The 111,020-nt window shown below is 74.3% G+C and carries 105 protein-coding genes and 2 pseudogenes (2 of these 107 running past the window's edge); 52 read left to right on the top strand and 55 right to left on the bottom strand.

What is annotated here, in order from left to right; translation table 11 throughout:
- Positions 1-142 carry the beginning of an FAD-binding and (Fe-S)-binding domain-containing protein gene (locus tag ACZ4WZ_RS02220; protein WP_467884110.1) on the bottom strand. The gene continues 2,795 nt to the left of window position 1, outside the view, so only the first 142 of its 2,937 coding nucleotides appear in the window; its start codon is at positions 140-142; its stop codon lies beyond the left edge, outside the window.
- 52 nt (positions 143-194) lie between these two features.
- Entirely contained in the window at positions 195-665 is a 471-nt protein-coding gene (locus ACZ4WZ_RS02215) for a MarR family winged helix-turn-helix transcriptional regulator (RefSeq protein ID WP_467884109.1), read from the bottom strand.
- 85 nt (positions 666-750) lie between these two features.
- Between ACZ4WZ_RS02215 and ACZ4WZ_RS02210 the strand changes: the two genes are divergently transcribed.
- Positions 751-2,664 carry an ABC transporter ATP-binding protein gene (locus ACZ4WZ_RS02210; RefSeq protein ID WP_467884107.1) on the top strand — a complete coding sequence of 638 codons (1,914 nt, stop codon included), beginning with the start codon at positions 751-753 and terminating at the stop codon, positions 2,662-2,664.
- Between the two features lie 62 nt (positions 2,665-2,726).
- The gene (mltG, locus tag ACZ4WZ_RS02205) at positions 2,727-3,650 is read left to right on the top strand and encodes an endolytic transglycosylase MltG (protein WP_467884105.1); all 924 of its coding nucleotides are present in this window, start codon (positions 2,727-2,729) and stop codon (positions 3,648-3,650) included.
- A gap of 87 nt (positions 3,651-3,737) precedes the next feature.
- Here the strand turns inward: mltG and ACZ4WZ_RS02200 are convergent.
- Both ACZ4WZ_RS02200 and ACZ4WZ_RS02195 read right to left on the bottom strand, forming a co-directional pair.
- Positions 3,738-4,807: pseudogene (locus tag ACZ4WZ_RS02200) on the bottom strand (FAD-dependent oxidoreductase).
- A gap of 76 nt (positions 4,808-4,883) precedes the next feature.
- Positions 4,884-5,759, bottom strand: coding sequence for an MmyB family transcriptional regulator (locus tag ACZ4WZ_RS02195; protein ID WP_467884103.1), 876 nt, complete (start codon positions 5,757-5,759; stop codon positions 4,884-4,886).
- Between the two features lie 101 nt (positions 5,760-5,860).
- Between ACZ4WZ_RS02195 and ACZ4WZ_RS02190 the strand changes: the two genes are divergently transcribed.
- Complete coding sequence (locus ACZ4WZ_RS02190; RefSeq protein WP_467884101.1) at positions 5,861-7,336, top strand: MFS transporter; 1,476 nt, start codon at positions 5,861-5,863, stop codon at positions 7,334-7,336.
- A gap of 54 nt (positions 7,337-7,390) precedes the next feature.
- On the opposite strand, the gene ACZ4WZ_RS02185 is transcribed toward ACZ4WZ_RS02190, so the two are convergent.
- On the bottom strand, positions 7,391-8,077 hold the full coding sequence (locus tag ACZ4WZ_RS02185) for an HAD family hydrolase (RefSeq protein ID WP_467884100.1): 687 nt from the start codon (positions 8,075-8,077) through the stop codon (positions 7,391-7,393).
- A 46-nt stretch (positions 8,078-8,123) separates the two neighbouring features.
- Entirely contained in the window at positions 8,124-8,603 is a 480-nt protein-coding gene (locus tag ACZ4WZ_RS02180; RefSeq protein ID WP_467884099.1) for an Lrp/AsnC family transcriptional regulator, read from the bottom strand.
- A gap of 210 nt (positions 8,604-8,813) precedes the next feature.
- Here ACZ4WZ_RS02180 and ACZ4WZ_RS02175 point away from each other — a divergent pair, with 210 nt between their 5' ends.
- Both ACZ4WZ_RS02175 and ACZ4WZ_RS02170 read left to right on the top strand, forming a co-directional pair.
- A complete protein-coding gene (locus ACZ4WZ_RS02175) occupies positions 8,814-10,211 on the top strand; it encodes a cryptochrome/photolyase family protein (RefSeq protein WP_467884097.1) in 1,398 nt (465 codons plus the stop codon).
- Positions 10,212-10,215: 4 nt separating this feature from the next.
- On the top strand, positions 10,216-11,202 hold the full coding sequence (locus tag ACZ4WZ_RS02170; RefSeq protein ID WP_467884095.1) for a MerR family transcriptional regulator: 987 nt from the start codon (positions 10,216-10,218) through the stop codon (positions 11,200-11,202).
- On the opposite strand, the gene ACZ4WZ_RS02165 is transcribed toward ACZ4WZ_RS02170, so the two are convergent.
- Positions 11,126-11,710, bottom strand: a complete 585-nt coding sequence (locus ACZ4WZ_RS02165) for an RNA polymerase sigma factor (RefSeq protein ID WP_467884093.1) — start codon at positions 11,708-11,710, stop codon at positions 11,126-11,128. The two genes, ACZ4WZ_RS02170 and ACZ4WZ_RS02165, sit on opposite strands and share 77 nt — an antisense overlap.
- A 164-nt stretch (positions 11,711-11,874) precedes the next feature.
- On the opposite strand from ACZ4WZ_RS02165, the gene ACZ4WZ_RS02160 reads away from it, so the two are divergent.
- The gene (locus tag ACZ4WZ_RS02160; protein ID WP_467884091.1) at positions 11,875-12,468 is read left to right on the top strand and encodes a histidine phosphatase family protein; all 594 of its coding nucleotides are present in this window, start codon (positions 11,875-11,877) and stop codon (positions 12,466-12,468) included.
- Positions 12,469-12,492: 24 nt separating this feature from the next.
- Here ACZ4WZ_RS02160 and pdxR read toward each other — a convergent pair whose 3' ends face one another.
- The gene (gene pdxR / locus ACZ4WZ_RS02155; RefSeq protein ID WP_467884089.1) at positions 12,493-13,956 is read right to left on the bottom strand and encodes a MocR-like pyridoxine biosynthesis transcription factor PdxR; all 1,464 of its coding nucleotides are present in this window, start codon (positions 13,954-13,956) and stop codon (positions 12,493-12,495) included.
- A 46-nt stretch (positions 13,957-14,002) separates the two neighbouring features.
- Between pdxR and ACZ4WZ_RS02150 the strand changes: the two genes are divergently transcribed.
- The 7 genes from ACZ4WZ_RS02150 (at position 14,003) to ACZ4WZ_RS02120 (ending at position 21,785) form a co-directional block, all read left to right on the top strand.
- Positions 14,003-14,455 carry a carboxymuconolactone decarboxylase family protein gene (locus tag ACZ4WZ_RS02150; RefSeq protein ID WP_467884088.1) on the top strand — a complete coding sequence of 151 codons (453 nt, stop codon included), beginning with the start codon at positions 14,003-14,005 and terminating at the stop codon, positions 14,453-14,455.
- A gap of 55 nt (positions 14,456-14,510) precedes the next feature.
- Positions 14,511-16,028: an APC family permease gene (locus tag ACZ4WZ_RS02145; RefSeq protein WP_467884086.1), complete on the top strand. Its 1,518-nt coding sequence runs from the start codon at positions 14,511-14,513 to the stop codon at positions 16,026-16,028.
- Positions 16,029-16,037: 9 nt separating this feature from the next.
- On the top strand, positions 16,038-16,463 hold the full coding sequence (locus ACZ4WZ_RS02140) for a universal stress protein (RefSeq protein WP_467884084.1): 426 nt from the start codon (positions 16,038-16,040) through the stop codon (positions 16,461-16,463).
- 629 nt (positions 16,464-17,092) lie between these two features.
- On the top strand, positions 17,093-18,598 hold the full coding sequence (locus ACZ4WZ_RS02135; protein WP_467884082.1) for an FUSC family protein: 1,506 nt from the start codon (positions 17,093-17,095) through the stop codon (positions 18,596-18,598).
- 71 nt (positions 18,599-18,669) lie between these two features.
- Positions 18,670-19,260, top strand: a complete 591-nt coding sequence (locus ACZ4WZ_RS02130) for a GNAT family N-acetyltransferase (RefSeq protein WP_467884080.1) — start codon at positions 18,670-18,672, stop codon at positions 19,258-19,260.
- A 222-nt stretch (positions 19,261-19,482) separates the two neighbouring features.
- Entirely contained in the window at positions 19,483-20,622 is a 1,140-nt protein-coding gene (locus ACZ4WZ_RS02125; protein WP_467884079.1) for a nitric oxide synthase oxygenase, read from the top strand.
- 134 nt (positions 20,623-20,756) lie between these two features.
- Entirely contained in the window at positions 20,757-21,785 is a 1,029-nt protein-coding gene (locus tag ACZ4WZ_RS02120) for a lactonase family protein (RefSeq protein WP_467884216.1), read from the top strand.
- A 96-nt stretch (positions 21,786-21,881) separates the two neighbouring features.
- Here the strand turns inward: ACZ4WZ_RS02120 and ACZ4WZ_RS02115 are convergent, their stop codons facing one another.
- From ACZ4WZ_RS02115 to ACZ4WZ_RS02105, 3 genes are all read right to left on the bottom strand, one after another.
- A complete protein-coding gene (locus ACZ4WZ_RS02115) occupies positions 21,882-22,802 on the bottom strand; it encodes a sirohydrochlorin chelatase (protein WP_467884077.1) in 921 nt (306 codons plus the stop codon).
- Between the two features lie 111 nt (positions 22,803-22,913).
- Positions 22,914-23,600, bottom strand: coding sequence for a uracil-DNA glycosylase (locus tag ACZ4WZ_RS02110; protein WP_388936855.1), 687 nt, complete (start codon positions 23,598-23,600; stop codon positions 22,914-22,916).
- A gap of 42 nt (positions 23,601-23,642) precedes the next feature.
- A complete protein-coding gene (locus ACZ4WZ_RS02105) occupies positions 23,643-24,731 on the bottom strand; it encodes a WD40/YVTN/BNR-like repeat-containing protein (protein ID WP_467884074.1) in 1,089 nt (362 codons plus the stop codon).
- 218 nt (positions 24,732-24,949) lie between these two features.
- On the opposite strand from ACZ4WZ_RS02105, the gene ACZ4WZ_RS02100 reads away from it, so the two are divergent.
- Positions 24,950-26,050 (top strand): NADH:flavin oxidoreductase/NADH oxidase, encoded by a 1,101-nt coding sequence (locus ACZ4WZ_RS02100; protein ID WP_467884073.1) that lies wholly within the window; start codon positions 24,950-24,952, stop codon positions 26,048-26,050.
- A gap of 115 nt (positions 26,051-26,165) precedes the next feature.
- Positions 26,166-26,519: an ArsR/SmtB family transcription factor gene (locus ACZ4WZ_RS02095; RefSeq protein WP_467884071.1), complete on the top strand. Its 354-nt coding sequence runs from the start codon at positions 26,166-26,168 to the stop codon at positions 26,517-26,519.
- A gap of 65 nt (positions 26,520-26,584) precedes the next feature.
- Here the strand turns inward: ACZ4WZ_RS02095 and ACZ4WZ_RS02090 are convergent, their stop codons facing one another.
- Together ACZ4WZ_RS02090 and ACZ4WZ_RS02085 are read right to left on the bottom strand one after the other, a co-directional pair.
- On the bottom strand, positions 26,585-27,943 hold the full coding sequence (locus ACZ4WZ_RS02090; protein WP_467884069.1) for an FAD-dependent oxidoreductase: 1,359 nt from the start codon (positions 27,941-27,943) through the stop codon (positions 26,585-26,587).
- A gap of 53 nt (positions 27,944-27,996) precedes the next feature.
- Entirely contained in the window at positions 27,997-28,653 is a 657-nt protein-coding gene (locus ACZ4WZ_RS02085) for a DUF305 domain-containing protein (RefSeq protein WP_467884068.1), read from the bottom strand.
- 76 nt (positions 28,654-28,729) lie between these two features.
- Between ACZ4WZ_RS02085 and ACZ4WZ_RS02080 the strand changes: the two genes are divergently transcribed.
- The gene (locus ACZ4WZ_RS02080; protein ID WP_467884067.1) at positions 28,730-30,214 is read left to right on the top strand and encodes an LVIVD repeat-containing protein; all 1,485 of its coding nucleotides are present in this window, start codon (positions 28,730-28,732) and stop codon (positions 30,212-30,214) included.
- A 12-nt stretch (positions 30,215-30,226) separates the two neighbouring features.
- Here the strand turns inward: ACZ4WZ_RS02080 and ACZ4WZ_RS02075 are convergent, their stop codons facing one another.
- The 4 genes from ACZ4WZ_RS02075 to ACZ4WZ_RS02060 all read right to left on the bottom strand — a co-directional run bounded on the left by ACZ4WZ_RS02075 (position 30,227) and on the right by ACZ4WZ_RS02060 (position 33,180).
- Complete coding sequence (locus tag ACZ4WZ_RS02075; RefSeq protein ID WP_467884066.1) at positions 30,227-30,850, bottom strand: TetR/AcrR family transcriptional regulator; 624 nt, start codon at positions 30,848-30,850, stop codon at positions 30,227-30,229.
- 37 nt (positions 30,851-30,887) lie between these two features.
- Positions 30,888-31,553, bottom strand: a complete 666-nt coding sequence (locus ACZ4WZ_RS02070) for a phosphatase PAP2 family protein (protein WP_467884065.1) — start codon at positions 31,551-31,553, stop codon at positions 30,888-30,890.
- Between the two features lie 32 nt (positions 31,554-31,585).
- Positions 31,586-32,524, bottom strand: a complete 939-nt coding sequence (locus tag ACZ4WZ_RS02065; protein ID WP_467884064.1) for a M56 family metallopeptidase — start codon at positions 32,522-32,524, stop codon at positions 31,586-31,588.
- Between the two features lie 98 nt (positions 32,525-32,622).
- The gene (locus tag ACZ4WZ_RS02060; RefSeq protein ID WP_467884063.1) at positions 32,623-33,180 is read right to left on the bottom strand and encodes a DUF5134 domain-containing protein; all 558 of its coding nucleotides are present in this window, start codon (positions 33,178-33,180) and stop codon (positions 32,623-32,625) included.
- A gap of 130 nt (positions 33,181-33,310) precedes the next feature.
- On the opposite strand from ACZ4WZ_RS02060, the gene ACZ4WZ_RS02055 reads away from it, so the two are divergent.
- The gene (locus tag ACZ4WZ_RS02055) at positions 33,311-33,850 is read left to right on the top strand and encodes a GNAT family N-acetyltransferase (protein ID WP_467884062.1); all 540 of its coding nucleotides are present in this window, start codon (positions 33,311-33,313) and stop codon (positions 33,848-33,850) included.
- A gap of 25 nt (positions 33,851-33,875) precedes the next feature.
- Here the strand turns inward: ACZ4WZ_RS02055 and ACZ4WZ_RS02050 are convergent, their stop codons facing one another.
- A complete protein-coding gene (locus tag ACZ4WZ_RS02050; RefSeq protein WP_467884060.1) occupies positions 33,876-34,568 on the bottom strand; it encodes a glycerophosphodiester phosphodiesterase in 693 nt (230 codons plus the stop codon).
- A gap of 190 nt (positions 34,569-34,758) precedes the next feature.
- Positions 34,759-35,430: a helix-turn-helix transcriptional regulator gene (locus ACZ4WZ_RS02045; protein ID WP_467884059.1), complete on the bottom strand. Its 672-nt coding sequence runs from the start codon at positions 35,428-35,430 to the stop codon at positions 34,759-34,761.
- A gap of 49 nt (positions 35,431-35,479) precedes the next feature.
- Between ACZ4WZ_RS02045 and ACZ4WZ_RS02040 the strand changes: the two genes are divergently transcribed.
- The 5 genes from ACZ4WZ_RS02040 to ACZ4WZ_RS02020 all read left to right on the top strand — a co-directional run bounded on the left by ACZ4WZ_RS02040 (position 35,480) and on the right by ACZ4WZ_RS02020 (position 40,886).
- Positions 35,480-36,619: an LLM class flavin-dependent oxidoreductase gene (locus ACZ4WZ_RS02040; RefSeq protein WP_467884057.1), complete on the top strand. Its 1,140-nt coding sequence runs from the start codon at positions 35,480-35,482 to the stop codon at positions 36,617-36,619.
- A gap of 320 nt (positions 36,620-36,939) precedes the next feature.
- Positions 36,940-38,346 (top strand): DUF6421 family protein, encoded by a 1,407-nt coding sequence (locus ACZ4WZ_RS02035; protein WP_467884056.1) that lies wholly within the window; start codon positions 36,940-36,942, stop codon positions 38,344-38,346.
- The gene (locus tag ACZ4WZ_RS02030) at positions 38,343-39,122 is read left to right on the top strand and encodes an SDR family NAD(P)-dependent oxidoreductase (protein ID WP_467884054.1); all 780 of its coding nucleotides are present in this window, start codon (positions 38,343-38,345) and stop codon (positions 39,120-39,122) included. Before ACZ4WZ_RS02035 ends, ACZ4WZ_RS02030 begins: the two co-directional genes overlap by 4 nt.
- Positions 39,119-40,180 (top strand): threonine aldolase family protein, encoded by a 1,062-nt coding sequence (locus ACZ4WZ_RS02025; protein WP_467884053.1) that lies wholly within the window; start codon positions 39,119-39,121, stop codon positions 40,178-40,180. The genes ACZ4WZ_RS02030 and ACZ4WZ_RS02025 overlap by 4 nt, the downstream gene beginning before the upstream one ends.
- A gap of 106 nt (positions 40,181-40,286) precedes the next feature.
- Positions 40,287-40,886, top strand: coding sequence for a transglutaminase domain-containing protein (locus ACZ4WZ_RS02020; protein ID WP_467884052.1), 600 nt, complete (start codon positions 40,287-40,289; stop codon positions 40,884-40,886).
- Here ACZ4WZ_RS02020 and ACZ4WZ_RS02015 read toward each other — a convergent pair.
- Together ACZ4WZ_RS02015 and ACZ4WZ_RS02010 are read right to left on the bottom strand one after the other, a co-directional pair.
- Positions 40,822-42,060, bottom strand: a complete 1,239-nt coding sequence (locus ACZ4WZ_RS02015) for an MFS transporter (RefSeq protein WP_467884050.1) — start codon at positions 42,058-42,060, stop codon at positions 40,822-40,824. The two genes, ACZ4WZ_RS02020 and ACZ4WZ_RS02015, sit on opposite strands and share 65 nt — an antisense overlap.
- Positions 42,061-42,159: 99 nt before the next feature.
- Complete coding sequence (locus ACZ4WZ_RS02010) at positions 42,160-42,888, bottom strand: lysophospholipid acyltransferase family protein (protein WP_467884049.1); 729 nt, start codon at positions 42,886-42,888, stop codon at positions 42,160-42,162.
- A 223-nt stretch (positions 42,889-43,111) separates the two neighbouring features.
- Between ACZ4WZ_RS02010 and ACZ4WZ_RS02005 the strand changes: the two genes are divergently transcribed.
- The 5 genes from ACZ4WZ_RS02005 (at position 43,112) to ACZ4WZ_RS01985 (ending at position 47,767) form a co-directional block, all read left to right on the top strand.
- Positions 43,112-43,453, top strand: coding sequence for a thioredoxin family protein (locus ACZ4WZ_RS02005; protein ID WP_467884047.1), 342 nt, complete (start codon positions 43,112-43,114; stop codon positions 43,451-43,453).
- Between the two features lie 255 nt (positions 43,454-43,708).
- Positions 43,709-44,275, top strand: coding sequence for a flavin reductase family protein (locus tag ACZ4WZ_RS02000; RefSeq protein ID WP_467884045.1), 567 nt, complete (start codon positions 43,709-43,711; stop codon positions 44,273-44,275).
- Between the two features lie 202 nt (positions 44,276-44,477).
- Positions 44,478-45,263 (top strand): electron transfer flavoprotein subunit beta/FixA family protein, encoded by a 786-nt coding sequence (locus ACZ4WZ_RS01995; RefSeq protein WP_467884043.1) that lies wholly within the window; start codon positions 44,478-44,480, stop codon positions 45,261-45,263.
- 60 nt (positions 45,264-45,323) lie between these two features.
- Entirely contained in the window at positions 45,324-46,286 is a 963-nt protein-coding gene (locus ACZ4WZ_RS01990) for an electron transfer flavoprotein subunit alpha/FixB family protein (RefSeq protein ID WP_467884041.1), read from the top strand.
- Between the two features lie 182 nt (positions 46,287-46,468).
- The gene (locus ACZ4WZ_RS01985) at positions 46,469-47,767 is read left to right on the top strand and encodes a DUF6986 family protein (RefSeq protein ID WP_467884039.1); all 1,299 of its coding nucleotides are present in this window, start codon (positions 46,469-46,471) and stop codon (positions 47,765-47,767) included.
- Between the two features lie 26 nt (positions 47,768-47,793).
- On the opposite strand, the gene ACZ4WZ_RS01980 is transcribed toward ACZ4WZ_RS01985, so the two are convergent.
- The gene (locus ACZ4WZ_RS01980) at positions 47,794-49,890 is read right to left on the bottom strand and encodes a WD40 repeat domain-containing protein (protein ID WP_467884038.1); all 2,097 of its coding nucleotides are present in this window, start codon (positions 49,888-49,890) and stop codon (positions 47,794-47,796) included.
- Between the two features lie 298 nt (positions 49,891-50,188).
- Between ACZ4WZ_RS01980 and ACZ4WZ_RS01975 the strand changes: the two genes are divergently transcribed.
- Positions 50,189-50,383: a hypothetical protein gene (locus ACZ4WZ_RS01975; protein WP_467884036.1), complete on the top strand. Its 195-nt coding sequence runs from the start codon at positions 50,189-50,191 to the stop codon at positions 50,381-50,383.
- Here ACZ4WZ_RS01975 and ACZ4WZ_RS01970 read toward each other — a convergent pair.
- Positions 50,373-51,362: a LacI family DNA-binding transcriptional regulator gene (locus tag ACZ4WZ_RS01970; protein WP_467884215.1), complete on the bottom strand. Its 990-nt coding sequence runs from the start codon at positions 51,360-51,362 to the stop codon at positions 50,373-50,375. The two genes, ACZ4WZ_RS01975 and ACZ4WZ_RS01970, sit on opposite strands and share 11 nt — an antisense overlap.
- A gap of 221 nt (positions 51,363-51,583) precedes the next feature.
- On the opposite strand from ACZ4WZ_RS01970, the gene ACZ4WZ_RS01965 reads away from it, so the two are divergent.
- A complete protein-coding gene (locus ACZ4WZ_RS01965; RefSeq protein WP_467884034.1) occupies positions 51,584-52,621 on the top strand; it encodes an NUDIX hydrolase in 1,038 nt (345 codons plus the stop codon).
- A gap of 51 nt (positions 52,622-52,672) precedes the next feature.
- Here the strand turns inward: ACZ4WZ_RS01965 and ACZ4WZ_RS01960 are convergent, their stop codons facing one another.
- Entirely contained in the window at positions 52,673-53,368 is a 696-nt protein-coding gene (locus tag ACZ4WZ_RS01960) for an MBL fold metallo-hydrolase (protein WP_467884032.1), read from the bottom strand.
- A 110-nt stretch (positions 53,369-53,478) separates the two neighbouring features.
- Positions 53,479-54,843, bottom strand: a complete 1,365-nt coding sequence (locus ACZ4WZ_RS01955; protein WP_467884031.1) for a M20/M25/M40 family metallo-hydrolase — start codon at positions 54,841-54,843, stop codon at positions 53,479-53,481.
- Between the two features lie 296 nt (positions 54,844-55,139).
- On the opposite strand from ACZ4WZ_RS01955, the gene ACZ4WZ_RS01950 reads away from it, so the two are divergent.
- Positions 55,140-56,330 (top strand): geranylgeranyl reductase family protein, encoded by a 1,191-nt coding sequence (locus ACZ4WZ_RS01950; protein ID WP_467884213.1) that lies wholly within the window; start codon positions 55,140-55,142, stop codon positions 56,328-56,330.
- A gap of 174 nt (positions 56,331-56,504) precedes the next feature.
- Here the strand turns inward: ACZ4WZ_RS01950 and ACZ4WZ_RS01945 are convergent, their stop codons facing one another.
- A complete protein-coding gene (locus tag ACZ4WZ_RS01945) occupies positions 56,505-56,963 on the bottom strand; it encodes a nitroreductase family deazaflavin-dependent oxidoreductase (protein WP_467884029.1) in 459 nt (152 codons plus the stop codon).
- A 149-nt stretch (positions 56,964-57,112) separates the two neighbouring features.
- Here ACZ4WZ_RS01945 and ACZ4WZ_RS01940 point away from each other — a divergent pair, with 149 nt between their 5' ends.
- Positions 57,113-57,811 carry a TetR/AcrR family transcriptional regulator gene (locus ACZ4WZ_RS01940; protein ID WP_467884027.1) on the top strand — a complete coding sequence of 233 codons (699 nt, stop codon included), beginning with the start codon at positions 57,113-57,115 and terminating at the stop codon, positions 57,809-57,811.
- A 123-nt stretch (positions 57,812-57,934) separates the two neighbouring features.
- A complete protein-coding gene (locus ACZ4WZ_RS01935; protein ID WP_467884025.1) occupies positions 57,935-58,891 on the top strand; it encodes a spherulation-specific family 4 protein in 957 nt (318 codons plus the stop codon).
- A gap of 103 nt (positions 58,892-58,994) precedes the next feature.
- Here ACZ4WZ_RS01935 and ACZ4WZ_RS01930 read toward each other — a convergent pair whose 3' ends face one another.
- Positions 58,995-59,342: a CU044_2847 family protein gene (locus tag ACZ4WZ_RS01930; RefSeq protein ID WP_467884023.1), complete on the bottom strand. Its 348-nt coding sequence runs from the start codon at positions 59,340-59,342 to the stop codon at positions 58,995-58,997.
- A gap of 481 nt (positions 59,343-59,823) precedes the next feature.
- Positions 59,824-60,324: a MarR family winged helix-turn-helix transcriptional regulator gene (locus tag ACZ4WZ_RS01925; protein WP_467884021.1), complete on the bottom strand. Its 501-nt coding sequence runs from the start codon at positions 60,322-60,324 to the stop codon at positions 59,824-59,826.
- A 377-nt stretch (positions 60,325-60,701) separates the two neighbouring features.
- On the opposite strand from ACZ4WZ_RS01925, the pseudogene ACZ4WZ_RS01920 reads away from it, so the two are divergent.
- A pseudogene (locus ACZ4WZ_RS01920) lies at positions 60,702-60,827 on the top strand (IS5/IS1182 family transposase); the annotation flags it as partial.
- Between the two features lie 46 nt (positions 60,828-60,873).
- On the opposite strand, the gene ACZ4WZ_RS01915 reads toward ACZ4WZ_RS01920, so the two are convergent.
- Positions 60,874-61,614: a class I SAM-dependent DNA methyltransferase gene (locus ACZ4WZ_RS01915; RefSeq protein WP_467884019.1), complete on the bottom strand. Its 741-nt coding sequence runs from the start codon at positions 61,612-61,614 to the stop codon at positions 60,874-60,876.
- 368 nt (positions 61,615-61,982) lie between these two features.
- On the opposite strand from ACZ4WZ_RS01915, the gene ACZ4WZ_RS01910 reads away from it, so the two are divergent.
- Positions 61,983-63,176: a serine/threonine-protein kinase gene (locus ACZ4WZ_RS01910; protein ID WP_467884017.1), complete on the top strand. Its 1,194-nt coding sequence runs from the start codon at positions 61,983-61,985 to the stop codon at positions 63,174-63,176.
- 32 nt (positions 63,177-63,208) lie between these two features.
- On the opposite strand, the gene ACZ4WZ_RS01905 is transcribed toward ACZ4WZ_RS01910, so the two are convergent.
- Together ACZ4WZ_RS01905 and ACZ4WZ_RS01900 are read right to left on the bottom strand one after the other, a co-directional pair.
- Positions 63,209-64,429 carry a GDSL-type esterase/lipase family protein gene (locus tag ACZ4WZ_RS01905; RefSeq protein ID WP_467884015.1) on the bottom strand — a complete coding sequence of 407 codons (1,221 nt, stop codon included), beginning with the start codon at positions 64,427-64,429 and terminating at the stop codon, positions 63,209-63,211.
- A gap of 194 nt (positions 64,430-64,623) precedes the next feature.
- Complete coding sequence (locus tag ACZ4WZ_RS01900) at positions 64,624-65,367, bottom strand: maleylpyruvate isomerase family mycothiol-dependent enzyme (protein ID WP_467884013.1); 744 nt, start codon at positions 65,365-65,367, stop codon at positions 64,624-64,626.
- A 36-nt stretch (positions 65,368-65,403) separates the two neighbouring features.
- Between ACZ4WZ_RS01900 and ACZ4WZ_RS01895 the strand changes: the two genes are divergently transcribed.
- Positions 65,404-66,060 (top strand): alpha-ketoglutarate-dependent dioxygenase AlkB family protein, encoded by a 657-nt coding sequence (locus ACZ4WZ_RS01895; protein ID WP_467884012.1) that lies wholly within the window; start codon positions 65,404-65,406, stop codon positions 66,058-66,060.
- Between the two features lie 41 nt (positions 66,061-66,101).
- A complete protein-coding gene (locus ACZ4WZ_RS01890) occupies positions 66,102-67,364 on the top strand; it encodes an ROK family protein (RefSeq protein ID WP_467884010.1) in 1,263 nt (420 codons plus the stop codon).
- A gap of 108 nt (positions 67,365-67,472) precedes the next feature.
- Here ACZ4WZ_RS01890 and ACZ4WZ_RS01885 read toward each other — a convergent pair whose 3' ends face one another.
- Positions 67,473-68,018 (bottom strand): ATP-binding protein, encoded by a 546-nt coding sequence (locus ACZ4WZ_RS01885; protein WP_467884008.1) that lies wholly within the window; start codon positions 68,016-68,018, stop codon positions 67,473-67,475.
- Positions 68,019-68,227: 209 nt separating this feature from the next.
- Between ACZ4WZ_RS01885 and ACZ4WZ_RS01880 the strand changes: the two genes are divergently transcribed.
- On the top strand, positions 68,228-69,391 hold the full coding sequence (locus tag ACZ4WZ_RS01880; RefSeq protein WP_467884006.1) for a PLP-dependent cysteine synthase family protein: 1,164 nt from the start codon (positions 68,228-68,230) through the stop codon (positions 69,389-69,391).
- A 16-nt stretch (positions 69,392-69,407) separates the two neighbouring features.
- On the opposite strand, the gene ACZ4WZ_RS01875 is transcribed toward ACZ4WZ_RS01880, so the two are convergent.
- From ACZ4WZ_RS01875 to ACZ4WZ_RS01850, 6 genes are all read right to left on the bottom strand, one after another.
- A complete protein-coding gene (locus tag ACZ4WZ_RS01875; RefSeq protein ID WP_467884004.1) occupies positions 69,408-69,908 on the bottom strand; it encodes an SRPBCC family protein in 501 nt (166 codons plus the stop codon).
- Between the two features lie 142 nt (positions 69,909-70,050).
- Positions 70,051-72,516: a right-handed parallel beta-helix repeat-containing protein gene (locus ACZ4WZ_RS01870; RefSeq protein ID WP_467884003.1), complete on the bottom strand. Its 2,466-nt coding sequence runs from the start codon at positions 72,514-72,516 to the stop codon at positions 70,051-70,053.
- Between the two features lie 190 nt (positions 72,517-72,706).
- Positions 72,707-73,306 (bottom strand): Rv1733c family protein, encoded by a 600-nt coding sequence (locus ACZ4WZ_RS01865; RefSeq protein ID WP_467884002.1) that lies wholly within the window; start codon positions 73,304-73,306, stop codon positions 72,707-72,709.
- Positions 73,307-73,482: 176 nt separating this feature from the next.
- On the bottom strand, positions 73,483-74,310 hold the full coding sequence (locus ACZ4WZ_RS01860; protein WP_467884000.1) for an MOSC domain-containing protein: 828 nt from the start codon (positions 74,308-74,310) through the stop codon (positions 73,483-73,485).
- Positions 74,311-74,415: 105 nt separating this feature from the next.
- The gene (locus ACZ4WZ_RS01855) at positions 74,416-74,973 is read right to left on the bottom strand and encodes a DUF6643 family protein (protein ID WP_467883999.1); all 558 of its coding nucleotides are present in this window, start codon (positions 74,971-74,973) and stop codon (positions 74,416-74,418) included.
- A gap of 264 nt (positions 74,974-75,237) precedes the next feature.
- Positions 75,238-76,419, bottom strand: a complete 1,182-nt coding sequence (locus ACZ4WZ_RS01850) for a glycosyltransferase (protein ID WP_467883998.1) — start codon at positions 76,417-76,419, stop codon at positions 75,238-75,240.
- Positions 76,420-76,968: 549 nt separating this feature from the next.
- Between ACZ4WZ_RS01850 and ACZ4WZ_RS01845 the strand changes: the two genes are divergently transcribed.
- Positions 76,969-77,763 carry a glutamate racemase gene (locus ACZ4WZ_RS01845; RefSeq protein WP_467883996.1) on the top strand — a complete coding sequence of 265 codons (795 nt, stop codon included), beginning with the start codon at positions 76,969-76,971 and terminating at the stop codon, positions 77,761-77,763.
- 25 nt (positions 77,764-77,788) lie between these two features.
- On the opposite strand, the gene ACZ4WZ_RS01840 is transcribed toward ACZ4WZ_RS01845, so the two are convergent.
- Positions 77,789-78,688, bottom strand: a complete 900-nt coding sequence (locus ACZ4WZ_RS01840) for an aldo/keto reductase (protein ID WP_467883994.1) — start codon at positions 78,686-78,688, stop codon at positions 77,789-77,791.
- 397 nt (positions 78,689-79,085) lie between these two features.
- Here ACZ4WZ_RS01840 and ACZ4WZ_RS01835 point away from each other — a divergent pair, with 397 nt between their 5' ends.
- Entirely contained in the window at positions 79,086-80,228 is a 1,143-nt protein-coding gene (locus ACZ4WZ_RS01835; RefSeq protein ID WP_467883993.1) for a hypothetical protein, read from the top strand.
- A 92-nt stretch (positions 80,229-80,320) separates the two neighbouring features.
- Here ACZ4WZ_RS01835 and ACZ4WZ_RS01830 read toward each other — a convergent pair whose 3' ends face one another.
- Together ACZ4WZ_RS01830 and ACZ4WZ_RS01825 are read right to left on the bottom strand one after the other, a co-directional pair.
- On the bottom strand, positions 80,321-81,265 hold the full coding sequence (locus tag ACZ4WZ_RS01830) for an ADP-ribosylglycohydrolase family protein (RefSeq protein ID WP_467883992.1): 945 nt from the start codon (positions 81,263-81,265) through the stop codon (positions 80,321-80,323).
- Positions 81,238-81,834: a TetR/AcrR family transcriptional regulator gene (locus ACZ4WZ_RS01825; RefSeq protein ID WP_467883990.1), complete on the bottom strand. Its 597-nt coding sequence runs from the start codon at positions 81,832-81,834 to the stop codon at positions 81,238-81,240. Before ACZ4WZ_RS01825 ends, ACZ4WZ_RS01830 begins: the two co-directional genes overlap by 28 nt.
- Positions 81,835-81,933: 99 nt before the next feature.
- On the opposite strand from ACZ4WZ_RS01825, the gene ACZ4WZ_RS01820 reads away from it, so the two are divergent.
- Positions 81,934-83,154, top strand: a complete 1,221-nt coding sequence (locus ACZ4WZ_RS01820) for an FAD-dependent oxidoreductase (RefSeq protein ID WP_467883989.1) — start codon at positions 81,934-81,936, stop codon at positions 83,152-83,154.
- Positions 83,155-83,269: 115 nt separating this feature from the next.
- On the opposite strand, the gene ACZ4WZ_RS01815 is transcribed toward ACZ4WZ_RS01820, so the two are convergent.
- On the bottom strand, positions 83,270-83,743 hold the full coding sequence (locus tag ACZ4WZ_RS01815) for a VOC family protein (RefSeq protein ID WP_467883987.1): 474 nt from the start codon (positions 83,741-83,743) through the stop codon (positions 83,270-83,272).
- Between the two features lie 101 nt (positions 83,744-83,844).
- Here ACZ4WZ_RS01815 and ACZ4WZ_RS01810 point away from each other — a divergent pair, with 101 nt between their 5' ends.
- The 4 genes from ACZ4WZ_RS01810 (at position 83,845) to ACZ4WZ_RS01795 (ending at position 86,871) form a co-directional block, all read left to right on the top strand.
- Positions 83,845-84,387, top strand: coding sequence for a hypothetical protein (locus tag ACZ4WZ_RS01810; RefSeq protein WP_467883986.1), 543 nt, complete (start codon positions 83,845-83,847; stop codon positions 84,385-84,387).
- A 93-nt stretch (positions 84,388-84,480) separates the two neighbouring features.
- On the top strand, positions 84,481-86,106 hold the full coding sequence (gene lnt, locus ACZ4WZ_RS01805) for an apolipoprotein N-acyltransferase (RefSeq protein WP_467883984.1): 1,626 nt from the start codon (positions 84,481-84,483) through the stop codon (positions 86,104-86,106).
- Between the two features lie 37 nt (positions 86,107-86,143).
- On the top strand, positions 86,144-86,650 hold the full coding sequence (locus ACZ4WZ_RS01800) for an NUDIX hydrolase (RefSeq protein ID WP_467883983.1): 507 nt from the start codon (positions 86,144-86,146) through the stop codon (positions 86,648-86,650).
- A gap of 65 nt (positions 86,651-86,715) precedes the next feature.
- Positions 86,716-86,871 (top strand): hypothetical protein, encoded by a 156-nt coding sequence (locus ACZ4WZ_RS01795; RefSeq protein ID WP_467883981.1) that lies wholly within the window; start codon positions 86,716-86,718, stop codon positions 86,869-86,871.
- A gap of 172 nt (positions 86,872-87,043) precedes the next feature.
- Here ACZ4WZ_RS01795 and ACZ4WZ_RS01790 read toward each other — a convergent pair whose 3' ends face one another.
- Complete coding sequence (locus ACZ4WZ_RS01790; RefSeq protein ID WP_467883979.1) at positions 87,044-87,397, bottom strand: hypothetical protein; 354 nt, start codon at positions 87,395-87,397, stop codon at positions 87,044-87,046.
- Positions 87,398-87,689: 292 nt separating this feature from the next.
- On the opposite strand from ACZ4WZ_RS01790, the gene ACZ4WZ_RS01785 reads away from it, so the two are divergent.
- Positions 87,690-88,979 carry an ATP-binding protein gene (locus ACZ4WZ_RS01785; RefSeq protein ID WP_467883977.1) on the top strand — a complete coding sequence of 430 codons (1,290 nt, stop codon included), beginning with the start codon at positions 87,690-87,692 and terminating at the stop codon, positions 88,977-88,979.
- 160 nt (positions 88,980-89,139) lie between these two features.
- Here the strand turns inward: ACZ4WZ_RS01785 and ACZ4WZ_RS01780 are convergent, their stop codons facing one another.
- The 5 genes from ACZ4WZ_RS01780 to ACZ4WZ_RS01760 form a co-directional block, all read right to left on the bottom strand.
- Positions 89,140-89,754 (bottom strand): hypothetical protein, encoded by a 615-nt coding sequence (locus tag ACZ4WZ_RS01780; protein ID WP_467883975.1) that lies wholly within the window; start codon positions 89,752-89,754, stop codon positions 89,140-89,142.
- The gene (locus ACZ4WZ_RS01775; RefSeq protein WP_467883973.1) at positions 89,751-91,373 is read right to left on the bottom strand and encodes a serine/threonine-protein kinase; all 1,623 of its coding nucleotides are present in this window, start codon (positions 91,371-91,373) and stop codon (positions 89,751-89,753) included. The genes ACZ4WZ_RS01780 and ACZ4WZ_RS01775 overlap by 4 nt, the downstream gene beginning before the upstream one ends.
- A gap of 146 nt (positions 91,374-91,519) precedes the next feature.
- Positions 91,520-92,776, bottom strand: a complete 1,257-nt coding sequence (locus ACZ4WZ_RS01770) for a Tm-1-like ATP-binding domain-containing protein (protein WP_467883971.1) — start codon at positions 92,774-92,776, stop codon at positions 91,520-91,522.
- 48 nt (positions 92,777-92,824) lie between these two features.
- The gene (locus ACZ4WZ_RS01765; RefSeq protein WP_467883970.1) at positions 92,825-93,319 is read right to left on the bottom strand and encodes an NUDIX hydrolase; all 495 of its coding nucleotides are present in this window, start codon (positions 93,317-93,319) and stop codon (positions 92,825-92,827) included.
- 70 nt (positions 93,320-93,389) lie between these two features.
- Complete coding sequence (locus ACZ4WZ_RS01760; RefSeq protein WP_467883968.1) at positions 93,390-94,433, bottom strand: cation diffusion facilitator family transporter; 1,044 nt, start codon at positions 94,431-94,433, stop codon at positions 93,390-93,392.
- Between the two features lie 160 nt (positions 94,434-94,593).
- On the opposite strand from ACZ4WZ_RS01760, the gene ACZ4WZ_RS01755 reads away from it, so the two are divergent.
- Genes ACZ4WZ_RS01755 through ACZ4WZ_RS01745 form a run of 3 tightly spaced genes read left to right on the top strand, consistent with a single transcriptional unit; the run spans position 94,594 to position 98,542 of the window.
- Positions 94,594-96,954, top strand: coding sequence for an FHA domain-containing protein (locus ACZ4WZ_RS01755; RefSeq protein ID WP_467883966.1), 2,361 nt, complete (start codon positions 94,594-94,596; stop codon positions 96,952-96,954).
- A gap of 8 nt (positions 96,955-96,962) precedes the next feature.
- On the top strand, positions 96,963-97,583 hold the full coding sequence (locus ACZ4WZ_RS01750; protein ID WP_467883965.1) for a hypothetical protein: 621 nt from the start codon (positions 96,963-96,965) through the stop codon (positions 97,581-97,583).
- Positions 97,583-98,542, top strand: coding sequence for a serine/threonine-protein kinase (locus tag ACZ4WZ_RS01745; protein WP_467883963.1), 960 nt, complete (start codon positions 97,583-97,585; stop codon positions 98,540-98,542). The genes ACZ4WZ_RS01750 and ACZ4WZ_RS01745 overlap by 1 nt, the downstream gene beginning before the upstream one ends.
- A gap of 32 nt (positions 98,543-98,574) precedes the next feature.
- Here ACZ4WZ_RS01745 and ACZ4WZ_RS01740 read toward each other — a convergent pair whose 3' ends face one another.
- Positions 98,575-99,837, bottom strand: coding sequence for a streptophobe family protein (locus tag ACZ4WZ_RS01740; RefSeq protein ID WP_467883962.1), 1,263 nt, complete (start codon positions 99,835-99,837; stop codon positions 98,575-98,577).
- Between the two features lie 379 nt (positions 99,838-100,216).
- On the opposite strand from ACZ4WZ_RS01740, the gene ACZ4WZ_RS01735 reads away from it, so the two are divergent.
- Positions 100,217-101,338 (top strand): DUF6777 domain-containing protein, encoded by a 1,122-nt coding sequence (locus ACZ4WZ_RS01735; RefSeq protein ID WP_467883960.1) that lies wholly within the window; start codon positions 100,217-100,219, stop codon positions 101,336-101,338.
- 119 nt (positions 101,339-101,457) lie between these two features.
- Positions 101,458-103,557 carry a SpoIIE family protein phosphatase gene (locus tag ACZ4WZ_RS01730; protein WP_467883959.1) on the top strand — a complete coding sequence of 700 codons (2,100 nt, stop codon included), beginning with the start codon at positions 101,458-101,460 and terminating at the stop codon, positions 103,555-103,557.
- 3 nt (positions 103,558-103,560) lie between these two features.
- Here ACZ4WZ_RS01730 and ACZ4WZ_RS01725 read toward each other — a convergent pair whose 3' ends face one another.
- The 3 genes from ACZ4WZ_RS01725 to modA all read right to left on the bottom strand — a co-directional run bounded on the left by ACZ4WZ_RS01725 (position 103,561) and on the right by modA (position 107,480).
- Complete coding sequence (locus tag ACZ4WZ_RS01725; RefSeq protein ID WP_467883957.1) at positions 103,561-104,427, bottom strand: DUF4328 domain-containing protein; 867 nt, start codon at positions 104,425-104,427, stop codon at positions 103,561-103,563.
- A 178-nt stretch (positions 104,428-104,605) separates the two neighbouring features.
- Positions 104,606-106,543 carry an ABC transporter permease gene (locus ACZ4WZ_RS01720; protein WP_467883956.1) on the bottom strand — a complete coding sequence of 646 codons (1,938 nt, stop codon included), beginning with the start codon at positions 106,541-106,543 and terminating at the stop codon, positions 104,606-104,608.
- A gap of 127 nt (positions 106,544-106,670) precedes the next feature.
- Positions 106,671-107,480: a molybdate ABC transporter substrate-binding protein gene (gene modA / locus ACZ4WZ_RS01715; protein ID WP_467883954.1), complete on the bottom strand. Its 810-nt coding sequence runs from the start codon at positions 107,478-107,480 to the stop codon at positions 106,671-106,673.
- A gap of 271 nt (positions 107,481-107,751) precedes the next feature.
- Here modA and ACZ4WZ_RS01710 point away from each other — a divergent pair, with 271 nt between their 5' ends.
- A complete protein-coding gene (locus ACZ4WZ_RS01710; RefSeq protein WP_388936637.1) occupies positions 107,752-108,162 on the top strand; it encodes an RNA-binding S4 domain-containing protein in 411 nt (136 codons plus the stop codon).
- Between the two features lie 213 nt (positions 108,163-108,375).
- Here the strand turns inward: ACZ4WZ_RS01710 and ACZ4WZ_RS01705 are convergent, their stop codons facing one another.
- From ACZ4WZ_RS01705 to dhaK, 3 genes are read right to left on the bottom strand one after another with little or no spacing between them, the layout of a single operon-like run.
- The gene (locus ACZ4WZ_RS01705; protein ID WP_467883953.1) at positions 108,376-108,783 is read right to left on the bottom strand and encodes a PTS-dependent dihydroxyacetone kinase phosphotransferase subunit DhaM; all 408 of its coding nucleotides are present in this window, start codon (positions 108,781-108,783) and stop codon (positions 108,376-108,378) included.
- A complete protein-coding gene (gene dhaL / locus ACZ4WZ_RS01700) occupies positions 108,780-109,388 on the bottom strand; it encodes a dihydroxyacetone kinase subunit DhaL (protein ID WP_467883951.1) in 609 nt (202 codons plus the stop codon). The genes ACZ4WZ_RS01705 and dhaL overlap by 4 nt, the downstream gene beginning before the upstream one ends.
- Positions 109,389-109,428: 40 nt before the next feature.
- A complete protein-coding gene (dhaK, locus tag ACZ4WZ_RS01695) occupies positions 109,429-110,430 on the bottom strand; it encodes a dihydroxyacetone kinase subunit DhaK (protein WP_467884211.1) in 1,002 nt (333 codons plus the stop codon).
- A 175-nt stretch (positions 110,431-110,605) separates the two neighbouring features.
- Between dhaK and ACZ4WZ_RS01690 the strand changes: the two genes are divergently transcribed.
- Positions 110,606-111,020, top strand: the 5' portion of a protein-coding gene (locus ACZ4WZ_RS01690; RefSeq protein ID WP_467883949.1) for a cupin domain-containing protein. The gene runs 17 nt beyond the window's last position; 415 of the gene's 432 nt are visible here — the first part of the coding sequence; it begins with the start codon at positions 110,606-110,608; its stop codon lies beyond the right edge, outside the window.

The following is a 111,020-nucleotide window of genomic DNA, read 5'->3' as shown; positions in this document are numbered from 1 at the left end:
TCTCGGCGCCGAGCAGCTCGATGAGCTCGTCGCGCAGGGCGGGCGGGGTCCCGCCGGCCAGCCGGTCGGGGACCCGGTCGGGGGCGGGGGCGTGCGGTCCGCGCGGGCGCAGGGCTCCCGGCTTCGGTTCGAGCAGCGGCATGAGCAGGCCCCTCGTGTGTCGCGGTCCGCGCGCCGGCGCCCGGCCGCCCGTCTCAGCAGCGGCGCTCCGCGGGAGCGTCCGCCAGTGCGTTCAGCAGACCGCCGAGCACCTCGCGCTGTTCGCCGGTCAATGGGGACAGGATCTCCTCTGCCGCGTCGGTCCGCGCGTTGCGCAGACGGCGCAGCGTGGCGCGGCCGGTTTCGGTGAGCTCGATCCGGATGACGCGCCGGTTGGCGGGGTCGGGCACGCGGCGTACGCAGTCGGCGGCCTCCAGCCCGTCCACGAGCGTGGTCACGGCCCGCGGAACGACTTCGAGGCGCGTCGCGAGATCGGCCATCCGGGGCGGCTGGTCCCCGCCGTAGTGCGAGACGAGGCGCAGCAGCCGGCCCTGGGCGGGGGTGATCCCGAGCGGCTCCATATGGCGCTTCTGGATGCGGTGGAGCCGGCGCGTCAGGCGCAGCAGCTGCTCGGCGAGGACGCCGTCGGTGGAATCGCGGGTGTCGCTCTCGGAACCGGTGCTCATACTGGGAACAGTATCAGGACCGGATTCATTGTGAGCATAGGTAACAATGAGCTATGCTCATTCGAGTCCCGTCATAAGGAGGCCCATGCGCCACGACGAACCGAAGTGGACACCATCGAACGAAGCCCTCGACCCGAGCCGCCCGGCCCCGGCGGACCGCCCCCGCGAGCTGCGCCGCATCCTCGGCCTGTTCCGCCCCTACCGGGGCCGGCTCGCCGTGGTCGGAGCGCTCGTCGGCGCGTCCTCGCTGGTCGGCGTGGCCTCCCCGTTCCTGCTCAAGGAGATCCTCGACGTCGCGATCCCCCAGGGCCGGACCGGCCTGCTCAGCCTGCTCGCGCTCGGGATGATCCTCACGGCGGTCGTGACCAGCGTCTTCGGTGTGCTCCAGACCCTGATCTCCACCACGGTCGGCCAGCGCGTCATGCACGACCTGCGCACCGCCGTCTACGCCCAGCTCCAGCGCATGCCGCTGGCCTTCTTCACCCGCACCCGCACCGGTGAGATGCAGTCCCGGATAGCCAACGACATCGGCGGCATGCAGGCCACCGTCACCTCGACCGCGACCTCGCTCGTGTCGAACCTGACCGCCGTGATCGCCTCCGTCGTCGCGATGCTCGCGCTCGACTGGCGGCTGACCGCGGTCTCCCTCCTGCTGCTGCCCGTCTTCGTGTGGATCAGCCGGCGGGTGGGCCGGGAGCGCAAGAGGATCACCACGCAGCGGCAGAAGCAGATGGCGGCCATGGCCGCGACCGTCACCGAGTCCCTGTCGGTCAGCGGCATCCTGCTCGGCCGCACCATGGGCCGCTCGCAGTCCCTCACCGCCGCCTTCGCCGAGGAGTCCGAGAAGCTCGTCGGCCTCGAGGTGCGCTCCAGCATGGCCGGGCGCTGGCGGATGTCCACCATCGGCATCGTCATGGCCGCCATGCCCGCGCTGATCTACTGGGCCGCGGGCATCGCCCTGCAGACCGGCGCTCCCTCGCTCTCCGTCGGTACCCTCGTCGCCTTCGTCACCCTCCAGCAGGGCCTGTTCCGGCCCGCCGTGAGCCTGCTGTCGACCGGGGTGCAGATCCAGACCTCGCTCGCCCTGTTCGCCCGGATCTTCGAGTACCTCGACCTGCCGGTCGACATCACCGAGCGGGCCCAGCCGGTACGCCTGGAGCGCGCGAGGGGCGAGGTCCGCCTGGAGGACGTGCACTTCGCCTACGAGCCCACGGCCGGCCCCACCCTCACCGGCATCGACATCACCGTCCCGGCCGGCGGCTCCCTCGCCGTGGTCGGACCCACCGGCTCCGGCAAGAGCACCCTCAGCTACCTGGTGCCCCGGCTCTACGACGTGACCGGCGGACGGGTCGCCCTCGACGGGGTGGACGTGCGCGACCTCGACTTCGACTCGCTGGCCCGGTCCATAGGCGTGGTCTCCCAGGAGACCTACCTCTTCCACGCCTCGGTGGCCGACAACCTCCGCTTCGCCAAGCCGGACGCCACCCGGGAGGAGATCGTCGAGGCGGCCCGCGCGGCACAGATCCACGACCACATCGAGTCCCTGCCCGACGGCTACGACACCCTCGTCGGCGAGCGCGGCTACCGCTTCTCCGGAGGCGAGAAGCAGCGGCTGGCCATCGCGCGCACGATCCTGCGGGACCCGCCGGTGCTCATCCTCGACGAGGCCACCAGTGCCCTCGACACCCGTACCGAGCACGCCGTGCAGCGGGCCATCGACAACCTCTCCAAGGGCCGTACCACCATCACCATCGCCCACCGCCTCTCCACCGTCCGCGACGCCGACCAGATCGTGGTCCTGGACGCCGGCCGGATAGCCGAGCGCGGGACGCACGAGGAACTGCTGGGAGCCGGAGGCCGCTACGCCGCACTGGTCCGCCGGGACCGGGACGCGGCCCAGGCGCCCGAGCGGGAGCGGGACGGCTCCGGCGCGGAGCCGGGCGGCTCCGGTGCAGGGCCGGCGGCGGGGGACCCCGTACCCGCTCCGGTGAACGTGTGATCGTAGTACCGGAGTGGGGTGTGGTGCCCGGAAGGTCGGGTTTCGGGGGTTAGCGTGCGCGCATGCCTGATGAGTACCGGCCGTACCAGCCGCCACCACGCCGCTCCCGGCTCACCCGGCGAGGCCGTGTGGTGCTCCTCCTCGGCGTGCTCCTCCTGATCGGTCTCGCCACCGTGGTGATCGAACCCCTGCTGCCCAGGGAGCAGGCGCCCGAGACGCCGCGCCGGCTGCTGATCCCCGAAGGCTGGCGGGCCGCACAGGTCTACGCCGCCGTCGACCGTGCGCTCGAACTCCCCGCGGGCACCACCAAGTCGGCCGTCGCCACGGCGGCTCTCGACCTGCCCGCGGAGGCGAAGGGCAACCCGGAGGGGTATCTCTTCCCGGCGACGTACCCGGTGACCTCCCGGTCCACCCCGGCCGCGCTGCTCGCCTTCATGGTGCGGACGGCCAACCAGAAGCTGGCCACCCAGGCCGTCGCGGACGGCGCCAAGGCGCACGGCATGACCCCCTACCAGACGGCCACCCTCGCCAGCGTCATCGAGGCGGAAGCCGACAACCCGGCCGACATGGGCAAGGTCTCACGGGTGGTCCACAACCGGCTGGCGAAGTCGATGCCGCTCCAGATGGACTCCACCATCAACTACGCCCTCAACCGCACCACCGTGGACACCACACTCGGCGACACCCGCATCGACCACCCCTTCAACACCTACGAACGCCAGGGCCTGCCCCCCACCCCCATTGACAGCCCCGGCCTGCGGGCCATGGCCGCCGCCGTCGCGCCGACGCCCGGGAACTGGCTGTTCTTCGTCACCGTCAAACCCGGGGACACCCGCTTCTCGGCGACATACGAGGAACACAAGAAGCACGTCGCCGAGTTCAACCGGCTGCGCGCCGCCGCCGGTCCGCCCGCCGGCGCGCCCTCCGCCGGCCCGTCCGCCCGCGCCCAGGCCGGACCCCCGGCGAAGGGCCCCGCCGCGCGATGAGCAGGGGCTCCCCGTCCTCCCCGCCGGACGGGCGAGCACGGCCGGCGGGCGGCCCCGCCCGCCCCCACCGCCCGGCACGGCCGGTGCTCAGGCCGGCACCGCCGGGCCCCGGGCCAGCAGGCGCCGGATCTCGCGGACGGCGGCGCCGCCCGCGCGGTTGGCCCCGACGGTCGAGGCCGACGGACCGTAGCCCACCAGGTGGACCCGCTCGTCGCGCACCGCCCTGGTCCCGTCGACCCGGATCCCGCCGCCCGGCTCCCGCAGCCGCAGCGGCGCCAGGTGGTCGACGGCGGCCCGGAAGCCGGTGGCCCACAGGATCACGTCGGCGTCCACGCTCCGCCCGTCCGCCCACGCGACCCCGGCCGGGGTGATCCGGTCGAAGACGGGCAGCCGCTCCAGCACCCCGGAGTCCAGCCCGGCCGTACGCCCTCGGTCAGCGCCAGCCCCGTCACGCTGACCACGCTCCGCGGGGGCAGCCCCCGCCGGACCCGCTCCTCCACCAGGGCCACCGCCGCCCGGCCCTCCGCCTCGCCGAATCCCCCCGCGCGGAACACGGGCGGCCGCCGGGTCACCCAGGTGGTTCCGGCCGCCACCTCGGAGATCTCCAGCAGGTGCTGCACCGCCGAGGTGCCGCCGCCCACCACGACCACCCGGGCCCCGGCGAACTCCCCGGGCCCGGGGTAGTTCGCGGTGTGCAGCTGGCGGCCCCGGAACAGTTCCTGGCCCGGGTAGCGCGGCCAGAACGGCCGGTCCCAGGTCCCGGTGGCGTTGACCAGCGCCCGCGCCGACCAGCTTCCGGACGCCGACTCGACGAGCAGGCGGCCGTCGGCGCCCGGACCGCCGTCGCGTACGGCGGTGACGTCCACGGGGCGGCGTACGCGCAGGCCGAAGCGCTCCTCGTAGGCCGCGAAGTACTCCCCGATCACCTCGGACGAGGGTCGCATCGGATCGGCGCCGGTCAGCTCCATGCCGGGCAGGGAGTGCATCCCGTGCACCTTGCCGTAGGTGAGCGAGGGCCAGCGGAACTGCCAGGCGCCGCCCGGGCGGGGCGAGTGGTCCAGCACCACGTGGCCGATTCCGGCCCGGGCCAGGTGGTAGGCGGTGGAGAGGCCCGCCTGTCCCGCCCCTACGACCACCACGTCCACGTCCACGTCCACGGCGGCCGGGTCCCTCAGCGATTCGTTCACGGTTCTACCAACTGGCGGGGGTCGCGGGATCTTCCCCGGCCGGGACTCACCCCAGCGCCGCCCGCGCCGGAGCCGCGGCGGGGGAGAGGCCGTGCAGGCGTTCGAGGCGCAGGCGGGTCTCCTCGTCCAGGGGGACGAAGGTCGTCAGCCGCGCGCCCGGCGCCGGGCCCAGCCACAGGCTGGTGTGCTCCAGGCGCAGCAGCCCCACATGGGCGTTGCGGATGTACTTGGTGTTGCCGCCCGCCCCCACCACCTCGTGCCGGGCCCAGATCTCCCGGAACTCCGGCGAAGCCGCCTCCAGCCGGGCCAGCAGCGTCTTCCAGCCGGGTTCCGCGAGGTGGCCCGCCATGGAGCCCCGGAACTTGGCCGCGAGCAGCCGGTTCACCCCCGGCACGTCCACGAGGGAGGCCCGCCAGTCCGCGTTGGTGAACGCCAGCCACACGCAGTTGCGGTCCTCGGGAGGCAGCGCGTCCAGATCGCACAGCAGCCGCCCGTACGTGCGGTTGTACGCGAGGATGTCGTACCGGCTGTTCTGCACGCACGCCGGGATGGGATCGAGCTGGTCGAGCATGGCCCGCAGCGCCGGGGTGACGCTCGGACAGCGGGTGTTCGGCGCCGGGTCGGTGCTGCCCGCCAGCGCGAACAGGTGGGCGCGCTCGCTGGAGTCCAGCAGCAGGGCCCGCGCCAGCGCGTCCAGCACCTGGGGGGACACCTGGATCTCGCGGGCCTGCTCCAGCCAGGTGTACCAGGTGACGCCGACGGCGGAGAGCTGTGCCACCTCCTCGCGGCGCAGTCCCGGGGTGCGCCTGCGGCGGCCGGGGACCAGCCCGACCTGCTCGGGGGTGATCCGCTCGCGGCGGCTGCGCAGGAAGTCGGCGAGCTCGCGACGGCGCAGGTCGCTCTCCGGGGCAACGGTGGTCATGGCACCAGGGTGCCGGACCGTCCATCCCGTTGCCAGGTACTCCTGGTACCAGGATAAGGAGACTCTGGTACCAGGCTGAAGGGCCGTGGATCGTCGGTGCCGTGAGCGAAACAACCCTACGCACGCCCCACCCCTCCCCGTCCGTCCCTGCGGCCCCGCCCGCCCCGGCCACCGCCGGGGCCGAGGCCGCGGAGCCCCCCGCCCTCACGCCGCTCGGGCTGTTCACCGTCCTGCTGGGCGCCGCCCTCCCCCTGATCGACTTCTTCATCGTCAACGTGGCGCTGCCCGCCATCGACACCGACCTGGCCGCCGGGCCGGCCATGCTGGAACTGGTCGTCGGCGGCTACGGGGTCGCCTACTCGGTGCTGCTCGTGCTGGGCGGCCGGATCGGTGACACGGTCGGCCGGCGCCGGCTCTTCGTCGTCGGGATGGCGGCCTTCGGGCTGACCTCCCTCGCCTGCGGTCTGGCGCCCACCGCCTGGACCCTGGTCGGTGCCCGGGTGGCCCAGGGCGCTGCGGCGGCGCTGATGCTGCCGCAGGTGCTCGCCACCATCCAGGCCACCACCCAGGGCCCGCGCCGGGCCCGTGCGATGAGCCTCTACGGGGCCACCGCCGGCCTCTCCATGGTCGCCGGGCAGATCCTCGGCGGGGTGCTCGTCGCGGCCGACGTGGCCGGGTCCGGCTGGCGCTCGGTGTTCCTCGTCAACGTGCCCGTGGTGGTGGCCGGGCTGGTGCTCGCCTTCCGGGCCGTACCGGAGACCCGCTCGGACCGTCCGGCGTCGGTGGACGTCCCCGGAACGCTGCTGCTCGGCCTCACCCTGGTGTCCCTTTTGCTGCCGCTGACGGAGGGCCGGGCGGCGGGCTGGCCGCTGTGGACCTGGGTGTCGCTGGCCGTGTCCCCCTTCGCGGCCCTGGCCTTCTACCTGACCGAACGCCGTGCCGACCGGCTCGGCCGCACCCCGCTGGTGCCGCCGAGCCTGCTGCGGCTGGTGTCACTGCGCCGCGGGCTGGTGATGCTGCTGCCGTTCTCGGTCGGCTTCAGCGGTTTCATGTTCGTGGTCGCCGTCGCACTCCAGCAGGGCCTGCGCATGGGCCCGGTGGCGGCGGGGCTCGCGCTGGTGCCGATGGCCCTGGCCTTCTTCGGCGCCTCCCTCGCCGGACCCCGGCTGATCGGCAGGTTCGGCAGCCGGGTCGTCACCGCCGGCGCGCTGATCCAGGCCCTCGGCATCGCCCTGGTGCTGGCCGCCGTCCGGTACGGCTGGCCGGACCTCGGTCTCGCCGGGCTGGCTCCGGGCGTCGCCGTCGCGGGCCTCGGGCAGGGCCTCCAGCTGCCGGTGCTGATACGGCTGATGCTCTCGGACATCCCGGCGGACCGGGCCGGAGTGGGCAGCGGGGTCGTGATCACCACGCAGCAGTCCTCGCTGGCCCTGGGCGTGGCGACCGTCGGCAGCCTCTTCCTCGCGCTGGCCGGCTCGCTGGGGATGCGGGACGCCCTCGCCGTGACCCTGCTGGTCCAGCTGGGCCTGATCGCCGTGACGGCGCTGCTCAGCCTGCGCCTGCCGAGGGTGATGCGCTGAAGGGGGCCCGGAGACCGGGGCCGCGAGCCCCGGCCCGCCGTTCCCCGGCCGGCGTCAGGCGGGGGCGGCGGTCCCGCGGGAGAACAGCCACTCCTCGGCGGTGTCGGCGCTGAACTCCCGCTGACCGCCCGCGAAGAGCAGACCCGCCGCGGCGAAGGCCGGATCGCCGGCGGTGTCCGCCACGTACGGGACCGCCACGCAGCCCATCCCCGCGGCCCGCGCGGCCAGTGCGCCCGGTGCCGCGTCCTCGACGACCACGCAGTCCGCGGGCCGGGCGCCGAGCCGGCGGGCCGCCTCCAGGAACACGTCGGGGGCGGGCTTGCCGCGCTCGACCTCCTCGGCGGAGACGGCCGTGGTCAGCAGCGCGGCCAGGCCGGTGCCCTCCAGGACGGCGTCGATCGCCTCCCGCGAGGAGCCGGAGGCCACCGCCATCGGTACGCCCCGCGCGTGCAGCCGCTCCACGAAGGCCCGCATCCGGGGGAAGGCCTCCGTGCGGGTGCGGGCCAGCTCCAGGTAGGCGGCGTTCTGCTCCGCCAGCAGCTGCTCGACCGGGGCCCGCAGGCCGTAACGGTCCTTGAGGAGCTCCAGCGTCTCCAGGGTGCCGATGCCGATGAAGCGCGCGTGCTGCTCCCAGGTGAAATCCGGTACGCCGTGGCGCTCCAGGACGCGGCGGCCCGACTCGTAGTAGTTCGGCTCGCTGTCCACGAGGGTGCCGTCGAGATCGAATATGACGGAGATCATCCGTTGTGCCCGTCCTGCCGCTCGCATGCCTGTCCGGTTCATCCTGTCAGGATGTGCGAGCCGCCCTCCCCACGGATTCCACCAGCGGCAGCAGCCGGTGCGCGACCCGCTCGCGCAAGGCGACCTCCGTCCGGGTGCGCACCACGCCCGGCATCCGGATCAGCCGTTGGATCACGTCCTCCAGGTGCCCGGCGTCCCGGGCCACCACCCGCGTCAGCAGGTCGCCGCCGCCGGTGATCGAGAAGGCCTCGACGATCTCCGGCACGGTCGCGAGCGCGTCCCCGACCTCGTCCAGGCGTCCCTGGGTGACCTCGATGTGCACGAAGGCCAGGACCGGGTGCCCCAGCGCGGCGGGGGAGAGCACCGGACCTGTCCCGGTGATCACCCCGGTCCGCTCCAGCCGGTCCAGCCGGGCCTGGAGGGTGCCGCGGGCCACGCCGAGGATCCGGGCGTACTCGCGGACGCTGGTGCGCGGCTGCTCGATCAGCAGGCGCAGGATCCGGGTGTCGAGCTCGTCCACCGCCATGTCAGGACTGTACCAATGGCCTGGAATGTCCGATGGTCGGAGCCGTCGGACGGTCCGGGCCGTCGGACGGCCCGGCCGGACCGGACGCGACCGCATCCGGTCGCGTCCCCGGCGCCGAAGAACAGGGCGGAGGCCGCCGCCCCCAGCCCGCGCGGCCGCCGCCCCCGCCACCGCCACCGCCGCACAGTCCCCGACACGGAGCCGAGCGCCATGAACACCGCCGTGGTCCTGTACACCTCCGACCTGCGCCTGCACGACCATCCACCGCTGCGCGCCGCCCTCTCCTCCTGCGACCGGGTCGTCCCGCTCTTCGTCCGGGACCGGACCATCGAGGACTCCGGCTTCGCCGTGCCCAACCGGCTGGCCTTCCTCGCCGACTGCCTCGCCGACCTCGACGCGGGCCTCCGCGAGCGCGGCGGACGCCTCGTGGTGCGCTCCGGGGAACCCGTCGCCGAGGTCTGCGCCCTGGTGCGGGAGGCCGACGCCGACGAAGTGCACATGGCCGCCGGCGTCAGCGGCTACGCCCGGGCCCGCGAGGAACGGCTGCGCGAGGCCCTGGAGGCACAGGGCCGCCGGCTGTACACGCACGACACGGTGGTCACGGTGGTGGCCCCCGGGGCGGTCCTCCCCGCCGGCTCGGGCGCCGACCACTTCGCCGTCTTCACCCCGTACCTGCGCCGCTGGACGGCACTGCCCCAGCGGTCCGTGACCTCCGCCCCGCGCCGGGTACGGGTACCGGAGGACATCGGCTCCGAGCGGCTGCCCCGCCGGGACGCCGTCACCGGAACCTCCCCGGGCCTCGCACGCGGCGGCGAACGCGAGGCCCGTCGGCTGCTGACCCACTGGCTCCGCTCCGGCGTCACCCACTACGAGGACACCCACGACGACCTCGCCGCCGACGCCACCTCCCGGCTCTCCCCGCACCTGCACTTCGGCACGCTCTCGCCCCCCGAGGCCGTCCACCGCTCCCGCGCGGCCGGCGGCCCCGGAGCCGAGGCCTTCGTCCGGCAGCTGTGCTGGCGCGACTTCCACCACCAGGTCCTCGCCGCCCGCCCCGACGCCGCCGCCGCGGACTACCGCCCCCGCCACGACCACTGGCGCACCGGCCCCGCCGCCGAGGAGGAGCTCCAGGCCTGGAAGGACGGCCGCACCGGCTACCCCGTGGTCGACGCCGCCATGCGCCAGCTGCGCCACGAGGGCTGGATGCCGGGCCGTGCCCGGCTGCTCGCCGCGAGCTTCCTCACCAAGAGCCTGTACGTGGACTGGCGGACCGGAGCCGCGCACTTCCTCGCCCTCCTCGTGGACGGGGACCTCGCCAACAACCAGCTCAACTGGCAGTGGGTGGCCGGCACCGGCACCGACACCCGCCCCAACCGGGTCCTCAACCCCGTCCGCCAGGGCATGCGCCACGACCCCGAGGGCCGCTACGTCCACCGCTGGGTGCCGGAGCTGGCCGAACTGGCCGCGCCCCGCGTCCACGAACCCTGGCGGCTGCCCGAGCCCGAGCGGGCCCGGTACGCCTACCCGCCGCCGCTGGTGGACCTCGCCGACGCGCTCGGCCGCTTCCGCCAGGCGCGGCCCGGTGCCGCACCGGTCGGCGTACCGTAGGCCGGTGGACCCCGAACCCGCCCTGAGCACCGGCGCCGTCGCCCGCAGCCTCGGGGTGTCCCCGACCACGCTGCGCTCCTGGGAGCGCCGCTACGCCATCGGACCGGCCCACCGCGAGGACGGCCGGCACCGCCGCTGGACGCCCGGGGACATCGCCCGCCTGGAGGAGATGTGCCGGCTCACCGCGAGGGGCGTTCCCCCGTCGGAGGCGGCCCGGGTCGCGCTCGGCGCAGCACCCGGCGCCCGAGCGGCGGGGCGGGCGGCGGCCGTGACGCCGGGCGGGCCCGGTGCCCTCCCCCTCGGGGAGGTGCGGCCGGAGGGCCGGGGGCTCGCACGGGCCGCCGTACGACTGGACGCGCCGGCGGTGGCGGAACTGCTGGAGGCCGCCCTGGCGGAACACGGCCCGGTCGCGGCCTGGGAGGAGGTGATCGCGCCGACCCTGCACGCGGTGGGCCGCAAGTGGGCCTCGGCGGGGGAGCGCTACATCGAGGTGGAGCACCTGCTGTCCTGGCAGATCTCCGCCGCCCTGCACCGGGTCCGCCCCGCGCCGGAACCGCTGCGCGTGCCCCCGGTCCTCCTCGCGTGCGCGCCGGGGGAGCTGCACAGCCTGCCCGTCGAGGCCCTCGCCGCCGCCCTGGGCGAACGGGGCGTGCCGGTCCGGATGTTCGGCGCCGCCCTGCCCGCCGGGGCGCTGTGCGACGCGGTACGGCGTACGGGTCCCCGTGCCGCCGTTCTCTGGGCGCAGTCCCGCACCACCGCGGACCGGGCCCTGGCCCGCTCGGTCGCCGGCATCGAATGGGGGCTGCGCGGCGCGCGCGGCCGCTCGGCGCTCCTGCTGGCGGGACCCGGCTGGGGTCCGGAGGCCCAGGGGCCGCGCACCGGGCGGCTGTTCGGGCTGCGGTCCGGGCTCGCCGTCATCGCGGAACTGGTGGCGGGGCGGGCTCCAGCGACCGCCGCAGGGCACACAGGCCCCGCCGCGTGTGACTCTTGACGGTGCCCAGCGGAAGCCCGGTGCGTTCCGCGATCTGGCTCTGGCTCAGATCCGCGTAGAACGCCAGCCACAGGACCCGCCGCTGGGTCACCGGCAGCCGGGCCAGCTCCCCGAGGACCAGCACCCGGTCCAGGGCCTGCTCCGGCGCCGGCACCCGCGCCCCGGTGCCCCGCCGCTCCTCCGCGCCCCGCGCCTCGGCCCGCGCCACGCGGGCCCGCCTGCCCCGCGCCTCCAGCGCGTCGGCGACCTTGTGCCGGGTGATGCCGGTCAGCCACGCCCCGAGCCCGCCCGGCCCCGGACGGTATCCCGCCCGGCCGCGCCAGGCGGCGAGGAAGACCTGCTGGGTGACGTCCTCCGCCTCGCGGGGATCGCCCAGGGCCCGCCGGGCCAGCGCGAGCACCAGGGGCCGCCATCGCCGGCAGACGGCCTCCGCGCAGGCCTCGTCCCCGGCGGCGAACCCCGCCGCCAGGGCGGTACCGGCGGTGTCCTCGGGGGGAACGCTGTCCATGGGGCCAGCCTCCCGGGGCGGGGCGGCGGGATCCACTTGCACCGTTTCCGCATCGATTCGCGACCCCGCCCACCGGTCCCGGTGGGGAAACCCGGCCGTGACACGCCCGCCGGGCTCCAGGGGCCGGCGTACCGGGCACCGGCACACCGCCATAGGGTCCGGGCATGAGTGATCTGCTGCTGGTGAGGCACGGGGAGACGGCATGGAGCGCCAACGGGCGCCACACCGGGCTGACCGACGTGCCGCTGACCGCGCGGGGCGTCGAAGAGGCCCTCTCGCTGGCCCCGTACTTCCGCGACCGCGAGCCCGCCCTGGTGCTGACCAGCCCCCTGGGCCGGGCCGTCGCCACGGCCGAACTCGCCGGGCTGACCGACGGCATCCCCGAACCGGCCCTCCACGAATGGGACTACGGCGGGTACGAGGGCGTCACCACCGCGGAGATCAGACGGACCCGGCCCGACTGGTCGCTGTGGACCGACGGCGTCCCGCCGGGCGACGCACGGCACCCCGGCGAGGACGCGGAGCAGGTCGGCGCCCGAGCGGACCGGGTCCTCGCCCGCGTCGAAGAGTCCCTGCGCGCCGGCCGGGGTGACGTCGTACTCGTCGCCCACGGCCACTTCCTGCGCGTCCTGACCGCCCGCTACCTCGGCCTGCCCCCGCAGGACGGCCGGCTCTTCCTCCTGCGCACCGGCACGGTCAGCGTGCTGTCCACGGAGCACGGGCTCCCGGTGATCGCGGGCTGGAACACCCGGCCCTGATCCCCGCTCCGCCCCGGCCGCCCCTCAGACCCCGTCGGGTTCCGGCGGCCCGGGCAGGGCCAGACACAGGGCGTCCAGTGCCGCCGCGAACGCGTGGTCGGGCGGGGTGCCGTAGCCGAGCACCAGCCCGTCCCGCGGGGCCATGGCGCTGTCCGGGTGCAGGTACGGCCGCAGCCCGTCCAGGGCCAGGCCCGCCCGCCGCGCCGCGCGCAGGGCGCCCTCCTCGGTGCCCGGCGGCAGCTCCAGCACCGCGTGCAGCCCCGCCGCCACCCCGCTCACCCGGACGTGCGGCGCCTCGGCCGCCAGCCGCGCCGCCAGCAGGTCGCGGCGCCGCCGGTAGACCTGCCGCATCCGGCGCAGGTGGCGGTCGTAGCCGCCCGAGGCGATGAACTCAGCCAGGGTGAGCTGGTCCGTCACACCGGACCACATCTCGCGCGGCCCCTTCGCCTCCAGGACCTCGTCCACCAGCCGGCCCGGCAGCACCATCCAACCCGCCCGCAGCGCGGGCGACAGGCTCTTGCTGACGGAACCGATGTACACGGTCCGCTCCGGGTCCAGCCCCTGGACGGCGCCCACCGGCTGGCGGTCGTAGCGGAACTCCCCGTCGTAGTCGTCCTCGATCACCACCCCGCCGCAGGCCCGCGCCCAGTCCACCACCGCCGCCCGACGCTCGGGGTGCAGCGGCCCGCCCGTCGGGAACTGGTGCGCGGGCGTCAGCAGCACGGCCCGCGCCCCCGTCGCCGCCAGCTCCCCGACGCGCGCCCCCCGGCCGTCCACGGTCAGCGGCACCGTCTCCCTCCCCGCCCGGGCAAGGACCTCTCGGTGGAAGGGCAGCCCGTACGACTCGACGGCGACCGGGCCCGTCAGCACCCCGGCCAGCAGTTCCAGCGCGTGGGCGAAGCCGGAGCAGACCACGACCCGGTCGGGCGCCGTCCGTACGCCCCGCGCCCGCGCGAGGTACTCCGTCAGCGTGCGCCGCAGCTCGACCCGGCCGCGCGGGTCACCCACCCCGAAGGCGTCCTGCGGGGCGGCGGCCAGCGCCCGGCGGGCCGCGCCCAGCCAGGCCGTGCGCGGGAAGGCCGAGGCGTCCGGCGAGCTCGGCAGCAGATCGTGGACGGTACGCCGCGGCGCGGGCCGGGCCGGACCGCGCGGGCCTTCCGGCTCCAGCGGGACGGCCCGCTCCGCGACCCGGGTCCCGGACCCCTGGCGCGCCGACAGCCAGCCCTCCTCGACCAGCTCCGCGTACGCGTCGGCGACGGTGTTGCGGGCGATCCCGAGGTCCGCGGCGAGCGTCCGGTAGGGCGGCAGCCGGGTCCCCGGCGCCAGCCGCCCCGAGTGCACCGCCTCCCGCAGGGCGCGCATCAGCCGGGCCCGCAGGCTGCCCCCGCCGCTCAGGTCCAGGTGCAGGTCGCTGCCCGTTCCGGCGGGGGCACCGCCACCGCCCCCGACCCGCGTCTCCTCGGCCGGATTGACCCATGATCTCCGCATGGAAATGAACCCTACGCCCGGTCGATCACGCCCGTAGGTTCATCCCATGACGACTTTTCAGGTTCCCCAGCGCATGGACTTCTCCACCGTCGCACCCCGCGTCTTCAAGGCCGTCCTCGCCCTCGACGCCGCCGCCCGCGAGGGCCTGGACCCGGTCCTCCTGGAGCTGGTCCAGATCCGCGCCTCCCAGATCAACCGCTGCGCGTACTGCATCGACTACCACACCGGCGACGCCCGCAAGGGCGGCGAGTCGGAGCAGCGGATCTACCAGCTCTCCGCCTGGCACGAGTCCAGCCTGTTCACCGTGAAGGAACGCGCCGCCCTCGCCCTCACCGAGGAGATCACCCTGCTGCCCGGCGGAGTCTCGGACGCCGTCTACGACGAGGCCGCCCGGCACTTCGGCGAGGAGGAACTGGCCCACCTGATCGCGCTCGTCCTCGCCGTGAACACCTGGAACCGGATGAACGTCACCACCCGCAAGACCCCCGGCACCGACTGACCCGGACCGACCCGCCCGCCTCGCGCCCGGGCGCCGCGTGCGTGACGATGCGTACATGAACGACGGCGACCGCGCCGAGGCGGGCGGCGGCACGGCGGACGCCGGTGCCGAGGAGGGCCTCAAGGCCGATGCGATCGGCTTCCTCGACGCCCTCGTCATCGGCCTCAACTCGACCTCTCCCGCCTACTCCCTGGCCGCCGTCATCGGTCCGATCGTGGCCCTGGCCGGCATCTACGCGCCGGGCGTGATGCTGGCCTCCTTCGTACCGATGCTGCTCATCGCCGCGGCCTTCTACTACCTCAACAAGGTCGACCAGGACTGCGGCACCACCTTCTCCTGGGTGACCCGGGCCATGGGCCCCTGGGCGGGCTGGCTCGGCGGCTGGGCCATCGCCATGACCGGGGTGCTCGTCATCGGCTCCCTCGCCGACGTGGCCGTCCACTTCGGCCTGCTCGCCGCCGGCCTCGACGGCTGGGCCGCGAACCAGGCGGTCCGCCAGACGCTCACCGTCGTCGTCATCCTCGTGATGACCGCCGTCTGCGTCATCGGCACCGAACTCTCCGCCCACCTCCAGGACGTCCTCATCCTCGCTCAGGTCTTCTTCCTCCTGGCCTTCGCCGTCGTCGCCCTCTACCGCGTGTACGCCGGCACCAGCACCCTCGACGGGATCGAACCCTCCCTCGCCTGGCTCAACCCCTTCGGCGCGGGCGGCGCCGCGCTCACCGGCGGACTGCTGCTCGGCGTGTTCATCTACTGGGGCTGGGAGTCCGCCGTGAACCTCACCGAAGAGGTCGAGGACTCCGCCACCGCTCCCGGCAGGGCCGGCATCTGGTCCACCGTGGTGCTGCTGGTCACCTACCTGTCCGTGGGCTTCGCGATCGTCGCCTACTCCGGGACGAGGTTCCTGGCCGAGAACGCCGCCGAGGAGGAGGCCGTCTTCGCCGTCCTCGCGCACGAGGTGATGGGCGGCTGGGACTGGATGGTGCTCCTCGCCGTCTGCACCTCCGCCCTCGCCTCCACCCAGACGACGATCATCCCGGCCTCCCGGACCGCCCTCTCCATGGCCCGCCGGCACGCCCTGCCGTCGCGGCTCGCGCACATCCACCCCCGCTTCCACACCCCGGAGGTGAGCACCTGGTGGGTGGCCGGCATCGCCATCGCCTGGTACCTCGTCGTCAACCAGATCAGCGAGAACGCCCTCCTCGACTCCCTCACCGCGCTCTCCCTGCTGATCGCCTTCTACTACGCGCTCACCGGGGTGGCCTGCGCCGTCTACTACCGCCGCCACCTGCTGGAGAACGCGCACAACCTCTTCCTCATCGGCGTGGGCCCGCTGGTCGGCGCCGGCCTGCTGGCCTGGCTGCTGGTGGAGTCCGTCATCGACATGTCCGACCCCCGCAACTCCGCCGGCGGGGTCTCCTGGTTCGGTCTCGGCCCGCCGCTGGTCATCGGCATCGGCATCGCGGCCCTCGGCGTGCTCTTCATGTGCTTCCGGCGGATCCGGGACGGCAGGTTCTGGCAGGAGCGCCGCGGGGTGGTCGACCCGGCCCTCGTGCACGGCGGGAAGAGCTGAGGAGGCCCGATGTCCGTGGTCCTCGGTTACGACGAGTCCCCCGGCGCCGAGCGTGCCCTGCGCGTGGCGCTTGAGGTGGCCACCGCCTTCGGGGAACCCCTGGTCCTCGTGTACGGGGCCGCCGCGCCCGGACCCACCGGGGAGGAGTACCGCGCGCACCGCGAGGCCGTCCTCCAGGCCGGGCGGGCCGCCCTCGCCCGGGCCGTCGAGGCCGCCGACGAGGCGGGCGTGCCCTCCACGGTGGAGGTGGTGGACGACAAGCCGGCCCAGGCCCTGCTCGCCGCCGCCGAACGCCACCGCGCGCGGGTCATCATCGTGGGCAGCTGGGGCGACAGCCCGATCCGGGGCGCCCTGCTCGGCTCCACCCCGCACAAGCTCCTGCACCTGTCGCCGGTTCCGGTGCTGTGCGTGCCGACGGAGGGGGCCGGCCCCTGAGCCCCGCTGTCGGAGGCCCGCCGCTGGAGCGCGGTCGCTGGAGCCCCGCCGCTTGAGCCCCGCCGCTTGAGCCCTGCCCCTTGAACCGCGCCGTGCCGCCCGCGCCCCCAGGTAGCCGTCCGGCCGCACCGCGAAGGCCGTCGGCTCCCGCACCCCGTACAGCCGGGCGAACTCGCCCCGCCCGTCCCGGTAGACCCGCCACGCGACCCCGGCGGGCGCGGTCCCGCCCTCGGTGAGGACCGCGTACGCCGTGAGCCGCCCCGCGGGACACCCGTCCGCCGACGCGGCGAGCGCGGGGACGTCGGGGCACCCCTCCATCGTGGCCGCCCCGCCCGCCCTCCGCACGGCGGCCCGCCCCCTGCCTCCCGGCCGGGTCCGTTGGTCTCCCCCTGGCCGGAATTGCGGCCGCCGGGCTGTGCCAACGGCCCAGCGTGACGAACGTCGCTTGAGCCAATGCCCCTCCGGATGCTTATCTGTGTCATATCCATGTACTTTCGGCGCCGCGCAGCGCCGGACGGCAACGACGCCGGTCCGGAGCGCGGTGCCTTCGCCGTGCCCGTACGCCGCCCACCACCCCCGGGCGGACGCCGGGCCGGCGCGCGTGACTCCGAGGGGGGCGGCACACCGCCATGAAGAGGATGTTCGTCGCTCCGGATCCGGGGCGCACCAGACTGCGGAACTCGCTGCGCGCGGTGATCGGCACGGCGCTCGCCGTCGCCGTGGCCGAACTGTCGGGGCTGTCGCTGACCGCCTCCATCACCGGCGGCCTCGCAGCGCTGCTCGCGCTGTTCACCGTCCTCGACGCCGACGTCCGCGCCCAGCGGGTGACCACCGCCCTGCTGCCCGCCACCGGCTTCCCCGTCCTGGCGCTGGCCACCGGACTGCACGGGATGCCGCCCGTCCGCGACGCGGCCTTCCTCGCCGTCGTCTTCGCCGGGGTCTACGCACGCCGCTGGGGCCCGCGCGGCCACGCCCTCGGCATCTTCGGCTTCATGATGTTCTTCGTCACCCAGTTCCTGCACGCCCGCCCCGCCCAGCTGCCCCAGCTGTTCGCCGCCGTGGCGCTGGCGCTGCTCTCGGCCGGAGCCGTGCGGTTCGTGCTGTGGCCCATCGAGCGCCGCACGCCCCCCGCCGCCGCCCCGCCGCCGCTGCCCGGCACCGGCCTGGCCCGGCCCACCACCCGCCAGGCCTTCCAGGCGACCGCCGCCTGCGCCTTCGCCCTCGCCGTCGGCCAGGTGCTGTCCGAGGACCGCTGGTACTGGGCCGTGGGCACCGCCTGGTGGATCTTCGTCAACACCGCCTCGCGCGGCGAGACCCTGGTCCGCGGCTTCCGCCGGGTCCTGGGCACCGTCGTCGGCATCGCCGCGGGCCTGCTCGTCGCCGTACCGCTGAACGGCGCGCCCGCGCCCACCGCCGCCCTCGTCGCCGTCTGCGTCTTCGGCATCTTCTACACGGCGGCCCCCTCCTACTCCTGGATGATGTTCTTCGTCACCGTCATGGCCGGGCTGCTCTACGGGCTCCTCGGCGTCCTGCACCCCGGGCTGCTGCTCCTGCGCTTCGAGGAGACCGCCGTCGGCGCGCTCGGCGCCGCCCTCGCCGTGGTGCTGATCCTCCCCGTCACCACGCACGGCGCCAACGAGGCCTGGATCCAGCGGGCCCTGCACTGCGTACGCGCCGCCACCGCCGCCTCCCTCGACCGCCTCGCCGGAGACCCCGGGGCCGACCCCGCCCCGCACGCCGCCGAACTGGAACTCCTGCTGGGCCGCGCCCGGATCGCCCTCGCGCCGCTCGTCCACCCGCTGAGCCCGCTGCGCGCCCGCAAGGCCCGGGCCCGGCAGGTCATGGCGCTGCTCGACGACTGCGCCCGAGAGGTGCGCGGGCTGGCGGCCGTCGCCGCGGACCCGCAGGCCTCCCACGACGCCCGGCTCGCCGCCGCCTGCTGGCGCGTGGAGGCCGCCGTCGAGGCGCTCACCTCACCCGGGGGAGCCCCGGCGCCCGCCACGCCGGGCACCCCGGCCCGGGACGCTGGCGCCGAACCGGCCCTGGCCCACCTGCACGGGCTGGAGCAGGCCCTCGTCGCCCTGGCCACCCCCCTGCGCACGGACCCACGGTCCCCGCTGGTCATCACCGCCTGAACCGCCCGTACCGCCTGAACCGCCCGTCCCGCCCGTACCGCCCGTACCGCGCGGGCGGTACGGTCGGGTCCATGACGAACCCACAGGCCCCGGCGTTCGAGTACCGCACCGCCCGCCCCGAGGACCGGGAGGCGATCGCATCCCTCGACGGTTCCTTCGTCACGTCCACCGTGTTCCAGGTGACCCGGCCCGAGGACGGCTTCGGCTTCGCCCTGCGCGAGGTCGCGGTGGACCCGCCGCTGCGCAAGGTCTTCCCGCCCGAGCCGGACGACGAAGACGGCGAAGACGGCGACGACGGGTCCGCGGGCGAAGGCCGCGCGGAGCACTCCCGCACCTTCGTCGCCCTCGACGCCGGAGTCCTCTGCGGTTTCGCCACCGTCACCTACGCCCCCTGGAACCGGCGCCTGACCGTCGACGACATCGAGCTCGCCCCCTCCCACCGGGGACGCGGCGTCGGGCGGGCCCTGATGGAGCTCGCGGCCGGCTTCGCGCGCGAACGGGGCGCCGCGCACCTGTGGCTGGAGGTCAGCTCGGTCAACGCCCCCGCCGTGCACGCCTACCGGCGCATGGGGTTCACGCTCTGCGGCCTGGACACCGCCCTCTACGAGGGCACGCCGGCGGCGGGCGAGCAGGCCCTTTTCATGAGCCGCCCCTGCGGCTGACCCCGCCCCCGGCTCCTCGGTCCACCCTGCCGGAACGCCGCGGAGGGTACGCCCGCAAGGCCCCTCGCCGCAGGCCGATCGAGCGAGATCACTCGGAAGAGTGTTCCGGAGGCTCCAGCGGCGCCGGGCTGACCTGCCCCGTGTACAACGGGTGAGTGTTCATTGCACATTCACCCGGCACGTACAGGGTGGATCTGGTCGGACAGGGGGTAACGGCCCGGGATGGAAATTCTGCAGAAGCACTCGAGCGCCGCTCAGGTGTGGGAGGAAGCCGAGGAGTTCATCCGGCTCTTCCACCGGGAGAATCCGCAGGCCGGTGATCCGCGTGCCCGCCTCGCCGTCGTGCGGGCCGAGCTCGTGGAGACCGGCACCTACCGGCACACCCCTCAGGAGCTGGTCCACGGCGCCCGCGTGGCCTGGCGCAACAGCAACCGCTGCATAGGCCGGCTCTACTGGAACTCCCTGCGGGTCCGCGACCGGCGCGGGCTGACCGCCGCCGAGGACATCGCCGCCGAATGCTTCGAGCACCTGCGCGAGGCGACCAACGGCGGCCGGGTCCGGCCCACCATCACCGTCTTCGCCCCCGACACCCCGGACCGCCCCGGCCCGCTGATCTGGAGCGAGCAGCTGGTGCGCTACGCCGGTTACGGGGACCACCACTCCATAACGGTGGGCGACGCCCGCAACGCACCGCTCACCGAGGCCCTCCTCGGACTCGGCTGGCGGGGCGGCGCCGGCACCCCCTTCGACCTCCTCCCGCTGGTCGTGCAGGGCGTCGACGACAAGCCCCGCTGGTTCGACACCCCCGCCGACGCCGTACTGGAGGTGCCCATCCGGCACCCCGACGAGCGCGACGACTGGAGCGACTGGGGTCTGCGCTGGCACGCCGTGCCCGCCATCTCCAACATGTGCCTGGAGATCGGCGGCATCCACTATCCCGCCGCCCCCTTCAACGGCTGGTACATGGGCACCGAGATCGGCGCCCGCAACCTCGCCGACACCGACCGCTACAACCTCCTCCCCGCCGTGGCCCGAAGACTGGGCCTGGACACCTCCAGCGACCGTTCGCTGTGGAAGGACCGGGCGCTGGTCGAGCTCAACCGGGCCGTGCTGGACTCCTTCGACCGGGCCGGGGTCACCATCGCGGACCACCACACGGAGTCCCGGCGCTTCCTCACCCACCTGGAGCGGGAGGAGCGCAGGGGGCGCGAGGTGGGGGCGGACTGGTCCTGGATCGTCCCGCCGATCTCCGGTTCCGCCACTCCGGTCTTCCACCGCACGTACGATGACAGCCCCAGCTCCACGGGGTACGTGCACCACGACGGCGCGCGGGAACGGGCCGAGGGACGGGACTTGGTCTAGACCTTCTGTTACGGTCGCCCCGACGGCGCGGAACGGCGGAAGGGCGACCTGTGGACGACGTGAACGGCGCGGACGACGTGGACGGCGCACCCGGCGGGACCGGTGCGGAAGGGGCCGCGCACAGCACCCCCAACCTGGCCTACATCGGCTCCTTCACCTCGGGCGGCGGCCGCGGCATCACCACCGCGGCCGTCGACCCCGCCACCGGGGCGCTGACACCGGTCGCCGTGACCGCCACCCCCGAGAACCCCTCGTGCCTCGCGCTCGGCCCGGACCGCCGCGTTCTCTACGCGGTCAGCGAGGCCGACCGGGGCGCCGTGCTCGCCTTCCGCACCCGACCCGGAGGACTCGAAGCGCTCGGGGATCCCGTGCCGGTCGGGGCCGCCGGACCCACCCACCTCAGCACGGCCGACGGCAGGCTGCTGACCGCCAACTACACCTCCGGCAGTGTCAGCAGCCTGCCGCTGGACGCCGACGGCGCCCCCGCGGGGCCCGCGGCCGTCCTCGCGCACCGGGGCGGCGGCCCGGACCCCGAGCGGCAGCAGGGCCCGCACGCCCACCAGGTCCGGCCCGACCCGAGCGGCCGCTGGGTGCTGAGCGTGGACCTGGGGACCGACTCCGTCCGGGTCTGCGCCCTGGACCCGGACACCGGGGAGCTGCGCCCGCACGCCGAGAGCGCGCTCAGGGCCGGATCGGGGCCCCGCCACCTCGCTTTCCACCCCGACGGGGAGGTGGTGTACGTGCTGCACGAGCTGGAGCCGCAGATGACCGTCTGCCGCTGGAACGCGGCCGCCGGGGAACTGGAACCGGTCTCGGAGGTTCCGGTCCTCCCGGAGGGCGCCCCGGAGGCTCCGCGGGCCTACCCCTCGGTGGTCGCCGTCTCGGCGGACGGGCGCTTCCTATGGGCCGCCGTCCGCGGCACCGACACCCTCGCCACGTTCTCGCTCGCCGACGGGCCGGAGAAGCCGCAGGCCACCGATGTGACGGGGTGCGGTGGCAGCTGGCCGCGCGATCTCGTCGCCGACCCCTCGGGGCGCCGCCTCTACGTGGCCAACGAGTGGTCCGGCGACGTCACCTGGTTCGAGGTGGACGCGCACACCGGGCACCCCCGCCGGGCCGGTTCGGTGGCCGTCCCCGCGGCCGCCTGCGTGGTCTTCGCCTGAACGAAGCCGTCCGGATGGGCGAAGCCGTCCGGACGCACGGAAAGGGCCCGCCCGGAACGGATTCCGGGCGGGCCCTCGTCACACCTGCGTGCGGGCCTACTGGGCCGCGGCGCCCAGCTGGATCCCCAGGGCGGCGCTGTACTGCGCGACGGCCAGCTTGCCGAGTGCCGGGTAGGCCCCGAGGACCTCGGCGGTGGAGCAGTCGGCCTCCTTGCACGCCGAGTCCAGCAGGCCCTCGGCCGCTTCCGGGCCGATCAGGTACGGGGCCAGCGCCAGCTGGACCGAACCGGAACCGCGCAGCTCGGCGGCGACCGCCGCCACCGAGCCCTCCTGGTCCAGCGCGGCGGCGATCACGGGCACCGCGAGCCGGGCGGCCAGCAGCATGCCGGTGATCCCGGCCGCCTGGACGGCCTCCTCGCCGCCGGTGGTGGCCAGGATGATGCCGTCGGCGGCGGTGGCCACCGTGAACAGGCGGGCCCGGTCGGCGCGGGCCAGGCCGGCCTCGGAGAGGCGTACGTGCAGGCCCTCGGCGAGCAGCGGGTGCGGGCCGAGCACGTCGGCCAGCTCGGCGGCGGCCGAGGAGTCCATCAGCGCCTGGCGCACCCGGCGCAGCAGGCCTCCGTCGGGGCCGGCCAGCAGGGGCACGACCACGGCGTCGGGGCCGGTCGCCGCGGGCACCTCGAGACCGGCGGCCCGGGCGAACTCCGCCCGGGCGTTCCGCTCATGGGCGACGGCGTTCAGTACGCCGGACAGCGAGGGGAACTCGCTCTCCTCGCCGTCCTCACCCTCGAGGAAGCCGATGCGGGCGTCCAGGCCCGGCAGCTCGGAGCGGCCGATGCTGATGACCTCTTCGGCGAGCCCCCGCGAGGCGGCCGAGGGGGCACCGGGCACGGCGAGCACCAGCGCGGGCGCGCCCTCGGGCGCCACCGCGGGCTCGGGCCGGCGGTGCCGTCCGGTCTGGCGGGGTCGCGGCATTCGTACGGGCAGGCCATTCGCGGGCCCAGTGGGGGAGCTCATGGCGCCGCATGCTACTGGCTTATCGGAACCACGTGTTCGGGCAGGGCCCGCCCGGGTGGCATCTGTCCGTATTTATCCATTGAATGTCGTACGTTGAATATCATATACGGTTCAACTGACTGACGGCAGGCGCCAGTCGACGGGCTGCGCGCCGAGGCCGGCCAGCAGCTCGTTGGTCCGGCTGAACGGCCTGGAGCCGAAGAAGCCGTTGGCGGCGGACATGGGCGAGGGATGGACCGACTCCACGGCCGGCAGGTCCCCCAGCAGGGGGCGCAGGTTGCGGGCGTCGCGGCCCCACAGGATGGACACCAGCGGCTTTCCGCGCGCGACGAGGGCGCGGATCGCCTGCTCGGTGACCGTCTCCCAGCCCTTGCCGCGATGGCCGCCGGTCTTGCGGGGCGCGGTGGTGAGCGCACGGTTCAGCAGCAGCACGCCCTGCCGGGTCCACGGGGTGAGGTCGCCGTTCAGCGGCCGTCCCGTCCCGATGTCCGCGTGCATCTCGCGGAAGATGTTGTCCAGGCTGGGCGGCCACGGGCTCACCTCGGGGGCGACCGAGAAGGACAGGCCCATGGCGTGCCCCGGGGTCGGGTAGGGGTCCTGCCCGACGATCAGTACCTTCACCTCGTCGAAGGGCTGCTGGAACGCGCGCAGCACGTTCGCCCCCGACGGGACGTAGGTCCGGCCTGCCGCGATCTCGGCGCGCAGGAAGTCGCCCATGGCGGCGATCTGCCCCGCCACCGGCTCCAGAGCCCGGGCCCAGCCCGGCTCGACGATCTCGTTCAACGGTCGTGCTGCCATGGGTGATCACTCTACTGGCCCACACCGACAGCCGGCCGCCGCTCAGCGCAGTACGGCGGCCCGTACGCACAGCACGTCCGGCAGGTGCTCGGCCAGCAGCTGCCAGCTGTCGCCGTCGTCGTGGCTGGCGTACAGCTCGCCGTTGCGGTTGCCGAAGTAGACGCCCGCGGGGTCGGAGTCGTCGGTGCACAGGGCGTCGCGCAGGACGGTGCCGTAGTGGTCGGCGGCCGGCAGCCCCTTCGAGAGCGGTTCCCAGGTCGCCCCCGCGTCCCGGGTGCGGAAGACCCGGCAGCGGTGCTCCGCCGGCACCCGGTCGGAGTCGGCGTTCAGCGGGAAGACGTACGCGGTGTCCGGGCGGTGCGGGTGGGCGGCCACCGCGAAGCCGAAGTCGGAGGGCAGTCCGGCGCCGATGTCCTTCCACTCGGCGCCCGCATCGTCGCTCCGGTAGACCCCCCAGTGGTTCTGGAGGTAGAGCCGGCCGGGGTTCCCGGCGTCCTGGGCGATCTTGTGGACGCACTGGCCGAACTCCGGGTCCGGATCCGGCAGGAACACCGCGGAGACCCCGCGGTTGGAGGGCTCCCAGCTCGCCCCGCCGTCCCGGGTGCGGAACACCCCGGCGGTGGACACCGCCACGGTCACGGCGGCCGGGTCGGCCGGGTCGGTGATCACCGTGTGCAGGCCCTCACCGCCGCCGCCCGGCACCCACTCCGAGCGGGTCGGGTGCTCCCACAGCGGCCGCACCAGCTCGAAGGACTCGCCCCGGTCGGCCGAGCGGAAGAGCGCGGCGGGCTCGGTCCCGGCGTAGACCACGTCCGGGGCCTCCGGGCCGGCCGGGTGCAGCTGCCAGACCCGCTCCAGGGAGGCGCCGGTGTCCTTCGGGAACCTGACGGCGGGCGCGGCGGGCTCGCGCCAGGTCGCGCCGAGATCGTCCGAGCTGAAGACGGACGGCCCCCAGTGCGTGCTGTCCCCGCCGACCAGCAGCCGGGGCGCCGGCCCCCGGGTGTCGACGGCGACCGCCGAGACGGCCTGGGCGTTGAAGTGCGGACCGTCGAACTCCCAGGGGCCGCCGTCCCGGCGGCGGCCGATGAAGAGGCCCTTGCGGGTCCCCGCGAGCAGTACCACGTCGGTCATGGCCGACACCTCCGGACGTCGTTGTCCTTCACGGCAGCTATCCCGCCAGTCTGCACCCGCCCGCCGACACCGGTCCGGCAGGCCGGGCCGCCGAAGAGCCGTTCGATTCCCCAGCCTTTCATACGAGAGGCCTCGTACTACGAGAGATTTCGTAGTACGGTGTTCCTCGTACTTGGCGCCGGTTCCGGCGCACGTCCGGTGACATCTGGAGAGCTCCCATGAGTGCTGCACCCGCTGCCTTCGCCGCCCTGTTCCAGCCCTACACCCTCCGTTCGGTCACCATCCCGAACCGCGTCTGGATGGCGCCGATGTGCCAGTACAGCGCCGAGGCCTTCGGCCCGAACGCGGGCGTGGCGCTGGAGTGGCACTTCGCGCACTACGCGGCCCGGGCCACCGGCGGCACCGGCCTGATCATCCAGGAGGCCACCGCCGTCGCGCCGGAGGGCCGCATCAGCCCCTACGACCTCGGCATCTGGAACGACACCCAGGTCGAGGCCCTCCGCCGGATCACCGCCTTCGTCAAGTCCCAGGGATCCGTCCCCGGCATCCAGATCGGCCACGCCGGGCGCAAGGCCTCCACCGACCGCACCTGGAAGGGCGGCCGCCCCGTCGGCCCCGAGGGCCACGGCTGGCAGCCCGTCGCCCCGAGCGCCGTGCCGTTCGACGAGGGGCACCCGGTGCCGCACGAGCTCACGACCGAGCGGATCCACGAGATCACCGGCCAGTTCGCGGCCGCCGCCGGACGCGCCCTCGCGGCCGGCTACGAGGTCCTCGAGATCCACGGCGCCCACGGCTACCTCATCGGGGAGTTCCTCTCCCCGCACAGCAACAGGCGCACCGACTCCTACGGCGGCTCGTTCGAGAACCGCACCCGCTTCCCCCTCGAAGTCGTCGACGCCGTACGGGCGGTGTGGCCCGAGGAACTCCCGCTGTTCTTCCGGATCTCCGCCACCGACTGGCTGGAGGAGGACGGCTGGACCGCCGACGAGACGGTCCGGCTGGCCCGGCTGCTCCAGGAGCACGGCGTGGACCTGCTCGACGTCTCCACCGGCGGGCTCGCCCCGCACGTCAGGATCCCGGCGGGCCCCGGGTACCAGGTGCCCTTCGCCGCCCGCGTCAAGGACGAGACCACCCTGCCGGTCGCCGCCGTCGGCCTGATCACCGAACCGGAGCAGGCCGAGAAGATCCTGGCCAACGGCGAGGCGGACGCCGTCCTCCTCGGCCGCGAGCTGCTGCGCGACCCGTACTGGGCCCGCCGCGCGGCCGCCGAGCTGGGCGCGGAGATCCCCACGCCGGACCAGTACCACCGCAGCTGGTGACACCGGGTGCGGCGCGGAAGACCGGCGCCAGCCCCTCCGCGCCGCACCCCCACCCTTCCTACGACACTTCTCGTACGATGGGATCCGCAGCCGAGCCGAACGAGCGGAGCAGGACATGACGGAACGCGACACGGCCCGTGCCCTCGCCCACCCCGAGCCGGGGGAGATCCGGCTGGAGGACGTCCTGCACGCCCTCTCCGACCCGATGCGGCTGTCCATCGTGCGCGAACTCGCCTCCACGGACACCGAACTGGCCTGCTCCGACTTCGTCCTGCCGGTCACCAAGTCCACGACCACCCACCACTTCCGCGTCCTGCGCGAGAGCGGCGTCGTACGCCAGACCTACCGGGGGACGGCGAAGATGAACGGCCTGCGCCGCGACGACCTCCAGTCCCGCTTCCCGGGCCTCCTGGACAGCATCCTGACGGCCGCCGCCGCCGAGCGGACACGGCCCGGGGACGCGTCCTAGCGCCGACCTCCGCGACCGGTCGTCCGTGACCGGCTGCCCGTGACCGGCTCCGAGAACCGGTCGCCCTACGCGATGCCGGCCGCCGAGCGGAGACCCGCCCAGTCCGGGATCTTCACCGAGCGGCGGCCCAGGGAGCGGCCCAGGGCTTCCTCCGCGGCCTCGATCGACAGCCAGCCCGGCCACTCCACCGGGCGCAGGCCCGCCGCGCGCAGGGCCTCCAGAGGGTCTCCGGGCAGCTCCCGCCGGGCCAGCGCCCCGGCGTCCTGGAGCAGCGAGGACACCGTCTCCTTGGCGCACGGCCGGTTGGTGCCGATCACCCCGGTCGGACCGCGCTTGATCCAGCCCGCCACGTACTCGCCCAACGAGGCCCGGCCCCCGCGCACCACCCGGCCCGCCGCGTGCGGCACGGTGCCGGTGGCGGCGTCGAAGGGCAGACCCGGCAGCGGCACCCCCAGGTACCCCACCGAGCGCAGCACCAGCTGGGCCTCGACGTCCTCGTACGCGCCCGTCCCGGTCACCCCGCCCCGGCCGTCCGGGGCGGTCCGCTCGAAGCGGAGCCCGCGGACCCGGCCGTCGGGCCCGCCCAGCACCTCCACCGGCCTCAGGTAGAAGCGCAGCCGGATCTCCCGGGCCGCGGCCGCCTCGCCGTCCGGTCCGGCACCGGCCCAGCCGCGGAGCACCTCGACGTTGCGCCGGGCCACCGCGGGCAGCGCCGCCGCGGCCCCGCCCGCGTACGCCGGGTCGAGGGCCAGCTCGGCGGGCTCCACCCGGGTGCCGACCCCGGGCAGGGTGCCCAGTTCGCGGAGCTCCTTGGTGGTGAACTTGGCCTGCGAGGGCCCGCGCCGGGCCACCATCGTCACCGTCCGCACCCCGCTCTCCGCGAGCGCGCCCAGCGCGGGCTGCGGCATGTCGGTGGGCTCCAGCTCGGGCACGCCCCGGGCCAGGATCCGCGTCACGTCCACCGCGACGTTGCCGGCGCCGACGACCACGGCCGAGCGGACCCCGCCGAGGTCGAAGGAGCCGGCGTCGGGATGGCCGCTGTACCAGGACACGAAGGCCGTCGCGGAGTGCACCCCGGCCAGTTCCTCGCCGGGGATGCCGAGCATCCGGTCGCGCGCGGCGCCCACGCAGTACACCACCGCGTGGTACAGCTCCAGCAGCCGCGCGGTCGGCAGCCCCTCGCCGCCCACCTCCACGTTGCCGAGGAAACGGATGCGGTCGTCCTCCAACACCGACCGCAGGTTTCCGGTCAGCGACTTGATCTTCTCGTGGTCGGGGGCCACCCCGTACCGCACCAGGCCGTACGGGGCCGGCAGCCGGTCCAGTACGTCGACGCGCACGCCCGGCACCTCCCGCTGCTGGACCAGCGTCTGAGCGGCGTAGACCCCGCTGGGGCCCGAACCGACGACGGCGACACGAAGCACGGCGGTACTCCTCCCGCAAGGTGCTCCCAGCATGCCACCGGGCCCCCGGCCCGTCAGCCCATGGCGCGCATCCGCTCGATCTCGGCGCTCTGGGTGGCCACGACCTCGTTCGCCATCTCCTCCACGGCGACGTTGTTGCCCCGGGCCAGCGCCTCGCCGGCCATCGTCAGGGCCCCCTCGTGGTGGGCGGTCATCATCCGCAGGAAGAGCCGGTCGAAGTCGGCCCCCTTGGCGGCGGTCAGCTCCGCCAGCTGCTGCTCCGTCGCCATGCCGGGCATCGCGCCGTGTTCGTGCTCGCCGGTGCCGCCGCCCGGTGCCGGATACCGGGAGAGCCACTTCTCCATGGCCCCGATCTCGGGCCGCTGCGCGGCCGCGATCCGCTCCGCGAGCCGTCTCACCCCGTCAGCCGAGGCCCGGCCGGGGGCGAGGGCGCTCATCGTGAGGGCCTGCCGGTGGTGTTCGGTCATGCGCCGCACGTACGCGTGGTCGGCCGCGTTGGGGCTGTCGTCGGGGCGTTCCCTCGCGGCCTGTTCGGGGGAGAGGGTGCGGGCCGGGCCCCCCGGCGCGCCGGGGGCGACGATCACGGGCCCGCCCTCGCCCGCGGTCCGCTCGCCCGCGTCGCCGTCCCGGCAGCCGGTGACGGTGAGGAGGAGGCCGGCGGTCAGCGCCGCCCCCAGGAATCGGCCGACTAATGCATTTGCCATGTCCATGAAAAGCACGATACTGCCGGGGTCCAGGTTCCGTTCCCATGAGGAGCGGAACGTACGGGCCCCCACGGGAGGCACAGTGACCCTGCTCCACAGCGTCAGAGTGCGTCACCGGAGTCTGGGGGCGGCCCTGGCCGCCGCCGGACTCCTCACCACCCTCCTGGCCGCCGGACCGGCGGCCGCCACCCCCGACCCGGGCGACCTCGCCCCGGGCCCCGGAGCCCGGCAGAACGCCGGCCCCGCCCAAGGCCGCGAACTCGCCCCCGGGGAGATCCCCGGCCAGGACGAGATCGTGCACAGCGCCAACGTCAAACACCTGGCCAACATCCCCAGCGCCAACCCGGCCGGGATCAACTCCGACCTGGCGTTCCAGGGCGACTACGCCTACGCCGGCAGCTACGACGGCTTCACCATCTACGACATCGCCAACCCCAGGTCGCCCAAGGTCGTCACCCAGGTCCTGTGCCCGGGCGGCCAGAACGACATCTCGGTCTCCGGCGACCTGCTCTTCCTCTCCACCGACTCCTCCCGCAGCGACGACTCCTGCAACAGCGTCTCGCAGCCCGCGACGGAGAAGTCCTCGTGGGAGGGCATCAAGATCTTCGACATCAAGGACAAGCGGAACCCCAAGTACGTCAAGTCCGTCGAGACCGCCTGCGGATCCCACACCCACACCCTGGTGCCCGGCGGCCGCGACATCTACGTCTACGTCTCCTCGTACTCGCCCAACGAGGCCTTCCCGGACTGCAAGCCGCCGCACGACGGCATCTCCGTGGTCAAGGTCCCGAAGAAGGCCCCGGCCCAGGCCGCCGTCGTCGGCTTCCCGGTGCTCTTCCCGGACGGCGGCAACCCGGGCGCGCCGACCAACCCCGGGGTCTCCAAGACCACCGGCTGCCACGACATCACCGTGCTGCCGTCCAAGGACCTGGCCGCCGGCGCCTGCATGGGCGACGGCATCCTCTTCGACATCAGCGAGCCGGAGCGGCCGAGGGTCATCGACCGCGTCCAGGACAACGTCAACTTCGCGTTCTGGCACTCGGCGACCTTCAACGAGCGGGCCGACAAGGTGGTGTTCACCGACGAGCTCGGCGGCGGTGGCGGCGCCACCTGCAACGAGGCCACCGGACCCGACCGGGGCGCCGACGGGATCTACGACATCACCGGCCGCGGCGACCAGCGCCGGCTGGTCTTCAAGAGCTACTTCAAGATCCCGCGGCACCAGGCCGACACCGAGAACTGCGTCGCCCACAACGGCTCGCTGATCCCGGTCGGCGGCGGGCGCGACATCATGGTCCAGGCCTGGTACCAGGGCGGCGTCTCCGTGTGGGACTTCACCGACTCCGCGGCCCCCAAGGAGATCGGCTACTTCGAGCGCGGCCCGCTGACCAGCGACAAGCCCGGCCTCGGCGGCTCGTGGTCCGCGTACTACTACAACGGCCACATCTACTCGAACGACATCGCCAAGGGTCTCGACGTGCTCAGGATCGACGACTGGCGCACCGAGAGCGCCAAGTGGGTACGGATGGACCGGCTCAACGTCCAGACCCAGCCCGAGTACCGCTGATCGTCACCCGGCTCAGCGGGGAAACGTTCCGCCGGGCGGCCCCCCGTCCGGCGGGACCCCCAGCTCCCAGTCCAGCCCGTACCGCTGGAACAGCTCCGCCCGCAGCCGGGCCGCCGGCATCGGCGCCCCCGGCAGCAGCACCGCGACCACCGCGCCCATCAGCAGCGCCCGCAGCAGCGGATAGTCCGTGTCCACGTCCGCCGAGCCGTACCGGTCGACGGTGTCCCGCAGCAGCTCCGCCAGGCGCTGCTGCTCCGGGCACTGGATGAACCCCTCCGCCTGGAGGATGCCCCCCATGTGCGTCCGCATCAGCCGGGGGTGGTCCCGGGCCAGCCCCAGGATCGCGTCGATCGCCCGGGCCAGCCGCTCCCGGCCGTCTTCACTGCGGGGCTCGCGCTCCAGGGCGGCTTCCAGGGTCAGGTGCATCAGCCGGTGCACGGCGGACTGGAAGAGCTGGCGCTTGCCGGGGAAGTAATACGAGACCAGGCCGCGCGCCGCGCCCGCCCGGTCGGCGATGTCGCCGAGCTTCGTGGCCTCGTAACCGCGCTCGGCGACCAGTTCGACCGTCGCCTGCAACAGCCGCTCCCTGGAACGTCTGCGCAATTCTTCATTGACCGATGCGCTGCGCGGGGACATGCTTACTCCTGCGTTGACTGGCTCTGAGCCAATATACTCAGCGCACGGGACCGTCTGCTCGGGGCGACGCGGGGGATCGCCCCGAGCAGGCATGCCGGAACGCCGCCAGCGACACCACGGCCACCCCCAGCAGCCAGCCCGCGAGCACGTCCGTGAACCAGTGCACGCCCAGGTAGAGCCGGGTGAAGCCGACCCCGATCACCGACACGGCGGCCACCGTCCAGGCCGCGGCCACCACCCCGCGCGGGGTCCTCGCCGGCAGCAGCCACAGCAGCAGCCCGCACACCACCGTGGCCGTCATCGCGTGCCCCGACGGGTAGGCCGCGTAGTGCGCCGAGTCGACCGGATCCGGCCACACCGGACGGGCGCGCCCCAGCAGGGCCTTCAACCCCTGCTGCACCCCCGAGGCCGCCAGTGCCGCCCCGCCCACCCGGACCGCCCGCGAGCGGTCCCCGCGCCGCCAGAGCCATAGACAGGCCAGAGCGGCCAGGGCGCGCATCGTCCACGGGTCCCAGACCCAGTCGGAGAGGACCCGTACGACACCCGTGACCCCGTCATGGGCGACCGCGTACGGGTGCAGGCCCCGGGCGACCCAGTCGTCGTACGAGATCAGGGGCGGCCAGTCCGCCACCACCAGGAGGGTCAGCGCGGCCGCGAGCAGCGCGCAGCCCGCCCCGGCCCTCGAAAGCCACGTGTTCCGCATGCCCCCGATCCTGTCAGCACGCGGCCGCCCTCTCAGGCCAGCGCGCTCAGACCCGGTCCGAAGGCCACCAGCAGCGGAACCGCCGGGACCAGCGCGGCCATCGCCGCCAGCCGCAGCCGGCGGGCCGGCGACAGGCGCGGCGCGGCCGACAGCAGACGCCGCACCCGCTGCGGGACGTGCGCCTGCTCGGGCCCGCACGGACCGAAGACGCCCCGGTCCTCGTTCAGCCCGACCAGGGCCAGGGCCACCGTCAGCCGCCCGTAGCGCCGCGAGGCCACGTCGTCGGCCGCCAGCTCGACCAACCGGTGCATCTCCGCCTCGAACGCCGCGAAGACCGGCACCTGCGGGAACCCCTGCGCCAACGCCCGCGAGCAGTGCAGCAGCCAGTCGTGCCGGGCCGCCACGTGCCCCTGCTCGTGCGCCAGCACCGCGTCGAGCTGGCTGCCCTTGAGCCGGCCCAGCGCCGCCGTCGTCACCACCAGCCGCGGCGCCGCCCCCGGCTGCCACCAGGCCTCCGGACGCGGACCCTCCAGGACCACCAGCCGCGCGGCGGCCGGGTCCTCCCCGGGCATCAGCGGGGCCCGCACGAGGAGTTCGGCCCCCCGGGCGCGCCGCCCCGACCGCGCCCGCAGCACCTCCCGCGCCAGCATCGCGCCGGTCCACAGCCCACCACCGGCCAGCGCCAGCGCGGTGCCCGTCGCCCAGGGGCCGCCCTCCGCCCCCAGCGCGTACGCGTCGACGACCCCGTGCGGGGCCACGGCGAACAGCCGGCCCCGTACCGCCTGCCAGGCGGCGGCCGCGCTCAGCAGCATCGACAGCCCCAGGCACAGCAGGGTCGCGGCCACCACGCACTGCCACACCCACAGCGCGACCACCGGTTCACGCTCGGGCCACCGCGCCCGGGCCAGCAGGCGGGGCGCGAGCACCGCGGTCAGTGCTCCGAGCATCAGGAGAGCGGCGGAGACCATCATGTCCGCCAGCCTATGAGCGCGGTGCCGCCTCCGGGTACGGGCTCGGGGCATTGGTGACGCAGGACACGTCCGCCCGCCCCGGCACCCCGGCCAGCGGCTCACATGGCCAGCAGCATCGCCAACATCCCCGTACCCATGGCCAGTCGGCAGGCCCGCGTCAGGTCCCCGGTCCCTCCCGCGGCCCCGCCGCCACCCCCGTCCGCCGCCACGGCCACCGGCCGCGCCCCGCCGCCCGCCGTCAGCAGCCGCGCCCCGCCGAGCAGCACGTACCCGGCGTAGTACACGAGCAGCGCCCCCGTCACCGCCGGCAGCCCCGCCCGCCCGTGCCCCTGCCCGACGGCCATCGCGAGTGCCATGTACGCCATCGCCAGCGAGCCCACCAGGTGGTGCGCGTGGTGGACCCCGCCGCGCAGCAGCCACAGCGCGTGCACCGCCGCCCCGCCGAAGACCGCCAGCAGGACCTGCGGGCCCCACGGCCCCAAGCCCGCGGGGACGGCCATCGCCGCCATCCCGAAGCCCATCACCACCTCGCCCACGGCCGCCCCGCGCGTACGCCGGTCCGCTCTGCGCGCCCGCAGCAGGCAGTACCCGCCGGTCGCGGCGCACAGCGCCACGAGCATCCAGGCGAGGGTGAGCGGCATCGCGGATCCGTGCACGGCGGAACCTCCCGGTTCGTCGGCGTCGCAGAAGGGATTCCCTGCTCGCGCCGCCCTCACGCCGGCCCGGGTTAGGCTCTGCGTGCCGTACCAGGCATGTCATATGCCGCCGCGATGAACGGAGCGCCCGATGTCGACCGCCCAGCCCGCCGCCCCGAGCTTCCGCAGCGCCGTGGAGGCGGACGTACCGGACCTGGTGGCGCTCGTCGAGTCCGCCTACCGGGGCGACGCCAGCCGGGCCGGCTGGACGACGGAGGCGGACTTCCTGGACGGGCAGCGCACCGACCCCGAGGGCGTCGGCGCGATCATCGCGGACCCGGACGGCATCCTGCTGGTCGTCGAACGCGCGGGCGAGCTCGTCGCCTGCTGCCAGCTCGAACACCGCGGGGACCACGCCTACTTCGGCATGTTCGCCGTGCGTCCCGGGCTCCAGGGCGCCGGTCTCGGCAAGGAGGTCCTGGCCGAGGCCGAGCGCCGGGCCCGCGAGGCCTGGGGCGCGAAGGAGATGCGGATGACCGTGGTGAACGTACGGGAGGAGCTCATCGCCTACTACGTGCGCCGGGGCTACCGGCGCACGGGCGAGCTGAGCCCCTTCCCGTACGGTGACGAGCGCTTCGGCGTCCCGCTCCGCGACGACCTGGCCTTCGAGCTGCTCGTCAAGGCCCTCTGAGCTCCACGGGCCCGGCCGGTGCCGCTCAGGCGGTGAACCGGCCGGTGCTGCGGATCTCCGGGAAGTCGGTGGCGGCGCCGTCGAGTTGCAGGGCCCGCGCCAGCCGCAGCTGGTCCAGGGTGTTGACCGTCCAGCCCGTCACCCGCAGCCCCGCCGCGTGGGCCGCCTCCACCGTTTCCAGGGTGAGCCGGCGGATGTCCAGGGCCACGGTGCGCGCGCCCGCCGCCAGGGCGAGGTCCACGAGGTCCTCGGCGGCCGCCCGGGGCCGCCTCGGATGCAGGGCGGTCCGCACGCCGGGGGCGTGCCGGGCGACCGTCGCGAGCACGTCGCCGTCACCGGAGGCCACCTCCACCCGGGAGGCCAGGTCCCGGCGCACGATGAGCTCCGCGAGCGCCGTCGCGGCGGCCTGGTCCTGCACCGACACCTGGAGCGGGACCCGTACGGCCTCCAGGACCTCGTCCAGGACCGGCACCCGCTCGCCCTGGCCGGCGTCGAGTTCGCGCAGCTCGGCCAGGGTCAGGTCGGCGACGGCGCCCGCGCCGTTCGTGGTGCGGTCCACCTCGGCGTCGTGCAGCACCACGAGGGCGCCGTCCTTGCTGAGGCGGACGTCCAGCGCGATGACGTCCATCCCGCAGCGTTCGGCGCGGACGAACGACCGCAGGGTGTTCTCCGGCTCGACACCCATGACCCCGCGGTGACCGATGGTGAGGAAAGTCAAGGTTCTCTCGCTTCCGTCGAGGGCGGCTCCCCGCGCGGTCGCGGTGTCCCGACCGGCCGCGCGCGGTGAGGACGCATGCTAGTGCGCCCCGGTCGGGATGGGACCGGTCGTGCGGGGTCCAGCGGAAGCCCTCCGGCCGCTTCCCGCCAGGGGCGTGCGCCGCACGGCGGGCCGGGGGCGCCGTGCCGCGTCACCCCTGCGTGGGCGCGTCCCCGTCGGCTTGACGGGCGGCCGTCCGCGGCGCCCGCGCGCCACCCGCGGGGGCTCCCCGGCCGGGCCCGACGGCCCGGGCCCCGGCCTCGCGCAGGTCGGTGAGCAGGGCGCCGGCCAGGTCCAGCTCGGCCAGGTGCTGCCGCTCGCTCCAGCGCAGCGCGAGGACCGGGAAGGCCCATTCCGGTACGTCCGCCGCGTGCTCCATCGCCTCGCGCACGGCGGCCAGCTCGCCCCGGGTCCGCTCGACGTGGTCCTCGACCATCGCGCGCAGCCGCTCGGGATCGGCCAGGTGCCCCAGCCAGATGCGCAGCAGCAGTCCGTGCTTGAGGACCGGAGGTCCGGCGTCCGCTGTGTCGGAGGCCCAGCCGGAGAGGGCCTCGCGGCCCGCCGCCGTGATGGTGTAGCGCCGCTTGGCGCGGGCCTCCTCGGGCCCCGAGCGCTCGGAGGCCGCGTACCCCAGGTCCTCCAGGCGGCGCAGTTCGGCGTAGATCTGGCTGATGGCGGGCGACCAGTAGAAGAAGCGCAGGGAGGAGTCCGCCCACTTCTTCAGCTCGTAGCCCGTGCGTTCGCCGGGGAACGACAGCAGACCGAGTACCGCCCAGGCGGTCGGCGGGAGGTCTTGCTTCTTCGATGTCTGACTACTAGTCATATTTCTAATCGAAGTAAGACCGGGCACGGGACGCATTCCTGGAGGCATCGTGAAATTCTCCGTGATCTTCGAGGCTCAGCTGGCCGATCCCACCGTGGAACGGGAACACCAGGTCATCCGTGACTGCGTCGAGCAGGCGGTCCTCGCCGAACGCATGGGATTCGACCGGATCTGGGCCGTCGAGCACCACTCGCTGAAGTGGTACGCCCACATGAGCGCGCCGGAGGTCTTCCTGAGTTTCGTCGCGGCCAGGACGAACACCATACGCATCGGCCATGGTGTCGTGTGCATGCCCTTCAACTTCAACCATCCGGTACGCGTGGCCGAACGGGCCGCGATGCTCGACCTGCTGTCCGGCGGGCGGCTCGACCTGGGTGCCGGGCGCGGGGGCACGGAGCAGGAGACCTCGCTCTGCGGGGTGGACCGGGACCGCACCGCCGCCGAGGTGGAGGAGGCGCTGCGGATCATCGGGAAGGCCTGGCGGGAGGAGGAGCTCGAGCACCACGGCGAGCTGCTGGACATCGGCCCGCACCCGATCCTCCCGCGCCCGGCGCAGCGCCCCCATCCGCCGCTCTTCCTGGCGTGCAGCCGGGGCGAGACCCTGGTGCAGGCCGCCGAGCTGGGCATCGGGGCCCTGGTGATGGGTTTCGCCGGTCCGGAGTCCATCGCGGGGATGCGGGCGGTGTACGACGCCGCCGTGGCGGGCCGCGACGGCAGCCGTTTCGTGTCCACGGCCGTCAACGACCACTTCTCGGTGCTCTGCCCCACGATCGTGCTCGACGATCCCGAGGAGGCCCGCCGGATCGGCGTCCGGGGGCAGCGGTTCTTCGCGCAGTCCATCGGGCACTGGTACGGCGGTGCGGGCGTCCCGGACGAGGCGGTGGTGGCGGGCGCTGACGAGGGGGCGGAGATGCGCCGGGCCGCCGAGCAGGTGGTGGCCCGGCTGCACGAGCAGGACATCCCGGTGAGGCCGGCCTCGACGGCCACCTTCAACGCCGACCATGCCTACGGGAGCGCGGACGAGGCCATCGCGTACGTCGAGCGGCTGCGCGCGGCGGGCGCGGACGAGGTGATGTGCCTGGTCCAGATGGGCACGGTGCCGCAGGAGGCCTGTCTGGAGACGCTGCGGCAGTGGGGGGAGAAGGTCATCCCGCACTTCCGTGCGGAGCGCGCCACGGTCCGGGCCTGAGCGGCGGGCCGGGCCGCCGGACGGGCGGAGGGGCCGGACGGGCGGAGGGGCCGGGACCGCCGTCCGGCCCCGCCCGGCGCGCGGCCGGCGTCCGCCGGAACCCCCGGCGCCCCCGATTCCTCATATTTTTCCTGGCGCCGCCGGAGGCCGGTCCGATACTCCAACTACTAGGCGGACTGGTGGATTCCACCGTGCGTTACCGGAAGACTTCCGGTGGAGTTGGGGGTAGCACAGGATAATTTCCCGAGTTGCCTCTTGAGCGGAAGAGCCTCACATGCATACGCTGTCTTAACGCGAGGTTCTCCTGTGGAGGAAGTGACATGACGGAAACTCTTGTGCCGGGCTCCGGCGGTGCCGTGATAACCGCTGGCGCGCGGGTGGTAGACCACCCTGCATGGCCCGCGCTCAAGGCCGCCGTGGAGGAGATCCGCCCCTGGCAGGCCAAGGACGGATCGATCGACTTCGACGCCGAGGGCGCCCCCGCCCGCATCGACGTCGAGGCCGCCGTGGAGCGGGTCGTCGGTGCGGTGGAGGAGCTGTCGCCGCTGCTGCCGCACGCCACCGCCTACCACACCGCGCTCGTCGCCGACCTGCGCAAGTGGGCCGCCGAGGGCTTCGGCGTCCCGGACTTCCTCGACTCCCTGCTGGCCTTCCACCCGGCCTCCCAGCGCGCCGACGGGCTCCAGCACCTCGTGGTCTTCCCGATGTACACGCAGAACGGCAACCCGGACCGCAACCTCGAGGCCGTCGTCCTGAAGATGGTGTGGCCCGACTGGCTCTCCGAGCTCGAGCGCACCCGGTACGACAACCCGCTCTTCCTCGGCATCACCTTCGAGGACTTCACCCCGGGCTACGACACCAACTCGGCGGTGCTCTTCCCCGAGACCATCGCCGTCCGCGAGGCCCCCGAGCGCTTCACCTGGGGCGGCATCTTCTGCGACCGCGAGGCGGCCCGCTACCGCAAGGTCACCGCGGCGGCCGTCGACATCCTCGGCATCGAACTGCCCGAGGACATCGCCCGCATGGTCGAGGACCAGGAGCGCTGCGAGAAGGCCTTCGTCCTGTGGGACATGGTCCACGACCGCACCCACAGCCACGGCGACCTGCCGTTCGACCCCTTCATGATCAAGCAGCGCCAGCCGTTCTGGATGTACGGCCTGGAGGAGCTGCGCTGCGACCTCACCGCCTTCAAGGAGGCCGTGAAGCTGGAGTCCGAGGGCAACGAGCACGGCCGTGACGTGCAGTACGCCGTCCTCTTCGACCGGATGTTCCGCTTCCCCGTCTCCGGTGACCGCAACCGCAACTACGACGGTCTCGGCGGCCAGCTGCTCTTCGCGTACCTCCACAAGCACGACGTCGTGCGCTGGACGGACAACAAGCTGAAGATCGACTGGATGCGCGCCCCGCAGGTCACCAACCAGCTGTGCGCCGAGATCGAGGACCTCTACCGCGCGGGCATCGACCGCCCGAAGCTGGTCCACTGGTTCAAGGCGTACGAGCTCGTCTCCACCTACCTGGCCCCGCACCCCGGCTCCAAGTGGGCCAAGGGCCCCGACGCCCTGGACCTGACGCAGCCCCCGCGCAAGCTCGTCGACGACGTGCTTCCGGACGAGTTTCCCCTCAGCATGTTCTACGAGGCCCTCGCCAAGAAGCTCAAGGGTGTCATCGCCGCGACCAAGGGCATCACCCCGGCGAACGCGGACGACACCGAGCGGGCCGCCGCATGAGCGACCGCGCACAGGAGGCTGCAGGGATGAACGGCAACGGGAAGCTCCACGGAGCGGTCGTGGCGGTGGCGGGGGCCGGCGGCCCCGCCGGCCGCGCCGCGCTGATGCGCCTCGCCGAGGCGGGGGCCACCGTCGTGGCCTCGGACGCGGACGCGGGACGTCTGGCGGAGGCCGTGGACGCGGCCCGCTACGCCCACGGCGGCGCCACCGTCACCGGCGACACCGTCGACCTGCTCGACCTGGAGGCCACCAAGGCCTGGGCCGAACGCACCGAGAAGGAGTTCGGCCGTGTCGACGGCGTCGTCCACCTCGTGGGCGGCTGGCGCGGCAGCAAGACCTTCACCGATGTGGACCTCGCCGACTGGGACTTCCTGGAGAAGCTCCTCATCCGCACCGTCCAGCACACCTCGCTCGCCTTCCACGACGCGCTGCTGCGCAGCGACCGCGGACGCTACGTGCTGATCAGCCAGTCCGGTGCGCACAAGCCGGTCGCCAACAACGCCGCGTACAACGCCGGCAAGGCGGCCGCCGAGGCCTGGACCCTGGCCATGGCGGACTCCTTCCGCAAGGCGGGGGGCGAGGAGGGGCCGCAGGCCGCCGCTGCGATCCTGGTGATCAAGGCACTGGTGCACGACGCGATGCGCGCCGAGCGTCCGAATGCGAAGTTCGCGGGCTTCACCGACGTCAAGGAGCTGGCCGAGGCCATCGCCGGCGTGTGGGAGCGGCCCGCCCCCGAAGTGAACGGACAGCGTCTGTGGCTCACTCCCCAACCGTGAAGACCGATGCCCGCCGCCACCACGATCCGGCGGTCCGCGGTTTCGCGAGCGACAACTACGCGGGGGTGCACCCGGAGATCCTGGAGGCCATCGCACTCGCCAACGGCGGCCACCAGGTCGCCTACGGCGAGGACGAGTACACCGAGCACCTCCAGAAGGTCATCCGCAGCCACTTCGGGCCGTACGCGGAGGCCTTCCCGGTCTTCAACGGCACCGGTGCGAACGTCACCGCCCTCCAGGCGATGACGGACCGCTGGGGCGCCGTGATCTGCGCCAAGACCGCCCACATCAACGTGGACGAGGGCGGCGCCCCGGAGCGGATGGCGGGCATCAAGCTGCTCGCCGTGGACACCCCGGACGGCAAGCTCACCCCCGAGCTGATCGACCGGGAGGCCTGGGGCTTCGACGACGAGCACCGGGCGATGCCCCAGGTCGTCTCGATCACCCAGAACACCGAGCTCGGCACGGTCTACACCCCGGACGAGATCAGGGCCATCTGCGAGCACGCCCACGGCCTCGGCATGAAGGTGCACCTCGACGGTGCCCGGATAGCCAACGCCGCGGCCTCGCTCGACGTGCCGATGCGCACCTTCACCAACACGGTGGGCGTCGACGTGCTCTCGTACGGCGGCACCAAGAACGGCATGATGTTCGGCGAGGCCGTGGTCGTGGTGAACCCGGACGCCGTCCGGCAGATGAAGCACATCCGCAAGATGTCGATGCAGCTCGCCTCCAAGATGCGCTTCGTCTCGGTGCAGCTGGAGGCCCTGCTCGCGAAGGACCTGTGGCTGCGCAACGCCCGCCAGGCCAACGCGATGGCGCAGCGGCTCGCGGCGGGCGTCCGCGAGACCGACGGCGTGGAGATCCTCTACCCGGTCCAGGCCAACGCCGTCTTCGCGAAGCTGCCGCACGAGGTGTCGCGCCGGCTCCAGCAGCGGTACCGCTTCTACTTCTGGGACGAGGCCGCCGGCCACGTCCGCTGGATGTGCGGCTACGACACCCGGGAAGAGGACGTGGACGGCTTCCTCCAGGCCCTCAAGGAGGAGCTGGCCCGCTAGGGGCCGCTCCGCCGCGCGCGAGTGACCGGCGCGGAGAAATGAATAGATATGCCCCTGGCTGTAAATCTATTGATCTACGGTCAGGGGCATGCCTATGCTCCCGCCCATGCAGCTGATTCAGCAGAACCCAGACATCCACGCCTATTTGGCCTCCGACGAGGCCATAGACCACTGGCACCCCCTGGTACAGGAGACCGCCGACGCCCTCTGGACCGCCACCGGCGACGCATATCCATACGCCAAGGTGGCCTTCGAGTTCGTCCGGGACACCATCCCGCACTCGGCGGACTCCGGGGACACCCGCGTCTCCTGGCGGGCCTCCGACGTACTGGCCACCCGCAACGGCATCTGCTATGCCAAGGCCCACGCCCTCGCCGCCCTGCTGCGCGCCCGGGGCATCCCGGCCGCCCTGTGCTACCAGCTCCTCGGGGAGGAGGACGGATCCAGCCCCGTCGTCCACGGACTCGTCGCCGTCAGACTGCCCGGCTCCGAGACCTGGGCCCGCGTCGACCCGCGCGGCAACAAGCCCGGCGTCGACGCCCGCTTCAGCCTCGACCGGGAGCGGCTCGCCTTCCCCGTCCGGCCCGAGCTCGGCGAGATCGACCACCCCGAGCTGTACGCCGCCCCGCACCCCGCGACGCTCAAGGCCCTCCAGGAGTCCGCCGACCTGGCGCAGCTGTGGCGGAACCTGCCGACGGCTCTGTGACCCCCGCGCCGGGTACGGGTCCCCGGCCCGCCACCAGCGCGTGCAGCGCGGCAGCCACCAGCTGCAGTACGGCGATCCCGAGCAGCAGCGTCCACGGCGGCGCGGCGGCGGCCAGCCCCACCAGGGCGGCGCCCGCCGAAGCCGCCGTCATCTTCAGCCCCGCCCCCAGGGTGAACACCTGCGGCCGCACCGCCGCGGGGGCGTGCTCCGAGCGGATCCGCAGCGTGGCCGTCAGCAGCGGCCCGTCGCAGAAGCCGGCCACCGCGAACGCCACCGCCGTCACCGCCACGGACGGCGTGAACGCGGCCACCGCCAGGGCGGCCCCGGTCCCCGCCAGGCCCCGGCGGGCCAGCCGGCCCGGCGGCACACCGGTCATCCGGCCCAGGGTCAGGGAGCCGGCCAGAGCGCCCACCGCGAACGCCGTCATCAGCACCCCGCCGGCGCCCGGACTGCCGAGCCCGGCCGCCAGCAGCACCGCGCCGGTGGTCAGCCCCCCGATGCCGACGAAGGCCAGGGTCGTCGCCGAGGTGATCGCCCTCAGCTCCCGGACCCGCCACAGGGCCGCCAGCCCCGCCCCCGCCCCGGCACGGGGCCCGCCCGGAGAGGCGGCCGCGCCCGGGTCCTCGTACGGAAGGGAGGCGGCGAGAACCGCCGCCAGCGCCCCCGAAACCGCCAGCACCGCCATCGCCGGCCCGGCCGAGGTCAGCGCCCCGACCACGCTGACCGCCGCCGGGGCCGTCACCGCCGCCGCGTTGTAGGTGGAGGCGTCCCAGCCGTACGCGCGGTCCCGCGCGGGGCCCGCCGGCAGCAGTCCCGCGACCAGGCTGGAGAGCCCGCCGGTCACCACCGGCCCACAGGCCCCGCCGAGCACCGCCACCACGAGCACCACCGGCACCGGAGCCCGACCCAGCAGCACCGCCAGCGCCGCCACCGCGAGCGTGAACCCCGCCAGCGCGCCCGCGTAGAACAGCCGCGGCCGCCGGGTCCGGGCCGCGGCGGTTCCCGCCGGCGGCGCGGCCAGCACGTGCGGCGCCAGCCAGGCGGTCAGCACGAACGCCCCGTGCGCGGCACTGCCGGTGCGCTCCAGCGCCAGCAGCACCACCGCCATGCCCATACCCTCGGACGCGAAGCGCGCGGCCAGTGCCGCCGCCAGGTACCGCCCGAACCCGCCCATCAGCGAACCCCCTCCGCGCCGGGTGACGTTGTCAAACGGACAGGACGTTACGCGGCCGGACGCGGGACGGCCGGAAAGGGCGTGGGCCCCGGGACGGGGTCAGTTCGCTTCGCGCTCCTTGACCTGCGCGGCCGTCGGGGCGGTGCCGCCGAGGTGGGCCGGGAGCCACCACGAGTCCTCGGAGCCCTGCGGCTTGCCCGGGTAGGCGCTCTGCGCCGCGTCCAGCAGCTCCTGCACGCGCTCGCGCAGGCGGCGGGTGATGGCGCCCGCGTACTGGTCCGCCGGGGCCTCGATGGGCTCGCCGACGCGCATCGTGACCGGGATGTGGCTGCGCTTGAGGTTCTTGGGGCGGCCCTTGGTCCACAGCCGCTGCGTGCCCCACAGGGCCACCGGGATCAGCGGGACGCCCGCCTCCTGGGCCATGCGCGCCGCACCCGACTTGAAGCTCTTGAGGGTGAACGACTGGGAGATCGTCGCCTCCGGGAACACGCCGATGATCTCGCCCGAGCGCAGCGAGTCCAGCGCGTGCTGGTACGCGGTCTCACCCTGCTCGCGGTCCACCGGGATGTGCTTCATCGCGCGCATCAGCGGGCCCGAGACCTTGTGCCGGAACACCGACTCCTTGGCCATGAAGCGGACCAGCCGCTTCTGCGGCCGCGCGGTCAGGCCGGCGAAGATGAAGTCGAGGTAGCCGATGTGGTTCGACACCAGGACCGCCCCGCCCTTGCGCGGGATGTTCTCGGTGCCCTTCATGTCGATCCGGATGTCGAGCGCACGGAAGAGGGTGTGCGCGGCACCGATCACCGGGGGGTATACGAGCTCAGCCATGCTGGGGAGACCCCGCTTTCTGCCTGGGGAGGTGCTCCCGGCCGGAAGTTACGGCAGCGTAGGTACGCGGCCATGGGGATCGTGCCCCAAACGCGGCCCGCTGGCCAGCCCAGACGACCGCGCCGGGCGAGATTCTCGTCACGCGGGGAATGCCGCGCGCCGGACGGATGCTCGCACCAGGGTACGTACATGCGGGACGGAGCGGACGGGAGCGGGTGTGCGGGTGCACGGAGACGAAGCGCGGCGGTCTGGCGGTCACGGCCCCCTCGGCGCCGCCGAGCTGGGCAGGGCACCGGGGGAGCGGGCCAGCCTGGTCCAGTTCTCCAGCGCCTTCTGCCAGCCCTGCCGGGCCACCCGCAGGATCCTCGCCGAAGTCGCCGAAATGGTGGACGGCGTCGCGCACATCGAAATAGACGCCGAGCGAAACCTCGGACTCGTGCGCGCCCTCGGCATCGAGAAGACCCCCACCGTCCTCGTCCTGGACGCCGCCGGGCGCATCGTCCGGCGCGCGGCGGGGATGCCGCGCAAGGCGGACGTGATCGCCGCCCTGGGGGCCGCGGTGTGACCGGGGCGCCGGTACGCGCGCCCGCACGCAGCGTGACGCGCCTGACATCTGCCCGCTGCGGCTTGACTGTGTACGCGTGAGATCGCCAGGCTGGCGGCATGCGGTATGAACTCCTGCTTTACGGGCGGCTCCACGTGGACCTCGTCCGCCATGCGAGCGCGCGCTGTCGGGATCGCTGAAGGCCCCGGTCCAGGCCCCCCGGCCCCGATCCCCTCTCACGCGCCCGCGCCCCCCGCGGCAGAAGGAAGCATTCCCATGACGGCCCCGACGGCCCCTCCCGCATCCCTCGGCTCCTTCGACGCCGGTCGTTCCGCCGAGGGCGGACAGGCGGCGGGCGACCCCCTGCCCGGCTCTCCCGAGCTGCTCCGCTCGGTCTTCAGGCGGCACGCGGCGGGCGTCGCGGTGATCACCGCGGAGAGCGGGGGCCGGCCCGCCGGTTTCACGGCGACCTCGCTCAACTCGGTCTCCGCGGACCCGCCGCTGCTCTCGTTCACCATCGGCACCGGCGCCTCCAGCTGGCCCGCCGTACGCGACAGCGCGTACCTCGGCGTCCACATACTCGGCGAACACCAGCGGGAGCTGGCCGGCCTCTTCGCGCGCAGCGGCGCCGACCGCTTCGGGCCCGGCACCGAGTGGGCCCCGGGCCCGCACGGAGTGCCGCTGCTCGGCGGGGTGCTGGCGTGGACGGTGTGCAAGGTGGCCGCGCGGGTGCCCGCGGGGGAGCACCGGGTGGTCATCGCGGAGGTGGTGGCGGGGGACCCGGCGGGGGAGGGGCGCCCCCTGCTGTACCACCAAGGGCGCTTCAACGCGTTGCGGGACTGAATCGTCCCTGCTGGGGCGGGTTCGGGCGGCGTTGGACAGATCACAGTTCAGCGGCCTTGCAACCGGGGAAGACCCACTGTGTACTGACGAGTAACATTCCCTTCGGAGCGCGGGCCGCCCCGACCGGGATCCGCCCGACAAGGCGCCTATGCTGCCTGCACAAGGCGGTATCAGAAAAAGACGATGCGGTAGGAGAGCCGGCGTGAGCCTGAGGATCGTTGTCTGTGTGAAGTACGTGCCCGACGCCACCGGTGACCGGCACTTCGCCGATGACCTGACCGTCGACCGCGACGACGTCGACGGTCTGCTGTCGGAGCTCGACGAGTACGCCGTCGAGCAGGCGCTGCAGATCGCCGACGAGGCGGACGACGCCGAGATCACCGTTCTGACGGTGGGCCCCGAGGACGCCAAGGACGCGCTGCGCAAGGCGCTGTCGATGGGCGCCGACAAGGCCATCCACGTCGAGGACGACGACCTGCACGGCACCGACGTCATCGGTACCTCGCTGGTCCTCGCGAAGGCGATCGAGAAGGCCGGTTACGACCTGGTCATCACGGGCATGGCCTCGACCGACGGCACCATGGGCGTCCTCCCGGCGATCCTGGCCGAGCGCCTGGGCGTCCCGCAGGTCACCCTGCTCTCCGAGGTCAAGGTCGAGGACGGCACCGTCACGGGCCGCCGCGACGGCGACTCCGCGAGCGAGCAGCTGGAGGCCTCCCTCCCGGCGGTCGTGTCGGTGACGGACCAGTCGGGCGAGGCCCGCTACCCGTCCTTCAAGGGCATCATGGCCGCCAAGAAGAAGCCGGTGGAGTCCTGGGACCTGTCCGACCTGGACCTGGAGGCCGAAGAGGTCGGCCTCGAGGGCGCCTACACCGCGGTCGACTCCGCGGCCCAGCGTCCGGCCCGCACCGCCGGAACGATCGTCAAGGACGAGGGCGAGGGCGGCAAGCAGCTGGCCGAGTTCCTGGCCGGCCAGAAGTTCATCTAAGAGCTTCGGCCACCCCTCTCAAGCCCCCAGACACTTCGCAACAGCAGGAGAGACAGTCCCATGGCTGAAGTTCTCGTCTACGTCGACCACGTGGACGGTGCCGTCCGCAAGCCCACCCTCGAGCTGCTGACGCTGGCCCGCCGCGTCGGCGAGCCCGTCGCCGTCGCCCTGGGCGCCGGTGCCGAGGCCACCGCCGCGGTGCTCGCCGAGCACGGTGCCGTCAAGGTCCTCACCGCCGACGCCCCCGAGTTCACCGAGTACCTCGTCGTCCCGAAGGTGGACGCGCTGGAGGCCGCGTACAAGGCCGTTTCCCCGGCCGCCGTGCTCGTCCCGTCCTCCGCCGAGGGCAAGGAGATCGCCGCGCGCCTCGCCGTGCGCATCGGCTCCGGCATCATCACCGACGCCATCGACCTGGAGGCCGGTGACGAGGGTCCGGTCGCGACGCAGGCCGCCTTCGCCGCGTCGTTCACCACCAAGTCCCGCGTGTCCAAGGGCACCCCGGTCATCACCGTGAAGCCGAACTCGGCCCCGGTCGAGGCGGCCCCGGCCGCCGGCGCCGTCGAGGCGCTCGCCGTCACCTTCGGCGCCCTGGCCACCGGCACCAAGGTCGTCTCCCGCACCCCGCGCGAGTCGACCGGCCGCCCGGAGCTGACCGAGGCCGCGATCGTGGTCTCCGGCGGCCGCGGCGTCAACGGCGCCGAGAACTTCGCGATCATCGAGGAGCTCGCGGACTCCCTCGGTGCCGCCGTCGGCGCCTCCCGTGCCGCCGTCGACGCCGGCTGGTACCCGCACTCCAACCAGGTCGGCCAGACCGGCAAGTCGGTCTCCCCGCAGCTGTACATCGCCTCCGGCATCTCGGGCGCGATCCAGCACCGGGCCGGCATGCAGACCTCGAAGACCATCGTGGCCATCAACAAGGACGCCGAGGCCCCGATCTTCGACCTGGTCGACTACGGCGTGGTCGGCGACCTCTTCGAGGTCGTCCCGCAGCTGACGGGCGAGATCAAGGCGCGCAAGGGCTGACCCCCGCGCCGGTCCTGACCTGCGCGTCTCTTGGCCTCCGGGGCCGTGTGGTGATTGTCACCGCACGGCCCCGAGTCGTTTGTCCCACGCGGCGGAGGGACCATTGACGGAGCGGAACCCCGTGGCTAAATTCTGCTATGCGGATCTAAGCTTCCGTGAAGCGGAAAAGAGGAGAGTGCACGATGGGTCAGCAGGAGAAGGTGGCGACGAGCCTCGCAGGCGCGGTCAGCGAGGGCATCAGCGCCTCCCTGGCGCCGGTGGACGCGGAACTCGCGCGTCACTACCCGGGCGACCCCGGCACCCGCCAGCCCATCCACACCGTCTACGTCCCCGGTGACGTCTTCGCCGCCGACACCATCCGCTCCTGGGGCGACCAGGCCCTCGCGGCCCTCGACGAGCACGCCCCGGACGCCGCCACCTTCGCCAAGGTACTCGGCATCTCCGACGAGCTGGCCGTACCCGTCTACGACCGCGTCCGCGCCAAGCTCGCCACCGAGCCCGTCGAGGACCTCCGCGTCGACTTCGAGGACGGCTTCGGCGTCCGCTCCGACGAGGAGGAGGACCAGGCCGCGGCCCGCGCTGCCCGCCTCGTCTCGGAGGCCTTCTCCAACGGCACGAACGCCCCGTACATGGGCATCCGCATGAAGTGCATGGAGGCCAACGTCCGCGACCGGGGCATCCGCACCACGGACATCTTCCTCTCCGGCCTGCTGGAGCACGGCGGCCTGCCCGACGGCCTCGTCCTCACCCTGCCCAAGGTCACCTACGCCGAGCAGGTCAGCGCCTTCGTCGGGCTGCTGGAGGCCTTCGAGTCCACCCGGGGCCTGCGCACGGGCCGCATCGGCTTCGAGATCCAGATCGAGACCAGCCAGTCCATCCTGGCCTCCGACGGCACCGCCACCGTGGCCCGCATGATCGAGGCCTCCAAGGGCCGCGCCACCGGCCTGCACTACGGCACGTTCGACTACAGCGCCTGCGTCGGCGTCTCCGCCGCGTACCAGGCCAGCGACCACCCCGCCGCCGACCACGCGAAGGCGATCATGCAGGTCGCCGCCGCCGGGACCGGCGTACGCGTCTCCGACGGCTCGACGAACGTGCTGCCCATCGGCACGACGGCGAAGGTCCACGAGGGCTGGAAGCTGCACTACGGCCTCACCCGCCGCGCCCTGGCCCGCGCCTACTACCAGGGCTGGGACATGCACCCGGCGCACCTGCCGACCCGCTACGCGGCCGTCTTCACCTTCTACCGCGAGGGCCTGGAGGCAGCGGCCGCGCGCCTGAAGGCGTACGTCGCCAAGATCGAGGGCGACGTCATGGACGAGCCCGCCACCGCCAAGGCCCTGGCCGGCTACTTGGTCCGCGGCCTCGACTGCGGCGCGGTCGGCCCCGAGGAGGTCACCGCCCTCACCGGCCTGACCCGCGCCGAACTGGACGCCTTCGCCATCCCCCGCCGCTCGGCGACCCTGACGGCGACCGCCTGACCCACCCGCCGACGGCCGGCCCGGGATCACCGGGGCCGGGCCGTCGCTGCGTGCGGGGCCGGCAGGAACCAGCGGCGGAGGGTGCCGTCGTCCCCGGCGGAGGCCAGCAGGCTCGCGTCGGGGGAGAAGGCGACACCCCGGACGGAGCCGGTGTGGCCGGTCAGCGGCAAGCCGGTGGCGGCCCCGCCCGTGGCGGTGTCCCAGAGCCGCACGGTGCCGTCCGAGCCGGCACTGGCGAGCCGGTTCCCCTGCGGGGAGAACGCCAGGTCGTACACGGGGCCGGTGTGCCCGGAGAGAGGGTGGAGGGGGGCGGCGGGGGCGCGTACGTCCCACAGCAGGATGCGTCCATCGGCGTCGCCGGTCGCCAGGAGCTGCCCGTCCGGGGCGAAGGCCATGGCGCCGACGGTGCTCAAGTGGGCCGCCAGCTCCAGGCACGGCTCTTCCGGGGCGGAGGCGTCCCACAGCACCACCCGCTCGCCCATGGCGGCGGCCACCAGGGTCCCGTCCGGAGCGGCGGCGAGGGCGAAGGCGTCCCAAACGCCGTCCGGAACGTATCCGGTCCTGCGGCCGTCAGCCGTGCTCTGCACGGACACCCGCCCCTCAGCACCGATCACGGCCATCTGACGGGTGGCGCCGCAGAACGCGAGGTGCTGCACCAGGGACACGGGGCGGCGGGGCGGCCCGCCGGGGGTCCACAGCTCGGCCGGCCCGCCATCGGCGGGGAAGTTCAGCCCCCACGGGAGCATGCCGGCCGGCGCGGGCAGGCTCTCGGACAGCATGAGGCCTGACACCGGGTCCCAGGTGAGGACCCGGCCGTTGTCGGCGCGGACCAGAAGACGGCTGCCGTCCGGGGAGAAGGCGAGCCTGCGCAGAGCGGCTCCCTTCGAGCTCAGCAGGGGAGGCAGGGCCACGGCCTGATGCTTGCGCAAGGCGGTGTCGAGGGCTCGTGCCGCGAGCGACGGAGGAGGCGACGGCGCCGCGTGCGGCTCGTCGTGGTACACGACCAGACTGTCGGCCTCGCCGCAGAGAGCGAGCATGCGGCCGTCGGGGGACATGGCCAGTCGGTCGAACGGACCTTTGTGCTCCGCCAGGGGCGGGCCCAGCACGGCTCCGGTCGAAGGTTCCCACAGTCGTACGGTGCCGTGGTCGCTCAGGGTGGCCAGCAGGCGGCCGTCCCGGGAGAAGGCCATGGTGGCCCCGCTGCCGGCCGCTTCGGGCAGGCCGCACGCGAGGCCGCCGGTCGCGGTGTCCCACAGCAGGGTCTCTCCGCCGCAGGTCGTGGCCAGCAGGGCGCCGTCGGGGGAGAACGCGGCCTCGACAGGTCCGTCGATGTCCTCGATGAGGGCTCTGCCGACGCTCCCACCCGTCGCGAGGTCCCACAGGCGCAGTGTCCGCGTGGTCCTGAGCGCGGCCAGGACACTGCCGTCGGGGCGGCAGAACGCCGCCTCGATCTCGCCGATCAGAGGTGATCCGACGGGCTCTCCCGTCGCCGTGTCCCACCGGTGGACGATCTCGTCGTCGGCCGTGACCAATGTCCGGCCGTCCGCGGCGAAGACGACCACGTCGACGGAGCCGTGGTGGCCGAGCAAGGGCGGCCCGGCCCGCTTGAGGGTCGCGGTTTCCCACAGGGTCACCGCCCCCTCGCATTCTCCGACGGCCAAGAGGTGGCCGCTGGGGGAGAACGCCAGCGAAAAGGCAAGGGGCCTGTCCAGGAGCTCGCCCACGGGAACACCCCTTACGGGATCCCACAGTTGAACCACTGCCTCGGTGTCGTCCTGCCCGGACACGGCGAGGATCCGGCCGTCGGGGGAGAAGGCCGCGCACCAGTTGTTGTTCGCCCGCAGGGCGAGCACGTGGGCCAGGGTGAAGGCGGGCCTGCTGACGGGGACGGGCGCGTGCTCCTTCGCGACGGGCTCGTGCACCCGGGAGCGCCGGACCGGCCCCAGGGCGGCCAGGTCGCGCCAGCGTCGGCGCCAGGGTTCCAACTCGGGGGAGTTGTGGGGCGGCACGGCGGGCCGCTCCTGGCCGAACTCGTCGTAGGAGTGCAGGATCCGGACCAGGCCCATCAGGCTGTCCAGTTTCGGAAGGCGGTCCCCGCGGAACGCGTCGCTCTGCGTGGACACCGGAAGCCGGATCCCGGTCCGTGATTTCGCCGCACGCGCGGCGAGCTCGCGGTACGACCGATTGCCCCGGTCGAGCCGCAGCCGACGCAAGTCCGCCGCGAACGAATCCAGTTCTTCGCTGAATGCACGCACGCTGTCCATCACCGCACAGGTTAGGGCCGTGCCGGGCGCTCCGCCGGACAATCCCGAACAGTGCCGGTCAGCGACGGGATACGGCGCTGTCCGGCGGCGTCCGCAGGCGGTACGGGTTCGTCCGGTGGGAGCGGCGTGCGGGAAGGAACGGCGGTGGAATCACGGCATGACCACATCCCACGACACCGATCCGCCCCTCCTGACCCTGCACGCCGCCGTCGTGCTCCTCGGCGCCCTGTTCGCCGGCTCCGTCACCGGCGGGCTGAGTTACCTCGGCGGGGTGCCGGCTCCGCTCGCCGTCCTCGCCGGGCTCACCGCCACCGGCGGAGCGGTGCCCGGGCTGCGGGCGCTCATCCGGTGACCGGCGGGATCTCGCCCGAGCCGCGGGGGATGAGGCGGGTGGGGAGTTCGATGCGGGTCGGGGGGAGGTTGCTGCCCGCCAGGCGTTGGAAGAGGCGGTCCGTGGCCACCCGGCCCAGGGCGGCCGGGTCCTGGGCGACGACCGTGACGCCCGGGCGCAGCAGGTCGGCGAGCTCGAAGTCGTCGAAGCCGACCAGCGCCACCGGCCGGGGAAGCGCCGCGAGGGCCCGTACGACGGTGACGGTGACCCGGTTGTTGCCCGCGAAGACGGCGGTGACCGGCTCCGGGCCCGCCAGCATCGCCCCGGCCGCCGCCGCCACCCGGTCCGGTGCGGTGGAGCCGAGGGAGACCCAGGCCCCGGCCACCGGCAGGCCCGCCTGCTCCATCGCCTCGCGGTAGCCGCGCAGGCGTTCCGTGGCGGTGTGGATGCGGGGGTGGTCGCCGATGAACCCGATCCGCCGGTGCCCGGCGGCGATCAGGTGCGCCACCCCGTCCCGGGCGCCGCCGAAGCTGTCCGACAGGACGACGTCGGCCTCGATCCGGCCCGCCGGGCGGTCCACGAACACGGTGGCCACACCCGCGCGGATCTCGGGCTCCAGGTAGCGGTGGTCGTCCCCGGCGGGGATCACGATCAGCCCGTCCACCCGGCGGGCGCACAGCGCGAGGGCCAACTCCCGCTCCCGGTCCGGGTCCTCGGCGCTGGAGCCGTTGATGAGCAGGGCGCCGTGGGTGCGGGCCACCTCCTCCACGGCCCGGTTGAGCGGACCGTAGAAGGGGTCGGCGAGGTCCTCCAGGACCAGCCCGACGGTGGCGGTACGGCCCTTGCGGAGCACCCGCGCGCTGTCGTTGCGCCGGAACCCGAGCTCCTCGATGGCCTCCTGCACCCGGCGCTCGGTGTCGGGGGTCACCCCCGGCTCGCCGTTGACGACCCGTGAGACCGTCTTGAGGCCGACGCCCGCCCTGGCCGCCACGTCCTTCATGGTCGGCCGGTTGCCGTAGCGGGGCTCGGACGGGGGGCGGGTCTGCGGCACGGTGGGGAAACCTCCGGAGGTGGCGGCGGCACGGAAGGGCTCCGACCTCGGCTGTGATCTCGGCCCCGCCCCCGAGCATAAGCACTCGGCCGGCGGGTGGGTTTCCGTGGCAGGGTGGGGCGGGCAAGCACCGGGGGGTTCGGAGGCGAGCCATAGGGAGAGGGGTAGACGTGATTGTCTGGATCAACGGCACTTTCGGTGCCGGGAAGACCAGCACGGCCCGCGAACTGGCCGGACTCCTGCCGGACAGCAGCCTGTACGACCCGGAGCTCATCGGTGACGCGCTGCGTCGGCTCCTGCCGGCCAAACGCCTCGCGGAGGTCGACGACTACCAGGACCTGCCGAGCTGGCGGCGGCTCGTCGTGGACACGGCGGCGGCGATGCTGGCGGAGCTCGGCGGGATCCTGGTCGTGCCGATGACGCTGCTGCGGCAGGAGTACCGCGACGAGATCTTCGGCGGTCTCGCCGCGCGCCGGATCGCGGTGCGGCACGTAGTGCTCACCCCGGAGGAAACGATCCTGCGTCAGCGCATCGCCACCCGTCAGGAGCCGGGGGCGCCGCAGGAGGTGGACGTACGGGTCCGCCAGTGGGCGTACGACCACATCCCGGCGTACCGGCAGGCGCTGGGGTGGCTCGCGGCCGACGCGCACCTCATCGACAACGGGCACCTGACGGTACGGGAGACGGCGCAGCGGATCGCCGACGCCGTACGCACCGACACGGCGGCCGTCTGCGACATCGTGCAGACCCCGGAGCCGACGCGGGAGACGGTGGCGGCGGGGGTGCTGCTCTTCGACGACCGGGACCGGGTCCTCCTGGTGGATCCGACGTACAAGCCGGGCTGGGAGTTCCCGGGCGGGGTGGTCGAGGCGGGCGAGGCTCCGGCGCGGGCGGGCGTACGGGAGGTCGCGGAGGAGCTGGGCCTGACGCTGGAGCGGGTCCCGGGACTGCTGGTGGTCGACTGGGAGCCGCCCCGCTCCCCGGCGTACGGGGGCCTGCGGCTGCTGTTCGACGGCGGGCGGCTGCCGGAGGCGGAGGCCGCCCGGCTGCGGCTGCCCGGACCGGAACTGCGGGCCTGGCGCTTCGTCACGGAAGAGGAGGCCGCCGGACTCCTGCCGCCGCAGCGCTACGAACGGCTGCGCTGGGCCCTGCGCGCCCGCGAGCGCGGCCACCCGCTCTACCTGGAGTCCGGCCGCCCCACCCCGTGACACCGGGACCGGCCGCGTGGCGGTCCCGGCGGCGGTCCCGGCGGGCGGGGCTCAGACCGTGGCCGCCTCCGCCGCCGCGTGGAGCGCCTTCGCGGTGTCCTCGGTCCAGGGGTCACCGTGGCCGAAGCAGGCCACGGACGGGGCGAGGGCGGCCAGCCGGCGGAAGGAGGCGACCGCCCCGGCCCGGTCGGCGTTGAAGACGCCCAGCATCACCTGGCCCACCCCGGCCGCGCAGTCCCCCGTGAACAGCACCCCGTGCGCCGGCAGGTGCACCCCGATACTGCCCGGCGTGTGGCCCGGGGCGTGGACCACCACCGCCCCGCCGCCGAAGTCCAGCACCTCGCCGTCCTCCAGCTCCCCGTCGACCCGGGTCGGCGGCGCCGGCGGGGCCGTCAGCCCGTGCGCGTACAGCGGGACTTCCCAGTCCAGCAGCACCGGTTCGGGGACCGGCCGCTCGCCGCGCACCACCGGGGCGTCCAGCCGGTGGGCCAGCACCCGCGCACCCCAGCGGGCGGCGAGCTCACCGGCGGCGCCGACGTGATCGCGGTGGCAGTGCGTCAGCACGATCCGCTCCAGCCGCTCGGGCGCCAGCCCGAGGGAACGTATCGCCTGCTCGATGGCGTCGGCGGATCCGGCATGGCCGGCGTCGATCAGGGTGAGCACCCCGCCGTCCTGCCAGAGATAGGCCTGGCCGATGGAGAAGCGCAGCATGTGGAGCCGGTCCGGGAGTACCTCTACGAGATCCATGACGACGACCGTAGACAGCCGGGCCGCCGCGGGCACGCGACTTAGCCGCAAGCAGAGCACGCCCGGGGCGCACCGCGCCCCGGGCGTACGAAGGGTCACGCCCGCCGGCGTCAGACGGCCTTGGACGCCGCGTAGTTCACCAGGAACAGGGCCTCGGCGACCGACAGCCGCTCCAGCTCCTCGGGGGAGACGCTCTCGTTCACCGCGTGGATCTGCGCCTCCGGCTCGCTCAGCCCGATGAGCAGCATCTCCGCCCGCGGGTACAGCGAGGTCAGCGTGTTGCACAGCGGGATCGACCCGCCCATGCCGCTGATCTGCATCTCCTGGCCGTCGTACGCTTCCCGCAGGGCCGCCGCCATCGACGCGTACGCCGGGCTGCTCGTGTCCGCCTGGAAGGGCTGGCCCTGGCCCACGACCTCCAGCTCCAGGCGGGCCTTCCACGGGGTGTGCGCCACCAGGTGCGCCTCCAGCAGCTTGATGGCCTCGGAGGTGTCCACGCCCGGCGGCACGCGCAGGCTGATCAGGGCGCCCGCGCTCGCGTGCACCGAGGGGGTCGCGCCGACCACCGGCGGGCAGTCGATGCCGAGCACGGTGACGGCGGGACGGGCCCACAGCCGGTCGGCGATCGTGCCCTCACCGATCAGCTCGACACCGTCCAGCACCCTCGCGTCGGCGCGGAAGTCCGCCTCCGGGTACTGCAGGCCCTCCCACACCGCGTCCGAGGCCAGACCGTCCACGGTCGTCGAACCGTCCTCGGAGCGCAGCGAGTCCAGCAGGCGGATCAGTGCGGCGAGCGCGTCGGGGGCGACACCGCCGAACATGCCGGAGTGCAGGTTGCCGCCCAGGGTGTCGATCCTGACCTTGATCAGGGTCATCCCGCGCAGCGTGGCCGTCACCGTCGGCAGCCCGAGGCGGAAGTTGCCCGCGTCGCCGATGACGATGGTGTCGGCGGCCAGCAGCTCGGGGTTGGCCTCGGCGTACTGCTGGAGGCCGCCGGTGCCCTGCTCCTCCGAGCCCTCGACGATCACCTTCACGTTCACCGGCACCCCGCCGTGGGCCTTCAGGGCGCGCAGCGCGAGCAGGTGCATGATGAACCCGCCCTTGCAGTCCGCGGCACCGCGCCCGTACCAGCGGCCGTCGCGCTCGGTCAGCTCGAAGGCGGGGGAGATCCAGGCGGCGTCGTCCAGCGGCGGCTGCACGTCGTAGTGCGCGTACAGCAGAACGGTCGGGGCGCCCTCGGGACCGGGCAGGAATCCGTACACGGACTGCGTGCCGTCCGGGGTGTCGAGCAGCGCCACGTCCTGGAACCCCTCGGCGCGCAGGGCGTCGGCCACCCAGTTCGCGGCGGCGTGGCTCTCGCTCTGCGGGAACTGGGCCCAGTCCGCGACCGACTGGAAGGCCACCAGCTCGGTCAGCTCCGCCTTGGCGCGGGGCATGAGCGAGGCGACGGTCTCGGCGATCGGATTCTGGGACATGGGCACGCTCCTCGTGGGTGCGACGTTGTGATGAGTGCCGGGGTACGGCGAATGCAAGGCGAAAGACTGTCACGATCCTCGCACAGAGGGACGAGGCGGCGGCTCGCCGTAGGATTTCCACGGCATCGGAGCAACCGGGTGATCAGGAGCAGACGCACATCGTGAGCAGCGACGACGACGTGAACGGCGCAAGCGCAGAGCAGGCCGCTCGGGGGGCGGACGAGGGCACCCCGGCAGAGACGGCCGGGGAGACGGCCGAAGGGGCGGCCGCGGAGGCCGCCGAGGGCGCCGGAGAGGTGTGGGACGTCGTCGTGGTCGGCGCCGGACCGGCCGGAGCGTCGGCGGCGCGCGCCGCGGCCGCGGCGGGGCGGAGCGTCCTGCTGCTGGAGAAGGCGGAGCTGCCCCGGTACAAGACCTGCGGCGGCGGCATCATCGGCCCCTCGCGCGACGCCCTTCCCCCGGGCTTCGCCCTGCCCCTCGAGGACCGCATCCACGCGGTCACCTTCTCCCTCAACGGCAGGCTGGCCCGGACCCGCCGCTCGAAGCACATGCTGTTCGGGCTCATCAACCGGCCCGAGTTCGACGCGGCCCTGGTCGCGGAGGCCGAGAAGGCCGGCGCGACCCTCCGCACGGGCACGGCCGTGTCCCGGGTCGAGCAGCACGGCGCGGCCGTGCCGGACCGCCGCACGGTCGCCGTGGTGCTCGCCGACGGCGAGACCGTCCTGGCGCGGGCCGTGGTCGGCGCCGACGGCAGTGCCAGCCGGATCGGCGCCCACGTCGGTGTGGAGACGGACCAGGTCGACCTCGGCCTGGAGGCGGAGATCCCGGTACCGGAGACGGTGGCCGAGGACTGGAAGGGCCGCGTCCTGATCGACTGGGGTCCGCTGCCCGGCAGTTACGGCTGGGTCTTCCCCAAGGGCGACACGCTCACCGTCGGGGTCATCTCGGCGAAGGGCGAGGGCGCCGCCACCAAGCGGTACCTCGACGACTTCATCGCCCGGCTGGGTCTGGCCGGCTTCGAACCGGCCGTCTCCTCCGGTCACCTGACCCGCTGCCGCAAGCCCGACTCCCCGCTCTCGCGCGGCCGGGTGCTGGTGGCCGGTGACGCGGCCGGTCTCCTGGAGCCGTGGACGCGGGAGGGCATCTCCTTCGCGCTGCGCTCGGGACGGCTCGCGGGGGAGTGGGCGGTCAAGATCTCCGAGGCGCAGGACGCGGTGGACGCGCGCCGCCAGGCGCTCAACTACGCCTTCGCGGTCAAGGCCGGGCTGGGTGTCGAAATGGCCGTCGGCAAGCGGATGCTGGCCGTCTTCGAGGCCCGCCCGGGGCTGCTCCACGCCGCGCTCACGGGCCTGCGGCCCGCCTGGACGGCCTTCGCCCGCATCACCCGCGGCTCGACGACCCTGCCCGATCTGGTCCGTACGCACCCGCTGGCGCGCAAGGCACTGCAGCTGGTGGACGACCGTCACGCGCGGGGCCGCCGCGGGTAGGCGCGGGGAGACTGCTACGCCGAGGCGCCGGTACCCGGCGACGTCCGCGTACGCCGGGGGCACCGAGGAGGTGCGCTCCGCCGCGCGGGGTCCGTCGGGGCCGGCGCTTCGGCACGTCCGGGAGCGGGGATCCCGGCCGGGCGTGCCGGCGGGGTCCGGCGGGGGCCGGGCGGCTCAGTGGGACACCGTGACGCGGAAGACCGGGTGGTCCCCGGCGGCCGCCCTGAGCTCGGCGTCAGTGGACTTCGCGGTGACGCCCTGGAAGAACCGGTTGACCTCCCAGCCCCACTTCTCCAGGTAGGTGCGCAGGACGGCCGCCTTCTCCGCCGGGTCGGTCAGCTCCAGGGCGGTGAAGCTACGGACCTTGCGGCCCACGCGCAGCTCACCGCCGCCCGCCGCGCGCATGTTGCGGACCCACTGGGAGTGGCCGCGGGCCGAGACGAGGTACTGGTCGCCCTCGTGGGTGTGCGGGTTGACGGGGACGCGCTGCATCCGGCCGGAGGTACGGCCGCGCACCGACAGCTCGGCCGAGCCGGCCAGGCTGAGGCCGAGACGGGCGAGCTTGCCGAACAGGGCGTTGAAGCGGACGGCGAAGCGGCCGGCCTGGGCGTAGTACGGGGCGGGCGCGTTCATGGTGGCCTCCGGGACGCATTGAGAGAGCACTGCTCTCGCTTGAGATCAGTGTGCACGGATCAGAGCGCCAAAACAAGAGCGGTGCTCTCTACGATGAGCACCGCTCTGCTTTTCGTGCACCGCTCTGCTCGCGTGGCACACTGATCCGCATGAGCACCGTGCGAGGAGCCAGGGAACGGGCCCGTGTCGAGGTCACCGCCGCCATCAAGGCCGAGGCCCGCCGCAGGCTCGCGGCCGAGGGCGCCGCCAAACTCTCGCTGCGCGCCGTCGCCCGCGAGCTGGGCATGGTGTCCTCGGCCCTCTACCGCTACTTCCCCAGCCGCGACGAGCTGCTCACCGCGCTGATCATCGACGCCTACGACAGCCTGGGCTCCGCCGCGGAAGCCGCCGACGCCACCGCCCTCGCCGCCGGCGCCCCGCCCCGCTCCCGCTGGACCGCGGTCTGCGCGGCCGTCCGTACCTGGGCACTGGCCCACCCGCACGAGTACGCCCTCATCTACGGCTCGCCGGTCCCCGGCTACACCGCCCCCCTCGACACGGTCGGCCCCGCCGCCCGCGTGGCCAACGTCCTCATCGGCATCCTCCGCACCGCCTACGAAGGCCGCGGCCTCGCCCTGCCGCCCCTGCCCGCCGCCCTGCGCGCCGAAGCCCACCGGATGACCGCCGACTTCGCCGAAGGCCTGCCCCCGGAAGTGACGGCCGCCCTGGTCGCGGCCTGCGCGCAGCTCGTCGGCCTCGTCTCCTTCGAGCTGTTCGGCCAGTTCGACAGGGTCGTCGAGGAGCGGGAGGCCTTCTTCGCGCACGCCACCGGGCAGCTGGCGCACTCCGTGGGACTGCCCGCCGTATGACAGGGCCGTGGTGACAAGTCGCTTGTCTGTTCCTCATACCGATCCGGGTGGTTCGCCGTTGACCGGGATTCCGCGCGTCTAGTGTTCCTGGGGTCCCGCACCGCCGCAGCCGGAGGAACAGCCGTGACCCCCGCCCGCGTACTGAGGTCCCTGTGCGCCGTCGCCGTGACCGTGCTGCTCGCCGCACCGGCGCCGGCGGTGACCGCCTCCGCGAGACAGACAGCCCCGTCGGCCACGCCCGCTCCCCGGATACCCGGCGTGCGCGGCCTGGAGATCGGCGTACCCGCCTACGTCCGGGCCGACGCCCCGATGCTGGCCGCGCTCACCGCCACCACCCCCGCCGCCTCCGTGGTCGTCCTCAACCCCGGCAACGGCGACGCCCCCTTCGACGGCCGCTGGCGCGCCCGCGCCGACGCCCTGCGGGCCAGGACCACCGCCACCGGCGAGAGAACCAAGGTCCTCGGCTACGTCCACACCGACCACGGCAGGCGGGACCCGGCGGCCGTCAGGGCCTCCATCGACAACTACCTGCGGCCTTCCGGCGCCGGGGACGGCCGGCTGCACGTCGACGGCATCTTCTTCGACGTGGTGAGCCGCGACTGCGGCCCCGGCAACGCCACCCGCGACCACTACGCGGCACTGCGCCGCTACGTCCAGGACACCATGCACGCCGCCGACCCGGACGTGGACGACCTCGTCGTCAACAACCCCGGCACCGCCATCGCCGACTGCTACCTGGAGCCGGGTCACCGCACCGCCGACGTCTTCGTCACCTACGAGAACACGTACGCGGCTTACACGGCGGGCGGATGGCCGGGCAACGTCTTCGACGCCCACGGTGCCTACCGCCAGGGCGCCGAACTCGACCCGACCGGCACCGCGTTCTGGCACCTCGTGCACGAGGTGCCCGACACCACCGCCATGCGCGCCGCCCTCCGCACCGCCTTCATCCGCGGCGCCGGCTACGCGTACGCGACGAGCGTGGCCATGCCCAACCCGTGGAACACCAGCCCCGGCTGGAAGTACGGACCCCAGACCGCCTACGCGGCAACCCTGGGCGGAACGGACCCGGCCGGCTGACCCGTCCCGCGGGTACGCCGGCCACTCCTGCGGGGTGAAGCCGCGGCCGACGGCCCGGCCGGTCCGGACCGGGGGCCGGGCCACGCCGGAAACGTCCAGGGGATCAGCCCGGCCGCTCGTCCTCGGCCCGACGGCCCGGCGCGTCCCGCTCCCAGGTCATGGTCACCCTCAGGTGACAGTTGGCCGTGCTCTTGGTGATCACGACCCCGGCCTCGAACGCGAGGTCGACACCGAACTCGAACGAGATCCCGTCAGGCCCGGCCTTGCGCAGCTGCTCGAGGGTGACGCGCGCCGCCTCCCTGACCGACCCCAGGGCCTCCTGAAGTGTCTGGGGCAGCTGGTGAACGGCATCGCCGAAGCGCCCCGCCCTGACGGGTCCCCCCACCGTGGCCGGAGCCTCGACGAGGAGGGTGCCGCCGCCCGCCAGGGGAATCCGGGCCAGTTCCGTCAAGGCTCCTCCTCCGGTCGCCCGCCCCCTCGACCATCCCCGGCACCGGCCCGGGCCGCACGCGCGGTGGGCCGTACGGATGACCCCGCCTCATGCTCCAGTGCGGTTTCGTGATCTATCCGGGGGGTTCGTCAGCCGACCGTCGTCGGTAGTGGCTGCGGCGGGCTGTTGCCTGGTGGTGTCTGCGTCAGGCAGACCAGTGCAGAAGCCTGGCAGCTGTCAGGGGCGGTGGGCCGAAGACAGCGGTTTTCCGCTCCACTTGCGACAGCAGCCCGAGCAGGTAGGCGCGGGCAGTGGCCCCTGGCTCAACTCGGCTGAACCGTCCCGCGATCCGGTCCATGGCCTGGTCGAACATCGCCTGCGAGCGGGCGGGGTTCACACTATGGCCAGTGGCCATCGCACGATCGTCGTTTGTCCACACACCAACCGATGACTATGCCGTGGCCGTGCTCGTTCCCAGCCGGGGCGGCACAAGATCGCGTCATCAGGACGGACTGCCCGGAGCCCCGTCGCCCTCGACGTTGGCCACCATCTTGCGCAGTACCTTGAGCGTGGCCACGTACTCCTCGTCGCTGATGCCCTGGTGGACTACGGCGCGTACCTCGGCCGCCGGCTCACGGAGCCGCGTTCTGGCGGCCTCCCCGGCACCCGTGAGGTGCAGGCGCTGCCCGTCATCGGTCCTGAGCCACTCATGGTGGAGCAACTGGTCCACGACTCTGGCAATCTCATGCGGCCCGTCGGCGAGGTGCGTGAGAGAAGTGACGACTTCCTCGCGGCTCGGCGCCACGGGGCCGCCGTTCACGCGGTTGAGCACGCAGTACTGCGGCTGCGTGACATCGATCCTGGCCATCGCATCACGCAGATGTCGCGTGACGGTCGCATGGGCCAGGCCGCTCCAGTAGCCGACCGGCTGAGTGGCCAGCATGTCGTCGGTGGCGGCCGGGTTCGCCGGCGCCTGGTCAGTGGCGTTTCCGATCAGTGTCATGATCGCGCGCTACATTTCCCCTGCGCACCAAACAATCGGGATGAGGCATTCACTGCCACTCGCCCTGGCGCACGTCGGCAACGTCGGCCACCGTCATCTTCGGATGCGTCGCAGCCTCGCGCGCCACCATGCCTGACCCGGAGCAGCCACCGCCGGCGACGGCTCGCTTGCTCAGTCAGCGGGTGGATCACGAAACCGCACTGGAGTACTAAGGCGTCGGTGATCAGCGGACCTTCGAGCCGTGCTGCTACCGAAGGTGGAGCGTCGGCCCCGGCGCCCCGGATGAAGGCGGCATCCGGACCGGCTGGTGTTCCAGGGCATCCTGTTCGTCCTGCACACCGGGGTCGCCTGGGAGCATAGGCCGCAGGAGCTCGGGAACATTCGCTCACCTGCGCTGGTTCCGCCGCCTGCGGATCCGCTGGGAGATCCGCGACGACATCCACGAAGCCTTCCTCACCCTCGGATGCGCACCGATCTGCTGGCGACGCCTGACCTCCCGATAGAAGTTCAAGACCGACACGACCGACGTTGACGGCCCGGTGGCCGACCTCAGGCCGGCTTGCGCCACACGGAGACGTGCTTCGCGGAGTCCTGGGTGAACGGCGCCCCGTCCCAGTCCGCAACGCGACGTTCCAGCTCGAGCCCGGCGATCCGTGCCATCAGGTCGAGCTCCGCCGGCCAGGCGTACCGGTGCCGGGAGTTTTCGCGGCGGTAATGGCCGTCGTCGCCGTCGCGGGTGAAGTGGTGCGAGACGAGGATCTGCTCGACCAGGTCGAAGGTGTCGAAGCCGAGATGCTGCTGGGAGACATCGAACGGCACCGCGACCTGGCCGGGCGGCAGGAGCCGCAGCGGCGGCACACCCAGCTCGATGACGAATCGGCCGCCGGGCTCCAGATGCCGTGCGGCGTTGCGGAAGCACTCGACCTGCTCGTCCTGCGTGAGCAGGTTCGTGATGGTGTTGTAGACGAGATAGACCAGGGTGAACCCGCCCGGAACGACAGTGGTGGCCATGTCCCCGATGGCCACCGGGAGGGTGTCCTCGTCGATCTTGCGCCGCAGCACCGCCGCCATGTGCTCGGACAGTTCGATGCCCACCACCGGCACGCCGCGTTCCCGGAGCGGGACGCCCACGCGTCCGGTCCCGATGGCGAACTCCAGTGCCCGGCCGTCTCCGGCGAGCTCGGCGAGGAAGGCGAGGGTCGGTCCGAGAACGGCAGCCGAGGACGCTGCGGCCTCCTCGGCGTCGTAGCGGTCGGCGGTCGCGCGGGTCCACAGTTCACTGCTCGTCACGGGTGGCCACTTTGCCCGGTGCCGAGAGGCGCTGTCGACGCATTTTGAGTTCTCCGCGGCGCAGCGTGTACCGCCCACAACTCGTCGTCGTCTTGGCAGGGCTTCGACCGAACCACCCCGCACCTCGGACCATCAGTTCCGAAGTCAACCACCGTGGAGATCATTTCGTTGCGAGTTCTAAGCGCCCCGAGTGCGTTGGGCGCAGCCTCATCTGCTGGCGGTGGCTGACGAGGGCCGCATCGTGGACCGTGAGTGAGATGATCCCTTCACCAGAGGTCATCCGAACAGGCTCGGGGGATCGAGTGAGTGCGACGGGGCGGCAGGAAGCCGGGGGACAGGCGGCACACGGGCAGCGCATTGGTCCCTACGTGATCGAGCGCCGGCTCGGCGAGGGCGGCATGGGGATCGTGTATCTGGCCCGGTCGCGCGGGGGGCGTGCCGTCGCGGTCAAGGTCGCGCGGGCTGAACTCGCCTCCGATGTCCACTTCCGTGCCCGGTTCCGGGCGGAGGTGACCGCGGCGCGGGCTGTCGGCGGCTTCCACACGGCGCCGGTCGTCGACGCCGACCCGGACGCGAACCCTCCCTGGCTGGCCACCGCATATGTACCGGGGCCAACGCTCGCGGAACACATTCACTCCCAAGGCCCCATGGACGCACTGGAGCTGAAGGGACTCGGTGCGGCACTCGCAGAAGCCCTGGCGGCGATCCATGACTGTGGCCTGGTCCACCGCGACTTGAAGCCCGGCAACATCATCATGGCCGCCGACGGGCCCCGTGTCCTCGACTTCGGGATCGCCCGGGCGGTGGAATCCACGCGTCTGACGGCGACGGGCCACGCCTCTGGAACGCCGGGCTTCCTCGCACCCGAGCAGGCGATGGGCGCCGACGTCACGGGCGCGGCCGACGTATTCGCGCTGGGCGCGGTCCTGGTGGCAGCGTCAGGTGGCAGCGCGTTCGGCGAGGGGACACCGATGGGACTGATGTACCGCTCGGTGCACGAGGCGCCCGATCTGAGCACCGTCCCGGCCCTACTGCGGGAAGCGGTGGCGTCCTGCCTGGAGAAGAACCCGGATCGCCGGCCGGATCCGGCCCAGCTCCTCGACTACTTCGACGAGTCAACAGGAACAGCGACGTCATACCGGCTTGTGCCTCCAGGGCCGCCCACGCCCCCGTACGTGCCCACCGTCGCCGCGGTGGGGACGGAGCGGGGATCCGGACAGGTGCCTGTGCCGGACGATGAGGTGTTCATCGCGGCGGACAGGGATTCCAACATCGTGGTTGATGCCGACGGGGTACTGCTGACACTCCATGGACGCGGGCTGCCGGTGGATCAGATCGAGACCGATGAGGACCTCGATCAGAGAGGCACGGAGAGCGAGTTGTCCTGGTCAGAGATCGCCGACATCACCCATGACACCGTCCGCAGGTCCCGGCTGCATGTCACGGTCACGCTGCACGACGGCTCGACCGTCGAGGGCGAGGTCAATGCCCGCCGCAATTCCCGCGTTCAGCAGTGGCATCGGGACCTGGCGAAGACGGTCTCGCGCTACCTGATTCGCTGACGACCCAGCCACCACAGCTCAGCACGGTCGTGTTACGAGCTCCAAGGCTGACGACCGGGGGCGAAGGGGCCTTCCGGGGCGAAGGCGTGGGCTGCGAAGCGGTCGGCGATGAGCTGGTGGGCGGCCGGGGCCGGGTGGAGGCCGTCGGGGAGGGGGAGAGCGGCGAAGTCGGCCTCGCCGTAGAGGCCGAGCCCGTCGAGGTGGTGCAGGTTCGGGTCGTCGGCCGCGCGTTCCCGCACGATGCGGGCCAGTTCCTCCCGCACGACCCTGAGGGTCAGCTTGCCCGCGGGGACCTCCGCCGGATCGCCCGCGGCCCGGAACCGGAGCCTGCCCGCGGAGAGTTCGCCGAGGTCGGGGGCGGTGGGTCCGGGCGTGTCCTCGTGGATCGGGCAGAGGACCGGTGAGACCAGCAGCAGCGGGGTGACGGGGTGGCCCTCGCGGATGGTGTCGAGGAAGCCGTGGACGGCGGGGCCGAAGGCACGCAGGCGCATCAGGTCGTGGTTGACCAGATTGATGCCGATCTTGACGCTGATCAGGTCGGCGGGGGTGTCCCGCAGGACGCGCGCGGTGAAGGGGTCGAGCAGCGCGCTGCCGCCGAAGCCCAGGTTGACCAGCTCCACCCCGCCCCGGGCGGCGGCCAGGGCCGGCCAGGTCGTGCTGGGACTCGCCGCGTCGGAGCCGTGGCTGATCGAACTCCCGTGGTGGACCCAGACCCGGCGGCCCCGGTCCGGGGAAGGCTCGACGGGGGCGTCGGTCCGCAGGGCCACCAGCTCGGTGACCTCGTTGTGCGGCAGCCAGATCTCCACGTCCTTGAGCCGGTCGGGCAGACCGGAGAAGCGGACCGTGCCGGCCGGGCCGGGGACGCGCTCCGCCGACCCGGTGGCCATGTCCACCATGAGGACGTGACCACCGGTCACCGAGCCCCGGCCGGTCAGCCGGCCGTCGACGAGCAGGTCGTACACGCCGTCGGGGCGCGGCGGGGCACCCCGGTAGGCCGTCCTGGTGCGCACCGCGTCCAGTTCGACGGCCGTCGCCCGGGTGCGGAACACCAGCCGCACCCCGGAGGGCTGCGCCTCGGCCATGGCCAGCTGCCCGTCGGCGCACTGGGCGCGGGCCCGGGCGGGCAGCCGGTGCGGGAGCAGCCCGAGCGGGGTGCGTTCGAGCTCCAGGGCGCCGCGCAGGAAGCGCTCGTGCACCGGGGTGGTGATCCAGTCGGGGGAGGTCGGGGAGCCGGGGGAGGTATGGGAAGCCATGGGGCCCAGCCTGCCAAGCCGGTGTCCCGTCCGCACGGGGAATTTCCGCCGCGCCGGGGCCCGCGCGCCGGCACCGGGCCCGGCCGGCACCGGAGCCGCCGGCACCGGAGCCGCCGGCACCGGGCCGGGCCCGGCGTCGCAGGCACCCCGGCAGGCCGCCCCGGCCGGCCTCCCCGGGCCGCACCGTCCCGGCGTCAGATCCCCGCCGTCTCCTGCCACAGCCGTGCCAGCGACTCGTCGCCGCGTACGCCCGGGCCGGCGAGCGGGACGCGGTTCCACAGGGCCGCGTACAGCCAGGACGCCTCCCCGGTCACCTCGCAGTCCGCCCCCTCGCCGGTGTCGCCGCGTACCGTACGGGCCGGCTCCTTGGACAGGCGGACCGTCCACACCGCGCCCGTGTCCGCCGCACGGACCCGCAGCACCCGCGGCTCCTCGGTCCGTACCCGGCTGCGCGGCCGGGCGTGGAAGCCGGTCAGCAGCTCGTCCACCCCGTCCTCCGCGAAGGCCGGGTCCACCGCCGAGAGGGCGACACCCCGCGCGGACTCGGCGTCGAAGCGGTGCACGGTCGTCTCGTGCGCCTGCCGCCGTGCCCAGAAGGCCAGCGGCGACGGCGGCGCCGTCGGCAGGAAGGTCCAGCACGCCAGCCCGGCCGGGGCCTCGGACAGGGAGCGGACCAGTTCCGCGTGCCCCTCCCGGAACCAGGCGAGCAGCTCCGCCCCGGCCAGCTCCGGAGGCTCCGGGAACGGCACCGGCTCCACCAGCCCGTCCCGCACGTACCCGGCGGCCCAGCGGTGCACCGAGCCGGTGTGCCGCAGCAGGTCGGCGACCCGCCACTCGGGACAGGTCGGCACCAGGACGTCCGTACCGGCGCGCTCGGCCTGATCGGCGAGCAGTTCGCCCTCCCGGGCCAGGCTCTCCGTGTATTCGGTGATCTTCATGCCGCGAGTCTGCCAGCAGCCCCCGACAATGGGAGGGTGGACGGGGAACTCTTCCCGCGCGAGCGGACCGAGATCGCACCCGGCGCGGTGCACCTGCCCGACTGGCTCGCGCCCCGGCGCCAGCGGGAACTCCTCGCCGCGTGCCGTGCGTGGGCCCGCCCGCCCGCCGGACTGCGCACCGTACGCACTCCCGGGGGCGGGACGATGACCGCCCGGCAGGTGTGCCTGGGCCTGCACTGGTACCCGTACGCCTACGCGCGCACCGCCGTCGACGGGGACGGCGCGCCGGTCAAGCCGATGCCGGGGTGGCTCGCCGAGCTGGGACGGCAGGCGGTCACCGCCGCGTACGGATCGCCCCCGCCGGACGCGGAGGCGTACGACATCGCCCTGGTCAACTTCTACGACGGCGACTCCCGGATGGGCATGCACCGGGACGCGGAGGAACGGTCCGGGGCCCCGGTCGTCTCCCTCAGCCTGGGTGATTCCTGCCTCTTCCGCTTCGGCAACACCGTCTCGCGGGGGCGCCCGTACCGGGACGTGGAGCTGCGCAGCGGAGACCTGTTCGTGTTCGGCGGACCGAGCCGGCTCGCCTACCACGGGGTGCCGAAGGTGCTGCCCGGGACCGCCCCGCCGGGTCTGGGCCTGAAGGGACGCCTCAACATCACCCTGCGGGTCGGTGGCCTGGACGTATAGCCGGGGCGGGCACCGCCGCCCGGTCGTGCGAGGATCCCCTCATGAACGGCAACGGGGCCCCGCCGGGGGCGGGGGACGCGACCACGGCGTCGGCGGCGTCCGCGAGGACCAAGCTGGAACGGGGCCGCGGCGCACTCGGCCCGGCGCTGGAGCTCGTCCACACCGGCCGGGCCCCCACCCGGGCGGTGCTGACGGCCGAGCTCGGCGTGACGCGTGCCACCGCCGGAGCCGTCGCCGCCGAGCTGGAGGCGCTCGGCCTGATCCGCGTCGATTCCCGCCCCGGCGGTGCCGGCGGCACCCAGGGCCGCCCCTCGCACCGGCTCGCCGTCGACGAGAACGGCCCCGTGGCGCTGGCCGCACAGGTCCACCCCGACGGGTTCCGGGCCGCGCTGGTGGGTCTCGGCGGGCGGATCGTGGCCACCGCGCCCGGCAAGCTCACCGTCTCCGCCGACCCCGCGCAGGTGCTCGGCGCGGTCGTCGACGCGGGCGCCCGGCTGCTCGCCGAGTCGGGGCGCCGGTGCGTCGGCGCGGGCCTCGCGGTGCCCTCGGCGGTCGCGGAGCCCGAGGGCACCGCCCTCAACCCGCTGCACCTGGCCTGGCCGCCCGGCTCTCCGGTACGGGCCCTGTTCGCCGAGTGCGTGAAGGCGGCCGGCATCGACGGGCCGGCCCTGACCGGCAACGACGTGAACCTCGCCGCGCTCGCCGAGCACCGGCACGGCGCGGGCCGCAGCGCCCAGCACCTGCTCTGCGTGGCCACCGGACACCGCGGGGTGGGCGGGGCCCTGGTGCTCGACGGCCGGCTGCACAGCGGGAGCGCGGGCCTGGCCCTGGAGGTCGGCCACCTCACCGTCAATCCCGAGGGGCGGGCCTGCCACTGCGGCAGCCGGGGCTGCCTGGACGTGGAGGCCGACCCGCTGGCCTTCCTGACCGCGGCCGGCCGTACGCCGGGGCCCGAGGTGTCGCTGCTGGCGCAGGCCCGTGACCTGCTCCGCGCCGAGTACGCGCAGCCGTCGGTCCGGGCGGCCGCCGAGGAGCTCATCGACCGGCTCGGGCTGGGCCTCGCGGGCCTGGTCAACATCCTGAACCCGGACCGGATCATCCTCGGCGGACTGCACCGGGAGCTGCTGTACGCCGACCCGGAGCGGCTGCGGGCGGTGGTCGCCGACCGCAGCCTGTGGGGGCGCAGCGGGGGCGTGCCGATCCTGCCGTGCACCCTCGACCACAACAGCCTGGTCGGGGCGGCGGAGCTGGCGTGGCAGCCCGTCCTGGACGATCCGCTGGGGGCGTTGGGCGCCGCCGCCTGAGCCGTGGGCCGGGCCGTCCCCTGAGCCGGGCGGCCGGGCCGGTGCGCCCCTGCGGGGGCCGGGTGTCCGGGCCGGGGTCCGGGGGTGGGGCCGGGGCCCGCGGGGGAGTCAGCCGGGCCCGGTGCCGGCCGTGACCGACGCGGGCACGCCGGTCCCGACGGCCCGGGCGTCGACGGCGGCGAGCACCGGGCGAGCGGGTCCGCGTACGGTCTTCTTCACCCCGATACTGACCGTGCGCGTCGGCGTCGCCGGTGCGGGGGCCGCCCGCATCGAGAACCACACCACCTTGCCGGGCCCGTCCGGCCGGTGCCGGGCCCCCCAGGCCTCGCTGACCGCCTCGACGAGCGCCAGTCCGCGCCCGCAGGTCTCCAGGCCGTCGGCCGTCCGGCGGACGGGCAGCCGGGGATCGCTGTCGTGGACGGAGACGGTCAGCCGCCCGAGGCGGAGCTCGATCTCGACCGTGCACGCCTTGTCCGGCTGCGCATGGCGGTGGACGTTGCTGAGCAGCTCCGTCACGCCGAGCGCAGCCCGGTCTATGAGCGGGTCGAGCTGCCAGTGGCGCAGTTGTGCGGAGACGATCCTGCGGACCTGACCGATCCGCGCTGGCAAGGCCTGCAGTTCGACGACGCAGTGCCTGCGGGAATGACTGATCACGGCTGCGACTCCCCGACATCATTGTTACGGGTGCTGCACCCTCGGTGACGCGAGTACCAGGGTCACCCACGGTGGCGCCGCCTGCAACCGAACGCGGCGGAATAGGGCCGAAAGCGATCCGCATGGAAACCCAAAGCAATCATTTGCGCAGGTGAGGAGGGTACATTGCGAAAGGAGGGGGCCCTGGAACCGACAAAGGAGCAAGGCGCATGAGCACCACCGGCACCACCGGTACACCGGCCTCGAACACGGCCGGAAGCACGGTGACGACGACGGTCGACGTCGACCGCAGCGACGCCGACTACCGCGCCTGGCTCAAGGAGGCCGTGCGCAAGGTCCAGGCGGACGCCAACCGCTCCGCCGACACCCACCTGCTGCGCTTCCCGCTGCCCGAGGCGTGGGGCATCGACCTGTACCTGAAGGACGAGTCCACCCACCCGACGGGCTCCCTGAAGCACCGCCTCGCCCGCTCGCTGTTCCTCTACGCGCTCTGCAACGGCTGGATCCGCCCCGGCCGCCCGGTCATCGAGGCCTCCAGCGGCTCCACCGCGGTCTCGGAGGCGTACTTCGCCAAGCTGATCGGCGTCCCGTTCATCGCGGTGATGCCGAGGACCACCAGCCCGGAGAAGTGCCGCCTCATCGAATTCCACGGCGGCGAGTGCCACTTCGTCGACGACTCGATGAAGATGTACGAGGAGTCGGCCGACCTGGCGGCCCGCACCGGCGGCCACTACATGGACCAGTTCACCTACGCCGAGCGCGCCACCGACTGGCGCGGCAACAACAACATCGCCGAGTCGATGTACCAGCAACTGCGTCTGGAGCGGTACCCCGAGCCCGCCTGGATCGTGGCCACGGCCGGCACCGGCGGCACCTCCGCGACCATCGCGCGCTACGTCCACTACATGCAGCACGACACCCGCATCTGCGTCCCGGACCCGGAGAACTCCTGCTTCTTCGACGGGTGGACCAACAACGACCCGCACGCGAGCAGCGACTGCGGCTCGCGCATCGAGGGCATCGGCCGGCCGCGGATGGAGCCGAGCTTCGTGCCGGGCGCCATCGACCGCATGATGAAGGTGCCGGACGCGGCGTCCGTCGCCGCCTGCCGCGCCCTGGAACAGGCCATAGGACGCAAGGCCGGCGGCTCCACCGGCACCGGCCTGTGGAGCGCCCTGAAGATCGTCTCCGAGATGGTGGCGGAGGGCCGCACGGGCAGCGTCGTGACCCTGCTCTGCGACCCGGGCGACCGCTACCTCGACAAGTACTACTCGGACGAGTGGCTGGCGGCCCAGAGCCTCGACATCGCCCCGTACTCCAAGACGATCCGGACCCTGCTGGAGACCGGCGACTGGCGCGAGCCCGAGGCCTGAGCCCGGCGGCGGGGCCTCAGCCGCGGGTACGGGCCGCCAGCCGGGCGTCCAGGGCGCGCACCGCCGTACGGAAGGACCGGCGGAGGCCCGGGCGGGCCGCGGCCAGCGCCAGGCGGAAGGGGGCCGGGCCGTCGGCCGCGAAGGTCCAGCGGACGAAGGTGCCCGGGGCGTCGGGCAGCGCGCCCGGCAGGGGGGCCAGCAGCCACTCCTCCACCAGGGCGCTCACGCCCGGCGCGTTGGTCTCGTCGACCCGGTAGGCGTAGCGCAGCCCGGGGTCGGCGGCCACGACCGTCTCCCGGAAGCGGACCCCGCCCACCAGCCGTATCTCCCGGCCCGTCCCGCCCCCCGTCGGCCGGGCCACGGTGACCGCCCGGAACCACGCCGGCCAGGCCGTCACCTCCTCCGCGAGCGCCCGGTACACGGCGCCGGGCGGGGCCGCGGTCCGGGCCGTGAAGGCCAGGCGGACCGGGGCGCGGTCGACGAAGTCGAGCCCCGCGGGACGGAGTCGGCGGGCCATGCGTTACCCCCTGCGGTGAGACGTACGGCGTACGGCTGTGGCTTACGGCTACGGCGTACGGCCGAGGCCTGCGGCGCCGGACGCGCCGCGCGCGTGCCGCGCACCATAGCCGACCGCCCGTCAGATGTCCCCGTGCAAGGGGTCAGCACGAGGACGGCAGGGCCGGCAGGTCCTCCGGGAACAGCAGGGTGAGTTCGTCCTTGTCCGGGTCCGCCAGCTGCGCGACCCGTCCCGCGTGCCGCTCCACCATCGCCTCGAAGGTCTGGCGCGCGGTCCGGCCGTTGCCGAAGGCCGGGCCCTTGGGCAGCTCCGTGAAGTACTTCAGCAGCGCCTCCCCGGTGCCCTCGCCGAGCCGGTACTCGTGCTCCTCCGCCTGCTGCTCCACGATCCGCAGCAGCTCCGACGGCCCGTAGTCCCCGAAGGTGATGGTGCGGGAGAAACGCGACGCCACCCCGGGGTTGACCGTCAGGAAGCGCTCCATCTCCTCCGTGTACCCGGCGACGATCACCACCACCGCGTCCCGGTGGTCCTCCATCAGCTTCACCAGGGTGTCGATCGCCTCGCGCCCGAAATCCCGGCCCGAGTCCTCCGGGGCCAGCGCGTACGCCTCGTCGATGAACAGCACCCCGCCCCGCGCCCGGTCGAAGGCCTCCTGCGTACGGATCGCCGTGGACCCGATGTGCTCGCCGACCAGGTCCACCCTGGACACCTCGACCAGGTGGCCGCGCTCCAGCACCCCCAGAGAGGCCAGGATCTCCCCGTAGAGGCGTGCGACCGTGGTCTTGCCCGTACCGGGGGAGCCCGTGAAGACCAGGTGCCGGCGCACCGAGGCCGCCTTCAGGCCCGCCTGCTGCCGCCTGCGCCCGACCTCGATCATGTCGGTGAGGGCCCGCACCTCGCGCTTGACGCTGTCCAGCCCGACCAGCGCGTCGAGCTGCCCCAGCACCTCGCCCGAGCCGCGGGGGACCTGCCCCGCGGCCGGCGTCCCGGCCGGATCCGGCACCTCCCCGGCCCGGGAGGCCGGTACCCGGTCCGCGGGCTGCCCCGCCGGGCCCTGTACCACCGTGGCCGTACGCTGCCCCCCGCCCGCCTGCCGCGCCCCGGCGAGCGCCCCGCCCGCCGCCCGCGCCGCGGGCCCCGTACCGGCCTCGTCGCCGGTGCACCCCTCGGCGAGCGGGCCGTCCTCCGCGAACTCGTAGCCGCCGCGCGCGCAGCGCTCGGTGTGGCACCGGGTGAGCGTGGTGCGGCAGCCGTCGATGACGTGGAAGCCGAAACCGGAACTGCCCGTCACCCGGCAGGCCGTGAAGGTGCCCCGGCCGCCCGCCGACACGTAGAACCCGGCCTCGGCGGCGGAGGTCACCGTGCACCGCTCCAGGGTGGGATCGGCGCCCTTCGTGACGATCACGCCCGTCTGCACGGCGTCGATGGTGCAGTTGGCCAGGGCGCCACCGCTGCCGTGGTCGCGGAACCACGCCCCGGTGCCCGCCTCCCGGATCCGGCAGTCGTCGAGCTGCACGCTCGCTCCGTCGCTCACCGAGACGGCCGTGTTGCGGACTTGCGACAGATCACTGTCGACCACGTCCACGCGCGAGCCCCGGTCCAGGACGAACAGCGCGTCGGGCACGTCGTGCAGGCGGCAGGAGTCCAGCGAGGCGGTGGCCCCGTCGCTCACCCACACCGCCGGATAGTCGCCCGTACTCTCGTGGATCTCGCAGGACTCGGCATCCACCCTGGTCCCGGGGTCCCACACCGACAGGCCGTTGCGCCCGAACCGGCGCACCGTGGTGCGGCTGAGGGTGAGCACCGAACGCGAGCGCAGGTCGACGGCGTTCTCCGGGATGTCGTGGATGTCGCAGCCGGTGAGCGTCAGCACCGCGTCGGTGTCGAGGGTGACCCCGTCGGCGGACGTACGGTGCACGGCGCAGTCGGTGAGGCGGGCCGCCGCGCGCGCCGCGACCTGCACACCGGCGCCCTTGACCTCGTACACCTCACAGCCCAGCGCCTCCAGGCCCGAGCCCTCACCGGTGACCGAGATGCCCGCGCCGACGGCGTGGTGGATCCGGCAGCGCTCCAGGCGCGGGTGCCCGCCGCGCACCGAGACGCCGGCCTGACCGGCGGCGACCACCTCGCACTCCTCGAACACCCCGCCCCCACCGTCCACGACGGAGATCCCGACCCCGGCCGGATTCTCCACCGTGCACCGACGCACCAGGGGCCTGGCCCCGCTCCGCACCTCGATGCCGGACGCCGAACGGGTGTGCACGCGCAGGCCCGTGAGCTCCGGCGAGCCCTCCTCGACGAGCAGGGCGGGCGCCGTCCGGTCGGCTCCCTCCAGGTACAGGTCCTGGACCACGGCCGAGGCGCGAACGGTCAGCGCGACCCCGTCGAGCGGGGCGATGCGCACCGACCCGGCCACCGCCCCCTCGGGCCCGCGCAGGGTGACGGCATGACGCAGGACCAGGTTCTCCCGGTAGGTGCCGGGGGCGATGGACAGCACGTCGCCGTCGCCCGCCACGGCGAGCGCGGCGGTCAGCGTCGGATACTCACCGGAGCGCCGCCGCCACCGCGAGGCCCCGCCGTGCGTCACCTGGACCGTGCCCTGAGCCATCGTGCTGTCGTGCCCCCACCCGTGTACTCGCGCTGCCGGACCGGCGGAAGCGACTGAAGCGACTGAAACGACCGGAGCGGTCGAAGTGGTCCGAGCGCCCCGGGAGTTCCACGGCTGCCGGAGCCGCTCACGCCGACCGGACCGGCCTCCGGCACCACCGTAGCGCGCGTGGGGCCGGTGAGTGACCAGGTCAGCTGCCCGCGCCCGCCCGGCCCCAGTCGGGCCACGCCGCCGCCCACGCCCGGTCCAGCCGTATGTACCGCCGATGCATGAGCCGGCGTACGACCAGCCGGCGGACCGTCTCCGCCAGCGCGGCGGCGGTGAGCGCGGCGGCCAGACCGGCGGTTCCCGCGTGGAAGGAGGCGGCGGAAGGGTCGAGCGGCTGCCCCACCAGCCGGCCGCGGATGTCGGTCCATATCCGGAACCGGTCGCCCGCGCGCGGCGGTTCCTCCGCCGCCGGAACCGTGCCCTCGTGGCGGCTGCCGTCGGGCGCGGTCCAGGAGGCCACGATCCGGGTCCGCTCGGGCGCCTGCCGCTGCGCCGACGGATCGGCGGCCGCGCCCGGCGCGGACCGGACCACCACCGCCGGGACCAGGTACCGCTCGTGCCGCTGCTCGCGCGCGGCCCGCTGCAAGGTCCCGTCCACCTGGAGGCCCGCCGCCCAGCCGACGGCCGGGGCCACCAGCAGGACGCACACCAGCGCGGCGAACGCCACCCACGCCTCGAAGAGATCGGTCGGCCTGCGCAGCGGATTGCGCCGCCAGCGCCACACACCCATTGCTGTCCGCACGGTCCGGCTCCCCCTGCCCCATGCCCGGTCTTCGTCTTCCTCTGCCGTCCTGAATGCTCCAACGGCCCCGTGCGGCCCGTTGGTTCCAGTGGATGCCAGGAGCCCCTCGAAGGTGTCATTCCGTCGGCCCGCCGTGGTCAGCGGCGGGGTCGGGGGCTCCGGGCGCGGCGGCGCGGTCACTCCAGGACGCGCACCTCGTCGCCCACGCGCACCGTGCCCGTGACGACCGGCACCAGCTGGCGTCCGAAGGCCAGCGACTTCCCGATCCGGCGGTGCTTCGCCAGGGTCTTCAGCGGTTCACGCCCGCGCTCCGCGGTCCGCTGGTCGGTGGTGGTCACGATGCAGCGTCCGCATTCGCGCACCCCGCGGAACACGGCGTCGCCGATCGCGATGCGCCGCCAGTCGTCCTCGGCCCACGCCGCGGCGGGTCCGCCGACCACCAGGTTGGGCCGGAAACGGTTCATGGGCAGCGGCCCCTCCTCCGGGTGGTCGCCCTGGGCGATCAGCGCGTTGAGGGCGTCCAGCGAGGCGTTCGTGGCCAGGAGGAGGGGATAGGCGTCGGCGAGGCTGACCGTCTCCCCGGGCAGTGCGTAGTCGGGGTCCACGGGCCGGCGGACGGCCGGGTCGTCCAGGTGCACGAGGCGCGCGTCCTGGCCGAGGTAGGCGGTGAACCACTCGGCGGCGGCGGTCGCCGCGACCACCGTCTCGATCTTCTTGCCGAAGAGCACGACCGGCTCCAGCGGGCCGGAGCGCGGCACCTCCACGACGAGGGCGGGCATGCCCGGTCCCGACAGCTCGACCCGCCCGCCCGGCAGCGGCCGCGCCGAGGCCAGCGCCAGCCGCGCCTGCTGGCGCTGGGTGATGACCGCGCCGGTCGTGTCGATCACGGCCCAGCGGCGGTCCCCGGCCGGTCCCCAGGGCTCCACGGCTATCTCGTCGGGCGCGGCCCCCGCCACCGACTTGACGGGATGGACGTGGAGTGACTGGACGTACAAATTCGACATGGGGGCATTGTGACAGCTGCCCCCGCCGGCCCCCCCCAGGGACCGTGTGCACGGCACGCGGCACACGGTGCGCGGGACGCCGGCTCGCGGTCGGCGGCCGCCCGGTCAGTAGCCCCGCTGCTGGTATTGGCGGCCGTACGGGTCCTCGTACGAGGGGACGGCCGCCGCGGACATCACCGGGGCCATGGGGGCCGCGGGGGCCATCGGAGCCATCGGGGCCATCGGGCGCGGAGCCGCCGGGCGCATGGCCTCGTACCCGGTGCCCATGGCCGCCGGGCGCGGCTGCTGCGGCTGGGGCTGCGGCGCGTAACCGCCCCGGCCCGCGAACTGCTGCTGCTGCGGGATGTACGGGGCCGGCGCGTGCTGAAGCGGAACCGGCATCTGCTGGGGCTGGGGCATGGCCTGCTGCGGGTACCCGTAGCCGTACGCCGGGGTCGGCGGCTGGGGCGCCGCGGGCGGCAGGGCGGGCATGGAAGAGGCGAGGGCCGGCAGGTAACCACCGCTCGAGTAACCGGCACTGGGGGACTCGTACGCGGCGGGAACGCGGATCGGGGCGATCTGCGGAGTGCCGCGTTCGGCGACGAGGGAGTCGTAGATGGGGGTGTCCGGGAAGGAGGGCGCGGAGTAGTAACCGCCGCCATAAGTGGAGCGGGGGGAGGTCATGGGAGACAAGTTAAGCCCACGGCTTCACCGGGTCCATAGCCAGGCTCCGTCAACACCGCCCTGACCTGCATATTCCCAGGTCAGGGCCACAGCTTTGCTATGACGTTCACCTGCACGATTCGTCACTTGCGCCCCGGCTTGATGCTACTCGTACTCGCCGGTTGGCCTTTGCACGCACTTGGAGCTGACGGAGAGTCACGACGCGATGACCTCGGATGACGCTTCCTCAGGAGGGGGATTTTTCCGTTTCCGCCCCCAGGCGCTTCAGGCGTCGCTCGGCCGGGCGTAGGTGCGGCCCTTCCAGGCGGCGCCACGCCCCCGGTAGTGCTGGACGGCCGAGTCCACGGTCATCAGGAGGTACAGCAGCGCGGTGAGCGGCAGCAGTGGAGCCAGCACGGCCGACTGCCGGTAGTAGCGCAGCATCGGCAGGTACGTCCCCGCCATCAGCAGCCACGCGAGCCCCCCGGCCCAGGCCGTCGCGGCGCTCACCGCCGAGGCCGGGCCCACCAGACCCGCGAACAGGGCCGCCGGGGGAACCAGGTACACCAGCGCCAGCCCGGCGACCGTCCCGGCCAGCAGCAGCGGCTGATGGCGCAGTTGGGCGTAAGCACTGCGGGACACCATCCGCCACAGGTCCCCCAGCGCGGGGTACGGGCGCACGCTGTCCACCCGCTCCGCCAGCCCAAGCCAGATCCGCCCGCCGGAACGCTGGACGGCGCGGGCCAGGGAGACGTCGTCGATGACGGCCTGCCGGATCGAATCCGGGATCCCCGCGCGGACGGCGGCCTCCGTCCTCAGCAGCACGCAGCCGCCGGCGGCCGCGGCGGTCCGGGCGGTGGGGCGGTTGACCCGGCGGAAGGGGTACAGCTGCGCGAAGAAGTACACGAAGGCCGGTACGAGGAGCCGCTCCCAGAAGCCGGCCACGCGCAGCCGGGCCATCAGGGAGACGAGGTCGAGGCCGCCGCTGGTCGCCGCGGCGACCAGTTCGCGCAGGCTGTCGGGCTCGTGGGCGATGTCGGCGTCGGTGAGCAGGAGGAACTCGGGCTCCCGGTCCGGGCCGGTACGGGCCTGGGCGATGCCGTGGCGCAGCGCCCAGAGCTTGCCGGTCCAGCCGGGAGGGGGGTCCACGGGGGTGACGACGGCGAGCGGCAGTCCGGGCTGCTCGGCGGCCAGCCCGCGGGCGAGGTCCGCCGTGCCGTCGGTGCTGCCGTCGTCGACCAGGACGATCCGCGCCTCGCCGGGATAGTCCTGGGCGAGGAGGGAGGGCAGGCTCCGGGGGAGCACCTCGGACTCGTCCCTGGCCGGGACGACGATGGCCACGGAGGGCCAGCGGGCGGGGGCGGTGCGCGGGGGGAGGCGGACGTCGGTGCGCCAGAACATGCCCTGGGCGAGGGTCAGCCAGAGCCAGGCGGCGAGGGACGCGTAGGCGGCGATGAGGAGGCCCATGGCGGCAGTGTTGCCGAAGCGGCGCCGGTGCGGGGCCGTCTTCCGGGCAAGCCGGATCCCGGGCGAGTCGGGGCCGGGACCGGCCGGGCCGGCGCGGCAGGCGGCGGCCGGCTTCGGCGCGGCGCGGCCGGCACCGGCGCGGGACGCCCCGGCGCGCCTTCCGCGGCCCGGCCCGGAAGCCGGCCCCGCACCGCCCGGCCGGTCCCGCCGGCCGGAAACCCTGCCGGGCGCGGCCCTGCCCCGCCGGCCGGGAAGCCTGCCCGGCCTCGTCCGGCCGGGAACCCGGCGCGGCGCGGCCCTGCCCGGCCCGAAACCCGGACCGGCCCCGTCCGGCCAGCCCCGCCCGGAACCCGGACCGTGCCCCCGCCCCGGTGCGGCCGTGCCCGCCGGGGCCGGACTTCGGCGGGGCCCGTGGAGCGTGGCACGGGGCTCCCGTGCTGGTGAGGGCCCTGGGCGGGGGCCGTGGGGGGTGGGCCTGGGGGCGCCGTGGGCCGGGTTCGCGGGGCGCGGGTTCGCGGGTGTGGTGGGTATGTCGACTAAGGTGACCAGGTGAAGATCGCGCTCATGGACTCGGGAATCGGCCTCCTCGCTGCGGCCGCCGCGACGCGTCGGCTGCGGCCCGACGCCGATCTGCTGCTGTCCTCGGACCCGGACGGGATGCCCTGGGGGCCCCGTACGCCCGCCGACCTCACCGAGCGGGCGCGCGCCGTCGCCCGGGCCGCCGCCGCGTTCGGCCCGGACGCGCTCATCGTGGCCTGCAACACCGCCTCCGTACACTCCCTGCCCGCGCTGCGGGCCGAGCTGGAGCCCGGGATCCCCGTCATCGGCACCGTGCCGGCGATCAAGCCCGCCGCGGCCGCCGGCGGGCGGGTGGCCATCTGGGCCACCCCCGCCACCACCGGAAGCCCGTACCAGCGCGGGCTGATCCGCGACTTCGCCGCGGGGGCCCGCGTCACCGAGGTGCCCTGCCCCGGACTGGCCGACGCCGTCGAGGCCGGTGACGAGGCGGCCATCGCCCGCACCGTCGCCGCCGCCGCGGCGCTCACCCCGGCCGACGTCACGGACGTGGTCCTCGGCTGCACCCACTACGAGCTCGTCGACGAGGCCGTCCGGGCCGCCCTCGCCGCCCGCACCGGGGGAGCGGAGCTCAGGTTCTACGGTTCCGCCGAGGCCGTCGCGGTGCAGGCGCTGCGCCGCATCGGCCTGGAGCCCGCGCCGGAACTGCCCGCCACCGGCGGGCTGACCGTACTGCACAGCGGGCGGACCGCCGCCCTCCCGGACGCCGCCCTCGCCTATGCCGAAGGCCGGCTCCTCGCGGAACTGGAGCGGGTCCACCAGCACTGAGCCCCCGCCGCCCCGACGTCGCGGATCAGGTGCCGGTCCCGCGGTCCGGCAGCGCCGCCTCCAGTTCGGCCAGTTCCGCCGCCTCGAGCTCGATCTCCGTGGCCCGGGCCGAGTCCTGGACCGAAGCCGGACGGCTGGCTCCCGGCACCGGGACGACCCTCGGGGAGCGGGCCAGTAGCCAGGCCAGGGCGATCCGCTGCGGGCTGACGCCGCGTCCGGCCGCGACGCGGTGGAAGGCGGTTCCCGCGGAGGTGGGGCCGGACGGGCCGTCCAGGGAGCTGCGGGAGATGCCGCCCAGCGGGCTCCAGGGCAGGAAGGCCAGGCCGAGCCGGGTGCTCAGCTCCAGCTCGGGTTCGGCGTCGCGGACCGCGGGGGAGTACTGGTTCTGCACGCAGACGAGCGCGTCACCGAGGATGGCGTGGGCCTCACGGATCTGGCCGGTGGTCACGTTGGAGATGCCCGCGCTGCGGATGGTGCCGGCGTCGAGGAGCTCGCGCAGGGCGCCGACCGATTCCGCCCAGGGCACGTCGGGGTCGGGCTTGTGCAGCTGGTACAGGCCGATGGATTCCACCCCCAGGCGCTTGAGGGAGGCCTCGGCGGCGCGCTTGAGGTGGGCGGGGGTGCCGGTGACGGTCCAGCCGCCGTCGCCGGAGCGGCCCCGGCCCCCTTTGGTGGCGACCAGGACGCGGGAGGTGTCGCCGCCGTAGCGGGCCAGGGCGCGGGCGATGAGGAGTTCGTTGTGGCCGCGCTCGTCGGGGTGCCAGTGGTAGCTGTCGGCCGTGTCGATGAGCGTGATGCCGGCGTCGAGGGCGGCGTGGACGGTCGCGACGGCCCGCGCCTCGTCCGGGCGGTTCTCGATGGACAGGGGCATGGCGCCCAGGGCGATCGCGCTGACGGTGGTGCTCCCCAGGGGGCGGTACTTCATGGGCGTCCGTTCTCCGGTGGCGGTGGCGGTGTCGGTGGTGCGCAGGCCGGGGCCACGGAACCGGGGCGCCGGGCTGCGCGGTCCTCATCCTGGGCGGGTGCGGCCGGCGCCGGAAGTGCCGGATCGGTGGACACGCGTGAAGGGAAACTGTCGACCGATGTGCGCCGGCTCCGCCGGCCGGAGCCCCTGACGGGGCGGACGGCAAAAGGCGGTTACGCCGGACGGCCCGGGCTCGCATACTGGGCCTGTGATTGCCTATGCCAAGCACCTTCCCGCCGGGGTCATACCGGCAAGTGATGTGCGGACATGGGGCGTCGAGGAGTCCGAGCGCTGGCGCAAGGCCCGGACCCCGGTCATCTTCGCTCCTTGCGCGGGGAGTTGGATCCTCGCTGTCCTGGTGACCGTCTCACTCGTGCTGGCCCTCCGTGACGGGGGGCCGGCCGGTCCAGTGGGCACGTCGTGGCGGTTCTATCCGGCGGCGGTGCTGCTGGTGGCCCTGCCCCTGTGGTACCGGTTCCTGCCCGGCGCGGCCGCCGTGGCCGCGGCCGTGCTCGTGGCGGAGTCGGCCGCGGCCGTTTCACGGGGCCCCGCGGCCGTCCTCGTGTGTCTCCTGGCCTCGTGGGCGCTGGCCGGTTCGCTGCTGCGGCTGTGGGCCCGGCGCCGGCAGGAGCGGCTGTTCCTCGACGCCGCCGGGGCGGCCCGCTTCCCGCTTCCCGACCGGATGCCGTCCGGGCAGGAGCGGCGCGGCAACAGGCGGATCATCGGCGGGGCCCTCCTCTGCCTGTTCGCCGCCGTCGTCCTCCTGGACGGCCTGCTCGACGACCTCGGGACCGGCCCCGGGGACCACCCCTACGACGCCGTCGGCCAGCAGTGCCTCGCCCTGGCCCTCGTGGTGCTCGGGAGCACCCTCCTGGGCCGGGGCTGGGCCGCCGACCGGGCCACGCGCCGCCTGTACGCCGGGGACCAGCCGGTGCGGGTCGTCGGCGTACGGATCTCCCCCTCGGGGCACTTCTGGCTGCTGCCGGACGCCGACGACACGACGGGCCGGCCCCTGGTCTGCTACCGCCCCCGGGACCGGGACACCCTCGGGGACTCGCGCCTGCTGGCCGCGGGGACGGCGGGCCTGCCCCGGGACGGGCTGCACGACATCGACGCCCGCGCCGAACCCTTCGAGGCGCTGCTCCAAGGGGTGCCGCGAGAGGGCGGCGAGGTCATCCTGGAATACGCCGTGCACGAGGGCTACGGCGGCATCTCCTGCCAGGTCGCGGGCGTGTCCCTGCAGCCCCGCCGCCGGCACGGGCTCGGCCGCTGGCACCCGGCCGGGTCCTCCTACCGCGCGTCCGCCGAGGGAAGGCGGAAGCGGGACGAGGAACGCCGCAGGGAGCAGGAGCAGGTGCTGAAACAGGCCTCCCGCAGTACGACGAAGGCGAAGCGGGCCACGGCCTCCGGGACCGCCGGCACGACCGGGGCGGGCAGCTCCAGCAGCTGCGGGGGCGGCTGCGGAGGTGGCGGCGGCTGCGGGGGCTGCGGCTGCGGCTGACCCCGGCTCCCCGGCGGGACGCCGCCCGTCCGGGGGTGTGGCGGCCGGTCCGCAACCGCCACCCGGCCCCGCCGGACGGGCGGCGGCGGACCTCAGCCCGCTTCCGCGAGCCGCCGGGCCAGGTCACGCAGCGCCTCGGCGTCCAGGACCCGGTCGCCGAAGCCGGGCAGCGGCACGTGCAGCGGACCCGTCCACTGTTCGGGGACCGCCGCCTGCCCGTACACGGCGCCGGCCAGGGTCCCGGTCACGGCGGCGACCGTGTCGGTGTCGCCGCCCAGGTCCACGGCGGCCCGTACGGTCTCCGCGAACCCGCCGGCCGTGCGCAGGGCCCACACCGCCGAGCCCAGGCAGGGCCACACCGCCCCGTTGAACTCGGTGGCCAGCCCCGGATGCCAGTCGGGGGCGAGCACGCGGGCGTACCGGGCGCGGTGGTCCGGGTGCACCGCCTCCAGCGCCTCCGGGAGCGCGGCCAGCGGATCACCGCCGTCCAGGGCCACCCGTACGAGTTCGTGCAGGAGGGCGGTGCCCTCCCAGGCGGCCCGGTCGCCGTGCGTGAGGGCCGCGATCCGCCGGGCCGCGTCCATGGAGGCCTCCCGGCCGGCGGCCGCGAAGTACACCGCCGAGCCGGCGGCCCGCATGAGGGAACCATTGCCCGCGGCCCGGGCGTTGACCCGGAAGTGGTGGGCGGCGGCCAGATCCCAGGGCAGGCCGTTGGACAGCACGTCCTCGGTCTGGAGCCCGATGTCCTTGGGCTGCCCGGCGGCCCACCGCTGGAAGCGGCCGAAGATGTCGGGGAGTTCGAGCCCGCCGTGCTCCAGCAGGGACTCGGCGACGAGGACCGCCATCTGGGTGTCGTCCGTCGCCTCGCCCGGATCCCAGCCGCCGCCCCCGCGCATCTCGGCGCCCCGCGCGCTCAGTTGCCCCGCGGGCCCGAACTCGTACGGAGCCCCCAGCGCGTCGCCCGCGGCCGAGCCCAGTACGGTGCCCACGGCGCGGTCCAGCCGGGTGGTCACCGGGCCTCCTCGTCGCCAGGGCATGCGGTGGCCAGCAGGCCGCGCGTGAAGCCGTCGAGGTCGTCGAGCCCGGCCGCGGCCAGCGCCTCCGGGGTCCCCGCCAGCAGGTGCGGGATCGCGCCGTGCAGGGCGAGGGTGAGGGTGCGGGCCTGCTCCGTCCCGGCCGGGAGGCCGGCTCCGGCCAGCAGGGCCCGGTACGCGGCGAAGTCCCCGGCGGCGATCGGGTCCAGCAGCCCGGCCAGCCAGGGCCGCCGGGTGGCTTCGGTCCGCAGCTCCAGGTAGGCCAGCAGGCGCGGCCGTCCCGGCCCGGCCACGTCCCGCAGCAGCCCGGCCAGCAGCGCCGCCAGCCCCGCCCGGTCCGAGGGCCCCGGCCCGGCTGCCGCCAGTGCGGCGGTCAGGGCCCGGTACTGCTCCAGGCAGCGGTCGGCCACGGCCCGCAGGAGCGCGTCGCGGGTCGGGAAGTAGTTCTTGGCCGTGCCCAGCGGCACGCCCGCGGCCGCGTCGACGGCCCGATGGGTGAGCCCGCGCCCACCCGCCTCGGCCAGCACCGCGACGGCCGCGTCGCGCAGCCGGTCCCTCCGGTCCTGATTCACCTTGCCAGGATAACCACAGCCGTGGTACCACGAATGAGGTACCACGGCTGTGGTGGTGCGGTTTCTGCTCTGCACGTCCGACGGATCCAGGAGCACGTCATGGCGAACGACCGGAACGGCCGCAACGACCGGAACGGCAAGAGCGACCGGAACGGCAAGAGCGACCGGAAGGGCGAGAGCGACCGGAACGGCAAGAACGGGGAGCGCCCCGACAACGCCTCCGGTGACGTCCGGGGCCGCCGGAGCGGCGCCCCCGGCACGGCCGTCGTCGTCGGCGCCGGCGTCGGCGGACTCGCCACCGCGATCGGACTCCGCCGCGCGGGCTGGTCCGTACGCGTCCTGGAAGGCCGCCCCGCCCCGGAGCGCTACGGCACCGCCTTCGGCATCCACCCCACCGCCCAGGCCGCCCTGGACCGGCTCGGCCTGGGCGAAGCCCTCGCGCGGGCGCTGCCCTACCGCCGGGCCCACATCCGGCGTCCGGACGGCAGGGTGCTCGCCGCCCTCCCGCTCGAACGAGTCGAGCGCAAGGCGGGCCGCCCCGAACTGCTCGTATCCCGGCCCCATCTGATCGACGCGCTCCTCGCCGCCCTCGGCCGGCTCGGCGGTGCGGACGTCGAGTACGGGCGGCGCCTCACCGATCCCCGCGCCCTCGACGCCGACCTCGTCGTCGGCGCCGACGGCATCAACAGCACCGTCCGTACCGCCCACTTCGGCACCCGCAGCGGGGTGCGCGCCATCGGCACCGTCGCCTGGATCGGCATCGCGGACTTCGAGACCGGGATCCACGGGGAGACCTGGGGTGACGGGCGCTTCTTCGGAATCACCCCCGTCGAGCCCGGCCGCACCAACTGGTACGCCGCCGTCCCCGAGGCCACCACCGCCGACGGGCTGAGGGCCGCCTTCGAGGGCTGGCACGACCCGGTCCCGCGCCTGCTCGCCGAGACCGACCCCGCCGACTGGCTCCGGTACGAGATGCGCCACCTCCACCCGGCGCTCCCCGCCTTCGTCACCGCCGGCCGGATCGCCCTGGTCGGCGACGCCGCGCACGCCATGACGCCGAACCTGGGCCAGGGCGCCTGCACCGCCCTCCTCGACGCCGAGGCCCTCACCCGAGCCGTCGACGCCCACGGCCGTACCGGTCTGACCACCGCCCTGCGCGCGTACGACGCGGAGCGCCGCCGCAGCGCCCAGCGCGTGGCCCTCGGCTCGAGGGCCCTGCACCGCTTCGTGACCACCCGCCGCCCGGCCCTGCGCGACGCCCTGACCGCCCTGCTGCCCGCTCGGGGCCTGTCTGACGGGGGCCGGGCCGCGAGTACCTGAGGTGCCGAGGTTCCCCTTGGCCGTCCACCTGAGCAGGCGGCCGTGGCCGACGGAATGGGCCGGCGTCGCGGGGCTGATCTTTTCGGGCCGGCCCGCGCGACCCATCGGTACCCGCTCAGGCCGCCGCCGCCCGCGCGGCCAGCTCCTCCCCGGAGACGTCCTCCAGGTGGGTCAGGAACACCCACACGTGCCCGGACGGGTCGCGGAGGACGGCGGTGCGGTCCCCGTGGAACTGGTCCGCCGGTTCCTGGAGCAGTTCCGCGCCGGCCGCCACGGCCGTCCGTACGAGGGCGTCCACGTCCGGGACGTACACGTGCAGGGCCGTCGAGGTGCCGCCGAGCGAGGCGGGAGAGGTGAAGTGGCCCTCGGCGGTGTCGCCGAGCATCAGCACAGCCCCGCCGACCCGGATCTCGGCGTGCAGCACCCCACCGCCCGGGGCGGGGAGACGGAACTCCTCGACGGCCCCGAAGGCCCGCGTGTAGAAGGAGAGGGCCTCGGGCGCGTCGGCGACCATGATGTGCGGGACCACCGACGTGCGGTAGCGCTCGGGAGTCACGGAAGTCGCCTCGTGATGCGTCTGGTTCGTCATGTGCACGACCGTAGAACCTCGAGTTTGGTCGAGGTCAAGAGCGGGCAGGTACCAGCTCTCCCCAGCACGATGCGCCGAGTGGCGCAGAGGCGGTGGCGCACATGCGGAAGCTGAGTACGCTGCTGCTCATGACGGGTCACCCCCCAGGTCCCCTCTGGACGGGCCGGGCTTCCAACCGTGTGCAGTGGCTGCTCGCCGCGGCCGGTGCGGCCTGTCTCGCACTCGGTGTGGGACTGGCCGTCGCCAACTCCTGGACCGCCGGATTCGTTCCCCTGCTGATGGCCGTGGTCGGCTGCATCGCCGGCGGGCTGCTGATCCTCTACGGCACCCTGGCCTTCGTCCACGTGGCGGTCACCGTCGACGCGGAGGCCCTGGAAGTGCGCTGCGGCCACATAGGGCTGCCCCGCCGCAAGATCCGGCTCGCGGAGGTCGCCTCCGCCGAGTTCTGCCCCCGCATCACCCCCCAGCAGTGGGGCGGCTGGGGTTACCGCTGGCGCCCCGAGAAGGGCACCGCCATCATCGTCCGGCGCGGCGAGGGGGTGGAGCTGCGGCTCGGCGACGGCAAGCTGTTCACGGTCACCGTCGACGACGCGGAGAACGCCGTCCGCGTCATCCGCACCCACCTGCGCACCCTCGCCCGCTAGACCCCGCCCCGGCCACCGCCGGGAGGCGCCCCCGGCCGGGTGGCGCACGGTTCCTTACCGGCCCCGGGGGTGCGGGGACGTACACTCCGCCAAATGAGCAGCAGTGTCACCCGCGCCGCCGAGAGCGAGCCCTCGCAGCCCGCCGGACGAGCCGCAGCCGTCGCCCCGCCCGAAGCCGCCGACGGCCCCCGCCCGGGACGGCGCAAGGGCGGCCGGCCGGCGCGGGCCGCCCTGGCCGCACTCGGCGGGGTACTGCTCTACCTCAGCTTCCCGCCCCGCCCCCTGTGGTGGGTGGCGCCCCTCGCCCTCGCGCTGCTCGCCGGGTGCCTGCGCGGGCGCCGCGCCCGGGCCGGCTTCGGCCTCGGCTTCCTCTTCGGCCTCGGCTTCCTGCTGCCGCTCCTGGTGTGGACCGGCGAGGGCGTCGGCCCGGTCCCCTGGATCGCGCTCGTCACCCTCGAGTCCCTCCTCATCGGCCTCACCTGCCTCGGCATCGCCCTCGTCAGCCGGCTGCCCGGCCGGCCCCTGTGGGCCGCCGCCGTCTGGGTCGCCGGAGAGGCCCTGCGCGCCCGGGCCCCCTTCGGCGGCTTCTCCTGGGGCAAGCTCGCCTTCGGCCAGGCCGACGGGGTCTTCACCCCGCTCGCCGCCGTCGGCGGCACCCCGTTGCTCTCCTTCGGCGTCGCCCTGTGCGGTTTCGGCCTGTACGAGGGCCTGCGCATCGCCCGCCGGCACCCGACGCGCGGCGCCGCCGCGCTCGCCGCGCTCGCCGTCGCCGCCCCGGTCGGCGCGGCGCTCGCCGCCCGCCCGCTGGTCTCCGGCGCCGCCGAGGACGGCACGGCCGTGGCCGCCCTCATCCAGGGCAACGTGCCGCGGGCCGGACTCGACTTCAACGCCCAGCGCCGCCAGGTCCTCGACAACCACGCGAACCGCACCCTCCAGCTCGCCGAGGACGTCAAGGCCGGCCGCGTCCCCAAGCCCGACTTCGTCCTGTGGCCGGAGAACTCCTCCGACATCGACCCGTACACCCAGCCCGACGCCTACGCCGTAATCGACAACGCGGTCAAGGCCATCGGCGTGCCCGTCGCGATCGGCTCCGTACTGGCCCCCGAAACCGGACCCCTGCGCAACACGATGATCTTGTGGGACCCCGTCAAGGGCCCCACCGACACCTACGACAAGCGCAAGATCCAGCCCTTCGGCGAGCGCATCCCGATGCGCTCCTTCGTCCGGCTCTTCAGCTCCGACGTGGACCGCGTCCGCCGCGACTTCGGCCCCGGCAAGGAGCCGGGGGTCTTCGACATGGCGGGCAGCGGCATCGGCATGGTCACCTGCTACGAGGCCGCCTTCGACGACGCCGTCCTCTCCACCGTGCGGGCCGGCGCCCAGGTCATCGCGGTGCCCAGCAACAACGCCACCTTCGGCCGGACCCAGATGACCTACCAGCAGCTGGCCATGGACCGGATCCGCGCCGTCGAGCACAGCCGGACCGTGCTCGTCCCCGTCACCAGCGGAGTCAGCGCGGTCATCCAGCCCGACGGGAAGGTCACGCAGCAGACGGAGATGTTCACCGCCGACGCCCTCGTCGCCGAGATCCCGCTGCGCTCCTCGCGGACCCCGGCCACCCGCCTGGGCGCACTGCCCGAGTACGCGCTGCTCCTGGTCGCGGCCGGCGGCCTCGGGGCGGTGCTGACCCGCCGGATCCGCGCCCGCCGGGCCGCATGACGACAGCGGCCTCGGCACGAACCCGTAGGGTCGGGGCATGACCACGCCCGAGTTCATCCGCGAGATCAGGGCGAGCGGCGCCGGCCACCGGCTGCTCCTGCTGCCCGGTGTCACCGCCGTCGTCGTCGACGACCGGGGCCGGGTGCTCCTCGGGCGCAGGGCCGACAACGGCAGGTGGTCGGTGATCGGCGGGATCGCCGAGCCGGGGGAGCAGCCCGCCGGGACGGCCGTGCGCGAGGTGTACGAGGAGACGGCCGTACGGTGCGTCCCCGAACGGGTGGTCCTCGTCCAGATGCTCGCGCCGGTCACCTACCCGAACGGCGACGTCTGCCAGTTCCAGGACATCACCTTCCGCTGCCGGGCCACCGGCGGCGAACCCCGGGCCGCCGACGGGGAGCTGCTGGAGGCGGCCTGGTTCGCCCCGGACGCCCTGCCGCCGCTGGAGCCCTTCGCCCTGGACCGCGTACGGCGCTCCCTGAGCGAGGACCCGACCTGGTTCGAGGCCCCGGCCGCGGGCGGGGATCAGCCGGCCGCCTCGCGGTAGAGCTCCAGGGCCGCACCGCCCAGGACGGCGCTGTACGAGACCTCCGGGACCGTGCCGCCGCCCTCGTGGCCGCCCAGCACCCCGGCCAGGGCCCGTCCACCAGCCAGGGGCTGCCGCTGGTGCCGCCGCTGAGCGCGGGACAGTCGATCCGGCGCTGGGTGGCCGAGAACAGGCTCGTCCCGTTGGTGCAGCGCAGCGGGGCGTCCTCGGTACTGGGGTAGCCGACGACGGTCACCGTCACGTTCCGCGGCTGCCCGGCCGCGACCGGGAAGCCGCCGACCACGTCCTCCACGGCGCCGGTCTCCGCGCCGTCCGCCGGGACGACCCTCGCGAAGGCGACATCCGCGTCGGGGTCCTCGCCCGCCGCCCAGCCCGGGGCCGTGTACACGCCGGTCAGCCGCCACAGCCCGTACGGGGCCTCCCCGTCCCGGTAGCCCGGGGCGAAGACGTGGTGTCCGGGTCGTCCAGGCAGTGCGCGGCGGTGGCGATCAGGTCGCGGCCGGTGCTGCGCACCACGGAAGCGGTGCAGAAGTGCCCGCCGTCCGTCCCGCCCGCGAACAGCGCGCCCACCCGGGCCGCCGTGGCGTCCGCGCCGGCCCGCACGGTGACGCCGAGCGGGGGCAGCGCGCCGGCCTCGGGGAGGTCCAGGCCCAGCAGGGCGGCCATCGTGGTCAGCGCGAGCGGGATCCGCGCCGCCCGACGGGCGCGGGGGCGGCCGGCCGGTCGTGGGAGGGTGCCGGGGATCATGGGTCCGAGCCTCCCCGGTGAACCTGTGCCCGGAGCCCGGTGGCCGCTGTGAATCCGCTGTGAATCCGGGCAGCCCGCGGGGTGTCAGGGCGCCCGCGCCCGCCCCTCGCACCGTGCGCATGTCGGAAGCTCCGAAGGCGGCGGCGTCCCCGGCGGGCCGTTTCGGCGGAAGATCCAGTCTATGGACGCGGCGGCGGACTTCCGGCCCGGCTGTTGTGCACCGCGGTGCGTGAACGCCGGGCCCGCCCGCCCCTAGCCTCGCCGCAGGAGCACGAACGAGGGGCGGTACCCGGTGAACTGGCTCATCCACGACTACCGCGAGAGCGATCTCGCGGCGGTGGTCCATCTCATAGACACCACGGCCGAACTGGGCCAGGAGTCCGTGTTCTCGCTCGCCGAGTGCATCAGCGCGCTGACCGACCGGCAGCCCTGCGTCGTCGCCGTCCACCAGGGCGTCCCGATCGGCGCCGCCCTGGCCTGCGTGACCGGCGAACGCGCCTGGGTGATGCGTATCGCGATCGCCGCCGGATGGCGCGGCCGGGGCCTCGCCAGCGCCCTCCTCGTCGAACTGGAGCGGCGCCTGATCGCCGCCCGCGTCGGCCGGATCGCCTACGTGCTGCCCGAGGAGGACCTGCTCGGCGAGGGCCTGCTCAACGCCGGCTACACCCGGCAGCCCGCCGTCGCCTACTTCGAGAAGACCGAGCCGCTGCACGGACCCGCAGCGGGCCTCCTCGACGACCTCGGCGGCCGCTTCCTGCCCAGCGACCTGTGGGCCAAGGTCGCCGGCATGGAGAAGGAGAAGGAGCTCATCGAGCGGCGCGTGGTGCTCCCGCTCGCCGAGCCGGAGCGGGCCGCCGCCCACGGGGTGCGGCCGCCGCGCGCGATCACCCTCTTCGGGCCGCCCGGCACCGGCAAGACCACCTTCGCCCGGGCCATCGCCTCCCGGCTGGGCTGGCCCTTCGTGGAACTGCTGCCCTCACGCCTCGCCGACGAGGGCAACCTCGCCGCCGCGCTGCGCGTCGCCTTCGCCCGGATCGCCGAGCTGGAGCGGGTCCTCGTCTTCATCGACGAGGTCGAGGAGATCGCGCCCGTCCGCACCGAGCCGGCCCAGCCGGGCGGCATCCACGGGGTGACGAACGAGCTGCTCAAGCTGATCCCCGGCTTCCGGGAGGGCGACGAGCGGCTGCTCGTCTGCGCGACGAACTCCATCCGCTCCCTCGACCCGGCCTTCCTGCGGCCCGGCCGCTTCGACTACCTGATCCCGATCGGCACCCCGGACGCCGGGGCGCGCGCCGCGATCTGGTCGCGCTACACGGCCGGACGGACCGACGTGGACGTGGCGGCGCTGGTGGCGGCGACCGAGCTGTTCACCCCCGCCGACATCGAGCACGCCGCGCGGATCGCCGCGCAGGTGTCCTTCGAGCGGGACCTGGAGGCGGTGGGCGCGCGCGGTGCGGCGGCCGCACGGTTCGGCGCGACGACGGAGGACTACCTGGCGGCGGTGGCGCAGTCCAGGCCGACGGTCACCCCCGCGATCACCGGGGAGTTCCAGGCCGACATCACCGCGCACGCGCGGTTCTAATGACCGTCCGGACGGGGAATCCGTCCGGACCGGGAGCCGTCCGGCGCCGTCCCGCCGGCCGCTTCCCACCGACTCCGTCCCCCGGTTGCGGCGGGGGACGGGAACGCGGAACGGCCCGCGGCGGCTCCCCGGAGCGGCCGCGGGCCTTCCGGGCTCCCCGCTACCGGGGGCACCGGTAGGTGAACTCGGCCGCCGCCGTCCTCCGCTCGGGCGAGAGCAGCTGGAGCTCGGCGCGCGCCGGGTAGCCGCCGGTTCCCCGGAAGGTCCACAGGAGGTGCAGGGTGGCCTCCTCGCGCCCGCCGGGCACCCGCTCCGTGAGCTCCTCCGACCGGGTGCCGTCGCTGCGGACCCAGCGGTACGTGAGGGTTCCCGGGCGCCCGTTGGTGCGTACGACGGCCACCACATCGGCGGTCGCGTCGCACCCGGGCCCCCGCGGGTCGGTGGCCACCGACAGGTCCCGTACCTCGACGGCCGGCCCGAACCGCTGCCAGCCCAGGTAGCCGAGCACCGCGGCCAGCACCACGGCGGCCAGGGTGTACCGGCGCCAGCCGCCGCCCGGCCGCGCGGCCGGCCGGGGCCCGCGGGGCCCGGGGTGGACGGGGAACGGCGGGGCCATCGCCGCCGTCACCCCCGGCCCGAACCGCAGTACGGAACCCTCGACCCGGTCGGGCGCGGCGTCCGCCGGGGGCGGCGGACCACTGAACCAGTGGCTGCCGAGCACGGTGGCGCTGTACTCGTCCTCGGCGGGGCCCCTCGGGGCGCGCGGATCGCTCATCGTGGCGGCTCCTGGGTGGGCTCCTGGGTCTGGCAGCGGGCCATCAGCCGGGAAGCGGAGGCCGAGCCGTTCGCCGCGGCGGGCCGGGTCGTGACCCGCACGCCGCCGTAGCAGCCGTGGCCCCGGCTGAAGGCGTGGGTTCGGACCACCTGGGCGAGGGAGCCGGCCTGCACGACGACGGTGTCGGTGCCGTCGGGAACGGAGTACGCACCCGGCTTGCTGCCGAGGAACCACTCCAGTACGACGGTGACCGGCCCGCTGCCCTGGGCGGCCACCGAGACGGTGGCCTCCCCCCGGTAGACCCCGGGCTCGAGCGTGACGCCGACCTTGGTCACCCTCGGCGTGGGGGAGGGCGTCGGGGCCGGCCGGTGGGTCACCGTCGGCTTGGGCGTCGGGCTCGGCGACGGGCTCGCGCTCACCGGGTGCGAGGGGGTGGGCGTCGGCGTCGGGGTCGGCGGGACACCGGCCGACGGGGACGCCGACGGGCCCGCGGAGGGCGGCGCCGGGGCCGGGGCGGACGGCCCCGGCGCGGGCGACGCGGACCCGGGCGGGGCCGGGCTCGTCGTGGCGAAGTCGCTGAGCGCCGAGGCCGCGGGCGGGGTGCCGCCGATCGCGTCCGTCGTGAGCACCAGCAGCGCGCCCAGCACCAGGGCCAGGCCCGTCGCCAGCCAGCCCCCGCGCCCGGGAGCCCAGCCGGCCCGGCCGATCGTGGTCGTCGCCACCGCCGTGGTGCCCGCCGCCGCGCCGGCCGCGGACGGGAACAGCAGCGGCAGCAGGGCCGCCAGCGCGGCGAGCCTGCGCTGCCCGCGCTCCTCCCACTGGGGCCCGTAGGCCGCCACCGCCACCGCCTCCAGCTCCGCGACGAACGCCTCGGCGTTCTCCGGGCGCTGCTCCGGCCGCTTGGCCAGCCCCCGCCGGATGAGCGGGCGTACCGGCTCGGGGGCCTCGGTCTCCGGCACCGGGGCCTCGATGTGCTGGACGGCGAGCTCCGCGAAGCTCGCCCCGTCATACGGTTTGCGGCCGGTCAGCAGCTCGAAGAAGGTCGCGGTGGCCGCGTACACGTCGGCCGTCGGCGAGGCCGGCCGCCCCTGCCACTGCTCCGGGGCCATGTAGGCGGGGGTGCCCGCCACCCCCGGGGTGGTGTCCCGGCCCGCCGCGATGCCGAAGTCCACCAGTTTGGAGGAGCCGTCGGGCGCTACCAGGACGTTCTCCGGCTTGTAGTCGCGGTGCACGACATCGGCCCGGTGGGCCGCGGCCAGCCCGAGCAGGGAGCCCTTCAGCACCACCAGCGCGGCTTCGGCGTCCGCCGGCCCCGACTCCCGCATCACGGCGCGCAGGGAGATCCCGTCGACCAGCTCCATCACGATCGCCGCGCCGCCCGGTGCCTCCACGTACTCGTACAGGCCCACCACGTACGGCGACACGAGCCCGCCCAGCAGCCGGGCCTCCGAGCGGAATTCCCGTACGAAGGCCGGGTCCTCGCGCATCCGCTCGCTGAGGTACTTCACCGCGACCGCGGTGCCCGTGGCGTCGTGGAGCGCGAGCACGACCCGGCCGCTGCCGCCCGCGCCGAGCTCCCGGACCTCGGTGTAGCCGGGTACCGTCCACCCGTTGCCCATCCTGCGCCCCCGTCCGTGGCGTCGCCGGCCGCCCGCGGCGGCCGGCCGGTCGTCGGACCGGGCCGGCCGCCGACGGTCCGTTCCCTCCGGAGGACGGCTTTCCGCCACGGCCGGTTCCCCACCCCGCCGCGTGTCCCGCAGCGTGGTCAGGCCGCCGCCGCCACCGCCCCGATCATGGCGTGCAGCCGGTCGGCCGCCGCCCGCCCGAAGGACGGGTCGTTGATGTGGGTGTCGTAGTCGTAGAGCCGGGCCGCGCTGCCCCGCAGGCCCTCGCGCAGCGCCGAGAACAGCGCCAGGTCCGCGCCCGGGTCGTGGTACGGGCCGCCCGGCGCGCCGAGCGTGGACAGCCCGCGCAGCGGGAGGCACACCGCCGTCGGCCCGGTCGCCGCACGGAGTTTGCCGGCGACCCTCCGCCCCAGCTCGGCGCACTCGGACTCGGTCGTACGGATCACCGTGATCGACGGGTTGTGGACGCGGACCCGGCGGTAGCGCACCCGCTCGGGCAGGGTCTCCATCGGGCCGAACTTCACCATGTCCAGCGCCCCCAGGCTCACCACCTGCGGAACCCCGGCCCGTCCCGCCGCGCTCAGCCGGTCGGGGCCGGCGCTCAGGATGCCCCCGCACAGGTCGTCGGCGAGTTCGCTCAGGGTCAGGTCCAGCACCCCCGCGAACACCCCCTGCCCGGCCAGCGTCTCCAGGGTGCGGCCGCCGGCGCCGCTGACGTGGAAGACCAGTACCTCGTACCCCAGCTGCTCCAGCCGTTCCCGGGCCGCGTCCACCCCGGTCGTGGTCACCCCCGCCATGCTCGCGGCCACCAGCGGCCGCGAGCCGGCGCCCAGCCGGGCCGGCCGGCTGCGGTCCAGCACGGAGCGGGCGAAGCCCTTCGCCATCCCGGCCATCGCCTCCGCCGCATTGGCCAGCACCGGTTCCGAGACGCTGTTGATCCCGGCGATGTCCACCACGCTGTACATCATGGTGATGTCCGCGGAGCCCACGTAGGGGGACACGTCCCCGGACGCCATCGACGAGACCATCATCTTCGGCACGCCCAGGGGCAGCGCCCGCATCGCCCGCGTCGCGATGGAGGTCCCTCCGCTGCCCCCGATCGCGAGCACGCCGTGCAGGCGGCCCTCGGCGTGCAGGCGCAACAGGGTCGCCTCGGCGCCCCGGGCCATCGTGGTCACGGCCGCGCCCCGGTCGGCGGCCGTGCGCAGTTCCGGCAGTTCCGTGCTCGCCGCCCGCGCCACCGCTTCGCGCGGCACGTCCGCGGGCACCCGGGGCTCTCCCATGATCCCCGTGTCCACCAGCACCACTTCGACGCCGGCGCGCAGCAGCCTCTCGCGCAGCCAGCCGTACTCGACACCCTTGGTGTCCAGGGTTCCCACCAGCACGACGTTCGTCATATGTGCAATGTCCACGGAGGTGGCGTTTATTGGCAAGTAAAGGTCAGGTCAATCCGACAAGAGCACCAGGAGGCGCTCCAGAAAAGGGATTTGACTGACAATCAGCTTGCTGCGGGCGAGCGGGGGCGCGAACCAGGCCACCCGGTCCAGCTCGGGGAACTCCCGCTCGACGCCCGAGTGCGGCGGCCACTCCATGGTGAAGGTGCCCGGCACGGTCAGCGCGGGGTCGAGGTCCGCCTCCACCGCCCAGATGATCACGAGCTTCCCGCTGCTCAGCCGCACGTCGCCCAGCGGCAGGTACTCCCCCTCCGGCGGAGGCAGCCCCAGCTCCTCGGTGAACTCCCGGCGGGCCGCGTCCCGGGGCGTCTCGTCCGGCCCGTACTCGCCCTTCGGGATCGCCCAGCCCCCGGCGTCCCGCCCGGCCCAGAGCGGGCCGCCCATATGGCCGAGCAGCACCTCCACCCCGTGCCCGGCGGTCCGGCGGAACAGCAGCAGGCCGGCGCTCCGCCGGTACCTCTTCACATCCGTCACGGGGCCATACATGCCCCGCCGGAGCCCCGCTCAGTGCCCGGGCGCCGCCGGCCGGCCGCCGGCCCGTGGCGCCGGCCGGCCGTCAGTGCGCGTGCGGCCCCTCGCGGTGCACCGGGCCGTGGGCGTCCGCGCAGTGCGGGTCCGCGCCGCCCGGAGCCTCGCCCGCCCGGCCGACCGACAGCAGGGCGTCCTGCACGTGGTCCACTTGCAAGGTGGTGTGGGTGATCCCGTACTCCTTCGCCAGGAGCAGCTCCAGCTCCCGCCGTACCGCGTGGCAGTCGCCCGCCGGCTCCACCAGCACGTGCGCGGACAGGGCCGCCTGACCGGAGGTGATCGTCCAGATGTGCAGGTCGTGCACCTCGGTGACGGGCGCGTGGTGCACCAGACGGTCGCCGACCGCGTCCGGGTCCACGTGCGCCGGCGCGGCCTCCAGGAAGATCCGCCCCGAATCGCGGACCAGCCCGTAGCCCGCCTTGACCATCAGCACCACCACGACCAGCGTGGCGATCGCGTCGGCCTGCACGAAACCGGTCGTGAGCACGATCAGACCGGACACGGCCGTCCCGATGAAGGCGAACAGGTCGTTCAGGATGTGCTGGTAGGCGCCCTCCACCGCGAGCGAGGACCGGTTCGCCCGCGAGATGCACCAGGCCGCGCCGATGTTCACCACGATCCCGGCCAGCGCCGTCACCAGCACCAGCCCGCCCTCCACCGGAGGCGGATCCAGCAGCCGCCGCACCGCCTCGTACGCCAGCCAGACCGCCAGCAGCAGCAGGGTCAGCCCGTTGGCCTGCGCGGAGAGTATCTCCGCGCGCTTGAGGCCGTACGTGAAACCGCCCCGCGCCGGGCGCGCCGCCAGCCGCATCGCGATCAGCGCGAGGACGATCGAGACGGCGTCCGTCAGCATGTGCGCGGCATCGGAGATCAAGGCCAGGGAGTGGGCCATCACGCCGATGACCACCTCCACGGCCATGAAGCCGCCGATCAGCCCGAGCGCGATCGCCAGCCAGCGGCGGTCCGCGTCCGCGCCCACGCCGTGACTGTGCCCGGCGTGCCCGTGGCCCGCGTGCCCGTGTCCGGTGTGGTCCGCCCCGGTTTCCTCGTACGCGTGGTCGTGCCGGCTCATGGCTTCCCCCGTTTGTTCGGTTCCGACGCGTGAAGTGAAGCGCACCGCGACGAGATCGGCAAAGGCTGCAACGGGGACCGTTGTCATTCTCCTTAAGAACCCTCTGACCTGCGGTGACGTCTCTTCTGCCGGTTGCTCCGGTTCATGGGAAAATCTGTTCATGGTCCAGTGGTCCGGTGCGGCGACCGCGCCCGAACTCGTCCTGGAAACCGCCAAGGGCTCGACCCCCATGAGCCCGGGCCGGACCTACCACGTCGGCCGCGACCCCCTCTGCGAGATCTGCCTCGAAGACGCCCGCGTCTCCTGGCACCACGCCGTCCTGCGCCCCGACGGGGACCACTGGACCCTCGAGGACGAGGGCAGCACCAACGGCACCTGGGCCGACGGCCACCGCGTCCACGAGTGGGCCGTCGGCCCCGGCAGCGAACTGCGCTTCGGGAGCGTGCAGGACGGCCCGCGCGCCGTCCTCACCACCCGTACGCCGCCCCTTGCCGCCGCCTCGCGCCCCTCCCGCGTCGCCGATCCGGCCATGACCGGGACCTTCCGCAGCCCCACCAGCATCCGGCCGCTGCCCGCCCGGACCACCGTCCGCATCGGTCGCGGCCCGGGCAACGACCTCGTCATCGACGACCTCGTCGTCTCCCGCCGGCACGCCGAACTGCGCGCCCTCGCCGATGGCACCTACGAGATCGCCGACCTCGGCAGCCACAACGGCACCTACCTCAACGGGGTTCCCGTCGGACGCGCCCCCCTCACCGAGGGCGACATCGTCGGCATCGGCCACTCCGCCTTCTGCCTCGTCGGCGACCAGCTCCAGGAGTACACCGACACCGGCGAGGTCTCCCTCGACGTCCAGGACCTCGCCGTCGCCGTCGACCACGGCCGCAAGACCCTCCTCGACCACGTTTCCTTCCCGGTCGGCGTCACCTCCCTGCTCGCCGTCGTCGGCCCCAGCGGCGCCGGGAAATCCACCCTCCTCGGCGCCCTCACCGGACTGCGCCCCGCCGACCACGGCACCGTCCTCTACGACGGCCGCGACCTCTACCGCGACTACGCCGAACTGCGCTCCCGCATCGGGCTCGTCCCCCAGGACGACATCCTGCACGCCCAGCTCACGGTCCGCCGCGCCCTCGCCTACGCCGCCGAACTGCGCTTCCCGCAGGACACCGCCAAGGCCGAACGGCTCGCCCGGGTCGACGAGGTCATCGGCGAGCTCGGCCTGGAGCAGCGCGCCGACCAGCCCATCCACAGCCTCTCCGGCGGCCAGCGCAAACGCGTCTCCGTCGCCCTGGAACTGCTCACCAAGCCCTCCCTGCTCTTCCTCGACGAACCCACCTCCGGCCTCGACCCCGGCATGGACCGCTCGGTCATGCACATGCTGCGCGGCCTCGCCGACGACGGCCGCACCGTCATCGTGGTCACCCACAGCGTCCTCAGCCTCGACGTCTGCGACCGGCTCCTCGTCCTCGCCCCCGGCGGCCGCGTCGCCTGGTACGGACCGCCCGGGGAAACCCTCGGCTTCTTCGGCTTCGACCAGTGGCCCGAGGCCTTCGAGGCCTTCGAGAACCAGCGCGACCGCGACTGGGCGGGCGAGTACGAGGCCTCGCCCCAGTACCGCGCGTACGTGGCGGGCGCCCTCCGCCGCCCTCCGCCCCGGGACACCGCGACGCCCGGCCCGGCCGGCTTCGCCGCCCCTCCGCCGAAGGCGCAGAGCCGGCGCTCCCAGCTCTCCACCCTGATCCGCCGGTACGCCACCGCGCTCGGCGCCGACCGCACCTTCCTCGCCATCATGGTCGCGCTGCCGTTCGTGATGGGCGCCATGGCCCGCGCCCTGGCCGGCAGCGCCCTCACCCGGGAGACCGCGATCAACGCCCTGCTCATCCTGTGCGTCGGCGGCGTCCTGACCGGAGCCGCAAACGCGGTCCGCGAACTCGTCAAGGAACGCGTCATCTACCAGCGTGAACGCGCCGTCGGACTGTCAAGGTCCGCCTACCTGCTGTCGAAGGTGGCGGTACTCGGCGCGATCACCGTGGCCCAGGCCGTCGTCCTGACGCTCGTCGGCCTCTTCGGCGTGCGGCTCGGCCCACCCGGCGCCACCGGGGTCTTCCTGCCGCGGCTCGCCGAGATCACCCTGGCCGTCGCCCTGCTGTCCTTCACCGCCATGATGCTCGGCCTCCTGGTCTCCGCCCTGGTCAGGAAGGAAGAGGTCACCATGCCCCTGCTGGTCCTCCTCGCCATCGTGCAGGTGGTCTTCTGCGGGGCGCTCCTCCAGCTCGACGGTGTGCCGGTGATCGGGCAGCTGGCCTGGCTGGTGCCCTCCCGCTGGGCGCTCGGCGCGATGGCCGGCACCGTCGACCTCGGCGGGATCGTGCCGGGCCCCCTCACCGACGACCCGCTCTTCGCCCACTCCGCCGGGGTCTGGCTGCTGGACGTCGGCATGCTGGCCGTCCTGTCCCTGCTCTTCGGACTGCTGGTCGCACGGCTGCTGAGGCGGCACGAACCCGCCGTGATGCGGAAGTAGGCCCGGCGATGACCGACTCCCCGGACCCCGGCGCCGGCTTCCGCCCCACCCATGTGGTCCCGCAGGACGGGCTGCCCGCCTGGGAGGCCCCGGACGTCTCCCGGCCCACCACCGCCCTGGACCCCTTCCTCCCCGTCCGGCTGCTGTCCCGCCACGGCGAATGGGGGGAGATCGAGTGCGCCAACGGCTGGACCGCCTGGGTCGACGGACGGCTGCTCGTCGCCGTGCCCCGGCCGCCGCCGACCGCCGGCCGCTCCCTGGAGCGGACCGAGGACCCCGGACCGCTCCTCACCCGCACGGCCGACGCCCTGGAACGCTACCGGCGGGCCCTGCGGGAGACCGCCCCCGGCGCCACCGCCGGCGAAAGCTTCCGGCAGGCCGTGGAGGGCCTGCGCGCCGGGATCGTGATCGACGGCGAGTCCGTATGGGTGTACGAGGAGACGGCCGGACGGTGGGTGTACGCCGACGGGAGCCGTCTGACCACCTACGCGGTCGTCTCGGAACCGAGTGCCCCGCCCGCGCCCGGGCCGGCGCGGCGGGAGACGGACACCGGGGCACGTGCCGGCGTACGCGAGGAACCGCACGAGCCCACGCGCGTCGCGGACCGGCCCGACGGGGCAGACCGCTGATGGGGGACACCGCCTCACCCGTGGGACGGGCCTCGGAACTGACCGGCAGGCGGTTCGCCGGGTACCTCGTCGAGGACGAGATCGGGCGCGGCGGAATGGCGGTCGTCTACCGCGCCAGGGACCTGCGCCTGGACCGGACGGTCGCGCTGAAGCTGCTGGCCCCCCAGCTGGCCCTCAACGACACCTTCCGCCGGCGGTTCGCCCACGAGTCCAGGGTCGCGGCCGCCATCGACCACCCGCACATCGTGCCCGTCTTCGAGGCGGGCGAGACCGACGGCCTCCTCTACATCGCCATGCGCTACGTCGCAGGGCAGGACCTGCGGGCCCTGCTGGACCGCACCGGCCCGCTGCCCGTCGAGACGGCGGCCCGGATCGCCGGCCAGGTGGCCTCCGCGCTCGACGCCGCGCACGCCCACGACCTGGTGCACCGGGACGTGAAGCCCGGCAACGTCCTGATCGCCGAGGGCACCGACAGCGAACACCCCGAGCACGCCTACCTCACCGACTTCGGCCTCACGAAGAGGTCCCTGTCGCTCACCGGCTTCACCAGCGTCGGACAGTTCGTCGGGACCCTGGACTACGTGGCGCCCGAGCAGATCGCCGGGAAACCGGTCGACGGGCGCTGCGACGTGTACAGCCTCGGCTGCGTCGTCCACGAAATGCTGACCGGCGGCCCGCCGTTCCGGCGGGAGGACGACATGGCCCTGCTCTGGGCCCACCAGTACGATCCGCCGCCCCCGGCCCGCGAGCGCCGTCCGGAGCTGCCGGCCGCGGTGGACGAGGTGCTGGCCAAGGCCCTCGCGAAGTCGCCCGGGGAACGGTGGGGGACCTGCCTGGAGTTCACCGGCGCGCTGCGCCGGGCGGGTGCCGGAGCGCCCCGGGCGCACGGGCCCGGCCCGGACGAGGCCCCGCCGCCCCCGCCGCCGCGATGGGCGCTGCCGGTGTTCCGCGGCAGGTAGGGGGTGTCCGGCGGTTCAGGGGCGGTTCCGGTTCAGGGGACCCGGCCCGGGTGGCGCAGGGGGCGGGCCAGGAGGGCGCCGAGGAAGCCGGCCACCGCGCCCCACAGCAGGGCGAGGCCGGTCGTCCGCCACAGGAGGGCGGTGAGCTCCACGCTGCCGCCGAGCCCGGAGACGTCCCCGAGCCCCAGCAGGGACAGCCCCAACCGGGCCCGGACGCCGGCCAGCAGGCACACCGTCAGGGTGGCCAGCGCCAGGGCCACCGCCAGGTGCAGCGCGTGCTGCCAGGGGCGGACCTCGGCGGGGGAACGTACGGCGGCCAGGACGCCCGTGCCGAGCAGCGCGACGGCGGCCACCGCGACCAGCCACCACGCCCGCGGGTCCCGCTGCGCGAGCGAGGCCACATCGACGGTGGATCCCCCGGGGCCGCGCAGCAGGTGGTCCAGCAGCTGCGGCACCGGCAGGCCGAAGGGTCCCTCGGCCGCCCCCTGCCAGGCGCCGCCGAAGCCCACGGTCAGAGCGAGCCAGGCCAGGTTCGGCAGGCCGAGCAGGATCACGGCCAGGGTGCGGGCCGCGTGCCCCTGGGTGGCTGCCACCACCAGGCCGGTGCCGATGCCGAGGACCACGTACGCCAGCAGCAGCACGGCCGTCGCGTGCGCGGCAGGACGCACCGCCGTGTGGAAGCGGAGCAGCCCGGCCGGGAGCGGAGTGCGGCGGGAGACCAGCAGGGCGATCAGCAGCAGGCCCAGGAACCAGAGCAGCCCGAAGAAGAGGGTGGGCCCCAGCGCGGCCCGGAACCCCGCCGTCGGCGCGGAGTCGAGGAGTTCGCCGAACTCCCCGAGCGGGGAGTCGCCGGGGGACAGCCCGAAGGTCCGGCGGGCCGGCAGCGCGAACAGGGCCAGCAGCAGCAGCCACAGCACCGCCGCCCGGCCCGCCCGGGCCGGCAGCTCGCGGGGCCCGGCCACCGCGCGGTGGCGCAGCGGCCGCAGGAAGAGGTACCCGGTGGTGAGCGCACCGGCCAGGCTCACCGAGAGCGGGAGCACGGACAGGGTCGCCTCGGCACCGGCCAGGAACCCGGCGGCCCCGGACACCTCGACGGTACCCCCGGCCGCCAGCACCACGACCGCGGCGACCACCCGGGGGAACGCCCCGCCGGGCAGATCTCCGGCACCGGCGCAGGCCAGCCCGGCGGCGGCCACCGCGGTCATCACGGCGAAGCCCGCCACGACGGCGACCAGGGCGTCCCGCCAGGCGCGCGCCGAAGGACGCGCCGGGGTCCTCGCGGAGGTACGGCTCACCCTGCAACGGTGGCACCCCCGGCTTGCGGGCACCAGCCGGACGACGCACACAATGGGCGGCAACAGTGCTCAAAATCCGTGTATGCCGGTCGTTTCCGTATTCCGCCCTCAGTTCTGATTCCTGATGTACCGGGATTCCGCTGCCAGGGAAGAGGAGCCCGTGACCACGCAACCCTCCGGCGAGCGGCCGCCCCAGCCGCACCGGCCGCCGGCACCGCCGTCGCGGTCGTCACCGCCGTCGTCGCCCGGGCGGCCCACCGGGCCGCCGTCCGGCCCGCTCTCGGGCGGGGGCGGGGAACCCCCGCAGCCACCGCAGCCCCCGCCCGCCCCGCCCGGCGGGCCCGGCGGGGAGCCGCCCCGGCGACCCTGGTGGCGGTCGGTGCCCGGGCTGGCGACGGCGGCCGTGGCGCTCGCCGCCGTGGTCACCCTGGTGGTGGTACTCACCCGGCCCGGCGGTGGCGGGGGCGGCACCCCGCAGCAGGCCGAGGCGGAGGTGTTCCTCCAGCCGGCCGCCGCGGCGGGCCGGGACCCCTTCACCGAGTCCACGGCGGCCGATCGGGCGACCCCGCCGCCGCAGCCCCCGCCGCAGGACACCGCCACGCCGACGGGCCCCTCGGGCACCCGCAGCGTCAGCGGCTCCGCGCCGGGCCTCTACGGCGGCACCAAGGACGTCGCCAGCTGCGACGTGGAGAAACAGATCACCGTGCTCACCGCGCGGCCCGCCACGAACGCCGCCTTCGCCTCGGCCCTCGGCATCCCGGCGACAGCCGTCCCCGGCCACCTGCGCGCGCTCACCCCCGTACAGCTGCGGACCGACACCCGGGTCACCAACCACGGCTACCGCGACGGCCGCGCCACCCCCTACCAGGCCGTGCTCCAGGCCGGGACGGCCGTGCTCGTCGACGACCGCGGGGTGCCGAGGGTGCGCTGCGCCTGCGGGAACCCGCTGGGACCGCCCGTGGCGCTGAAGGCCGATCCGAAGCGCTTTGGGCGCCCCTGGGCCTCGTACCGGCCGGCGCAGGTGGTGGTCATCGCGCCGTCGGTGACGGTGGTGCGGACGTTCGTCATCTACGACCACCACGACCGCCGCTGGCTGGAACGCCACCGCGGCGCGGACCCGCGGCCGGACAGGCCCGTCGCGCCGCCGGTCGGGCCGCCCGTCGTGTCCCCGCCGGCCGTCTCGCCACCCGTCGTGTCGCCCCCGCGCCCCGTCACGCCCCCGCGCCCCGTCGCGCCGCCGGAACCCGTCACGCCGCCGGAACCCGTCACGCCGCCGGAACCCCCTTCCCCGGCGCCCACACCGCCGCCCTCCCCTTCGGAACCCGCGACCGGAACCGGCACCCCGCCGGCCACCGGCACGGGCACCGCCACCCGGTCCGCCCCGCCTCCGGGCACCACCGACCGGACGACGGCCCCGCCGCCGCCCGCCACCCCCTCCTCGCCCGGCGCACTCCCCCCGGACGCGGACGCGGACGCGGGGGCCGCCTCGCCCCCCGTCTGAGGCTCAGGGGGTGACCTGCCGAAGGCGCCGCTCCGGGCGCCGCCAGGGACCCGCCGGGGCAGGGCTCCTGACGGCGCGCAACGGCTGCCGCGCGAGGGGAACAGTGAGACCCTGGCTGCATGGACCAGCGGGGACGGACCCCGGAGGTCGACTGGCCCGCGCGGCCCGACCTGAGCCTCGCGCTCAACCGGATGGGCACCTTCGACTGGGACCTCGACAGCGGGCGCATGTACCTGGACACCACCGCCCTCGAGGTCCTCGGCCTGCGCCCGGAACAGTTCGACGGGACCCCCGCCGGGCTGCGCCGCCGTGTCGTCCCGGGCGACGGGGCACGGCTCGACGGCCGCGTGGACCAGGCGCTGAAGGACGGCCGCAGCCACTACGGCGCCTACTTCCGCACCCTGGGCGAGGACGGCTCGACGGCCTGGACCCATGTCCAGGGCCACATCGTGCGGGACCCGCACGGCCGTGCGTACCGGGTCATCGGGATCCTCCGCGACGCCGCCGAGGACCCCGGTGAGCCCGGGGCCGCGGGCGAGCGGGACGACGGCCGGCGCCGGATGACCGGGGTCGTCGAGCGGACCACCGCGATCCTCGCCCACGCCCGCACCGTCAACGACGTGACCGACGTCCTCAAGGACCCCGAGGCCCTCGGGCACCTCGGCGCCGTCAGCGTCATGCTCGGCGTCGTCGACGGCGGCCGGATCCACCTGGTCGCGGAAGGCCGGCTGGGCTCGTACGTACCCGAGATCGAGTACACGCGCATCGACGCCGACTTCCCGATGAGCGAGGCCGTACGGACCCTGCAGCCGGTCTTCCTCGCATCGCGGGAGGAGTTCCAGCGCCGCTACCCCCTGCTGTGGCCGTACATCGAGCCGTTGGCGGTGCGCAGCGGGGCGTACCTGCCGCTCATCGCCCAGGGCCGGCCCGTCGGCGCGCTCGGGCTGCTGTACACCCGTGACGGGGACTTCAACGCGGAGGAGCGGAACCTGCTGGTGGCCCTCGGCAGCGGGATCGCGCAGGGGCTCCAGCGGGCCATGCTCTTCGAGCAGGAGCACGACCTCGCCGAGGGGCTCCAGCGGGCCATGCTGCCCCGGGTGATCCCGGAGGTGCCGGGCGCGCAGATCGCGGTACGGTACCGGGCCGCCCGGATCGGGCGGGACATCGGCGGTGACTGGTACGACGTGGTCCCCCTCGGCGAAGGACGGGTCGGGGTGGCGATCGGCGACGTGGAGGGCCACGACACGGACGCGGCCGCCGTCATGGGCCAGCTGCGGATCGTGCTCCGCGCCTACGTCCTGGAGGGCCACACCCCCGGCATGGCGATGGCGCGGGCCTCGGCCTTCCTGCGCGACCTGGCGACGGAGCGCTTCGCCACCTGCACCTACGCCGAACTCGACCTGGACTCCGGGATGCTGCACATCGTGCGGGCCGGTCACCTCGACCCGGTCGTGCGGCGCGGGGACGGCAGCTGCCACCGGATCCAGGTGGCCGGCGGGCTGCCCCTCGGCCTGCCCCCGCGGGAGCAGCGGGGCAGCGGCTCCGGATACCCCGTCACCACCCTCGAACTGCACCCCGGGGACACCCTGCTGCTGTGCACCGACGGCCTCGTCGAACGGCCCGGCGACGACTCCGAGACCGGGATGCGGGAATTGCTGGAGGCGGCAGAGCACGGCCCGGCCGACGTCGAGGAACTCGCCGACGTGCTCTGCGGCCTCGTCGGGGACGCGGGCGGCGGGGACGACATGGCCCTGCTCCTGCTGCGCCGGCGCGGCGCCCCCGCCCCGCGCGGCGGCGGTCCGCTCCACCAGCGCCTGGTGCCCGGGGACCCGGACGGCCCGGCGATGGCCCGGCACCTGATCCGGGCGGCCGCGGCGGCCTGGGGCGCCCGGGAGCGGGCCGACGAGATCGAGCTGGCCGCGGACGAGCTGATGGTCAACGCCCTCGTCCACACCGACGGGGGCGGGCAGGTCTCCTTGCGGCTGACGGCCGCGGGCCGGATCCGGATCGAGGTCGAGGACCGCAGCAGCGCCATGCCCCGCCGCCGCGAGGCCGACGACTGGGCGGTGTCGGGCCGCGGACTGCTGCTGGTCGAACGGCTCGCGGACGACTGGGGAGTGGAGCCCCGGGGCGCCGGGAAGTGCGTCTGGTGCGAGTTCACGGTCCCCGCACCCGGCCGGGCGGACGGCCGGGCGGACGACGACCCCGCGGACGGCTGAACGTCAGACGGCGGCGTACGGGCCCTGCGCGGCCTTCACGTTCTGCAGGGCGGTCAGCTTCCGGACGAACAGCACCGCGAGGACGGCCGCGGCGACCACGGTCAGGTCGGCGACGGCGCCGAACGCGGAGACGTCGCGCAGGCCCTCCGGGGAATCGGCGCGGACGTAGAGCACGCTGAAGACCCGTTCGAGGACCAGCGACACGGCCCACACGATCCACCAGGAGGTCACCGGAACCGTGGACACGTGGCGGTACGAGCCGTCCGGCGCGAGCTGGACGCTCGCCTCCCAGGTCTGCTTGGCCACCCGGTACGGCAGGAAGAGGTTGCCGACCGGGACGAACCAGGAGCCGATCGCCCAGCCACCCGCCAGCGTGAAGGCGTCGGGACGGAAGAGCTGGCCGTTGACGCGGACCCGGTAGAACCAGATGACGAACACCACGGCCGTGACGGACAGGAACAGTCCCTGGAGGCCGCCGGCGAGACCGGTCAGCAGGTCCGACCGGTCGAGCGAGTCGTCCGGGACCGAGGAGGGGTTCGCGGCGACGTCCCGCATCAGCGACCACGCGTACAGGTTGGCGGCGGCCGAGTAGAGGTTGACCACGCCCGCGACGCCGAGCAGCAGCGTCAGCGCGGTCGAAAGGCCCTGCGGGGAGCGCAGCTGCTGGACCGCCGGCGGCGGAACGGGGTAGGGCTGCCCCGGGTAGGGCTGGCCGGGGTACGGCTGTCCGGGGTAGGGCTGTCCGGGCACCGGCTGGCCGCCGTAGAGGGGTCCGGTCGGCGCGGGGGCGGCCGGGTACGGGGCCGCACCGTACGGCGGCTGGGGTACGGGACCCTGCGGCGGGGGCGATCCGGGCGCGCTGAAGGACATGGTGAAGGACCCCCCACGGGACGTGCGAAGAATGCGGTGACGAACGGCGATGCGGTGACGGACGGCGGCGAACGTGGTACCGGCGCCGGCCGGTGCGCCGGTCCGGGCAGCGTTGAACATATGTCAGGGCCGCTTCCGCCGTCCAAACGGTTCCCCTCCGGCCCCTCCCCGCCAGGGGTCAGAGGGGAACCAGCGTGACCTCCGTGGCCTTCACGCTCGTCCAGATCCGCGCGCCGTCGGCCACTCCGAGCTCGGCGGCCGCCTCCGGGGTGATCTCCGCGACCAGGTCGGGCGCCTCGTCCGAGGAGACCAGCACGCGCAGCCGGCTGCCCGCCGAGGTGACCTCCCGTACGGTGCCCGGCCAGACGTTGCGGGGGCTGCCGCCCGGGCGCTCCCGGTGCAGCGACACCGCCTCCGGGGCGATGATCGCCAGGGCTTGCGATCCTTCCGGCAGGGTCTCCGCCACCACCAGCCGGCCGCCGTCCGCGAGTGCGAGCCCCTCGGCGGAGGCGGTGCCGGCCCAGGCGTTGCGGCCCAGCATCCGGGCCACCCACGGCGAGCGGGGATGCCGGGTGACCTCGGCGGGGGGCGCGTCCTGGAGGGTGCGCCCGTCGGCCAGTACGAGGACCCGGTCGGCCAGCGACACCGCCTCGACGGGGTCGTGCGTGACGATCAGGCAGACCCCGCCGAAGCCCGCCAGGTGCCTGCGCAGGGTGTGCCGCACGTGCGCCCGGGTCGTCTGGTCGAGGGCGGCCAGCGGCTCGTCGAGCAGCAGCAGCCGGGGCCGGGCGGCCAACGCCCGGGCAAGGGCCACCCGCTGGGCCTGGCCGCCCGACAGCTGGGCGGGCCGGCGCCGGGCGAGGTGACCCACGCCGAGCCGGTCCAGCCACAGCTGCGCCTCACGGCGGGCCTCGGCGCGCCCCACCCCGCGGGCCCGCAGCCCGTAAGCGGTGTTGGCCAGGGCGTTCAGGTGCGGGAACAGCGCGCCGTCCTGCGGGACCCAGGCCACCCGCCGCCGGTGCGGGGGCAGCGCGGTGACGTCGGTGTCCCCGAGCCGGAGCGCGGCGCGGGCGCGCGGGGTCAGGCCGAGCAGGGCGCGCAGCAGGGTGGTCTTGCCGGCGCCGTTCTCGCCCACCACGGCGATGGTGGTGCCGGGTCCGGCGTCGAGGGTGAGCTCGTTGAAGCCGGTCACTTCGGCGTGCAGGGCCCAGCGGCCGTCGTCGGCCGGGGCGGGGACGGGCGGCTCCTCCGCGACGGCGGCAGGGGGACCGGCCGGGGTCGCGGGTGCTTCCGGGCCGCCCGCGGGGGCCCGCGCGGTCACGGGCATGCCGTTCCAGCGGCCGCGCAGGGCGATCAGCACGCCCATGGCGATGGCGAGCAGCAGCAGCGACACCGAGGTGGCGGCCTCCGGCTGGTCCTGGAGCAGCAGGTAGACCTGGAGGGGCAGGGTCTGGGTGGTGCCCGGCAGGTTGCCGGCGAAGGTGATGGTCGCCCCGAACTCGCCGAGTGCGCGGGCCCAGGTGAGGGCGGCGCCCGCGATCAGGCCGGGCGCCACCATGGGCATGGTCACCGTGAAGAACACCCGGACCGGTGAGGCGCCGAGGGAGGCGGCGGTCTCCTCGTAGCTCTGCTTCAGCCCGCCCAGCGCCCCCTCCAGACTGATCACCAGGAACGGCATGGCGACGAAGGTCGCCGCGACGACCGCGCCGGAGGTGTGGAAGGGGAGCGTGACGCCGAAGGTGTCCTCCAGCCACGGCCCGAGGAGGCCGCGCCGTCCGAAGCCGAGCAGCAGCGCGACACCGCCGACGGTCGGCGGGAGCACCATCGGCAGCAGCACCAGGGAGCGGACGAAGGCCTTGCCGGGGAACTCGACCCGGGCCAGCAGCCAGGCGAGCGGTACGCCGAGGACCAGCGAGAGACCGAGCGCCCAGAAGGACACCAGCAGCGAGAGCTTCAGGGCCGTCACCACACCGGGGTGGCCGAGGTGGTCGCCGAGCTCATCCCACTGCGTGCGGGTGAGGATGCCGACGAGCGGCAGCAGCAGGAACGCGACGGCGAGCAGCGCGGGAAGCGCCAGCGTCACGGGGGGCCGGGTGCGGGTGCGGAGTCTGCTCATGGGGTGAGGGCGGTTCCTGGTCGGGGCCGGGGAGGGATCCTACGGAGCGTACGGGCGCGGGCGCCGGACACGCCGGAAGGGCCGCCCGTCCCCCCGGGCCGGGCAGCCCCTCCGATGGTCACGGCGGCTAGCCCTTCTGGAAGCCGGCGTCCTGAAGGATCTTCTGCGCCTCGGGGCCGCTCAGCCAGGCCACGAACGCGGCGGCGGCTCCGGCGTTCCGGGACTGCTTGAGGGCGGCGGCGGGGTAGGAGGCGACCGCGTTCTGGTCGTCCGGGATGTCCACGGTGACGACCTTGTCACCGGACTTGGCGGAGTCGGTCTTGTAGACGAGACCGGCGTCGGCCTCGCCCAGCTCGACCTTGCTCAGGACGGCGCGGACGTTGGGCTCCTGGGAGACCGGCTTCACCTCGATCTTCTGGGCGTCGAGGATCTGCTTGCCGTAGCGCCCGACCGGGACCTCGGGCGCCGCCAGGACGACCTTGATCCTGGAGTCGCCGAGGTCCTTGAGCTCGTCGATCCCGAAGGGGTTGCCCTTGCCGGCGGCGATGACGAGGCGGTTCTTCGCGATGACGGTGGCGTCGCCGGTCTCGGCCCGGAGGGCGTCCATGGTCCTGGTGTCGGCGGTGACCAGCACGTCGGCCGGGGCGCCCTGCTTGACCTGGGCGGCGAGTTCCTGCGACCCGGCGAAGGAGATGTTCACCCTGGTGCCCGGGTGGGACTTCTCGTAGGTCCCCTTCGCCGTCCTGAAGGCGTCGGTGAGGGAGGAGGCAGCGAGGACGGTGAGGTGCGCGCCCTCCGCCCCGGCCGGGGAGGAGGGCGCGCCGGCGTCCGCCTCCTTGCCCGCTCCGCCGCCGTTCCCGCAGGCGGACAGCGGGACGAGCAGTGCGGCGGTGAGCGCGGCGGCGGCGAGGCGGCGGGTGCGGGGGACGGCGTTCACGAGCGGGGTGCTCCTCTGCCGGGCCGACGGCCGGCCGGGGGCCGGAGCCCTGCCCGGCTGGTGTGCCGCCTGCCCACTGGTGTGGGGCTGCATATGCGACACGGTAGGCCCATCGAGGCGGCATGTGCAATTAGTTTGGCCGCTTGTCCATAGCAGATGCCAGGGCGCTTGTGGTATCCGCCGAAACCGTTCCGCTCCGGGGCCGCCGGATCGCTAGAGTCGGGGCAGGGCGGACGTGGCAGGCACGGCCGACGCAGGGACGGAGGCTCAGTTGACCGGTACGAGGACCACGGACGCGGGGGCGGCCCCGCTGGAGACGGGAACCGCGCGGGTGGACGCCTGGATCTGGTCGGTGCGGCTCACCAAGACCCGCTCCGTCGCGGCGACCGCCTGCCGGGCGGGCCACGTGAAGGTCAACGGCGAGCGGGCGAAGCCGGCGCAGCAGGTCCGGGCGGGCGACGAGGTGCGGCTCTTCCACGCGGGCCGGGAGCGGATCGTCGTGGTCCGGCGCCCCGTGACGAAACGGGTCGGACCCCCGGTCGCCGCCGAGTGCTACGTGGACAACAGCCCGCCGCCGCCGACCCCGGTGGAGGCGGCGGTGGTCGGCATCCGCGACCGCGGCACGGGCCGCCCCACGAAGCGGGACCGCCGGGAGATCGAAAGCCTCCGCGGCCGCCCGTAGTCCCCGGCCGGCTCCCGGCTCCCGGGCGCGTCCCCGGGCGGTACGGCCCGTCCGGCTCCGGGCGGACGGTGCCGGCATGCGGCCGGGGCGCCGGCCTTGCGGTTGGCACGGGGCCCTTCAGGCCGCGAGCGTGTGGCCTTGCGGAGGCGTACGCCTCTTCGGCGGGTGGGTGTCAGGCCTTGCGGCTGGCGTACGCCTCTTCGGCCGGTGGTGTCAGGCCTTGCGGTAGGCGTACGCCTCTTCGGCCGCGGCCGCCACCGCCTCCAGGGCGGCGCCCGCCGAGGCGGCCACCAGGGCCGCCACCGCGCCCTCCAGGAACGGGGCGTCCACCAGACGGGACCCCGGCGGGAGCTCCCCGTCCTCCAGGAGCGCCTTCACCGTCAGCACCGAGCTGCCCAGGTCCGCGAGAAGTGCGACCCCGGCCCCCCGGTCCACCGCCGCCGCGGCCCCGGCGATGCGCTCCGCGCTCGTGCCCAGCCCGCCGTCGGCGGTGCCGCCCGCCGGGGCCACCGGAGCCAGCGCCCCGCCCGCCGCGAGGCCCCGCGCCAGCTCCGCCACCGACTCCGCGACCGCGGCGCTGTGCGACACCAGCACGATCCCGACCAGCTCCCCGGCGCTCACGCCGCCTCCTGCGCCGCGTCGGCCAGCGCGCCCAGCAGCAGGGCGGCCGAAGTGGCTCCCGGGTCCTGGTGCCCGATGCTGCGCTCCCCGAGGTAGCTGGCGCGGCCCTTGCGGGCCAGTATCGGAACGGTCGCCCGGGCCCCGCCCTCCGCCGCTTCCCCGGCGGCACGGTACGACGTACCCAACGCCGCGACCCCCGGGACCAGAGCGTCCAGCATCGTCTTGTCGCCCGGCGCCGCCCCGCCCAGCCGGGCCACGGCGTCCACTCCGGCGTCCAGGGCGCCGCGCAGCTCCTCGTCGGTGACTTCGGCGGCCTCCCCGAGCTCCTTGCCCGTGCGCCGCAGCAGCGTCCCGTACAGAGGGCCGGACGCGCCGCCGACCGTGGAGATCAGGGTGCGTCCGGCCAGCTGGAGCAGTGCCCCGGGCGCGGCCGCCGGGTCGGCCCCGGCCAGCGCCGCGCGTACGGCCGTGAACCCCCGCAGCAGGTTCGCTCCGTGGTCGGCGTCCCCGATGGGGGAGTCGAGCTCGGTCAGCCGGTCCGCCTCCCGCTCCACCGCCGTCGCGGCGGTCTCCATCCAGCGCCGGAAGAACTCCGCGTCACGCATCCCGTCTCCTCCACCGTCGTCCCGTACGTGCGCCACGCGCTCAGCAGCCCCAGCGCAGGGCGGCCGTCCGTACCGGCGCGTCCCACAGGCGCAGCAGCTCGTCGTCCGCCCGGCACACGGTCACCGAACAGCCTGCCATGTCCAGGGAAGTGACGTAGTTTCCGACGAGCGCCCGCGCCACCGGCACGCCCCGCGCCGCCAGCACCGCCGCCACCTCCGCGTGGAACCCGTACAGCTCCAGCAGCGGGGTCGCGCCCATCCCGTTGACCAGGAGCAGTACCGGTCCGCCCGCCGTGGGGCCCGTCTCCGCGAGATCGTCCAGTACGGCCCCCACGGCCACCTCCGCGATCTCCCGCGAGGTCATCGTCGCGCGCCGCTCCCGGCCGGGTTCACCGTGGATCCCCACCCCCAACTCCAGCTCTCCGTCCGGGAGGTCGAAGGTCGGGCTGCCCTTCGCGGGGGTGGTGCAGGCGCTGAGCGCCACCCCGAAGCTGCGGGACGCGCCGTTGACCCGCCGCGCGAGGGCGGCGACCGCCTCCAGCGGCGCGCCCTCCTCGGCGGCCGCCCCCGCGATCTTCTCCACGAAGAGGGTGGCGCCCGTGCCGCGCCGGCCGGCCGTGTACAGGCTGTCGGTCACGGCGACGTCGTCGTTGACGAGCACGCGCTCCACCCGCATGCCGTCCTCCTCCGCCAGTTCGGCGGCCATCTGGAAGTTCAGCACGTCGCCGGTGTAGTTCTTGACGATGAACAGCACCCCCTGACCGGCCTCGACGGCGCTCGCCGCGTGCAGCATCTGGTCGGGCACCGGCGAGGTGAACACGGCCCCGGCGCAGGCCGCCGAGAGCATCCCGGGCCCGACGAAGCCGGCGTGCAGGGGCTCGTGCCCGGACCCGCCCCCGGACACCAGCCCGACCCGTCCGCCGGCCCGCGCGTCGCGCCGTACGACGACCTGGCGCTCCACGTCGACGTCGAGTTCGGGGTGCGCGGCGGCCATTCCGCGCAGCGCGTCGGAGACCACGGTGTCGGCGGAATTGATGAGCATCTTCACGGAAACCTCCCGGTGCGGTGGAGTCCTGTCCTGCGACCCGTTGCCGACGGTAGGCCAGACCGCCCTGCGGGATCTCGGAAACCGCGCCGCGGTGCCGGGAGGCCGGCCTTCGATGACAGACATGGCGTGAACCGATCGGCCGCCGTCGGCGGACTGATCTACTGCGCACGTGACAGATCAGAAGCAGTGCACGGTAGTCCGCACCGGACAGTACGAGGGCATCCAGGGCGGCACCTTCGGAGCGGGCGTCAGCGCGCAATCGGCCGGGGCGCAGCGGCTGTGTCTCCATCGGCTGGTGATGCCGGCGGGCACCCGGGGCCGTCCTCACCTGCACGAGGGGCACGAGTCGGCCATCTTCATCCAGTCCGGCGAGGTCGAGGTGTGGCACGGGGAGGACCTGGCCGAGTACACGGTGCTGCGCGCGGGTGACTACATCTACGTCCCCCCGGACACCCCGCACCTGCCGGTGAACAGCGGAGAGCAGGACGTGGTCTGCCTGGTCGCGCGGACCGACCCGGACGAGCAGGAGGGCGTCCGCCTGCTGCCCCTGCCGGCCCGGCTCGAGAGCCGGCTCGGTCTGCTGC

The organism is Streptomyces sp. NPDC029122 (genome assembly GCF_055569445.1).
Note: the sequence above shows the minus strand (reverse complement) of the source record. Positions and strands in the feature narration are given on the sequence as shown.

Bases quoted from the DNA above. Each gene is read 5' to 3' on its own strand.
- ACZ4WZ_RS02215 (WP_467884109.1), bottom strand. From the start codon at position 665: ATGAGCACCGGTTCCGAGAGCGACACCCGCGATTCCACCGACGGCGTC.
- ACZ4WZ_RS02210 (WP_467884107.1), top strand. From the start codon at position 751: ATGCGCCACGACGAACCGAAGTGGACACCATCGAACGAAGCCCTCGAC.
- mltG (WP_467884105.1), top strand. From the start codon at position 2,727: ATGCCTGATGAGTACCGGCCGTACCAGCCGCCACCACGCCGCTCCCGG.
- ACZ4WZ_RS02195 (WP_467884103.1), bottom strand. From the start codon at position 5,759: ATGACCACCGTTGCCCCGGAGAGCGACCTGCGCCGTCGCGAGCTCGCC.
- ACZ4WZ_RS02185 (WP_467884100.1), bottom strand. From the start codon at position 8,077: ATGATCTCCGTCATATTCGATCTCGACGGCACCCTCGTGGACAGCGAG.
- ACZ4WZ_RS02180 (WP_467884099.1), bottom strand. From the start codon at position 8,603: ATGGCGGTGGACGAGCTCGACACCCGGATCCTGCGCCTGCTGATCGAG.
- ACZ4WZ_RS02175 (WP_467884097.1), top strand. From the start codon at position 8,814: ATGAACACCGCCGTGGTCCTGTACACCTCCGACCTGCGCCTGCACGAC.
- ACZ4WZ_RS02165 (WP_467884093.1), bottom strand. From the start codon at position 11,710: ATGGACAGCGTTCCCCCCGAGGACACCGCCGGTACCGCCCTGGCGGCG.
- ACZ4WZ_RS02160 (WP_467884091.1), top strand. From the start codon at position 11,875: ATGAGTGATCTGCTGCTGGTGAGGCACGGGGAGACGGCATGGAGCGCC.
- pdxR (WP_467884089.1), bottom strand. From the start codon at position 13,956: ATGCGGAGATCATGGGTCAATCCGGCCGAGGAGACGCGGGTCGGGGGC.
- ACZ4WZ_RS02150 (WP_467884088.1), top strand. From the start codon at position 14,003: ATGACGACTTTTCAGGTTCCCCAGCGCATGGACTTCTCCACCGTCGCA.
- ACZ4WZ_RS02145 (WP_467884086.1), top strand. From the start codon at position 14,511: ATGAACGACGGCGACCGCGCCGAGGCGGGCGGCGGCACGGCGGACGCC.
- ACZ4WZ_RS02140 (WP_467884084.1), top strand. From the start codon at position 16,038: ATGTCCGTGGTCCTCGGTTACGACGAGTCCCCCGGCGCCGAGCGTGCC.
- ACZ4WZ_RS02135 (WP_467884082.1), top strand. From the start codon at position 17,093: ATGAAGAGGATGTTCGTCGCTCCGGATCCGGGGCGCACCAGACTGCGG.
- ACZ4WZ_RS02130 (WP_467884080.1), top strand. From the start codon at position 18,670: ATGACGAACCCACAGGCCCCGGCGTTCGAGTACCGCACCGCCCGCCCC.
- ACZ4WZ_RS02125 (WP_467884079.1), top strand. From the start codon at position 19,483: ATGGAAATTCTGCAGAAGCACTCGAGCGCCGCTCAGGTGTGGGAGGAA.
- ACZ4WZ_RS02115 (WP_467884077.1), bottom strand. From the start codon at position 22,802: ATGAGCTCCCCCACTGGGCCCGCGAATGGCCTGCCCGTACGAATGCCG.
- ACZ4WZ_RS02110 (WP_388936855.1), bottom strand. From the start codon at position 23,600: ATGGCAGCACGACCGTTGAACGAGATCGTCGAGCCGGGCTGGGCCCGG.
- ACZ4WZ_RS02105 (WP_467884074.1), bottom strand. From the start codon at position 24,731: ATGACCGACGTGGTACTGCTCGCGGGGACCCGCAAGGGCCTCTTCATC.
- ACZ4WZ_RS02100 (WP_467884073.1), top strand. From the start codon at position 24,950: ATGAGTGCTGCACCCGCTGCCTTCGCCGCCCTGTTCCAGCCCTACACC.
- ACZ4WZ_RS02095 (WP_467884071.1), top strand. From the start codon at position 26,166: ATGACGGAACGCGACACGGCCCGTGCCCTCGCCCACCCCGAGCCGGGG.
- ACZ4WZ_RS02085 (WP_467884068.1), bottom strand. From the start codon at position 28,653: ATGGACATGGCAAATGCATTAGTCGGCCGATTCCTGGGGGCGGCGCTG.
- ACZ4WZ_RS02075 (WP_467884066.1), bottom strand. From the start codon at position 30,850: ATGTCCCCGCGCAGCGCATCGGTCAATGAAGAATTGCGCAGACGTTCC.
- ACZ4WZ_RS02070 (WP_467884065.1), bottom strand. From the start codon at position 31,553: ATGCGGAACACGTGGCTTTCGAGGGCCGGGGCGGGCTGCGCGCTGCTC.
- ACZ4WZ_RS02065 (WP_467884064.1), bottom strand. From the start codon at position 32,524: ATGATGGTCTCCGCCGCTCTCCTGATGCTCGGAGCACTGACCGCGGTG.
- ACZ4WZ_RS02055 (WP_467884062.1), top strand. From the start codon at position 33,311: ATGTCGACCGCCCAGCCCGCCGCCCCGAGCTTCCGCAGCGCCGTGGAG.
- ACZ4WZ_RS02045 (WP_467884059.1), bottom strand. From the start codon at position 35,430: ATGACTAGTAGTCAGACATCGAAGAAGCAAGACCTCCCGCCGACCGCC.
- ACZ4WZ_RS02035 (WP_467884056.1), top strand. From the start codon at position 36,940: ATGACGGAAACTCTTGTGCCGGGCTCCGGCGGTGCCGTGATAACCGCT.
- ACZ4WZ_RS02030 (WP_467884054.1), top strand. From the start codon at position 38,343: ATGAGCGACCGCGCACAGGAGGCTGCAGGGATGAACGGCAACGGGAAG.
- ACZ4WZ_RS02020 (WP_467884052.1), top strand. From the start codon at position 40,287: ATGCAGCTGATTCAGCAGAACCCAGACATCCACGCCTATTTGGCCTCC.
- ACZ4WZ_RS02015 (WP_467884050.1), bottom strand. From the start codon at position 42,060: ATGGGCGGGTTCGGGCGGTACCTGGCGGCGGCACTGGCCGCGCGCTTC.
- ACZ4WZ_RS02010 (WP_467884049.1), bottom strand. From the start codon at position 42,888: ATGGCTGAGCTCGTATACCCCCCGGTGATCGGTGCCGCGCACACCCTC.
- ACZ4WZ_RS02000 (WP_467884045.1), top strand. From the start codon at position 43,709: ATGACGGCCCCGACGGCCCCTCCCGCATCCCTCGGCTCCTTCGACGCC.
- ACZ4WZ_RS01990 (WP_467884041.1), top strand. From the start codon at position 45,324: ATGGCTGAAGTTCTCGTCTACGTCGACCACGTGGACGGTGCCGTCCGC.
- ACZ4WZ_RS01985 (WP_467884039.1), top strand. From the start codon at position 46,469: ATGGGTCAGCAGGAGAAGGTGGCGACGAGCCTCGCAGGCGCGGTCAGC.
- ACZ4WZ_RS01975 (WP_467884036.1), top strand. From the start codon at position 50,189: ATGACCACATCCCACGACACCGATCCGCCCCTCCTGACCCTGCACGCC.
- ACZ4WZ_RS01970 (WP_467884215.1), bottom strand. From the start codon at position 51,362: ATGAAGGACGTGGCGGCCAGGGCGGGCGTCGGCCTCAAGACGGTCTCA.
- ACZ4WZ_RS01960 (WP_467884032.1), bottom strand. From the start codon at position 53,368: ATGGATCTCGTAGAGGTACTCCCGGACCGGCTCCACATGCTGCGCTTC.
- ACZ4WZ_RS01955 (WP_467884031.1), bottom strand. From the start codon at position 54,843: ATGTCCCAGAATCCGATCGCCGAGACCGTCGCCTCGCTCATGCCCCGC.
- ACZ4WZ_RS01945 (WP_467884029.1), bottom strand. From the start codon at position 56,963: ATGAACGCGCCCGCCCCGTACTACGCCCAGGCCGGCCGCTTCGCCGTC.
- ACZ4WZ_RS01940 (WP_467884027.1), top strand. From the start codon at position 57,113: ATGAGCACCGTGCGAGGAGCCAGGGAACGGGCCCGTGTCGAGGTCACC.
- ACZ4WZ_RS01925 (WP_467884021.1), bottom strand. From the start codon at position 60,324: ATGACACTGATCGGAAACGCCACTGACCAGGCGCCGGCGAACCCGGCC.
- ACZ4WZ_RS01905 (WP_467884015.1), bottom strand. From the start codon at position 64,429: ATGGCTTCCCATACCTCCCCCGGCTCCCCGACCTCCCCCGACTGGATC.
- ACZ4WZ_RS01900 (WP_467884013.1), bottom strand. From the start codon at position 65,367: ATGAAGATCACCGAATACACGGAGAGCCTGGCCCGGGAGGGCGAACTG.
- ACZ4WZ_RS01890 (WP_467884010.1), top strand. From the start codon at position 66,102: ATGAACGGCAACGGGGCCCCGCCGGGGGCGGGGGACGCGACCACGGCG.
- ACZ4WZ_RS01880 (WP_467884006.1), top strand. From the start codon at position 68,228: ATGAGCACCACCGGCACCACCGGTACACCGGCCTCGAACACGGCCGGA.
- ACZ4WZ_RS01875 (WP_467884004.1), bottom strand. From the start codon at position 69,908: ATGGCCCGCCGACTCCGTCCCGCGGGGCTCGACTTCGTCGACCGCGCC.
- ACZ4WZ_RS01870 (WP_467884003.1), bottom strand. From the start codon at position 72,516: ATGGCTCAGGGCACGGTCCAGGTGACGCACGGCGGGGCCTCGCGGTGG.
- ACZ4WZ_RS01860 (WP_467884000.1), bottom strand. From the start codon at position 74,310: ATGTCGAATTTGTACGTCCAGTCACTCCACGTCCATCCCGTCAAGTCG.
- ACZ4WZ_RS01855 (WP_467883999.1), bottom strand. From the start codon at position 74,973: ATGACCTCCCCCCGCTCCACTTATGGCGGCGGTTACTACTCCGCGCCC.
- ACZ4WZ_RS01850 (WP_467883998.1), bottom strand. From the start codon at position 76,419: ATGGGCCTCCTCATCGCCGCCTACGCGTCCCTCGCCGCCTGGCTCTGG.
- ACZ4WZ_RS01840 (WP_467883994.1), bottom strand. From the start codon at position 78,688: ATGAAGTACCGCCCCCTGGGGAGCACCACCGTCAGCGCGATCGCCCTG.
- ACZ4WZ_RS01830 (WP_467883992.1), bottom strand. From the start codon at position 81,265: ATGCCCTGGCGACGAGGAGGCCCGGTGACCACCCGGCTGGACCGCGCC.
- ACZ4WZ_RS01820 (WP_467883989.1), top strand. From the start codon at position 81,934: ATGGCGAACGACCGGAACGGCCGCAACGACCGGAACGGCAAGAGCGAC.
- ACZ4WZ_RS01815 (WP_467883987.1), bottom strand. From the start codon at position 83,743: ATGACGAACCAGACGCATCACGAGGCGACTTCCGTGACTCCCGAGCGC.
- ACZ4WZ_RS01810 (WP_467883986.1), top strand. From the start codon at position 83,845: ATGCGGAAGCTGAGTACGCTGCTGCTCATGACGGGTCACCCCCCAGGT.
- lnt (WP_467883984.1), top strand. From the start codon at position 84,481: ATGAGCAGCAGTGTCACCCGCGCCGCCGAGAGCGAGCCCTCGCAGCCC.
- ACZ4WZ_RS01800 (WP_467883983.1), top strand. From the start codon at position 86,144: ATGACCACGCCCGAGTTCATCCGCGAGATCAGGGCGAGCGGCGCCGGC.
- ACZ4WZ_RS01790 (WP_467883979.1), bottom strand. From the start codon at position 87,397: ATGATCCCCGGCACCCTCCCACGACCGGCCGGCCGCCCCCGCGCCCGT.
- ACZ4WZ_RS01780 (WP_467883975.1), bottom strand. From the start codon at position 89,754: ATGAGCGATCCGCGCGCCCCGAGGGGCCCCGCCGAGGACGAGTACAGC.
- ACZ4WZ_RS01775 (WP_467883973.1), bottom strand. From the start codon at position 91,373: ATGGGCAACGGGTGGACGGTACCCGGCTACACCGAGGTCCGGGAGCTC.
- ACZ4WZ_RS01770 (WP_467883971.1), bottom strand. From the start codon at position 92,776: ATGACGAACGTCGTGCTGGTGGGAACCCTGGACACCAAGGGTGTCGAG.
- ACZ4WZ_RS01765 (WP_467883970.1), bottom strand. From the start codon at position 93,319: ATGTATGGCCCCGTGACGGATGTGAAGAGGTACCGGCGGAGCGCCGGC.
- ACZ4WZ_RS01760 (WP_467883968.1), bottom strand. From the start codon at position 94,433: ATGAGCCGGCACGACCACGCGTACGAGGAAACCGGGGCGGACCACACC.
- ACZ4WZ_RS01755 (WP_467883966.1), top strand. From the start codon at position 94,594: ATGGTCCAGTGGTCCGGTGCGGCGACCGCGCCCGAACTCGTCCTGGAA.
- ACZ4WZ_RS01750 (WP_467883965.1), top strand. From the start codon at position 96,963: ATGACCGACTCCCCGGACCCCGGCGCCGGCTTCCGCCCCACCCATGTG.
- ACZ4WZ_RS01745 (WP_467883963.1), top strand. From the start codon at position 97,583: ATGGGGGACACCGCCTCACCCGTGGGACGGGCCTCGGAACTGACCGGC.
- ACZ4WZ_RS01730 (WP_467883959.1), top strand. From the start codon at position 101,458: ATGGACCAGCGGGGACGGACCCCGGAGGTCGACTGGCCCGCGCGGCCC.
- ACZ4WZ_RS01725 (WP_467883957.1), bottom strand. From the start codon at position 104,427: ATGTCCTTCAGCGCGCCCGGATCGCCCCCGCCGCAGGGTCCCGTACCC.
- ACZ4WZ_RS01720 (WP_467883956.1), bottom strand. From the start codon at position 106,543: ATGAGCAGACTCCGCACCCGCACCCGGCCCCCCGTGACGCTGGCGCTT.
- dhaL (WP_467883951.1), bottom strand. From the start codon at position 109,388: ATGCGTGACGCGGAGTTCTTCCGGCGCTGGATGGAGACCGCCGCGACG.
- dhaK (WP_467884211.1), bottom strand. From the start codon at position 110,430: ATGCTCATCAATTCCGCCGACACCGTGGTCTCCGACGCGCTGCGCGGA.